Source organism: Dyadobacter sp. SRI_021, from assembly GCF_057586235.1.
In genome coordinates, this window is sequence record NZ_JBYCZM010000005.1 from 115343 (window position 1) to 230685 (window position 115343).

Consider the following 115343-nt stretch of genomic DNA (forward strand, 5'->3'; position numbering starts at 1 on the left):
CCGGGTGCCGTTGACGGGGATAAAAATGTCGTAATTGCCCTTTGAAAGATAATAAAGATAACTCCCATGAATGTGCCAGGTAAAAATCCTTAACCGGCTGATGTTGCTCCCGTCCATATGTAATCGTTGATGTGAAACAGGCCGCGCCTTGTCAAAAACGATGCCATTGCGTACAAGCGCTGTTTTGTCCCTCAGGCCTTTGGCGACCGGGAAGCGCATAAACCGTGCAAAACGCTTCCAAACGCAACGTATAGGAAGGGGCCCCGGTAATTCGCGACATGGAAGAATATCCACAGTTTGAACTGGCATGGTAGTTGTGCCCAGCGGCCAACATTCACAAACCAAAGACCTGCCTATGTATATTCTTGGAATTAATGCAGCGTTTCATGATACCGCCGCCGCGCTGGTGAAAGACGGAAAGATCATCGCTGCCGCAGAAGAAGAGCGTTTTACCCATATCAAACATGGCAAACGCCCGGTACCATTCTCCACCTGGGAACTGCCCTTCCACGCCATCGACTACTGCCTGAAAACCGCGGGCATTACCTTACAGGACGTGGACCGCATCGCCTATTCATTTGATCCGGAAAGCATTACCGAATCATCGGTCTATAAAAGCGCATTCGACGACGGCGCCGATGTGTTGGCTGCGCCGGATGTGTATCAGGATTGGGACACGCTTTTCCTCAACTACATCCGCAAAGCGCCGGAGCAACTGCGCGACGGCTATCCCCACCATTTGCAGAAACGGCTGGCCAACGGCGGCGACATTGCCGGTAAATGGGAGTATGTCAACCACCACGTGGCCCATGCAGCCAGCGCATTTTTCCCTTCGCCCTTCAATGAAGCCGCCGTGCTCACGCTCGATGGCCGGGGCGAACAGGCAACCACGGGCTATTTTATCGGCAAGGACAACTCGCTGGTCCAGATCGATTCGGTGGATATGCCGCATTCGCTGGGGATGTTGTATGAAAAAATAACCACTTACCTGGGCTTTCTGCATTCATCTGACGAGTACAAGGTCATGGCACTGGCTTCCTATGGGCGGCCGGTGTACCTGGAAGATTTTCGGTCGGTGATCCACGTAGGAGACAACGGTCAATACACCATCGACGATTTTGATCCTGAGCAATGGTGGGGACCAGGGCGCCGAAAAGATGACCCTTTCGGGCAACTGCACTATGATATTGCGCACTCGCTGCAAAAAGCATTGGAGGAAACGGTTTTAAAGCTGGCGCAATGGCTTTACGAGCAAACCGGTGCCCAAAACCTCTGCATGGCGGGGGGCGTCGCGCTGAACTGCGTCATGAATGCGGTGATCCGTGACCGAGGGCCGTTTCAGAATGTATGGGTACAACCCGCCGCCGGGGACGCCGGTACCGCATTGGGAGCAGCTCAATGGTTGGACGTGCGCCTAAACACCCGCGAAGAAGGGCCGCGCTACACCGCACCGATGGAACATGTGTACTGGGGCCCCGACTATTCTGATGAGGAAATCGAGAAATTTATGCTTTGGGCCAAAATGCCTTACAAACGGCTGACGAACGTCGCGAAGGAAACGGCGGCGATCCTGGCCGAGGACAAGATCATTGCCTGGTACCAGGGGCGGATGGAATTCGGGCCGCGGTCGCTCGGTGCGCGCTCCATCCTCGCCTCGCCGATCCATCCCGATATGCAGGCGCGGCTCAATGATATCAAAGACCGGGAGGATTTCAGACCGGTAGCACCCGTCGTGCTCGAAGAAGATGCCCCCGAGTGGTTTGAAGATGCCGGAGTATCGCCATTCATGCTTTTTGTTTACCCGGTAAAAGACGACAAGGCCGACCGCATCCCGGCAGTGCGCCATACCGATGGCACCGCCCGCGTGCAGACCATCAACCGCGACCAGCATCCGCTCTATTACGACCTGATCAACGAATTCAAGGCACTCACCGGCGTTCCGGTGCTGGTGAACACCTCATTCAACACGCGCGGTGAGCCGATCGTGTGCTCACCCAGGGACGCCATCGAGTGTTTCTGGACATCGCCATTTGACGCCTTGATCATCAACTCATTTATTCTCGAAAAACAATGATAACAGCCAGCATGAGCGTGGTCATACCGACATTCAAACGCCCTGAACTTTTATATAGATGCCTGACGGCGCTATGCCGGCAGGATTATCCCGGATGTTTTTTTGAAGTAGTGGTTGTCTCCGACGGCCCGGATCCGCAGACAGAAGCCGTGGTGCAATCTTTTGCCAGCGAATACCCCGACTTCTGCATTACATTTCACAGTTTATCCGCCCGAAGCGGCCCGGCGGCCGCGCGAAACTACGGTTGGCGCAGAACGGCGGGGGACCTCGTCGTTTTCACCGATGACGATTGCATCCCCGACAACGACTGGCTTGTAGCCTACTGGCGTGCCTATCGCTTCCACGACCAGCGGTACGTTGCCTTCACCGGCCGCGTGACGGTGCCCGTGCGCGATTGTCCGACCGATTACGAGAAAAATGTTGCTTACTTATCCACTGCGGAGTTCATTACGGCCAACTGCGCTTGCAGCAGAGGCGCTCTTGAACTGACAGGCGGTTTCGACGAGGCATTTCCCACGGCCTGGCGGGAGGATTCCGATTTACAGTTCAAGCTCCTGACCGCCCAGGTCCCGATCTTCCATGTGTCCGACGCCGTGGTTTGCCACCCGGTCCGGAAGACTTCCTGGGGAGTAAGCATTGCCGAGCAGCGTAAAAGCATGTTCAATGCATTGCTTTTCAAAAAACACCCGGAGCTGTACCGGAGCAGAATTGCCAGCGGCCCGGTGTGGAACTACTATGTGATCATCCTGGCTAGCATTGTTGCCGTGCTTGGTTTTGCGCTGGACTCACCGGCTGTGGGCGGATTGGCGCTACTGGTCTGGGCCGGAGCACTGCTGTATTTTGTTGCCAAACGTCTCAATGGAACCGATCCTTCGTTTTCGCACCGTGTGGAAATGATGGTTACCTCCATGGCCATTCCTTACCTGTCTGTTTACTGGACCATTCGCGGGGCACTGCGATACAAAGTCTTTTTCCTATGACATTTCCACCCCAAACCACTCACCGCATTGCCGTTTTCAGAGCATTGCAACTCGGCGACATGTTATGTTCCGTACCTGCGCTGCGGGCATTGCGCCACGCCTATCCCGAAGCCGAAATTACGTTGCTCGGACTGCCCTGGGCCAAGTCTTTCTGCGAACGCTTTTCGGCCTACCTGGATGGTTTTATCCATTTTCCGGGTTACGAGGGACTTCCGGAACAGCCATTCGACCCCGACAAATGGGAGCAGTTCGGGCACATCATGCGCGGGAACCCCTTTGATTTGATCCTGCAAATGCAGGGCAACGGCAGCATCGTTAACCAGATGCTAGAAAACCTGCGGGTCGGTCCGGTGGCAGGGTTCCATAGCGAAGGGAATTATCGTGACCCTGACCGATTTCTTGAATATCCCACCGGCATTTCGGAAATCGAGCGGCATTTGCGGCTGATGAAGCACCTCGGTATTCCGGCGATCGGCACCTATCTCGAATATCCGGTTACGGAGACAGAAGCGGCCCGTTTTCATGCCCAGAATCCGATGCTCGAAGAAGGGCATTATGTGTGTGTACATCCAGGCTCGCGTGGTGCGTGGCGCCAGTGGCCGCCATCGCATTTCGCCTGCCTGGCCGACGAATGCGCAGGGATGAACTACCAGGTAGTGGTTACCGGTACGGCCGGTGAAGCCGATATCACCCGGCAGGTCATCGAGGCGATGGACTATCCGGCACTCGATCTTACGGGTCGGACAGGTCCCGGCGAAATCGGGCAGCTGATCCGGGAATCGGCATTGCTGATCAGCAACTGCACCGGCGTATCGCATATCGCTGCGGCAACCGGTACGCCGAGTATCGTGATCAGCATGGATGGTGAACCCGAACGCTGGGGACCGTTGAACAAAGCTTTACACAAGACCATCAACTGGAATGCCTGCCAGAATTTCGATGTGGTATTGAACTCGATGCTGATGCTGCTGGAAGAACGCCATGTTTACGCAGGCTAAGACAGCCCGATCTCCCTTCCAACCTTCGGGCATGGTTTTTACCTGGAAACAGCCTTTCATTCAAATACACGACATTATGGAAAACAATGGAAAATATGCCCTGATTACCGGGGCAACGAGTGGTATAGGACTTGAACTTGCCAAACTCTTCGCCCGCGACGGCTACAATCTTGTCATAACGGCCCGGGATATTGCCGAACTGGATGAAACCAGCTCGCAGTTACGGGCTTTCGGTGTAGAGGTGCTGCCTATTCCCAAAGATCTCTTTGACCGGGAACAGGCCTTCGGGCTCTATGCCGATATCAAACAGCGCGGCATTGAGATAGAGGTGCTGGTCAACAACGCAGGCCAGGGTGTTTATGGTAAATTTGATAAAACTGACATCGACCGGGAATTGGGGATCATCGACCTGAACATCTCCTCACTGGTAGTACTCACCAAGTGCTTTTTAACAGATATGACAGCCCGAAAGTCGGGCAAAATTTTGAACCTCGCGTCCATTGCCAGCAAACTACCGGGACCATGGCAGGCAGTTTACCATGCCACGAAGGCATTTGTACTTTCGTTCACCGAGGCTGTCCGGGAAGAAGTGAAAGATACCGGTGTCACGCTCACGGCGCTTATGCCCGGCGTTACCGACACCGACTTCTTCAACAAAGCCGATATGCAGGACAGCAAGGCCGTTCAGGACGAGGATAATCTGGCCGATCCCGCTGAAGTGGCCCGGGATGGTTACGAGGCATTGATGGAAGGCAAGGACAAAGTAGTCTCCGGTCTGAAAAACAAAATGCAGATCGCTATGAGCAATCTCACGCCCGACAGCGTGGTCGCGCATCAGATGAATGAGCAACAAAAACCGGTGGAGCAGCCCTAACCGCGTGGAGAACATAACCGGAATCACATTGCACGCGGCGCGTCTGGGAGAGACGGCCGTGCTGACGGAACTGATCGACCGCGGGGCGGATGTAAATGTCCAGGACGAAAAAGGCTATACGCCGCTCATTATCGCCTGTTATAACAATCGTTACGACGCGGCCGCGTTGCTGCTGCGCCACGGCGCGGATGTCAATGCGGCCGACTTCGGCGGAAACACAGCCTTGATGGGCGTTGCATTCAAAGGCTATCCCGATATTGCCCGCTTGTTGCTCATGCACGGCGCCGACCTCGACAGGCAACATGGCAATGGTGGTACAGCGCTGATGTTTGCGGTGCTTTTCGGGCGAAACGAGGTGATGCGCCTGTTGCTCGAAAGCGGTGCCGACCCGCTTATTCCGGATTCACGGGGACTAACGGCCTACGACATCGCCATTCAGCAGGGCAATCAGGAAGCGGCTCTTTTGCTGGGTCAGGAAGCATAAAAAAGCGGCTGCGTAATGTGCAGCCGCTTTTTAAGTACATCTTGGTTCCGATCCTTATCAAGCAGGAATTCTTCTTGGTTTCTCGCGTTTCCAGAAGCGGTGCTGCGCCAGCGCCAAAATAAACCAATCAGCGAGCTTTGAAGGCTTATCTCCAATCACTATCCCGTCCAGCAGCACCGACTCGTCGGTATATTCGGCCGGGATTTGCTTTGCGAAATAAGTGGATTCGATCACCGGCATCGCAGAGGAGTCCGCCGCAATCGCCTTACAATGTTTGAATGCCTCATTCAGGAAATGCACAGCATCCGCGTCTGCCGCAATGGTAGCGACGCTGTTGGTACCACCCGGTACATACACCCCATCGTAAAATACCGAAGCCGCGGTGAGCAAACTGTGATTTACAGGTATTTCCTCCTCCGTTTCAGAAAGGATGAAATTCTGCCGTGGTGCAATCACTTCCACGATAGCGCCGGCTTTTTCCAGCGCGGTTTTAACGGTGTTTAAAGACTTCCCGTCGACACCATCAGCCGCGAGAAATGCGATTTTGCGCGTTTTAATACTGTTCTTCGGACTCGTTGTCATACTCAGTGCAGGCGACACCGCCACGGATGGCTCTTTCACCACGGGTTCGTAGTCGGCGGGATCAGCGTCGGCCGGAACGCTTCTGTTCATGGGTTGCTCGGGATTTTCCGGCACGGCCAGGCGGAGCGCGAAGGCTACTTCGCTAGCCAGCCTTTTGTCCACCGTCGACAATATCCCGAGCATCCGTTGCCGCACCGCATTGGATTGCACCTTACCCAGCTCGAAACTGAATGCATCGATCATATGGTTTTTCTCCGGTTCGGACTGGCTGTTGAAAAACAGTTTCGCCTGGCTGAAATGGTCCAGAAAACTCTTGCTTCGCGCCCGCACCTTGCGTGCGTCGATGCGCTCGGGATACGAAGCGAACCCGCCTTCGGAAATTTTGGCCTGCACCGGGAAATTATCCCCGATCGAGTTGGGACCATAACTTACCTTGCCGCGGTTGATCGTCTGCCGCATAAAGCCGTCGCGTTGGTTGTTGTGCACAGGCACGATCGGGCGGTTAATCGGGATTTCCTGGAAGTTAGGGCCGCCCAAACGGATCAGTTGCGTATCGGTGTAAGAAAAAAGTCGCCCCTGCAAGAGCGGGTCGTTGGTGAAGTCGATGCCCGGAACAACATGCCCGATATGGAAAGCCGCTTGCTCGGTTTCTGCAAAAAAGTTCTCCGGGTTACGGTTCAGCGTCAACTTGCCTACCCTGCGCACCGGCACGAGCTCTTCGGGGATAATTTTGGTTGGATCGAGCAAATCGAAATCGAATTTAAACTCGTCTTCTTCCGGCACAATCTGCAAACCCAGCTCCCATTCGGGGAAATTACCGCTTTCGATGGCATCCCATAGATCCCGGCGGTGAAAATCCGGATCCTTACCCGAAATGTTTTGAGCTTCGTCCCAGGCTACCGAATGCACGCCGAGCAGCGGTTTCCAGTGAAATTTCACGAAACTGCTCTTACCCTCCGCATTCACCAGCCTGAACGTGTGCACCCCGAAGCCCTCCATCATGCGGTAGCTGCGTGGGATCGCCCGGTCGCTCATGAGCCACATGATCATATGTGTGGATTCGGGCATAACGGAAATAAAATCCCAAAACGTATCATGCGCCGATGCAGCTTGTGGTATTTCGTTATCGGGTTCGGGCTTCACGGCATGAACCAGGTCGGGAAATTTCATCGCATCCTGGATGAAGAAGACCGGCATATTGTTGCCTACCAGGTCGAAATTGCCTTCCTGCGTGTAGAATTTCACCGCGAACCCGCGCACGTCCCGCGCCAGATCGGTGGAACCGCGCGAGCCTGCCACGGTAGAAAAACGGACGAAAACGGGCGTTTCAATGGCTGTATCGTTGAGAAATTGCGCCTTAGTGTATTCGCCTAGCGGTTCGTAGAGTTTGAAAACTCCATGCGCGCCCGATCCCCGGGCATGAACCACGCGTTCGGGAATGCGCTCGTGATCGAAATGAGTGATTTTTTCGCGGAGAATAAAGTCTTCCAGCAGCGAAGCACCGCGCTCACCCGCTTTCAGCGAGTTCTGATCGTCGTTGATCTTCACGCCGGTATTCGTATTCATCAGTGCTCCCGACGAATCTTCCATGAATTGCTCAAGATCCCTGATCTTGTCGTTTTCCGGCTGGTCGACTGCCGGGTCCTGCTGTGCTTTTCTTTTTGCCATGATGCCCCCTTTTGAATGTTACAGTTCACAAAACACCCGAATAAGAAGCTTACCGGGTGCGAAATGGTGGGCTGAAAGCAATTCCTGTTCCAATGGACAGAACCCGGTTTGAAGGGGCGGCAGCACAACAGGAATGACAATGTGTGGAAATTCATTTACAACGGAGACGGCCGTTGCGCGGCGACAGCAGCCTACTACTTGCCTAATACACGTTTAAAAAAACCATAGGTGTGTATGATCGCCAGCCACGCGTTCCTTTTTACGGAATCAAACAAATTCGCTAAACCAACATAAGGCGTCTGCCTGATCGCTCCAAAATGCTGTTCGATGTACGCTTTGGCATTTCGCTCGGCATTCTCGTAAATATCCCGGCTGGTATTCGCCTGGGTGCCGCTTCCGGTTTTATCGAATGGCGCATGCAACGCATAATCCTCCAGACACAAATGTTTAAAAACATATCCTTTTTTATACATGTCGTGAGACCAGACCGTGGCGGTGTCGACGCCGCCCCAGTTCCCTCCATAGCAGCCGATGTTCCCGTTCGGAACGGTCTCCAGCCGATACTTGTCCACGTCGATCAGCGCGCAATACTCATTCAACCGGCATTCCGGTAGAATATGAACCCTCCCCCGTTCTATAACCTCCATCTGAAGTTTCTGCCTCGGAGTAGCATAGGCTGCCGTTATTTCCAGGGCTTCCTCAACAGACGGAACATACTGCTGGTAGATATTCGAATTGCATTTATTTCCCCACGCGGGACCGGCGGGGCAAGACCAGCATTGCCCGATTGAGCCGACACCGGCTAAATTGGATCCGCCCGCCTCGAATTCTTTGAGCATGTCGCCGATCATATCCCCGGAATAAAGCATGTCGTTGTGCATGATGCACAGATATTTCTTATCCGTGGTTTCCAAAGCATATTGGTACATAATGCTCTGCCGCCAACGTTTGTCGACTTTTGCCCGCTCGATATCCATCACGCCCAATCCCAAATGATGGTAGGGATATTGAACGATCAATTGCACATCAGGATCATTTCTGAAATAGTCAACGACTTTGAAAATTCCGATGTAATCATTGTGAGGCTGCTTTCTTTCCCTTGAAAAATAGATTTTATCAATGTGGGCACCACTATGTTTCATCAATGTCTTTATGGTAACAATTGCCTGGTAAGGTTTACCATAAAATGCGATGCTGACATCAACCTTTTTACTCATAGCTAAAACTTTGATCTATATATGTCACGGTTTTCCAGGGACTTAATGGTCCCTTTGCTGTATATTTTATGAATAGGAGATCGAAATGGGTGTTCACGGCCCGATGCTCGTTCCGAATCTTAGTGTGAGTGGTCTTTGTGGTCTTAGTTTGAGAAGAATACTGTTGAACTGTCATCAAAGCTCATTCAGCAATACAAACTAATTAGGTGCTATCCACGAAATTTATAAATTAATGGCATTGTAACCAAACATCACCTGGATATTAACAATCAACACCTTAACCCAATGGATCAATACCAGAACCCCGGCGACAGAGCCTACACCCAAACTCTGATTGATGCCGCTAAAAAGGAGGCGGCGGCATTCCTGAACTTGAAATACACCGCCGAACGTGCAGACGGCGTAATCCCTGTCAAGTACCGCGAGTTGATGTCGATCGCCGTTGCGCTGACAACCCAGTGCTCTTTTTGCATTGAGTCGCACATCGAAAACGCAATTAAAGCCGGAGCGAACCGGGAGGAAATTGCGGAAACCGTCTTCATCGCTGCGGCTTTACGCGCTGGAGGCGCAGTCGGAAATGGATTATTTGCCATGCGCCTTTTTGAAGAAATCAGCCGGAAGGAATCTTAAGGGGTAGCGTCTGCCGCTTTTACTTACTACTTAATTTCCTGACCAGGATTAATCGGCATTTGCTCCGAATGCCCTAGCTGGGCGTCTTTGGAAGTAAACTTTGTTTAAATGTTTATACATTTGTAAGTTATTTAATAAAAAATCTACTTTTCTTCTAAGTGTTTCGGGCGGTGAGATCGACATTACTATAACAGGCCGCCAGAACCGGCCTGATGTCGGCACTTTTAACCGCTAATCATGGATAGTTTGGAATTGTCTGATCATCAAGAGGATGGTCCCGCTCAGCCCGCACCTCCCGGCCAGGGTCCGGACAGGCTTTCGCGCCGGCCGAAGTTTCCTGGTGAGTCGGAAATGCTGCTGAAAAAGGCATTTGAATCGGACACCAATACGGGTATCGAGCTGCTTTTCCGCTGGTATTACCGGCCGTTGTGCAGCCATGTGGTGCGGTATGTCTCGTCGAAAGAAATAGCCGAGGATATTGTTTCCGAAGTTTTCTACAAATTCCACAGGGACAAGGTTTTCGCAACCGTGGAAACATCTTTCCGCAACTACCTGTTTTCCGCCGTGCGGTACAGCGCCTTTGACTACACCCGCCTCGAAATGAAGCGGAATACCTCGCTGGAACATGCCGAATATGTGACGCTTCAGCCGGAACAGCAGCCCGACCATATCACCCAATATGAAGATCTGTACAACGACGTGCAGAACGCCATCAACGCGCTTCCGCAAAAGCAGCGCCGGGTATATCTCATGCACCGGTATGAGGGCAAAAAATACAGTGAGATCGCGGCGGAGCTGGGCGTATCGTACCGGACTGTGGAGTCGCAGATGTACACGGCAATGCAGGAACTGAGGAGGATTATTAAAGCCAAATGGCTATTCGCGCTGCTCGCCCTATTCAATTAATCCTTGCCTCCCGGGGCATCGGAACACATTATCGCAAAAATTAACCATGAAAGATCCAATAAGCAAAGAACTGATTTTCAATTACTTTTCGGGAAATGCGACGGCATTTGAAAAGAACCTGATCGACCGTTGGAGCGCCGATCCGCAGGCCAGGGAACAATTGTTCATCTGGTTGGTGGAATGGGAAAATCAGAACATCCAGTACAATGCCGACGTCGATGGTGCGATTATCCGCCATTTCTCGCGGATAGACGAGCAGACTGAGGAAACCATTGCCGGGCCAGCCGCGGCACAACCGTTACAAAGGTTACCGGCGCAACGAAAATCATGGCTTATCGCAGCGGCGGTGACGTTGCTGCTCCTTGCGGGTGGCTGGTTCGCGCGTGACCACGTGCGTTATGAAATTTACACCACCGGTTTCGGTCAGATCGAGCGGCTGGTATTGCCCGACGGCAGCAAGGTGGTACTCAACGCCAACTCCACGCTCCGGGTTCCGCGGTTCGGTTTTGGGAAGACGACCCGGGACGTATACATGACCGGGGAAGCGGATTTCGCCATTACGCACACGGAGAACCATCAAAAATTCATCGTACACACGGAAAAGAATTTTGATGTGGAAGTGCTGGGCACCGAGTTCAATGTATATGCGCGGCCGAGGCGCTCGCGCGTGGTGCTGAACAAAGGAAAGGTAAAACTGCATTACCTGAAAGGCTCGGAAACCGATCAGATCGTAATGAGGCCCGGTGACCTTGTCACTTTCGACGCGCCTGGGCAGGCATCCGTGAAGAAAACAACCAACCCGGCCAACTACTCGGCCTGGAAAGCCCATCGCTTTGTGTTTGAAAATGAGAGCCTGCGTGACATATGCGATCTGTTTGAAGACAATTTCGGTCTGAAAATCCACATTCCTGACTCCACGCTCGCCGCCCAGACAGTCTCCGGCTCTTTCACCGCACTGAATGCCGAAGAGCTCTTCGAAATACTGGCCGACGATTCCGGATTATCCTATTCCCGCTCGGAGGATGGAAAAGTCATTACGCTCGACTATTAATGTCATTAATCTAAACCCCTGACTACTACACCAACCCCTTAATCTTTTCTTACCCCGCTTAAAACCCATTTTCTATGAAAAAACCGTTACGATCCCTTCTATTTGTGCTGGCTGCCGCTAGTGCCGGTTCCCCCGGTCATGCACAGTTGCTGGCCGCCATCGGGCAGCGGCAGCACCCGTTCGTGGCCCAGCAGTCTACCAGAAGCCTGAAATCAGTATTGCAGGAGTTCAAAATCCATTACAAAGTCGACATCCTCTATTTCGACAGCGTCGTACAAGGCTACGAAGTGCCGTTAAGTGCGCTGGATTTTCAGGCCAGTGCGGAAAAATCCCTGTCCCGGATTCTGAAACCGCTCGGCCTGCAATACCGCAGGTCCAAAACGGGCGGGTATATCGTGGTCAAACCGTTGAAAGGTGATAAGAAAACCCAGCAGGCACCGGTATCGAACGCGCCCGACCAGCCGGCCGACAGCCCTCTCAGGCAATTTTCTTTCTTCGCCTCCACGGGTGGACAAACTGCCGGCGTCCCAGCCGAAATCGTGCTCAAAGGCAAGGTATCCGATGAAAAAGGGGCGGGACTACCCGGAGTAAGCGTAGTGGTGAAGGGCACCCAGCGTGGGACGATTACGGATGAGCGCGGTGAGTTTTCCGTGGAGGTCATTGACAAAGACGCCATTCTCGTCTTTTCTTTCGTCGGCTTTTTGTCGCAAGAACAAACCGTGGGTAACAAAACCCGGATAGATGTAACGCTTGCGTCGGACGTTAAATCACTGGAAGAGTTTGTGGTGACCGGTTACAGCTCTCAGAAAAAGTCGTTGATGACCGGCTCTGTGGTGAGCATGAATGTGACCGAGGAAATGCAGACAATGCCCACAACATCGGCAGGTAACCTGCTTTCGGGAAGGCTCGCCGGTGTCAATATCAAAACGCCTAACGGGATACCCGGTACCAATCCGGAGATCAGCATCAGAACCCGCTCTTCTCCCAATAACCAACCGGTAACCTATGTGATTGACGGGGTGATACGCGGATCAGCCGATTTCAACAACCTGAGTCCGAATGAAATAGAGACCATCACTGTATTGAAAGATGCGGCTTCGGCTGCCGTCTATGGTTCGCGTTCTGCGGGTGGCGTCATCCTGATCACCACCAGGAGGGGTAAAGTAGGCAAGCCCTCGTTTAACTACTCCTTCAATACCGGGTTTGATACCAGGACTAAAAATGCATCGCGGACCAGTGCCGTAGAGGCGGGCGAGCTTTACAACCGCATCAACGGCACGACGGACCCCGCAGGCTGGGCGTGGACACAAGCGGACTTGGACCATTATAAAAATATCGATAATGGCTGGGGATATGATCAGCTGGAAGCTGTTTGGCGCAATCCTTCTACCTCGCAACACAACCTCAGCGTAAACGGTGGCAACGAAAAGGTAAGATACTACGCCGGTGCATCCTACGTGAAACAGAACGGCTTTCTCAAACCACTTACTTACGATAAATATAACATCCGCCTCAACGCCACAGTTGATGCGACAAAGGATTTACAGTTTTTCGCAGGGTTGGGGCTCAGCAATAACATCCAAGGTGTTCTAACCTGGGAGGGCACGGAGGCCCTGTATAGAAAATTGCTCGTTTGGCAACCAGATCAGCCTGTTTTTACAGACGGCGGAAAACCGATTGACTACGGATGGATTGCCAACGTAGGAGCGACGGTCAAAGGAGACGGAGGGTACGACAAAATCAACTTTCTGAAACCGCAGATCGTATTGAATGCGACATACAATATCCCCGTGATTAAAGGCCTGAGCGCCAAGGTGGCATTTAGCAAAAATTTTGAATACAAGCGGGAGAAAATCTTTCAGAAGAGTTATTTAATGAATGTGATGAAGCGCGACCCTGTTAACAAGCATATTATCTCCACAAAGGATGCGGACATTTTGAGCACCAAAGCTTCCACAAATATTGCCAAGGATTATCTGCGTACTAACGTAGACTGGGCGCAGGATTACCAGGTCGATCTGCAATTAAGCTACGAGAATACATTCAACAACCTTCATCACGTACAGGGCCTGGTCGTTTATGAAAAAGCGGAATCCAGCGGAAGCGGTATTTTTGCAGGACGTGAAACATTCCCCGTATATACCACGGATCAGTGGTGGGCCGCCAGCAGCGCACGCGCCGATGACTATGCAGGCGGAAAGACCGATTTTACCATCGGGCGGGCTTCTTACATCGGCCAGTTCAATTACGATTATGACAGCAAATATCTCGCTGCCTTTTCATTCCGTAAAGACGGCTCTATGAACTTTGGACCTGAGAAAAGATGGGGTGTTTTTCCGGCAGGATCGTTGGGCTGGGTGGTTTCGAAAGAGAACTTCTTTCCCAAGGCTTCCGGAATTGATAATCTTAAACTTCGGCTATCTGCCGGTCTGACCGGAAATGATGTGGCGAATGATGTGAACGGCGATCCGATCGTGACCGGCTGGCAATGGCAGGAATCTTACAAACAGGGAACTTCCGCCTATTTTGGTACGGATGCAAAAACTGCTACCGGCGTTACTTACGGATCTGTCGTGAACCCTAATTTGACCTGGGAAAAATCATTGACCTATAATGCGGGTGCCGACATTAACTTTTTGAAACACTGGACAGCAACCCTCGAATATTGGAACCGCAAATCATATGACATTCTGGGTTTGAGGGTCGTTTCTGTTCCTCCAACATTTAGCCTGAACTTGCCGCCGGAAAACTATGGCGTGATTAAAGCGCGGGGATTTGATTTCAGCCTGGGTTATGCAAGCTCCAAGAAGGCCTTCTCTTACTACGGGAATTTGACCGCTTCATACGGTTGGAACCGGATCGTTAAGCAGGATTATGCTCAAAATGCACAGCAAATAGACATTCCGACTGGCCGTTCGTTGACCGTCATACGCGGATACCAGTTTGACAAGATCATCCGCACACAAGCAGAGCTAGATCAATTCAACAGTGAACATAGCAATTACAAGGATAATGGAATGACGCCTGCATTAGGAATGATGGTGTATAAAGACCTGAGCGGTCCGGCCGGTACCCCAGACGGGATCATTGACACCTACGACCGGGTGGTTCTCAAAAAGAGCAATTTTCCGATTGTGTATGGGTTGAACCTGGGCGGAAGCTGGAAAGGCATCAGCGTTGATCTGATGTTCAACGGGAATCTCAAACAACAAAAATCGTATCGGGATCTTGCGGGCGGGGTAGAGTGGAACCGTTTGTATTCAGGATGGTATAGCGACAGCTGGACGGCACAAAATCCCAATGCCACCTTGCCCAAAGCGATATCGGCAACCCAGTCTAATACCTACAATGCAGCGTCGACATTTTGGTACCGGAACGCTGGTTTTGCCCGGTTGAAATCTTTGACCATAGGCTATACCGTGCCCCCAAGGCTTTACAACAAGGCTTTGGAAAGTGTGAAGTTTTACTTCTCGGGGACCAATTTGTTCAACCTCACCAAATTCTCTTACTACGATCCTGAAATTGAAAACGGATTTGCATATCCCGTCATGCGTAGTTTCAACTTTGGTATCAATGTCACATTCTGACCCTTCAAAAGGATTTCATCATGCGTAAACATATAATAAAACTCTCATTGTTCTGCCTGGCGGTGGGTGCCCTTCCCCAGGCCTGCACGCCCGATCTCGACTACGTCAACACCGGCGCCATCAACCCCGACAACGTCTGGAACGACGAAAAGCTGATCAATGCATTTCTGACTGACATCCACGGCAATATGATCCCGTCGTGGCCAGTGAATGGCAACAGCAGCGACGAAGCCATGAATGCGCCCGGTTCGATGGGAAATTACCTCAGGGGCATCATCAGCGTCGCCTCCGATGGTCAGGACCTGGTTTACACCAATATCGACAAGATCAACTTTTTCCTCGCGAAGCTGCCTACCGTATCTCCCACCGTACTTTCCGAGGAGAAAAAGAAGCAGATGACCGGCCAGGCGCTTTTCTGGCGTGCATGGGATTACTTCGGTAAAGTCGTCACTTTCGGAGGTGTGCCCCTGATTTTGAATCCGCAGGACCCGTCCAACAAGGAAAGCCTATTCATCCCCCGCAACAAAACCTCGGAATGCGTGACGCAGATCATTGCGGACCTGGATGCGGCCATCGCCTCCCTGCCCGATCAATGGGATAATGCCAACTATGGGCGCATTGACAAGGGTGCTGCCATGGCCCTCAAAGGCAAAGTGCTGCTCTGGTACGCGAGCCCGCTATTCAACCCGTCGAACGACCCGTCGCGGTGGCAGAAAGCTTATGAAGCCAACAAAGCGGCCGTAGACTTCCTGAAAGCGCAGGGAAAAGGCCTTCTCGGTGCTTACGGGCAAATTTGGAAACAGGAGCGAAATAAGGAGGTAATTATGGTGAATCAATTTTCTTACCCCGATCACCCGTTCAACCAGGCTGGCATCCGCCCGCAGCCGCTCACGCAGGGGGACGCGAACCGAAACCAGCCGCTGCTGCCATTGCTGCACGCATATCCCAAAAAGGACGGCTCACCCATGCAGTTTGATCCGGCAAAACTTTTGAACGATCCTGCTTACAACGAGCAGTACATGACTGATTTCGTGACCAACCGCGACGACCGGTTCTATGCGACCATCTTCACCGGCGGAACACCTTACCCTACACCCGACCTTCCTACCGGCACGCGGTACTGGAGCGCGTGGAGAAAAGCGGCGGACGCCAGTGCTCCCGGTGGTTTCAAATACATATCGCTTGCCAGCGACCAGAAGGCTGTAACGATCGGCGCGGGTGTATCGGGCTTCTTCGAGATCAAGGGACTTGACAACACGCTCACCAGCACGGTCATCGGCAATGCAGCAACCGACTGGGTGGAAATACGGTTCGCGGAAGTGCTGATGAACTATGGCGAAGCCGCGAATGAAGCTGGCAAGGCCGATGAAGCATTGCAGGTATTGAAGGACATTCGCGCGCGGGCAGGCATCACGCCGGGCGCAGCGGGCAAATATGGGATCGCGGCTGCCTCTCAGGCCGAAATCAGGGAGGCTTATATCAGCGAGCGGTTTGTAGAATTCGCGTTCGAGAACAAGCGCTGGGGCGATCTGCGGAGATGGAAGCGGTTTGACCTGGTCAACCAAACGAAGTTCCGTCAGGGTATCTATTTTGTGTTGAAGGATGGAGAAAAAATTGAATGGACGGATGATATTTCAAATGCGGCCGTTCGCAAAAAATTCACGGCCGTATTCATCGAAAACCTTGACGGCGATCCGCAATACAAGTACAATCTCGATCAGAACCACTGGTTTTACCCGCTCAGCCAGAAGAACCTGGAAGCCAGTTCCGTGTTGAAGCAAAATGCGGAATGGGGTGGAACATTTAATCCGTTAGAATAATAATAAAAGCAGGTCCCTGGGGCGATGATGCTTACTTCGAGAGAATAGGCATCATCGCTTTTTTATAAAGGTTTTACCTTTCGGAATGCGTGTTTAATCATAATTACCCGGCTATGCGATTTCAGATTTCCAAAACACTTATTTTAAGCCTGATTGCCGTTCTTCTGGCGTCCTATTCCCATGCCCAGCACGATTTCAATACCCGTTATTTTAAAATCCATATCAACAATAAGGGATGGATCACCAGTATGAAAAACGTCACGGGAAAACCGAACCAGCGCGAGTTCAGCCCTGCCGACAAGCCGTCGCCGTTGCTGTCCCTGTTTGACAGTAAAAAGAACAAGTATTACCAGCCGATAAAAGCCATTTTTAATCAAAACAAACAGGCAGTCACGTTGCATTATCCCAATGGTTCGGTGGCTACGGTTTCGCTGGTCCCTCATGAAAAATACTTCAAACTGACGCTGCAATCGCTCACTCCGCGTAACGGTATCGACAATGTGCAATGGGGCTCCTACCATACCAATATCACCAACCTCTTCGGAGAAATCATCGGCGTGGCGCGCGATACGAGCGAAGCTGTCAACTACGCCATCGGAATGCTTGCGCTCAATGATAACACCCTCGGTGGCACGTCCGAAACCGTGGCCGATGCCGCGCCATTCCAGTACATCATCCACAGTCCCGACAAAAAACGTTTCCCGCTTCCTGCGCACCTGCACGAGGGCCAGGTGTTCCCTATCGGCGGCGACGGTATCAGCGATGTGGCATTTTACGCGCATAAGGAGCCTTATTACCGGATACTGTATGGCAACGCCGCGCAGATCGACCGACAAGGGAGAATATCCATTGCATACAATTCGAGGGACAGGGCTCCCAAACGGACCGTATTCTTCTCCCTAATCCCGAATATGGAGGCCAACATTCCCAACCACCTGGACGTACAGCCGCTGCCGGGCATCGATTATGTAGGATCCTCCGTAGCATTCTGGGGAAGCCCCGATAGTACCGCGTTGCTGGATGTAATACAAAATATCGTCTTGTCCGAAGGCTTGCCCTACCCTACTTTCAATGGCAAATGGGTCAAGGACCCTTCCGCCTACACGCCCGACGTGCTCACAAGCGGCAACGTGTACGATAGCATTGTACCGTACACGCATCAGTTGGGCTTCAAGGCCATCAGCCTTTACGACCAGGGTTTTATCCGCCCCGATCGTAGTAACGGAGGATATATCGACGGGAAGAATTTCGAGAAAAAGCCGTTGAAGATGGCGGCCGGGAACAAATCGCACAAAGAACTGTCCGAAATCGCCGCCCGGCTGGGTATTATCATCGGCCGCACGCCCATTACCACCGCCCTCGCGCCCGGTACGCAGGATGCCAGCCCATTTCCGAGTGATAGCCTTTGCTACCAGCAAAAGCGCATTCTGACAAAAAACATCGGAGCCTCCGATACACTGATATTCATCAACGATCCGCAATACCTCGATGAAATAGCCAGTTGGGAAGGCCATTGCAAGAACCTCAACATGATCAAAATCGGCAAGGAGCTCATTCACTACCTGGGCGTTTCCAAAGAGGCGCCCTACCGGCTCCTGAACGTGAAACGCGGCTACTGGAACACCGCTACCGCCAGCCATGCGGCAGGCGACACCATTTATAAGCTGCAAGTGACGATCAACTACGGTTATGACGGGCTGATCCCCAATATGCAGCTACAAGATCAGATCGCCGAGTACTACGCGACCCTTTGCAAGGTAAACGGCCTGGCCTATTACGATTTCGATGGTCAGGAGTTTTTGTTCAACAACGGCCACGGTTACTACTCCGTCAAACGCTTTTTCCACCACATGTTCGATAAAGCCAAAGCCCTGGGGGTGCCGTACATCCGCTTCACTGGATCTACGCTTTCAGAAGGCTCGTGGCATTACCAGAGCATCTGGAATGTGGGTGGTGGCAAAAATCTTTACGATGTCGAGACTCGGGAATGGGGCAGCAGTACCAGCCAGGGAAAAGATCTGCGTGATGTAACCTACGCCAATTTCTTTCCGTCCGGCATGGGCGGCAACTTCCCGATCAAGGCAGGCTCCACCGTGGCGCAGTATGAGCATATTCAGGCTATTTCCGTGGGCATTGGCTCTACTTACAGCCTCCAAATCAACCAAAAGGATGTGGAAGCCTGCACAGAAAAATATGCGATTTTCAAGGCCATCAGAACATGGGAAAATGCCCGGGCTGCCGACGCATTTCCAAGATGGGTCAAAAAGCAGCTGGCCGATCCTGCAAACCAGTTCCATCTCGAAGAACTCGACAAGGATACCTGGAAACTCTTCCAAACTGACCTGGACGGTAAAAACAGCAGGCCATTCTGCACACTCAAACGATCGGTACATTAACAAATCAGGCCCGTGGCAAAAGCTGCGGGCCTTTTTATTATAAAAGCCCGCAAATCAACGATCTGCGGGCTTATGCATCACCGATTAACCTAATGGACTAAATAGCATGATTATGCCATAACAGCCTTTAATTTACGATTACTTCGTCGACAAACAGCCAACCTTTATTGCCTTTGCCCGAGTGCCATGCAGGTATTTTCGCAAGCGGTTTCGCAACGAGCTTGATGCAGCTCAGTTGCTGTGGCTCAAATCCGGCTTCATACACAATATTCTCCGTGCCCGGAATATCTTTCGCCGGCACGCCCGGGGTGATCACTTTCAATAACTTCAAGGTTTTCGGATCGGCACCGCCCCATACTTCAATCCTGGTAGGCTCAAAAATAAAGCTTCCGAAGCTCCGCAATGTACTCACTGTCACCACACTGGCTTTCACCGGCTTTTTGAAGAACAGATAGCTCTGGAAATCATTCTCGACATATCCCAGCCAGGTGCCGCTCACCCGCTCGGTGTCGCCGACCTTGCCGTCGGAGATCGAAGCGGCGCCTTTGGCATGGTACCGCTGGTCGACCGGCGTGATCAGTTGTACGCTGTCGACGTGGAAACCTTCTTTGAAAAACAGCTTGCTCACTTCTGTGCTACCGTACCATCCTTTCCTGAATGCCCTTGCTTTGAGCTTTAAGTTTCGGTTGATAGCAATAGGCTTGTCGTAAACAGGCGAACTGACGCTATCGGGCTCGGAGCCATCCAGCGTATAGCGGATGACGGTACCCGCGATCTGGTGCTTCATAGCGACCGTTTCCCCCTTGCCTATCAGCTGCTTTTCGTTGACGATTACCGGCGGGTTGAGCGCCATTACCAGGGTATCGCTGCGGAAACCAGTTTCAAATGCAATTTTCTGTCCTTTTTTCAAAGTTTCCAGCTCTTGCGGGCTAATGCCCGTGCTCCACAGATAAACCCTTTTAAGCGCCGGGAAACCTTCGAGCGATTTGACGTGCGCCATGGTAATGCCGGTACCGCTCAACGAAAGTTCCCGCAGATTGGCCAGCTTTTTCAGCTCCGTCAGGTTGCCGCCGGTAATGTCCGTAAAGTTCAGTATCAGCCTGCGCAGCTCGGGAAATTTGGCCAGTGTTTTGAGATCTTCGTCCTTCACAGGCATTTTGCTCAAATCCATGGAAACGATCTGGTCTTTCAATGGCAGCAGGCCTTCGATGTCCTGGCTTTTGAAATTCGCCCTGTTGTAAAAATTCACGAATAGTGCCGGAGATCCTGCGGACAATGGCTTGATGAGCCGGTAGTTGGTATTGAGTTTCTTCACCTCGTCGGCCGAGGCCGCACTGAATGTGTATTGTTCCTCCGTACGGTCCCCGCCCAGTACATTCTGCGCGTAGGAATACACGGGGTTCTGGGGCGGCAGGGAGCTCACGAGTTGATCGAAGCGCGAACCGCTTTTGACCCAGGCCGCGAGCAGTACCACTTCTTCTTCCGTCAATTGCACCTTACCGCGCGGCGGCATATGCTTTTTATCATCCAGCGGCAAATGCAGACGGCTGATCAGCAAGCCCAGGTCTGCCTTGGTAGTGTCCCAGAGCATGCCGCCTTTTCCGCCTTTTTTAAGCAGGGCTTCCGTCTGCATTTGCAATCCGCCTTTCGATTTCTCCTCATTGTGGCAGGAAAGACATTTCTGCTCGATCACCGGTTTCACCAGATGCTCGTACACTTTGGCTTCCTCGAAAGCCACGTGCTGAGCCGGTTCGGCCGACGGTCCTAGCGGGGAAATGAGGAAGTCCTCACCGTGGGTAAGATTTCCGCCCAGGTGCCCACCTACAAAAAGCAGCACCAGGAATGCCCCGGCAACCACCTTTGCACCGGCCGTCCACGGCAACAGGGATTTTCTTATCCCGTACCAAACCACCGCCGCAATGGAAATGGCAATGCCCAGCCATTTATGCCAAAGCAATGTATCCGACTCGTAACCTTCCTCGTGCGACAGCACAAATCCGGAAAATGCAGCCACCGCAGCAGTAACCGTACCAATAACCAGCAGGCTGTCGGCCAGCCCCTCATTCCAGGCAGGAGAATCCGGCTTCCGTACAATCATTACCCATAGGCTGTAAAGAATCAGTACCACCAATGGAAAATGCAGCACGAGCGGGTGCATTCTCCCCAAAGCCTGCATCCATTGCGGAACGGCGAACCGGCTTTCGAAGAACAACAGAAATACGAGCAATCCATTCAGGAAGAAGGCAATGTTGTAGACGTACCCTTTCCAATCCGACAAAATTCTACTCACTGTATTAGAGGTTTGTACTTTACGCAATAATTCCTTTCACCAACTTACCGGCTACGTCCGTGAGGCGATAGCGGCGGCCCTGATGCTTGTACACCAGCTTTTCATGATCCAGTCCCAATTGGTTGAGAATAGTCGCGTGAAAATCGTGGACGTGGACCGGGTCTTTGACAATATTATACCCAAACTCGTCGGTCTCGCCGTACACAATGCCCGGCTTGATACCTCCGCCGGCCATCCACACTGTGAACGCCCTTGGGTGGTGGTCGCGGCCGTAGTTGTCTTTAGTGAGCGTTCCCTGGCAATAATTAGTACGCCCGAACTCCCCACCCCAGATCACGAGCGTTTCGTCCAGCAAGCCGCGTTGTTTAAGATCGGTAACCAATGCAGCCGAAGCCTGATCCACATCCATACATTGCCCTTTGATCTCCGTCGGCAGCCCGCCATGGCTGTCCCATCCCTGGTGGTAAAGCTGCACGAACCGCACGCCCTGTTCGGAAAGTTTCCGCGCCAGAAGGCAGTTCGCAGCATAAGTACCGGGTACAAGGCATTCCGGACCATACATTTTCACGATCGATTCGGGCTCTTTGCTCATATCGGTGATTTCCGGAACGGCCGTCTGCATACGGAACGCCATTTCATACTGCTGTACTTTGGCAGTGATTTCCGGATCGCCGAAGTCGTTGAATGTGCCCTGGTTCAGTTCGGCCAGGTTATCGAGCATTTTGCGGCGCTGGGTACGGTCCATCCCGTCGGGGTCATTGAGATACAACACCGGGTTTTCCCCGCTGCTGAACTGCACGCCCTGGTGTACCGAATCCAGGAAGCCGTTGGTCCAGAGTTTGGAATAAACACCCTGGCCATTGCCTTTCCCGCGTGAAAGCAGCACGCAGAAACCCGGTAAATTCTGATTTTCGCTGCCCAACCCGTAGCTCAGCCACGCACCGAAGCTCGGCCTGTTCCCCACCTGTGCGCCGGTCTGGAAGAAAGTCAACGCCGGGTCGTGGTTAATAGCTTCGGTATTAAGGGTTTTGATAATACAAAGATCGTCCGCAATGCCGGCCATGTGTGGCAGCAACTCGCTCATCCAGGCACCGCTCTTTCCGTGCTGTTTGAAATTGAAAATCGAGCCAGCCAGAGGAAACTTGGCCTGATTGGCGGTCATACCCGTCAGGCGTTGCCCGCCCCGGATCGATTCCGGCAGGTCCTGCCCGTGCATTTTGTTGAGCATCGGCTTGTAGTCGAACAGATCGAGCTGCGAGGGCGCGCCGTTTTGAAACAAATAGATTACCCGCTTTGCTTTCGGAGCGAAATGCGGCAGGCCTGCCATCAGTTCGTTCACATCCGGCTCACCGCCGCCGCCTTTGAAAAGGTCCGGTATGAGCAGCGATCCCAGGGCCGCACTGCCGAGGCCGAGGCTGAGCTTGGACAAAAAATGCCTCCGTGTGGTGTTTATTCCGTAGTCGAATATTGGCTTTTCCATATTTGGCTATCGGCTGTCAGCTATCGGCTGTCAGCCTTTTTTTTAATTAAAAACTTTGTTTTTGGGGCTTTCGGCAATCAGCTTTCGGCATTCGATTGTTTAGCTGTTTTAAAAGAGTTGACAGCCGACTGCCGAAAGCCGACAGCCGCATCAACTCTTCGTAATCGTCTCCTCCATGTTGTACAGGGTGTTGATCACGCGCATCAATGCTGCTGCACGTACCTTGTCGGCTTTTGTCTCGTGCGGGAATTCACCTACATTCAAGACTTTGGCGGCATTGTCTTTTTGTCTCGAGAACATGAAAGCCTCTTCATTGTAATATTTTTTGAGCAGTTCTACTTCCTTATCGGTCGGCTGGCGACAAACGATCGCCCGAAACGACGAACGGATATTACCCTCGATGTCGGTCGACTTCGCGACCAGGCGCTCGGCCATCACACGCGAGGCTTCGAGCACGGTTGGGTCGTTCAGCATCACCAGCGCTTGCAGAGGTGTATTGGTCTTGGACCTTTTCACCTCGCAATGGTCTCGGTTGCTGGCATCGAAAATGATCATCGACGGCGGCGGCACGGTGAGCTTGATGAACGTGTACATTCCTCTACGGTACAATGCATCGCCTTTGTCCTGCTGGTAAGTGCGCAGGGTACCGCGTCCCGAAGTAGCCGCCTCCCACAAGCCTTTCGGCTGGTAGGGTTTTACGCTGGGGCCTCCTATTTTGGGGTTCAGCAAACCGCTGGTCGAGAGTACCATATCACGTACGAGCTCCGCAGGCAGGCGGTAGCGCGGGCCGCGAGAGAGGTAAATGTTTTCGGGATCGGCTTTCAACTTTTCGTCGGTAACCCTGGCGGATTGCCGGTAGGTCGCCGAAGTGACAATTTGCTTGACAAGCCTTTTAATGTCCCAACCGTGGTTCATGAAGTCGACGGCAAGCCAGTCGAGCAATGCGGGATTGGTAGGTAAGTCGCCCTGCATGCCAAAATCTCCCGTACTCTTCACGATGCCTCTTCCGAAAAATTCCTGCCATATCTGATTGATAAAGACCCGGGCAGTGAGCGGATTGCTTTTGCTGGTCGTCCATTTGGCTAGTCCCAACCGGTTTTGGGGTAGTTTAAGGGTATCAAAACGCATCACCGCGGGTAATGCCGAAGCGGTAACTACCCTGCCCGGCGCGTCATACGAACCGCGGTTGAGGATATGCGTCGGGCGCAGCGTATCCAGGTCGCCCAGCACCGATACCATCAGGCGGCTCGTATCCGGCCTGTTGATGAACGACAGCAACGTCTTCGCCTCCTCATCCGAAATGGTCATGATCGGGTTCTTGGCAGGCTTTGTCTGCGAAATATCCCCTTCAAAACCAACCTCTTTAGAGTTGTTGAAAAATGCGAACAGCCGGTAATAATCCTCCTGCGAAATAGGGTCATACTTGTGGTCGTGGCATTGCGCGCATTCGACGGTGAGCCCCAGCACCCCGGTACTGAAAGTTTTTGTTTTGTCGATATTGTACTCGATCCGGTATTCTTCCGGGATCACGCCGCCCTCTTCCGTGTATTTATGGTTTCTGAAAAAAGCGGTGGCCAGTATCTGCTCCTTGTTCGCATTGGGTAGCATATCGCCCGCGATTTGCCACATCAGGAACTGGTCGTACTTCATATTCTTGTTGAATGCATTGATCAGCCAGTCGCGCCACGGCCATTGGGTGCGCACTTCGTCGTCCTGGTAACCGTACGAATCGGCATAACGCGCCACATCCAGCCAATGAACGGCCATTTTCTCACCGTAGGCCTTTTTCGCCAGTAGCTGGTCCACTACTCTTTCGTAGGCATTGTCGCTTTGGTCAGCTTCGAACTGCTTCTGCATTTCGACCGTCGGCGGCAGGCCCGTCAGATCCAATGCCACCCTTTTCAACAAATAGCTTTTGGCGGCTTCATCGTTTGGTGCCAATCCTGCGCCTTCCATTTTATGCAAAACGAAATTGTCTATTTCGTTTTTCGGCCAATCTTCTTGGGAAACTTCGGGAACCGCGGGCAAAACCGGCGTAGTGAATGCCCAATGCCGCTCATACTTGGCACCTTCTTCGATCCATTTTTTCACCAGCCCTATTTCATGCTCATTCAGCAAACCCAGGTGCGACTCAGGCGTCGGCATTTGATACGACGGGTCGGGCGATGTAATTCTCCGGTATACCTCCGACTGCTCCGGCTTACCCGGGAAAATCGCCACACCTTTGCCATCTTTCAGCTTTGAATAAGCGCTTTCGGCAATGTCAAGCCGGAGGCCAGCCTCCCGCTTTTTGGCATCGGGGCCGTGGCATGCGAAACATTTATCGGACAAAATGGGCCGGATGTCGAAATTATAACTCACAGCTTCTCCACCCGACTGAGACTGTAACACGCCGTTCTTTTTGAAACAGGAAACCGCCAGAAAAGCAACGGCGCCGGATAGTACTCCCAGATACAAGAACTTCTTTTTCATTTGCAATTTTTTACACAATCAACTAATCTTTACTTCTCCTTTCACAGTCTCCGAACTCAGGAACTGCTCTATTTCTTCCAGCCGCTTTCCTTTCGTTTCAAACAGCTTCCGCTTCGCGTACACGTACGAGCACACGCAGAAGAAAGAGAAAACGAAAAATGTGTTAGCCACGCCCAGCCCGTCGCGCATGACCGGGAAAAGCAGGTTTACAATCCAGTCGGACACCCACATCGTCATGATGCAGATAGACAACGCAGTTCCCCTGATATGATTTGGAAATACTTCCGTAGCAATGACAAACTTCAACGGCCCGAGCGAGAAGGCGAAAAAAAGCAGGAACAGCATGATGCATACCAGCATACCCCATCCATTAATGCCATAGGCAAAGCACAGGCCGGTTAATGCAAGCGATATCGCCGCCCCGGCAGAGCCCATCAGGTATAACGATCTCCGCCCCAACGTATCGACCTTCCAGATCGCTATCAACGTGAATACCATGCTGGCCAGGCCTAGCATTACCTGGTACAGCAGCACATCGCCGATCACGATACCGGCGGACCGGAGGATCGTCGGGCCGTAGAATACCACGCCGTTGATTCCGCTGAACTGCGAAAGGGCGGTGAGAACCATGGTCATCACCAGCAAGCCACGCAACGGATATTGCACCAGTTCTTTGACGCCCCCTTCTCTTTGGGTGAAAGCCTCCTTTATTGCCCCGAATTCGGCGCGAGCCTCATCCTCCCCATTTATTTTCACCAGGATCCCGAGTGCTTCTTCGTTTCTGCCGTGCTTGGCGAGCCAGCGCGGGCTTTCCGGCACTGTCACGAGCAACACACAAAATACCGCCGCCGGGATCACGCTCACAAAAAACATCCCGCGCCACACCTCTTCCACAAACAGCCAATGCAAAACGCCGCTTCCCGAGCCCTCATGTGCGAGCGAGTACCGGTGCAGGAACAAGTTGCTGATGTACGCCGCCAGCACGCCTATCGTGATCGCCAGTTGATAGAATGTAACAAGCCCGCCGCGTTTCGGCGCGGGTGCTATCTCCGAAATGTAGAGCGGCGACACATTGGAAGCCACGCCCACTCCCGCACCAGCCATGATGCGGAATATAATGAGGATGGTATAAGTATTTGAAAATGAAAATCCTATGGCACTTACCAAAAAGAGCAGGGCCGCTACAAACAGCACTTTTTTCCTGCCTGTTTTATCGGCCAGGTAACCCGAGAATGCAACCCCTATAATGCAGCCCAGCAAAGCAAACGAAACAAACAGTCCCTCTTCTGCCGCCGACAAGCCATATTGCGTCCTGACCGGCTCGATGATCCCGCTCACCACGGCCATATCGAACCCGAACAGAAAGCCTCCCAACGCCGCGATGAGCGTAATGAGAAAGGTAAAGTGTTTTACTTGTTGTGTTTGCAAGATGTTCTTCGATTAAGGGCTTTCTTCAATGTCAGCTTTCGATCAGCAGACGGGTTTCATTTCAAGGTCGGAATTGAGGTTCACCAGTTTTCCCTCCCAACCGCACAAAGCAGCACCAGTGCCGTAAACAATACACAAATCCGCGGAAGTATCAGGGCGCAGCACCCTCATTTTCTGATCATCTAATGAATGAAATCCGTCCCCCAAATGCCTTTCATCGGCGGCAGGGGTTTTAAGACAGGCGTCTATGTCGTACCAAAGCACATTCCGTCCGGCGGCTGTCAGCGCCGCATGCAGCTTCTGCCGGACAAATTCCCACGAACGCACTTCAAAACCATCGATCGTCGCTGTCTTTTCATGACGCAGCCGCTCGACCAGAAGACCGGTATCAAATGCAGGGTCCGTGCTCTCAACAGCATTGTCAGAGGCCTCTCCTTCCCGGTTCGCCAGGCAGGCGGCGCCCGTAAGGATGCATGCTTCGGTATCATCACAAAAAACCACACGTACTTTACAATCAAGTGGTTTCAACTGGTTTTCTAGTGCATTGAGAAACAAATGACCTGCTTTCGCGATGTTACCGCCGATCACCAGCTCATCGCATCCGAACTTTTTCAGCCATGGAAGCAAAAACCTGCCTAGGTTGGCACCAAATTCATGAAATATGCCTTTCGAAACTTCCGAGTCCATTTCAGCCAGTTCACGAACATCCTTGATAGCCTGCCCGGTGGCCTGCTTGTAGGCATGATGGAACCAGCGCGTTGAAAAATAATCGTCGGCAATGGATTCCCCGAAAGGCTCATTGTAGAATGCACCCGACCCGGGCAATGCGTTATGATGTGTCACCAGCGCACCGTTCTCCATGAACGACGATCCGAAACCCGATCCTAGCGTAAGGAAAACGGTTCGTTTACTTTCCAGCCTATTCCGCGCATAAGCGCCAACCGCAAAACAATGCGCATCATTGAAAAACCGGAACGCAGTATCGGGCATACCGGTAGCATCTTTAAGCGCCTGCCCGAGGTGCAGCCCGAACATGCGCTCGAACTTCCCACCTACGTGAAGGACTGTACAAATCCCTCTGGCATAGTTGAAAGGCCCTGGAAATGCGATCCCGATTCCGGCAACCGGCTCCCTGCCCGCGAGCGCCTCCGTGATACAATCAGCGATCGCAGCCACAATCTCCGAGGCAGCACCGAAGCTATCTATTTCCTTTCGCACCATCGAAAGCGACCGCTCTCCGGTGAAAGACATATCCACGACACTGGCCGTAACATGACTTCCTCCGACATCCAACCCCAGACTTACATTTGGCGCTTCCATAAGGGACTTTGTAATATATGTTCAAATATACAAACATATCACTAACAGTCAAAAAAGTTGCATTAAATCAACATACAAAAATAATACATTTTGAACTCAACCAGTTGATTTTAAATTAATTACAAAATAAATATCAGATATCGTTTTGTGTTTTACTTCTACAAGCTCTAAGAGAAACAGAAATTTTTTGTCGAAATTCAGCCAATATGTATGATATGTATATACATATTAAAATACACAATATACATACACTGGAAGGCTCATTCCTGCCAGCTGCCGAACCCTTTCCGCACGTGCGCAGCACGAGTTTTTATTGAAACCGTCTATAAAAACCAATGGCGGGTATGCCCCGCCATTGGTCCCAAATACCTCAACTATTTACTAATTCACTCTATTAGAAATTTGTGCCTGATCAATAGCCAGGATTCTGTTTAAGCGCGCCATTGCTTTTCCGGATTTCCGTATTCGGGATCGGAAACAGATAGTAATGGTCGCCTTTCCACGGCTTGCGTACCTCGGCTTCGGGAATTACGCCGTAGGTATAGGATAATTTCCCCAAAGCATCACCTGGCTTGGCACCGGTCCAGTCCATGGTAACTTTCGTAAGGCCTCTGACCGCGATATCCACATTCCCAGGGGCCGCTTTCCAACGCATAAGGTCGAAGAAGCGGGAATCCTCCAAGTGCAGCTCGATAGCCCTTTCGTTCCGGTATACCCTCACCAGCTCAGCGCCGGTACTTTTGACATCGGGCATATTTACCGACGCCCGCTTTCTAACCTTGTTGATGTATTCCCTCGCAACAGCCTCATTACCCAACGCTATCTGGATTTCGGCGTAATTCAGGTAAAACTCGGTCAACCTCATGAACACGACTACCTGGTTATAGTCATAATCAAAGCTCGCACGCGGCCCGACAAAATCGTCGGTCTTTTTGAAAGTGTAACCCGTTTGAACCCGCCAATGGAAAGGTGTAAGGCCTTTTACCCAATAGGTTTTCGAATCGCGGCCGAAGTCGAACAGATTTTGGCCATTTTTAGGATCAACCTTATTGGGATTGATATAAGGAGGCGCATTGTCAGGGTTGGGGTTGGCGTCTTCCCAATATTCGTACAAGCGCTCAGTACTTTTCGAACCATCGACGATATTCAGCGGCCCTGCTCCGGGATAAATCACCGCGTCATAGAACCTCGGATCGCGGTTTTTCTCCGGTTTCTGCGGGTCGTAACCCGAAGCCGCATTCACTGTCACGCCGTCGGCCAGATAGGGATACTCGCCGTTGGTCATCTGAAACATATTTACAAAATTCTGCGTCGGTACAATCCGCTGCTGCGCGTCGAAACCACTGGGCCAGTAGTCGTAATTGTACCCCCAGCCGGGTATCCGGGTAGCAGGCGTAAACGACTTCCCGAAAATGGTCTCATCCGTCTTCAAGGGCTTTTTGAACAGCGCTGCATATTCGGGGTGCAGTGTAAATCCCAGGTCCAGAACGGCCTTGGTAGCCGTTTCGGCGGCTTTCCATTTAGCCATATCATTGGAAGGATTGTTGAGCGGACTTGCCAGAAAAAGCAATACCCTCGCTTTGAGCGCCATGGCAGCCGCTTTGCTGATCTTGCCGGTATTGACCGGCACCCCGTTCAAAAATCCGATAGCCTTATCCGACTCTTCCAATACAAACTTCGCGCATTCATCGAACGTATTCCGGGGCACATCAAAGCTCTCCGAGTTCAGCTGAAAACTGTTTGTAATAATGGGTACGCCACCAAATGTTCGCATTAATTCGAAATACATCCACGCCCGCAGGAAATGTACCTCGCCCTTCATGGGATCCAGTTTATCGGCGGGAATGCTCGATTTCTCGATATTCTCAAAAAATACGTTTGCCTTTCTGATAAAGCCGTATTCATAATTCCAAAGCGGCGTGCCATCCTGCATCGCGGCCAGATCCGAAACATTGTCCGCGGTCATATTCCCTTCAATGTAGTTGCGGATACCTGCCGAACGCTCATGGGTTTCGGGTTGGTTCACGGCTATGTCCGTCAGCGCATCATAGCCGCCGGTACCAGGCGCCCAGGGCGGCTTGATCCCGTTATAGATGTTGTACACATAGTTTTGAAGAAAGACCGCATCATTAAATACCGCCTCATCCGATATCGCGTCCAGCGGCTTCTTGTCGAGCACGTTACAGGAAGTAGCCGCAGCAATGATGCCGACGATCGACATCGTTAATGCCCGCTTCATTACCTGATTTTTTATAACTAAATATTTCATAGGTTATCTGAATTAGAAAGTAAGATTGAGGCCGAAGCTCAGGGTCTTCATATTAGGATACGCACCACCGTTTCCGCTCAGGAATTCAGGGTCACCATTGCCATACTTTTTAAGCGAATTGAAGAGCATGAATGCATTATCCCCTGAAACATAGATCCGCAGAGCGGTAATCCTTGCTTTCGAAAGCAGGCTTTTGGGAAGCGTATAACCCAGCTGCATGTTTTTCATGCGCATCCAGGTCGCCTTATGGTAATAGAAGTCGCTGTCCGAATTGGCAAGACCTGTCGGAGCGATCATCGGCAGTTCGGCATTCACATTCTCTTTGGAATAACTGTTCAGCGCTACGTATTCCAGACCATTACCTCCCGCACCGGAGTTGAATCCCGTGCTCAAACGGAACTTAGCGCCACTTTGGCCTTGCAGCAACATCGTCAGGTCGAAGTCTTTGTAATTCAATCCTACGCTCACGCCATATTGCGTACTCGGGAAAATCGTCGTAACCCCGGTAGTAGCATCGGTATTATTAGTGGTATTGAACATGTAACGGTCGTTGCTGTCGATTTTACCGTCGTTGTTCAGGTCGGCAAAAATCAGCCCGCCCAAAGTCGCGCCCGGATATTTCACGCTGTTGTCCAGATCCTGCTGCGTCCGGTAAATGCCGATGGCCTTGTAAACCAGGCGCGAGCCGAACGGCTGCCCTTCCAGCTTCTGATAAGGCTCGGCCTGAGGGGTTTCATCGAAATAGACAATCTCGTTTTTGTTATGTGAGATATTTCCGTTGATACGCAGCGTGAGATTCGAGAAGTTGTGCCGGTAGCCCGCCTGCAATTCGATACCCTGGCTGTTCATCTTACCAATGTTCTCATCCGGCAGGATCAAACCGGTGTAGCTGGGAATCGAAGCCTGCCTTCTGCCGAGAATATTGGAAGTTTTGTTTTTGAAAATATCGGCCTCGAACGTCAGGCGGTTATTCAAAAATGCCGCTTCCAGACCCAAATCGGTCTTTTCGCTCACTTCCCACGTGATATTCGGGTTCGGCGTCGACTTCACGGCAATCCCGCGGGCATCCACCCCATTCACTACCCAACCGGCGTCATAGCCATAGGCAGCGATGTACTGGAACGGATTCACCCGGTCGTTACCCAGTCGCCCCCAGGATGCTCTCAATTTCAGATTACTGATGACATTCTTAGGAATAAATGCTTCGTTACTGATCACCCACCCAGCCGAGACTTGCGGAAAAAATCCAAAACGGGTCTCTTTCGGGAAAATCGGAGAGCCGTCGTATCTCGCACTAAAACCAAAGAGGTATTTTTCCTTGAAGTCATAGCTCACACGACCGAAAAAGTTCTGGCGGCCCGATTCCGTGGCGGTACCATCATTATTCCAGTTCGCCCGGTTGGTACTTCCGGCAAAAAGCTGGTCGATGAGCGGCGAATCGTAACCAAGGCGCTGTGCCCAAAACAGGTTGTCGTTATAGCTCATCTGCTCATAGGCCACAAATGCGCTTATTTTATGGTCCCTGGCGAACGTCGTGGCGTACGAGAGTTTCACGTTTCCGGTCGTACGCAAACTTTGTTTGAAGTCCTCCCGCAGACCAATGTCCTCCACCGTTCTGGATTGCTTTTTTACGATAGATCCATCCGGAGCCCGCTCATAATAAGGCCATACGTAGTTAAACTGCTTATTGTAATCCACCGTTTTGACAAGCGACAAATAGCCATCGAGCGCCAATCCTTTCACGAACGGGATGCTATACTTGGCCCGCAGCGTTCCGCTGGCCACATCGGCCTTGTATCTGCGGTAGCCCGGACTTTGCAGGCGGGCGGCCGGGTTCAAATGCGACCATCCTTCACCTGGATACCGGTAGTCTCCACCAATATAGGCTTCCTGCAACGGACTGGTACTTGCCAGCGCGCCCACTTCCCCGCCGGGACCGCCCTGGGGCGTTTGGGTATATTTTTCACGAACCGAAAGATCGAGGCCAACTTCAAAGTCTTTGGTTACAGTTACATCAATATTACTTCTCACGTTGTATTGCCGCAGCTTCGATTTGGTGTCGCCACGCAGGATACCACCTTGCGAAGCCGTACCCAACGACAAGAAATACCTCACCCGGTCGGTCCCGCCCCGCATGGTGAGCGAGTAACGTGTTTGCCTGACGGGCGGGCCGATCAGGGCATTCCACCAGTTCTCCGGCCTGCGCTGGCCGGTCTTGAATGCCTCGACCAATGCATCGGGGAAGTCGGGGGGCGTTCCTTCCAGCGCTCTTCTGTCGTTTAGTACCTTCATGTACTGGAATGCATCAGCCGACTTCACTTTCATCGTCGGTGATTGCCATGATTGTGTCGTAGAAAAGTCGAATGCGGGCTTTCCGGTAGTCCCTCTTTTGGTCGTAACAAGAATAACCCCTCCTGCCGATTGCGAACCGTAAATAGCCGCAGAAGCGTCTTTCAACACAGAAATAGATTCAATATCATTGGGATCGAGGCGGTTTAGACCGTCGGGATCGGCGTTGGCTACTCCGTCGATTACGATCAGCGCCGAAGTGTTACGATACGTACTGGCGCCCCTCACGAGGATCTGTGAATCGTCGAAACCCGGCGCAGCGCTCCGCTGCGTCACATACACCCCGGCCATACGGCCCGCAAGCGAGTTGGACAGTGACACCGCATTGGATTTCTTGATCTCCGCACCGGTTGTCTGCACAACGGCGTTGGTCAGTTCGGACCGTTTCTGCGTGCCGTAACCTACCACCACCACGTCGTTGAGCTCCTGGGGCGACACATCCAGCTTCACCGCGATTGTCGACTGCGAGCCAACCTTGACCTCCTTGCTCGTGTAACCGATGTAAGAAAAAACCAACACGCTGTTCTCATCCTTCACCCGGATGGCGTAATTCCCGTCCTGATCGGACACCACGCCGTTGTTGGTTCCTTTTTCAAGGATATTGACGCCCGGTATCCCGGCATTGTTTTCATCCGTAACCTTCCCGGAAACGGCTTGTTCGGCCCGGCTTCGGTGTGCAGCATGTGCGGCAATACCGGATGTCCGTTCGCCGGTAGTCGGTACGCCGGGGGCGCGACTGAGCGGACCGGCATTTGCCCACGCCATCGGGGCGAGAAACCCCATCAACGCAATCCCCCATAGGGTACACGACGCACCGTGCCCATTTTCAGTCAGTAGTTTTGGTCTCATAAAAGGAAAGTTTAATTAATAAAGTCCCTGCCTGCGGGTAGGAACACCTGCGGGTTATGATCGAAAATTCTTGGGGTTTGCTGATGATATATGCAACGGTAATGAATAAACGTCAATACATTCCGGATAGCTTGCATGCGGTCTCCCATCGCCAATGCTTCACCAGGTAGTCCTTTCGGGCCTCTTGTATCGCTTCTTTTAGAATAGAAGCAATGCAATAGCCATCGGAGCAGGGCTCACGTTACTCACTTATGATATTATCCGTAATGATACTTTAATATGTACAAACATATAAACATATAATCGAACATACAAATATTATCGGAAATAATAATTCATTGATTTTGTATGAATTTTATAAGTAAACGCTGTTTTACAAAAAGTGAAAATCCGTAGAACTATGCGTGTAGAAGGGCGGTAAATGTATCTACAATTACCGTCGTCAGTTAATACTCCTTTGACCTTTTTCGATAGTCCGTTGCCAATGCGAAGTAAAATGGGAAGCAGGTGCAGGATAACAGTTAACAAAACGGAGCCACCCATCCGGCAATGTCCGGACTTGTGGCTCCCATATTAGTTTGAAGATTATGTCGGCTACTCTCTTACGCTTTCAACTGTATATACAAAGCTGTCGGCGCGGTAGTAGCCGATATTGTATTCGATAGGCCGCTCGCCCTGGTCAAACACGAAACGTTTTCTAAAAAGGATGGGACTTCCGGGTTCGACTTCCAATTTCGCAGCGGTGAACTTGTCGGCCGCAATCGCGCTCACCTCTTCCTTCGAGAGCGTGGCGATCACCATATGGTCTTTTTCAAGAATATCGTACAACGGCCGTTTGAAATCCTCCTCGCCTGTAAGCCCTACTCTCGGATGGAAATAGGAGATAAAATAGACAAACGGCCCTTCGGCTTTACCCCGGAGCCGCTCCAATTTCAGCACCTTTTTATCGGTGCCAATATCAAAGAAGTTGGCAATTTTCTCGTCGGGCGTCACCCAGGTCACATGCAGCTCGAAATTCTTGACGATAATCCCGCGCGCATTCATCTCCTGCGTAAAGCTCAACCAGTTCTTTGATTTTGAACTAATTACAGGCTCCGTCACTTTCGTACCGATCCCCTTTTTCCGGATAAGCAGTCCTTCATACACCAGCTTATTGAGTGCCTGGCGCAGGGTCGACCTGGAAATGGCCAACCGCTTTGCCAGCTCCACCTCATTCGGCAAGAACTTCCCATCCAGATGTTCCGGAGAGTTGATCATGTTGCGTAATAAGTTCTCTGCCTGGATATGCAAAGGAACAGGACTCTTGTGATCGATACTAAATTTCATATTGACGGATTGCAGATAGACAAAAGCAAAAATAGCAATTTTGACCACGCCCGGAAATAATTAAGCCAAACGAACCCTCCAAAGTTCCGTAACCAACCAGGTATTATTCGAGCAAAAAGCTCGCGGGCTGGTATGCCCCCAGGGAAAAACGGAGCTTGTTATCTGTAACAGAAAAAGGCTTACTCACCACCTCTCCGCGAAGGTTGACGGGAGTAGCTTTTGCAAATTTCGATTTTTCGGGAAAAGAGACTGTAATATCCCCGACCTCGCCTGCCTGCTCCCATAGCCGTAAAACGATTCCTGCGCCATCCGGATTATCGCCAAATGCAGTCACTAAGGTACCTTTTCTTGAAACGGCCAACCCCTCCTGCCGGGTTGGAAGGTGGCCTTTCGGACCATCGGCAGCCCCGGTGAGCAACGGCAGCCGTGCTTCCCACGCGTTACGCACGAGATCCTGGTTCGCCTTCGTCTTCCCGTCAATTCCCCAAATCCTCACTTTTTCACTCCATGAGCCATCCTGCCAGAGTGGGAAATTGGTGTTCCACATATTATTGTAAAGATTGATGAATACCGCAGCTTTTCGGGGCATATCGGTTTCCGAATACTTCCACAGGCCCGGCTTGCCCAGGCTGATTAACGGTGAATCGATCGGGGAAAGGCCTACACCCGAACCGTCCGCTCCGGTTACGGCCACTCCCGAGTTAACCGCCATCAGGTATCTGTTGGTACCGGCAACAATATCCTTCGATGGATCGACCATTCCTCCGAGCCTCCCAACTGTAAAAACCGGCTCTTTCACCGCCAGCGGGAAACATAACCAGCCACCTTCCGGATGCTTTTCAGCCGTTTTGGAATCTACAAACCATTCCACATCGATGTAACCTTCATGCTTTGGGAATGAGAACACGATCTGATAACCTTTCGCCAGGCCCCGGGTATCTTTCGGCGTTAATGTTGCGACGTCAGCCACATCGGAACTGGCAATATTGACGTGCCAGTTCTGCGGAGTTGACGCGAGATAAGGAACCTGCGCCGCGTCGGCCATCCCGGGCTTTCCCAGGTCGTTAAGCCCCCACCCTTCCTCAATTCGGCTGTATTGGTTAAACCATGCCCCAACCTCATTGCTGCTGAATCGTTCATGCAGAAACTGCCCCGCCACATATCCCTGGCTGGTGTCAATGAGCTCTTTACCGCTCTTTTTCTCAACGAGTGATGAGATCCCGCCCTTTTTCAGATCAAAAACCACGCTGAAATGAGGTGTTTCCAATGCAGGAAGTGTGCTCGCGGCGCCGGTGGCCTGCCCGATTTCCTTTTCTGAAAACGACGCAAAACCCGACGCCGGCACATCCCGGGCCAGAAAGTATGTCCCCTTTTTCCAGGGAACCTCCACCATTCCCGACCGCTTCCATGGTAACGGATTGTACACGACCATCCGCTTTCCCTCCATACCGACCGACCTGGCCAGCAGTTCGAGGTGATTGCTCAGCTGGCCCTCCACGATCTGTGCAGCGTTTATGATGTATTGCCGTTTCTCGTCATAGGAATGCAGCCATTTTCGCTTGCTGCCCGTCTCGGGGTGCCGGGCGGAGCTATTCTTTAACAGGGAATAATCACCATTCGCTGGGATTGGTTCGGCCTCCGCTTCGCGCATCCATTTTTTCCAGTCTTCACCATAACTGTAACGCGGCCCGTATTCCGCATTCATTCCCCAGGTATGCTCGGCGTATAAAAGACTTTGCTCATAAGCTTTCGCCAATTGCTCTGAAACCGGCTGGACCGGCAGTTGCCATATCTTCATTTGCGTGTTCAGGCCTTCAAGCGCCGGGGCCATGGGCCGAACTCGCCTTGCAGTCCCTGTTTCCTTTGGGTTGGCCAGAACGCCGTGTATCCAGGTATCCGGCATATCTCCCTTGATGACAGGGAGTTCCGGGTTTTCTTTTAAAACAGCGCGGGCAAAATCGTCCAGCGTGCCCAAATGCACCTTTACTCCCGGCAAATCGGTTGCAATTTTCTTAAGAATAGCATCCAGATGCTCTTTTGCCGGAGGCCCTTCATTGTCATTGGTCATGATCATTCCCAGGTAATTTCGGCAAGGCCAATCGGCACCTGGTTTAATTTCCGACCCATATAGTGCCGTGTACTGACATAATATCCGCGAACCGTCGGCACCCTCCCACCAGAACAGCGGCGGTACCCGCGGGTACTGACTGGCAGGATTGCAGCCCATTTGAAGAAATTTTACGCCCGCGTGATGCAGCAACGTCGGCAACACCCACGAATGGCTGGGTACGTCGGTCAATTTGGCGCTGATGGGCAACGGCACCCCATAAGTCCGCGCTACTTTTGATGAAAATCCCAACCCGCGTACAAGGTCTTCATAGTCGAGCGATTCAGTGTGCGTCGTGAACGGATAGGCATGCACGGCAATTGCACCTTCCCGGATCGCCTTTTCAATTTTTCGCTTGCGCTCGGGCGTTTGCAACGGTCCCAGGATTTGCTCGCTGAGCGGCCAGCCGGGCACAGTCCAGGTAAAACGCTTTTCAGGCGGCAGCTTCGCATTATCATCGATTATTTTCAGCGCTCCGTCCATCATTTCGCCGCGGTATCTTTGAAACACATTTTCGGGCAAATCGGTGAAACCTAGATCGAAATGAGTCTTGAAAACCAACCAGATGTCCGTGACCTTCGGATGATCGGCCGTGTTTTTCTGCGCCGGAGCCGGCAAAGCCAGCGCCGTCAAAATCAATAGTGTTGCTCTTTTTAACATTCGGACAAACGAAATTTCTATTTTCTAACGTAGGCTTTCAACGTGGCGCATTTCTTTCCTACGCTCTTTCCCGACGGCGTTATTGTATACGACGCAACATCCGCAGGCACGATGAACGTCTCGGCATAATGGATTACATATGGCTCAAAAAGACCATCAGGGCTTTCCACCACAGCTTCATCACCTTCCACGAGATTGACTACGTTCAGATTACCGTTGGTATAATGGGTCACTTTGCTGTCGAACCAATGCCTCCTGGTTTCGATAAACTGGGTATTGAACAGCCCCGTCGATTCTTCCATCGAATGGCCATTTACCGAAATCTGTTCGACCTTGTTGAAGAGGTTTTCTTTCACCCAATCCTCGTCCCGGCTCCAATCGATCACGTTTTTACCATGCTCGATGTTGATCGGCCGCGGCTTGCCGTCGAGGCCTAGCCTGCCCCAGTCCCACAGTTTGAAGGTAAAAATGTAGGGGGTAGCCGAGATTTCGAGGACAACCGCATTCTTGCCGGAGCAATGGACCGTACCTGCCGGGATCAGGATGTGGTCATGCTTTTTGACAGGCAGCTTATTAACGTACTTCTCCGCATCAAAATCCTCCAACCCGCTCTGGGCTTTTTCCAGCTCGGCAATCATATCCGCCGCTTTCACATTTCTGCGAGTGCCCAGATATACGCAGGCATCCGGACCGGCTTCCAGAAAATAATAACTTTCGTCCTGGGTGTAATCCATGCCAAAATGCTCCTTGATGTACTGCCGCGTAGGATGTACCTGCAAGCTCAGGTTGCCGCCATCCATGGTGTCGAGGAAATCGAAACGGATCGGGAACTCGGCTCCAAAAAGACCGTAAACGTGCTTGCCGAGCAATTGCCGCGGCCGGGTAAGCACCAGGTTGATCGAAGGCAGCTCGAAAACACACTCACCAAATTTGAAAAGCAGGCTGTTTTCTTCGGGAACACAGTCGAATCCCCAGGCGTAGTTAACCTCCCCCCGATCCAGGTCAGCGACTTCTTTAAGCCATTGCCCTCCCCACGGTCCCGGATCGAAAAACGGAACAACCCTGAACGGCCGTCTGACAGCTATGTCCAGTCCTTGATGGTAAAGCTGCGCATTCACCATTTTGGGTTCGTCCTCTTTACAGGCGTCGATGAAAAAGTCTATCCTATCAAAAAACAGGAGCTTATGGCGGTCGAACACCCGCCAATCGAGAAAATAGCCCTGTTTATATTTCAATGCAAATTGATCGTCCGCATTATCCATGCCGAAGTTGCCGACGACGCCGCGTTTCATTCTTTTCTGGATTTCCCAGCGCGCCAGATCAGCATAAATAAGTAGATCGGGATCCGCAAAAAGGGCGGCACCCTCGCCATAAACGACGACTATCCCCGAGGCAATGCTGTGAATCTGCCCGCGCACCTTTTGCAACTGGTCGGTATCAAAAAAGTCGGCCATTTCGAGGTCATTCATTTTCCCGAAGACCTGATCATCCGTCACGAACGGGTATACCATCGCCCCGATCTCGGGCACGCTTTTAAGCACATCGCCTGTATGGATTACCGCGGCCGCGGGCATGTGCCGCCCGACAGCTTCCCGTATCGGACCGGTATCGACCCCGTGATACACATCCACGCAGATCACACACCTCGGCTGGCCGGCTTCCTGGACAAAGCGCGCTACCTGCCCAAAAATACCGTCCCAGCCCACAAAGCACATGTCGGATGATTTGCTTACTTCTATAAAGGGGTATTTATCGTAATTTGAAGGCATTTCTATTTTGATTTGGAGCTTTGGCTAAATTGGATCCGCACAAAGCGCGGACGATAAAGATTGGGTTGTTTGGGCAATACTTCCAGAAATTTGAAAGTATTGACGTTATAGGAAATGAGCAATTCGCCCCGGGAGGACAATGCAGGATGCGCTTTGGCATTGTAGGTAAACAGGTCGGGGTCGCGGATATCCGCGGACGTTTTATACAATACAATCCTCGGCCCGAACGGCCCATAAGGCGTTGGCCCGATCTGCATGCAGATTTCAGGGAAAATGCTGCCAAGCTGATACACCAATGCATATTTACCAGGCGCCAGCATACTCACACTTAGCTCGTTCGAAACCGAGTCGCTTAAAGCTGCAACCGCCCCTGCGTCTTTCGACCAGCCCTTCTCTCCCCGGAACTCCCATTGATCAAACGCTGTGAGCCGGTCGGGTCTCACCCTTGCTGCCACCAGTTTCTTGGTGGAGCCTTTGACGCCATAAATGTAAACAAAGCCATCGGGCGAGGTTTCTCCGGCTGCCCGGCTATTGTTATAGATGCCTGCACCAAACGAAATCGTTTCCCCGCCGGCATGGTAGTCGTTGAACGGCAGCGCAAATTGCTCGTGATCCGCATAAGGGAAACGGCTGCCTGCTGGTACCCTGATCACCGAATTTCCCGTTTCCTTAAACGGAAATGGTGAATTATCGTGTGTGTTGGTGATTTTGTAAGCAAAAATGAAAAGGTCTTTGCCAGCGTCCGGATTCACGAACCCGTCGCCCAGCCAGAAATAGGTATCCTTGTCGGGTTTGTCGGATTTCGGGATAAATACGGCGCGATACCCTTCTCCGCCGCTTGCAACCCGGAATGCGATTTTGTCCGGATCGGGCGATTTCCCATGCAACAATGCGACCGAATTGTTTACCAGCGAGAATCCTGGTTTTAGCGCAGCCTCATCAATTTCCCCCAGGACGGTATCACTGAAAAGGAAAAGAATGCTGTCCTCCTTCTGGGTATCGCGTCCGGAAAACGGGATCGCAAATATACCATCGCCGCCCAACCAGCCCGATTTTCGCAGGAACAGGTCCGACCACTCCGGCGCCGGCGAAGCTGTGAATTCGTTCACATTCAGTTCGCACACGCTTGTGTGTGCTTGCCCGGACGCGTATCCGAGACAAGACCAGATTATCCCTAAAATCAGAGTGGTGTTTCTCATCCGCTGTCCAATTTTCCCTAAATATAGTTTATATGTACATATGTATATACATTATTTCATTATCCGGCTTCTTTTCCTTTCACTTGCCGCCCGCACAGTAGTGGTTACCAGCTATTATGTTACCGGAATATTACAAAAACCTTTGGAACTCTTGCGTACAGGAAATACTTTTGCGGCATTCAAATTATAATAAGTCTAAATAAATGAAATATCTGTTATACCTACTCATTTGGTTGCTCTTGCCTTCACTGGTGCTTGCCCAAACAGGAAAAGTAAGAGGAAAGGTTGTCGACAATACCCAAATTGGCATACCCGGCGTAAGCATCATCATCAAAAGTGCCGGACTCGGCACTTACACCGATGAAAATGGTGCATTTGAAATATCCAATATCAATGTTGGCAATTACATTTTATCCGTTTCATCCGTCGGGTTTAAAACCCGGGAACTACCGCTGGCTATTTCGCAGGATGAAGCCGAGCTTGGGGCCATTACACTTTATGAGGGCGATGAAATTTTGCGCGAGGTGGTTGTGCAGGGTGAAAGGGAGAACAAATTCTCTCGTAGTAACACGGCATACGTCGCCAAGCTGCCTTTGAAGGACTTCGAAAATACGCAGGTGTACAGCACGATCACCAACTACCTTTTACAATCTCAGATCGTTACCAATTTTGATGACGCGCTCAAAAACGCGGCCGGGGTCGATAACCTCTGGACTTCCACCGGCCGGGGTGGCGACGGCGCCGGCTACTATTCGCTTCGCGGGTTTTCTGTACAGCCAAAGCTCGTGAATGGCCTTCCCGGGCTAACGAATGGGACAATTAACCCCGCCAACATTGAGCGGATCGAAGTGCTGAAAGGACCTTCGGCCACGTTGTTTGGCAACGCAGTGAGTTCTTACGGCGGGCTTATCAATGTGGTTACGAAAAAACCTTACGTGGGAACGGGTGGCGAGCTATCGTTTACAACCGGCTCTTTCGGCTTAAACCAGATTACCGGCGATTTCAACACGGCCCTGAACAAGGAAAAAAACCTTTACTTCCGTTTGAACACTTCATATGCGACCGAACGCAGCTTCCAGGACGCAGGCTTCAGAAAGTCGTTTTTCGTAGCGCCCTCGCTTTCTTACAAAGTGAATAACAGGTTGTCCTTTTCATTTTATGGCGAAATCACTCAGGCCGAACAGACTAACCCGATGTTCCTCTTCCTGAACCGGAGTGCTCCCTCGGTCGCGAAAAACATGAAGGAGTTGGGATACAACTACAAACTGTCGTTCACCAGCAATGATCTGACTTTGCAGAACCCGACCCAAAACTACCGGGTTGAAATGGATTACAAACTGTCCGATACCTGGCAATCGCAAACGCTGGTTTCCAAAAGCGCCACTTCTACCAAAGGCTATTACACCTATCTTTTCGATTACGGCATCCTGAAAGGCAACACATTTTCCCGTTTCCTGAATAAACAGAATGAATACACCGGGACATCCGATATCCAGCAGAACTTCATCGGGGATTTCAAGCTGGGTTCGCTGAGAAACCGCGTCGTACTGGGTCTGGATTATTTCACTGCAACTTCCACCAGCAACGGTACCGCCTACGCATTTTATGGAAATGTTACTCCCGACGGTGGTTCTAACGGCGATGATCCATTTACGCCCGAGGTCGAAACCACCGCTTACCCGCTTTCCGCAGCCGCCGTCGACGCAGTGCTGGCTTCAAAAAATGTGGCTAACGCCAAATCGAAATACAACATTTACAGCGCCTACGCTTCGGATGTATTGAATATTACCAAAGCATTGTCCGTAATGGTAGGTCTCCGCCTCGACCATTTCGACAATGCAGGCAGTGTATCGAGCTCCGACGATGATTACAACCAAACCACACTTTCGCCAAAGTTCGGGATCTTGTACCAGCCACTGGTTGATAAACTCTCCGTTTTTGCCAACTATCAGAACGGCTTCACCAATGTAGCACCCGAACTCGTAGGCAACCCGGAAGACGGCCCGCAAACCATCAAGTCTTTCAGGCCTGAACAGGCGAACCAGATCGAGTTCGGTTTTAAAACCAATATCATTAATAACAAACTGAACCTCACCGTCAGCTACTACGACATCCAGGTGAAAGACCAGGTAATCACCGATCCGGCATCCCCCTTCAACAAAATCCAGGGGGGCGAAGCTTACAGCCGGGGATTTGAGGTAGAGCTGAATGCCAACCCGGTGAAGGGGCTCAATATCCGGGCAGGGTTCAGCAACAATGAAAGCAAGACAACCAAATCGGACAACGAGCAGATCCTGAATAAGCGTCCGCTGGGAGCAGGCCCCAAGACACTCTACAATATGTGGGCTAACTACGAACTACCGGAAGGGAAACTGAAAGGCTTCGGCGTAGGCGCCGGGTTCAACGGTGCGAGTGAGCGGTATGCGATCAACTACACCTCAACGGGCGACTTTATGTTGCCTGCCTATACCGTAGCCAATGCTTCCCTGTTCTACCAGGCTGCACATTACCGCATCGGATTGAAACTCAACAATGCATTTAACAAGGAGTATTACAAAGGATGGTCGACGATCGCCCCGCAGACGCCGCGCGCATTGCTGGCCAACTTCACCTACACTTTCTAGGATTTAAATGAAAGAAACGCCGGAAAGTAACCGAAAGCCGCCTTACCGGGGCGGCTTTTTCCTTTATCCGCACTTTGGCACAATATTTCTAGCCATATTTGCCAAAACAACCTTGATGCTATGAAAAGGATTTCTCAATTGATGATTGGTATCTTGTTTACACTTCTAGCGGTTTCCTTGTCCGTTTCAGGACAAAATCCCGGTCTTCAAATCACTACCACATCTTCCAGCGAGTACAATAAAAGTCCCAAAACGTCGATATACCCCGCGTTCGTCGACAACATCATCTACCAGTCCTGGACAGAGGCCGGGCCATCTCCCTTCTTTCAACTGACTGCTGAGGGCGGCACGCCGCCTTACACCTGGACTCTTGCCGGCGGCGAACTACCCAAAGGACTTCAAATGGATAAAACCGGAAAAATCAGAGGTATGGCCAGCAAAGAGGGCAACTACGCATTCACCGCCCAGGTAACCGATTCGAAAGGCGTCTCCGCTACCAAGCCACTTGTTTTTGAAGCTGCACCATATCGGTCCAAATGGTTTGCAGACGCCAAATTCGGCATATTCATACAATGGGGAATCTTCACACAACCATCGCTCAAGGGCAAGGACGGCATCGAACAATTTGAGAAAAGAATTACCAAGTTCAATGCCGACGAATGGGCACAAACGGTCGTCGACCTGGGAGGGAAGGTGCTGACAGTTACGATCAATGCGGGTGACGGGGTGCGCTTATGGCCCTCGACAACACCAAGCAAGCTGGAACTGAAAACCAAACGTAACCTCGTCAAGGAGTTGATTGATGCCTGTCATAAAAAAGGAATCAGGTTCATAGCCTATTTCGCACCCGACAAGGCCTGGAACAAGGACATTGTCGACACCGGTCTGGATGGTACGTACGGCACCCTGAATCTGGGGTTGATCAAAGAACTTGTATTAATGGGTGTGGACGGTTTCTGGATCGATATGACCTCTGCCACAGAACTTTACCAGGGTTTCGATTACAACTGGTTCCCCTGGAACAAGATGATCCCGATCATGCGCGCCAACAATCCCAAAGTAATATTTGCCAACAACACCGGCCTATATAATGGCGGCACGGTACTGCAATATCCCAATACCGATGTCATCATCTACGAAGGCGGTACTTCCCCCTATGAAACAGCACTGGAAGTGGCGAAACCAACCACTGTCAAGAAAAAGCTGGCTATCGAGGTTGACAATTTGCTGGACAACACGTGGTCATGGCGGGAAGATCCCAAGCTCAGATCTCCGAAACCAGTGGACATGATGATACGGAATATCAAGAAAAACTGGGAAGTGGGCGCTACTTACATACTTAGCTATCCGGTCCCTGCAAATGGCGACATTTTTCCGGAAGTCTACCGGGAAGAACTGAAACAGATCGCCAGTTTTGTCAAAAAGAATCAGGGATGGAGTGAAACGCCAAGAGCCTCCTTGTCCGACACGATTGATTACGACAAAAGTCAAAAGTTGGTGTTGACTGCTTCTCCCCGTTCAAAAATATACTATACCATTAATGGGAACCGGCCAACAATAAAGTCCAAACTCTATAAAGCGCCGATTCCGATCACTAAAACAAGCCGCGTTCAGGCTATCTCGGTAGAACCGGGAAAACCTGCCAGCAAAGTATTTGACCAGACATTTACCATTTTGACCAATGCCAACAGGACGGCGGCCAATGCCCGTTCAGCCTCGCCGGCTCCGGCATTGGCCGCCACGGCATCGGCCGCCGCGGCATCGGCCGCCGCGGAAGTGTCCGGAAAAACCGAACCGAACGGTTTTTACAGGGGAATGCGCATTACAGTAGGCCCCACGCCTATCCGGCTCACGGATATCGGCCGAAAATATATCCAGGGCAACAAGGATCGACATCCAATTATCATTACACGCTTTACAGACGACCATCCTGTACTGACCGCATCGCTGAATACCGCGTTGCTGCCTGTGGCTGATGATGGTTACCAATATGCGCCAATCCCCCCGCTTCTGTTGGAAGCCGGGAAGTCGTACATCATCAGCATCGGCGAAAATGGCAATGACAAATTTGCGCCGGAGGATTTTAAGAATATCCCCTCTTCCACGGACTACCGGGTTGTTGAATACAACATTTTAAGCCCATTGGGCACCAAGCGACCCGTCATAGACGACAAAATAGGCCAACTACTTAGTTTGAAATACGAAAAGATGAAGGCCAGTGGAACAAGAGTTAACCTTGCGTTGGGTAAGCAAGCATTTTTGCGGGCCAACAATGAAGCCGCTCTCGGCCCGTCGAGCCACATATTCTTCGCGGAAAACGCCGTCGACGGTGATCTTGCCACGATGGCGCTTGCCGGAGGCCAATATCCCTGGACGCTGTTGGTAGACCTTGCAAAAATTGAAACTGACATCAAACAAGCGAAAATAACTTTTGCGCAAACCAATTACTCGACAGAATTCAAGGTAATGGCATCCGCTGACAACAAAACGTGGACAACACTTTTAGAGAAAAAGAACAATTCAGACAGGGTCATCGATTTGAAATTCAGTCCCATCGATGCGCGGTTCTTCAAAATCAGATCATTCAAGCCTGAAAAAAAGGGAGATGTCGGCGGCGGAATGGGAATACTCGAATTCGAACTGTACCGGTAGGCAGCGTCCCGGGACGAACGCGCATTGTTCGTTACCGGACACTAGCCGCGCCCACATCACCACTTAAACATCTGGCTATTAATTATTTAATTTTTTGGCAGGCTATTTGATTCCAAATATTTCAGATTTGTCTGGAAGAACAAAAAGATGCTGGAAAACTATCTCAAAATCGCATTCAGGAATCTGCTCCGAAATAAGGCTTTTTCGGCGATTAATATTCTGGGGCTATCCGTCGGTATGGCAAGCGCCGTACTTATCCTGTTTTGGATGTACAATGAAATCAGTTACGACCGCTTTCACAAGAATAAGGACTATCTGTACGAAGCCTGGAACCGCGGGACGTTCGACGGTAAATTGCAGTGCTGGAATTCTACCCCACAAGTGCTCGGGCCTACCCTGAAAGCGGAATATCCCGAAGTCGACTACATTTCGCGCAATTATTCCCGATGGTTTGTGACGCGCGCAGGTGACAAGAAGATTTCGAGCGAAGCCATCATTACCGATCCTGCTTTCCTGACGATGTTCGACTTTCCTCTATTGCAAGGAAATGCAAGGACGGCTCTGAACTCGGTCGGTTCGATGGTGGTTACTCAGAACATGGCCATTAAAATGTTCGGTACGGAGGATGTAATGGGCAAAGTCATATCCATCGACAAGAACAATTTTACGATCACCGGTGTGATGCAGAACCTGCCGCCCAACACTGCATTCCGGTTTGAATACATCCTTCCGATCGAATATCTGAAGAAGATCGGCTCGGCCGACGACGGCTGGATGTTTAATACGGTGAAAACCTATGTTCAGTTGAAACCCGGCACAAATCCGGAGGCATTTGCCGTGAAGATCAGGGATATTACGATCCGCCATTCCAACAAAACAGAAGAACACGAAGTATTCCTCCATCCGATAAGCAAGCGGCATTTGTATTCCAACTTCGAGAACGGCAAAGTCGTTGGCGGACGGATCGCCATTGTGCGGCTCTTTGGTATTATAGCAGCATTCATACTGCTGATCGCCTGCATCAACTTTATGAACCTCAGCACCGCGCGCAGCGAAAAACGGGCCAAAGAAGTGGGTATCCGCAAAACGGCCGGAGCCGCCAAAAGCCTCCTGGTAGGCCAGTTCATCGGCGAATCGATCCTGATCGCGATGATCGCCGGCACGATCGCGATGATTGCAGTTTACCTTACCTTGCCCGCATTCAACACACTGATCGGCAAAGAACTGGAGGTACCAGTAACGAATCCGACATTTTGGGCTGCCGCATTTGCGTTTATCCTTTTTACAGGTGTAGTAGCAGGAAGTTACCCCGCATTCTACCTTTCGTCGTTCAAGCCGATCGGCGTGCTCAAAGGGACATTTAAAAAGACACACGCTACATTCAGTCCCCGGAAAATACTCGTTGTCGTACAATTCAGTTTTGCCATCGTTCTGATCATTTCTACGCTCATCGTGGTAGAACAAATCCGTCACGCCCAGAACCGCGACCCTGGTTACGACCGCGGACAAGTGGTATATCACTGGATTACCGGTGATTTGGGCAAACATTATCCGCAAATCAAACGCGAGTTGCTGAGCGCAGGGATTGCCACCTCGGTTACCAAAACTTCCTCTCCATTGAGCAGCGTTTCCTCCGATACATGGGGCATCGAATGGCAGGGCAAAAACATGGCCGAAAAAATTGATTTTGATATTTTCACCGAAGACGAAGGGCTCGTCAAAACCGCCGGTCTGCAACTCATTCAGGGCCGCGATATGGACCTTACGAAATTCCCTTCCGATTCAGCGGCTGTTCTGCTCAATGAAACCGCGGCCAAAATACTCGGCTTCACAGATCCGATCGGGCAAACGATCAAAGACAATGGTCTTCAATACCACATTGTTGGTGTGGTAAAGGACTTTGTGATCCGGTCGCCTTATGACCATCAGAGCCCCCTGATCATCGAAGGTGCGCAAAGCTTTTTCAACGTTATACACATGAAACTCACGGCCGACAAACCTGCAGCCGATGTCATGCCGGCCGTCGAAGCCATTTTCCGTCGCTACAATCCAGAGTACCCTTTTGAATACCATTTTGTGGACGAAGACTATGCGCTGAAATTTGAAGACACCCAACGTGTAGCCAGGCTCACCGGTATTTTCGCGGGCCTCACCATCTTCATATCATGCCTCGGGCTGTTTGGTCTGGCCGCCTATATGGCCGAAAACCGCGTAAAAGAAATTGGTGTGCGCAAGGTATTGGGTGCCAGCGTGATGAGTATTGCCGCACTACTTTCCGGCGAATTCATGGCGCTCGTGGTCATTTCCATTGTCATAGCTGCCCCGGTTGCCTGGTATGTTATGGACCTGTGGCTCAACGATTTCGAATACCGGATCGGCATTCAGTGGTGGACATTTGCCGTGTCGGGCATACTGGCGATTATTGTGTCGTTGGCCACCGTCAGCTACCAGGCGATACGCGCTGCACTGCTCAATCCCGTAAAGAGCCTGCGCAGCGAATAAACGCATTCAAATACCTGCAACCCATTACTCGGAGCTGATCCCCCCTTTAAGGGCGATGATCAGCTCCTGTTGCGTTTGGATCAGTTGGTGTAGTACCTGATTGTCTTCATTTTGAAATCCGGTTTTCAAAAACTTCACCTTATGCAGGCTTATCAATGTTTCAATGTCTGTTTCCAGGATCGCCGCGATCTCCGAAAGCCGGCCCATCGTGATGGAATCCTGTTCTTCATTTTCCAGCTGCCGGTAACGTTGCTTGGAAATCCCTAGCCGCCCGGCCACGTATTCCTGCGAATAACCCAACCGGTTACGCACGAGACGTATATTATCACCGATAGGAATTTTTTTTTCTTTCATGGGGTGCCACTGACAAATCTTTTACCTGTATAAAGGCCGTTTGTTACCCATTATTCCTACTCCCAGTTTTCAATCGGCAACCGATTGATTAGCCTGTGTACACTCCTAGTTCTACTCCTGCAGACAACTAGTTAAAAGTATCACCAGACTGGTTCTTAACCACCACTCAAATGAACATAATGCCACGGTTTTTCAGGCTATTTGCAATATGTATTTAGTACAAAAACTACACGCATTATGAAGAGAAAATTACGATTGCTTGTTTGCTGCTTTATCTGTCTCCTGGCCACATTCACCTCCGTACCTGCACAACAGATTTACAACCAGAAGAATGTTACGCAGGACGTTGTAACAGAACATTACGAAGTTGCGAAGCCTCTTAGGGTAATGGAATACTCTACTGATCCCGGAGGGAGCATCATTGAGAGGCGCCTTGAAATCCTGCCTGAAAACGATTTACCTTCAGCCCGAATCAGAATTATTAACGGTGTTGCCGAAGAAATTCCATTTGTAAACCAACCACCGTTTGATGCAGTTTTTAACGATGGTCTTTTCGGTTTACAGCATAGCGTAGATGCTGCCACACTGTTACTGGGAACAGAAGTGACCCTAAAAGTAATAAAGGATAAGTTTGGATGGGTCGGACTTGATAACCAGCCTATAAACGGGAAACCTATCATTTGGAATATTCAGGGCCAGGACAAGCCGTCGTGGGTATCTTCGCCGGCGTACAGCCCAGTTGCTAAAGAATTTGTTCTTAAAGTTGACGGAAGCGAGCCTGAAAAAATAACTCAAATTGATGCGATAGGCCACGAGCTTGTTCATGGCATCATAGATAATAAAGTGGGATCTCCCCTCAACACAAGTCCTTGTAGCGAAAGAAGGGTACTTGAAGAGGCCCTGGCCGACATTATCGGATTGTACATTCTAAATGAATACGAGCAAAACTCTCCAGCATTTTACAAATGGACAGAGGGGAAAGGGTATTCCATACTGGGGAGCTGCTTTGATGACCCCAACTCAAGAGGACAGCCAGACACTTATTTTGGAGACTATTATGCCAATGTGTGTCCCCTTGATGAACAGTTTCCTGAGCATCAGAATGCGACAGTGATTGACCACTGGTATTATCTCCTGGCTGTCGGCACCACTGGCACTGAAATAAATGATCTCGGCTATTCTTACCAACTCAATGGAATAGGGATAGAAAATGCCATCCAGATCGTGTGGAACTGCCTTGACCACCTCACGGCGAAAACCAATTTCAACGAGCTCAAACAAATAACCCTTACAGTGGCTGAACAGCTCTACGGCCTTCACTCCACTGAATACCTTGCTGTAATGGACGCATGGTGTGCAGTAGGTATCTGTGACAACAATCTCGGCCCGTTTTATATGTCGCCCGCTCATGGTACGATCGGTGTCCAGCCCTGGCCCGGAGTTGATGTGAACGTTACCTGGGAAGGTTTGCCTGTCGATGAATGGGAAGTTCAAATGGCAACTAATGCCGCTTTCACGGAAAACGTGCAGAATATCCTGATCAAAAACTTTTCGGTGGTTATCAAGCCGGGAGGCGGGAGCGCATATTCTGGCTTCGCGACTGGTCACTATCTTCCCGGCACGCGCGTATATGCCCGTGCGCGCATCACACAGGCAGGTGTCAATTTTTGCAAAGGGTACAATCCACTTTGTGTGTTATATCAGCAATATGGCCCGGCTCATGCATTCACACTTGACGACAAGCAGACCCAATTCTGGCATACAGTACCCAGCGACCACTGGACCGTCAATCCGTGGAACGACCCGTCCATTTCATGGAAAAGTGTCGGAAATGCGGAGCAATACGTTTACGAGGTAAGTGAAGACGAAGCATTTTCAAAAATCGCTTTTACCGGCACCACCCCATTTTCCGGTAACTTCACGGAATCCGGCACTATCAATACAATGCTGGATCCGGGGAAAACCTACTTTACCCGCGTAAGGGCCAAGCGATTCAATACCCCATATCTAATCAACAACTATGGCGCCTGGTCTAAAACTGAACCGGTTAATGTTTCAACACCAAGGACCTCCGTCCTTCAAGCTTTGAATCAAAAACCGGGTGACCCGGCCGTGGAGGTCAGCAGTCTCGGATTTTGGGTCGGTTGGTATTCTTATTCGGGTGCGAGTAATTATGTTATTCAAATTGCCACAGACGACGCATTTCAGAATATTATCCGCACGAAAACCGTTGCCGGCAATCTGACCACCGCATTAATAGAACTACCATCACTACCCGATTTGTCCTACTTATCAGTTCGGGTACTGCCGCAACAAGGTAGCGAATTTGGCCTTTGCGACAACGTATGGCGGGTCAAAACCAATAAAACTGCGACGGTCCCAGCGATGAAAAATCCCATCAACGGTACTGCCTTTGCCTTCAAAGCACCCGTTGCCGCTTTTGAATGGAAGGGGGGAACCCTCAACCTAAACCTGGTACATCATTTCGAATTACATTTCAAGAAAAAGTCCTCCAATCTTACTTCCATCTTCACAACACAAGATGTAAGTTTCAATATCGGCCTGATGGACGCCTCCCTGTTCGACAGCAAACAAGGTTTTGAAGTGGCAGTCTTGGCAGTCGGGCCACTCGGAGCCAAATCTGCGCTATCCCCACCATTCACCTACAACATTTGCCCGGACCAGCCTGATGTAGTCTTTCCCATCGACTTGATCAGCGAAATAGATGCTCTTCAGGATTTCGATATCAAATGGAAAGACAGTTTCTGGTTTGATCCCGGAAGTGCATATCTGGTCACGATCAGAGATGCCAAGACCTCCGCCCTGGTACCAGGGTTCAGTAACAAACCAACAACAATAACCTCGATGCCCGTTCCGGCCGGAACGCTCACCAATGGGAACAAATACTCCGTAACCGTCAAAAATTCGTCCTCGTGCGCCGGAATCTTCGCAGCGGATAACGTTTTCAAAACAGTAGGTTCGGGATCCAACCAACCGCAGCCATCCAAACTTGTCAATTTTGAAATTGAACTAAAAGGATTTCGCAACAACCAGGGCGGCCTTGCTTGGGAAACCTCCGACTATGTCCTTGGCATCGAGTTTATCGATCCGGATGGTAATGTATTAGCTCTTTTCGACCCGGGCAATAATCTGGTTACAGAGCTCCTGGTAGATTCCGAAAACTCGGGCGTAATCATGCAAGCCTTCAACAAGCCCCAAGGCCAGTACAAGCTCAGGCTCAAAATGAAAAATATCTTCAATCCGATTCTTTACTACCCCTTCGACCAGCCGCGGTTTTCAGTTTTTCTCAATGGGCAACCCATTGTTAACCCTCACGTAATCACAGTCGATTTTGCCAATCCAAATTCCACGTTTAACGAATGGGTTGTCGGCTTCCAGTTTGCAGATATCATTCTGAATGTAATTTAGAACCTTCACCAAACACTATACTGTCATCATGAAAAATCTACAATATGCTCTCGTAGGAGCCCTTTGTCTGTTGCTTCACAACGCACTATCTCAAAACCTGTACAACCCCAAAAATGTCGATAAAACGGTGATGACTTACTACCAGGGAATGCAGACAATGCGGGTATTGGAACACACAATAAATCCAGATCCGCAAAGCGAAAAAATCTACCGGCTCGAGACATTGTCCGAAAACGGCTTTCCGCCAATTTCGCTTGTCGGAACAGACAACGGCTCGACTGTTACGTTCGAGGACAAGTTTCCTTATGACGATATGTATTCCGATAATACAACCCCGTACCTCAGCACAGAAGCAGCGCAACTATTTTATGGATTTCAGACTGCGATGAAAATCTTTGATCAAAGATTTGGCTGGAAAGGATTGGATGCGATTGGTGTGAATCCAGCCAAAATATTCATCGAAAATTCAGATGAAACACAGAGTAGCGAATATTCCTACGCCAAGTATTCTCTAACCAACGAAGATTTCGTATTCGGCAAAAGTGTACAACAAAATACCCCCTTGTATTGCTCGATGGATGTTGCTGCCCATGAATTTAGCCATGCTGTTATGGCACACAGGAATAACGTCACATTCTTACCCAGTGTTTGTACAGAATACCGATCAATAGACGAAGGCCTTGCCAATGTATTTGGGATTTACGTCAAGAATAAAGTATTGCAGTCTACGCCCCAAAGCTATAACTGGTTTCTGATGGAAGAGTTTTTTCTAAAGAAATGGGATCTAAGAGACCCAAAATCAAATAAGTTGGCTGATACATACAAAGGCAAAAATTTCGATAATGGTTGCTCAGCGAACTATGATTATGGTGCAGGAGCAGGTGTTGTAGTCAAATGGTTCTACCTCCTCTCCTCTGGTTTTGCAGGTTCGGCTACCAATGATTTAGGGTATCAATATGGTAACCTGACGGGAATAGGCGTAGAAAAAGCGATTCAAATTATCTGGGATGCTATACCGAAGCTTAAAGCTTACTCCGACTATCCGGCATTCAAAACGTTCACACTTGATGCAGCAAAACAGTTATATGGTGGCAATTCCGCAGAATACCAGGCAGTCGAAAAAGCCTGGTGCGCGGTAGGCGTCTGCGACAATAACCTGCCATTCTTTTCCATTTATCCGGCCAATGCCTCGGCTAACATCGACCCATGGCCCGCGGTTAAAGTTAATTTTTCGTGGGACAACGACGCACGCGTTAAGGAAGTGGAAGTGCAAATGGCCTCGGATTACAACTTTACCAATCCGCAGGTATATAAGGTGAGCACCTTCGACACCTTTTTCAAGCCGGGCGGGGGCGTATTTTACAAAGGCAGCGCCAGCGGCTATTTTCGCCCGCAGGAAACGGTATATGTGAGGGCCAAAATCACCCAGGCTGACGCCAATTTTTGCAAAGGATTGAATCCGCTCTGCAAAGTCTATCAGCAGTTCAGCCCCACACATGTCTTCAAACTGGCCGATAAGCGGGTCGAGTTCTGGCCGTCAGCTACCTCCACCACTGTAACGCCATGGTATCCGGAAATAACCTGGAAATCAATGAAAGATGCCGAGCTTTACTTGATACAGGTTGGCAACGATCCTTACTTTAACTCCGTAGTCTATGAAGGATATGCGCCGCATACCGGTAATTTTACGGAAACCGGGCATATTAACGCAACCCTGGATATCGGCCAAATTTACTATGCACGTGTCGCGGCAAAAAGACTTGATAAGCCGGTACTCCAGAGCAACTATGGCGTTTTGTCTAAGCCCCTGATAGTTAAAACGTCCATCCCTTCAACATCCGTCATCCAGGCTAAAACCCAAAAGCTAAATGATCCACCGACACCCATTGGAAGCCTGGGGCGGTTAGTCAGTTGGGATCCGGTACCGGGCGCAACCGGCTTTGTGGTGGAAGTCGCGAAGGACAATGCTTTCTTCGACATTGTATCGTCTGTCAACTTACCTGGAAATGCAGCCAGCACCATCCTGCTTTTCCCGCCATTGCCTGATCAGACCAATCTCTTCATCCGCGTACGTCCCAAAAACAACCTCGCCTTTGGCATTTGCAGCAATGTATGGAGGATCAAAATAGATGAAACGGCAGCGTTGCCCCTAATGACATCGCCTGCAAACGGAATCACGTTTCCATTTAAGAACTTCGCGGCAGCAGGTTTTGAATGGAAAAGCGGGTCACTTAACATGAATACCGTCGATCACTTTGAACTTCACCTTACCCGAAAGACATCCGGATTGACCTCCATTTTTACTTCCCAAGGTAAGGCAATGCAATTATTCGTTCAGGATCCATTGCTGTTTAATGACCACCAAGGTTTGCAAGCAAGCGTACTGGCTGTCAATACGCTAGGCGCAAAAACAGCTCTTTCACTGCCTTTTGATTATACCATTTGCGACGACCACCCGGCCGTTTTCTTCCCCGGTGATTTGGGCAAGGTCGATCCTACCAAGAATTTTAACATTCAATGGTTCCCAAGCGAGTCGTTCCCTTCGGGCAGTCAGTATTTGGTGACTATCAAGGAGGCCGGACTTAACGCATTGGCCGGATTTACCGACAAACCGACGACCTCCAATTTCATGCCTGTTCCCGTCGGTACGCTTATAAATGGCAAAAACTATACTGTAACTGTTAAAAATTCGTCCTCCTGTGCAGCATTATTACCACCAGCCACGTTTTTTTCCGCGGTCGGTTCAGGCGGTTCGAACCAACCTCCGCAACCTAAGCCAGTTGATTTCAAAATCGAATTGAAAGGTTTCCGAAACGATCCGGATGCATTCTCGATTCCACCGGCTTACGGAACATCCAATTATGAGTTCGGAATCGAGTTCATTGATCCCGATGGCAATGTTCTGGCACTCCTGGACCCAAATAGTATGCAGGTGACAAAGCTACTCGTCGACTCTGAAAACTCAGGAGTAATCATGTTCGGCGACGACAAACCACAAGGGAAGTACAAGCTAAGGCTCAAACTGGCCAAAATTTTCCCGCCCAACACCTACTATCCGCTCGACCAACCACGCTTCTCCGTATTCCTCAACGACCAGGTAGTCGTGTCGAACCATATTATTACGTTTGATATCTTCAATCCCGGTTCAAGTTTTGATGAATGGAAGGAAGGATTTCAGTTTGGCGATATAATCCTGGACATCAAATAAATCTTAAAATCTAAACAAACACGCTATGAAAATCTCCCAATTACTATTAGCCGCCGGAATCCTCTCAGCTTCCGCACTGACGGCCCGTGCGCAACAAGTACGGTACAATACAAAGTCGTTGACGATCAACCGCAACGGCGATTTCCTCACGGCCATCGACGCATCGGGCAAGCACGTGGCCAGTGTGGATCTGACCAAACCTGCATTAAAAGGCAAGGTCGTCGCATTTGTCTATTCCAGCAAAAAGAAAGAAGCCGATAACGAGGTCGCCGAACCGACTACAAGCCTGACGATCTTTCCAAATCCTGCCTCCAAAGAGGTGCAGCTTAATTTGAAAGGAAGCTGGAAATACCCCGTTGATGTACAAATATTCGATCGCAGCGGGAACACGATGCAAAGAGATCGTCTCGATTCATCGGAACGCACATTGAACATCGCTTCACTCAGGCAGGGTGTTTACGTGCTAAAAGCTGAGTCAGGCGAATCAAGGGTGGTGGAGAAATTGGTTGTAGAATGAGTTTCTGGTGGTGCATAGATTAAAACCAGTCGAGTAGCTAAAACAGAAGCCGGACATTGCCTGGCTTCTGTTTTCATCTCCTTCCGGCGGTGGAACGGCTACGCTCTAAAGCATTAATTGTTTATATTAGTCTCTACCAATCTTTTGCAACCGCCATGAAATACACCGCCTCCATCGACAAACCAACCAAAACCATTACAATCGGTATAACAATCTTATTCGCCAGCATCGGGATTTTAGAACTTTTAACCTTTTCCCCTGAGGCGAAAATCGGTGCGTTTGTTTCAATTGCCATTATGCTGGCTATTTATTGGGGGACTTACGTTTATCGGGTGACAGGCTACACACTAACGGACGACGTATTGACCATTCACCGGCCTATAAGCGACGTTACGTACTCACGGCACACCATCGAATCCGTACGGATAGTGACGAAAGAACAACTCAAATTCACGATTCGTACGTTCGGCGTAGGGGGCTTTTGGGGTTATTTTGGCAAGTTTTACAATTCGGTTTACGGGAAAATGACCTGGTATGCCACTCGCCGTGATCAGATGGTGCTCATCAAGACGGACCACAATACAATCCTCCTCTCACCGGACGATATCGATTCATTTATCAAAGATTTAGAAAAAAGCGTCCAAGTCATCAACTAGGCGTGCTGGCAAATCGCAATTATTACTTATTCGCCAGATTTTTCGAAAAGAAAGGCAGCAGCTTCGTCTCGATCCGCTCTCCTATTTTGTTGAGGTGATCACCCTGGTATTCTTCATAGGAATGCTCGATCTTATAGTTGTCCAGCACCTGGTGGAGGATTTTAATATTGGAAGCAATAGGCTGGTCGCGGTCGCCGGCATCAAAACCGATCCCCTTCATTTGTTTTAAATTGGTAATATATTGGTCAATGCTGGCAAGCGTCATGTTGGCATTCCACTTGATCTCGGCGGCAAGATTTAATTTCCCATTTTCGACGATCGGATCGGCGTAGAACGGCGGACGCAGGGGGTTAGGCGACCATGCGGCAGCATAGGCAAGCGCTACCTTGGTCATGAAATCCGCTTTTGCAATGTCATCGGGCGTTTTTACTGCCTCGATTTTTGCCAGCGCGTCGGCAGGACGCGGGTTGCCGGGAGCAAGGCAGCATGGGCTCAGCAGGTAAATGCTCGAAAATATTTCGGGATGCCGCTCGCCGATGCGGATCGTGCCGTAGCCACCCATCGAATGTCCGGCCAGGCCGCGGCTGGCAGCTTTGGCAATCGTCCGGTAATGCTGGTCGATGTAAGCGACGAGCTCTTTGGCAACAAAATCCTCCCAGTTTCCCGCCGTAATGGAATTGGAATAATAACTGCCGCCCGAGCGCGTCAATGCATTCGGGGTAACAATGATCATCTCCTGCGCCCGACCGGACGTGAATACCTGATCGACAATAACCGGCAGATTGATCCAATGTTTTACAAACCCATACCACTGCGCATCCGTATCCGTGAAGCCATGCAGCAAATACACCACCGGATAGCGTCGCTTCGACTCCTTTTTATAACTCGGCGGCAGGTATATTGAGACATCGGGGTCGGCGGGATTACCTTCCAGATTCCCTTCCAGCGATTTCCCGTGTACTTTAATTCGTTCTACCGATCCTTTGAGCGGTGATTGCCCGAATGCGAAAACGGGTGCGAGCAGGATTACAAATAAACAGGCGGTCAATCTTTTTCTTTTCATTACGTTCAGGTTTGAATATGCCGTAAATTAAAAAAGATTAACCGCCTGTTAAAGCGCCCCGAATGCGGATCAGTAATTAAACCTTTGTCCGTCCGATAATGTCGAAACGTGCCGCATTTTACCATGGCGGAAATCGCTGTAAAGTTCCTTGATTTCCTCCTGATGGTCGGCAATGAAAGGCCCGTGCGAAACGATACTATCATGTTGCGGCTCGCCCGCATATAGCACCACGCGTGCACCTTCCGCTCCCGCGGCTAAGATCAGCTCACTTGCCTCACCGCCGACTCCCCGGCTCAACCAGCCGATCTGGTTAATTTTCAGCGATTGCTTCTCGTCACCTACTGCGACATCGCCATCAATCACATACAAAAAAGCATTGTACGAAGCCTGCAACGATTCCGCGAGTCTGGCGCCCGGCTGCAACCGGATGTCGGCCACGATGAGCGGCACGTAATTCTTCACGGGCGAGCGCATCCCGGCAAAAGAACCGCTATATAAAACCGTTTTTACGCCATCCTTTTCGGTCGTTGGCGCATTGGCAAATGTCAGGTCCTGTACTCGCGGCGTTGCCCAGCGATCGGCTTTCGGCAGGTTCAACCACATTTGCAACAGACGCATCCGCGATCTGCCTTCGATCGTCTCGGTGTGTACAATTCCGCTGCCGGCGGTCATGATCTGAAAATCACCCTGCTTCATCATATGCGTTTCGTCGCCGATTTCACCTTCCAGCAATAGCGAAACGGTTTCAAAACCAGCATGCGGATGCGGCCCTCCCACGGGCTCGTCGTCCTTTTTATCCAGAAAATCATCCATCAGTATGATGAACGGGTCGCTGTGCTCGAATTCGTGGTAAACAACCGCCCGCGCCGTGTGGTCCGGACCGAGAAATCCGGGTTGGGCAGGCGGCGTTTTGATACTGATTATATTTCTGATAATACCTTGATTTTCCATGATTTGCTTCCTTTGTTAAATTCATGAAGCCATTTGTGGGCCTCATTTGGTTAACAAAAAACGATGCTTCAACCATCCATTTAACCCGCTATACATTTGGTTAGTACAGCCACAGCCCGCCCGGTTCCTGATATTCCAAAGACCAATAAATGACAGAAAATTGTCAACAAATGCGAAAATCCTGCCAACAACCAAATTCTTTCTGTCAACTTTTTGTTGGAAAGGGTGACAGGGGTGTGAGCGAAACTACGCAGCCCAAGCCATGTACCCATTAAAGTCCTATTTTACACTTCACAATGCAGTTTTATTCAGAACGTTTACGCTACGAAAAATTCACTCCCGACCATTTCGAAGACTACTTCCGGCTCGTCTCTCAACAGGATGTAATGCTGTACATCAGCGGAGCCGGGCTCGACATGGAAGGCGCCCGCAAAAGATTTGAAAGATCGCTCAGTGCCGACGGCCAGCAAAGCGAAATGGGCTTTGTGGCTGTTTACGAACAGGTTACCGGTTTGTATATAGGCTTAGGCAAAATCGTGCCTTTCGAGGATGGTCTCACAGAGATTGGTTACGCGCTCCTGCCCGAGTTCTGGGGCAAAGGGTACGCGTCCGAAATCACGAGCCGGCTCGTTGCCTACGCCCGTGAATGCGGCAGCGTCGAATCGCTCGTTGCCCTGGTAGTACCCGAAAACCACGCATCCGTTAATGTGCTTACCAAACACCAATTCCGCTTTTTCCGCGAAGTACCCGACGGCGATGTGATACGGCATGATTACATTCTGGATTTGTGACTTCGACGCTTTTTGTGTGTAGTGATGAAGCCAATTCCTTCTGTATGGTAGGTTCCTGCAGGTAATTTGTCTATAAATGCCATAAAGGAGTCATGTAAGCCTAGCAAATGATCAAGTTTCTTACTTAGATCATCTATTGCCGCAGCTTCTCTTAATCGGTCCCTTTCAACGGACGGAGTCCAATAGGTTTTAAAAGCATAAGAGTTGGGAGTCGAATGCTCAACGAGATACATTATTCCGTCGGTTCCTGTCGGCCAACCGGGAATATCCTGTGAATCAGGAATAGATAATATCGAAAGGTTTTTAAAAACGGAGTATACTACGTGGGCTTGGGCTGTATCTAATTTGGTCACGTTAAATAGTAGTTTGGGATCCTCCTTTCGTCGCCTTCTTCGCTTTTCTTCTGACAAATATCTCGTTGTACATACATATTGAAATCCGTAAAAAATCCGAAAATCGTTGGTGAAAATTTCAACTGCGCGGGTATCTGTCGAAAATATAAGCAGTAAACTATCCTTCGAAACCAGCGGATCACGCATTTTCATCTGAGCAATCCGTTCACGCTGCCATTTGTAGAAAAGCGTTGTGTCCCCGGACTTATAAACCGGAACCGATATTGACTTCGATTGTCCGAAACCGTCGATCGCGAATAACAAACTGATCAAAAACGGCACCAATTTCAGCGTCATAACAACCTGGTTGTTTTTCTTACAAATTCAAAAACATCGGTTACAAAAGCAATATTTACCGGCAAATAAAGGAGACTAATGCGTACGATAAAACGTTCATTACCACTTGAAAAGTAGTGCGCTTTTTGACTTGTGCAAGCACTATGAACGCATTACTAACCCCTACCGGCCCCGAAGACCCGGTTTGCATGGCCTATGGCCGCGAAGTGAAAGCGTTGTTGAATGTCAGTGATCCGGTGTCATGGACAGAGGACCCCTGGACAATCTACACCGGCTTCACGCTGGCCCAGAAGGAGCTCGGTTATGACCCGCGCATTGCCGACACCTTTTGTTCTTTCAAGGAGTTACTGTTTTTCTTTGAGAGGGTAAAAGAAATCTCCTGAGGCTATTGAAAAGAATTTGTACGGACGAACGATCTTGGGGAGGCAAATACCTCTCCTTTTTTATTCCAATTGGCATAATTGTTTCTGTATATAACCGGGCAATAGCCACGGAATAGTTACAGAAAAGACACCAAATGATCGGACAATTATACACTACCCCTCAGACGATCGTCGTAGCCGGTGCAACCGGGCACCTCGGAACGTTGATCGTTCAGGAACTCCTCACACGGCATGCGCACGTAAGGGCGCTCGTACGGAGAGATACGCCCCTGTCCAAAACAGCAATACTGGAAAAAGCCGGAGCGGTGATAATCCCGGTCGATTATCAGAACACGGTTACACTCGCCGAAGCACTCCGGAATGCACAATGTGTCGTTTCGGCATTGTCGGGTTTGCAGGACGTGATCGTCGAAACGCAATCCGACCTGCTCAAAGCCGCGCTGAATGCTGGCGTGCCGCGCTTCATTCCCTCTGACTATTGCATTGATTATACAAAACTTCCGGATGGCTCGAACCGTAATCTCGACCTCCGTCGTGCCTTTGCGTCGGTTATCGACCGCACACCGATCCACGCTACTTCCATTCTCAACGGCATGTTCACCGACTTGCTCAAAGATCAGGCGCCACTGATCCTTCCCAAACTGAACCGCGTGATCTACTGGGGCGAAGCCGATCAGCCGATGGATTTCACAACCATGGCCAACACCGCCGCATTTACTGCCGCTGCGGCACTGGATTCACAGGCACCGCGGTTCTTGCGCATTGCGGCCGAAGTAGCCACCATACAGGACTTGCAACGGGCTGCCAGCCAGGCCCATGGAAAAGAATTTCGATTGTGGAGGATCGGAGGATTGGGCTTTCTGGCGATGATGATCCGCATCATGCGCACAATTGCCCCCGCCAGGGGCGAAGTATTCCCGCCCTGGCAGGGCATGCAATATTTGCATAATATGCTCAGCGGCTTGCCCAAGCTGGGACCGCTGGATAATGCTCGTTATCCTGGCATAAAATGGACAAAGGTCCGGGAGGTGCTGGGCAGTTAGTTTCCCTCCAAAAACTCCTTCACGAGTATGGCCGTGATTTCCGGCTGCTTGCTACCGGCCTTTGCCGTGCAAATCTCTCCTAGTAATGTTCCATGCACGCCGGGAAGGATCACGAGCTCGGCCTTCGGGATCAGCTTGGAGATTTCGACAATGTGCTCTGTTTTGATCACATCTTTGTCGCCGCTCAAAATCAATGCGGGTGCCTGTATGCGCGTGAGGTCGCTTTGGGGCCAATCTGCGAAGGTCCGGCGGCGCTCACGGTCCTTATTGAACATCGTTTGGAGGCCTTTCGGGTCGGGATTTACTTTGAGGTAATATTCTTTCAAAGGCGCAGGCATATTATCGAGCGAGGCATTATCCATCATTTCGAAAAAGCCGTCTATCATCCCCGCACGGGTGTAATTGGAGGCTACCACGATGATTTTGTTAATCAGTTCAGGGTGACGACCGGCGAGTTGCATTGTAGTACAGCCGCCGTCGCTGAAACCGAGAACATTGGCTCTTCCTACTTTCAGATGCCGGAGCAATGCAGCCACATCGTCGGCATCCTGCTGAAACGACTCGGGCGCGTCACGATCGCTCGTGCGGCCATGCGCCTGCAACTCAACGGCGATGATCTTGCTGAATGCCGCGAGCCTAGGCAGAATATTGCCGAATGTTGTTTCGATCGTCGAGCCGCCGCCGTGAATAAGCACCAGCGGAACATCGCCGTCCCCGTAAACCTCATAATACATTTTCAGCCCATTCACGGGCGCATAACCGGTTGTTTTTGGCTGTTCCATGCGAGTTTGTTGTGCTTGAACGGATAAATTCAGCATTGCGCCGAGCAATGCAACGACCAGCGTTTTCATGACTGCTGGATAGCTTTCCTGCCTTCGAGATACACCGAGAGCTTGTCGACATTCTCTTTCAAGCCTTCGGCCGCATTGTTCGATTTCACGATGCGGATCATCTGCTCCGCCGATTCGAAAAGCATATGCCAGCGCAGAAACGTCTCCTCACCCTGCGCTTCAAACTCCACCGTGGTCACGAAGCTGGGCGCAAAATGCTGGTATACAATCTTTTTCAACGGAATAACTTCCTTAAATATACTCCTGTTCTGATAATCTTTTCCATCGGGGCCGTGCATCACGAGTTCCCATACACCGCCCGGCACGAGGTCCATTGTCGTGATCGTGTTCGTGAAGCCGTTTGGCCCCCACCATTTGGCAATGTGCTCCGGCTGGGTCCACACCTCCCACACCAGCTCTACCGGCGCATTCAGTTTGCGGGTAATGATCAGTTCGCGGTCGTGCGTGCTGCTTTTTTCATTTTCCATATCGCTCTTTTTTTAGTTGTTCCAAATAGCTTTCCAATGAATCCAATTTGCTCTCCCAATGCTTTTTGTACTGCTCCACCCACACCGACACTTCGCTGAGGCTATCGAGCCGCGCTTCGCAAATATGGTCCCTACCCTCTTTGCGGATAAAAATCAGCCCGCAATCACTCAGGATTTTAACGTGTAGCGAAATCGCCTGCCTGGTTACATCAAACTGCTCGGCAATGGCATTCACATTCTGGGGCTGCTCGGCCAGCATACCGATGATCGCCCGGCGCGTGGGGTCGGCTATGGCCTGATATACATCTCTTCGTGCTCTCATAACATGCAAGTATTTGCTTGCAAATATATATGCAAGTACTTACTTGCGCAACATTTATCTGTTAATTTTGAAGTGTCGAAAAAAGGACTTCAATTTGTCGCGACCGCCCCCTGTGAATGTCCGTTTTAGGGAGCATGCGTGACGGTGCAAGTCCATACTTTTGCATCTGTCAACAATCTAAAATCAAGTCCAATCACCTTTAAATCTTTTAGCTATGCCCAAAATCAATCCTTACCTCAACTTCGACGGAACTGCGGAAGAGGCATTCAATTTTTACAAATCCGTTTTCGGTGGCGAATTCCGGGGCGTTCACAGAATGGACGGCGCCCCCGGCTCGGAAAACCTGCCCGAAAATGAAAGAAACCGTATTATGCACATTGCATTGCCGGTGGGCGATGAGTTGCTGATGGCTTCCGACATTATGCCTTCCATGGGCCAGACGCTCAAAGTCGGCAATAATAATTACGTTTCCATTTTCCCTGACAGCCGCGAACAGGCCGATGAGTTTTTCAACGGTCTATCAGCGGGTGGTACCATCGAAATGCCGATGGAAGACCAATTCTGGGGCGATTATTTTGGCGCTTTCCAGGACAAGTTCGGCGTAAACTGGATGATCAATTTTCCTGCGCAGCAAGGCGCATAATGTACAGTTGTAATGACGAAAGGCCGGTTTCCGAAGATGCGGACCGGCCTTTTTCTATTTTTTATACTAAGCAAACATCCATTCCATAATGCCCTCCCTACGCACAGCATTCCAGGTCCCATGCCTCGCGGTGTTACTTCCCTGCCAGCTTCTTCGCCTGGGCTTCCAGGATCAGTTGCAGGTCGGCGCTGGCGTCGGTTACGTGAGCATAGGAACCCATGCCCAGTTCGCTTAGCTTTTTGAGTTTCTGGCCGGTATGCTCGTTGCGTCCAAAGGTAAAAACACTCAGATACACATCCTGACGGGCATTCTGGCGGATCATGTCCACCACCTCGTCGCTCACGGGGAACTCGCCGTCGGTAGCGAGCACAATGCGGTTATTGCCGGCCCGGATGTACTGTTTGTTGGCGGTTTTGTAGGCTAGTTTAATGCCTTCATTACCATCCGTATCGCCGTCGGATTGCAGCAGGTCGATCATCCTTGCAATTTCGGATGCTTTGGCGCCCGAAGTTGGTTTCAGCACTACCCTTGCCTTGCCGGAATAAAGCACGATCGAAATCATATCCTCGGGCCGCACGAGCGTCAGCAGCGATTTGATGGAGCGTTTCAGCAGGGGTAATTTGTAAGGAGAGTTCATTGAAGACGACACATCCAGCAGCAGTACCATGTTGTTCGGCGCAAAGCCTTCAAGCGAGCGGGTAACGTTTTGCAGTTGTGCATTGCGGTCTACATACACGGTATCCACACGCACGCGCTCCACGTACACGGTGTCGCGCTTCACCTGCGTAATGGGCGCATTCGCAGGCGCTCCCTCGTTCGCGAGCGGGCGCGTATCCTGGCGCGCAGGAGGCTTCGGTGTGGCAGTTATGTCGCCATTGTTGGCTTGAACCTGCGTTATGGCTTCGGCTGGCTTCTCAACCCTGGGCTTTTCGATTTTCGGCTCCTCTATTTTCGCCGGCGGTACATCCGGTTTCTGAGGAGTAGTCCGCTGGAATGCGAAAACATCGGGCTGGTTAATCATTTTCAGAAGTCCTGCTTTCGAGAGTTCTATGAAGTTGTTATACTCGTAAACCAGCTCATTGTTATAGAAATAGTAAAACGACTCATAAGGATGTGCCGCATAACCCGATCTAGCCGGCTTGTATTTCTGCACGTTCTCCGCAAACCGGCCCGCATTGGCCCCCAGGTCCTCATAGGGCGTATACGGACAAAGCCCGTTACTTCTACCATAGCGCTGCAGTCCTTTCATGTTTTTATACTCGTCTGCGATCAATTGTCTGCTATCGGCTTCCAACCGGTCGGTTTCCGGTAGTTTCGAAGCCTCTCCTTTAAGATAATCCCGCAGGCCGAACATCACATCGTGGCCATTATCCATGGTTTTCAGCATAGCGCTACCCGCGATGTACCACGAGCTTGTGGGTGTTGCATTGGGATAGCTTTCGTGAATGCGGCGGACATCATTGTAGAGCTGCTCTTTCTTTTTATCCAGAATATCGAAAAGAACAAGGTAGCGGTCGAGAATGGCGTCGGAGCGTTTGAGCTGGTCTTGCAGATATTGTTTTTCGGAAGTATAACGGATCAGCTCGATGCTTAGGCCGTCCATTTCCTGTAAAATATTCATCAACACCTCCGCCTGGCCGGTCACTGATTTACGGTAAGGTTCCGGAATGGCTGAACTCGCGCTCAAAAGCAGGGTATATTCAGAAGAAGGCAGTTTGAAGTCCTCATGCGAGTAGCTTAGATTGGCCCGCTTTTGCGCCTTCGCGGGATCGCGGTAGTATTCTGCGGAGCTCTGGTAGTTGCGAACGATCATTTGCAGCAAATGCATTTGCCGCAATGACTCGTTGATCCAATCCACATATTGATTTAAAGTCTTAACCACCGCTGCGTTGGCAGGAGCAGTCGATTTTTTAACATTCAATGGCTGAAAAGACCTATCCTGAAACGGCGGAGTGCTTTTGCCGGCAGAAGCTACATTGTTCGCCCCTTCCGCCTTCATGACCGGGCTGAAAAACGGATAATTCAACAGCAAATGCCCCGGCCTGCTATACCCGACAAACGCCTTGTAAAATTCCAGCATATCGTGATTAAACTGCTCCACCAGCGATAAATACACCGCATTACCGTGGCGGGCCGACTGTTGCGCCGCGAAGTTGTGATCATCGAGCGCCCGCCGTTTGATATCCTGCATCGACGTCAATGCCGATTTGAAACTACCCACCATATCGGATGCCGGGTATTGCAATTGCGAAGCGGTATTCCCAATGGTCGCGAGCACCTTTTCATCATCCAGGATGCTCTGCCGCACGAGCGCTACCGGCCATTCGGCTTTGTTTTCTTCATTCAGATAATAGGGTAATGCATCCAGTAACCGCTGTTGGGCGGCGATTACTTCGCCCATGGCCTTCTCTGTTACAATATAAGGATCGGTAACCGGACGATTTTGAACGCCCGTGTAAACTTGCCTGATTTGCGTGTACAATGCGTTTTTGTCGTGTGCATAGCGTTCAAAAAGCGACTGTATTTCCTCGACCAGCGCATCGGATTTTTTCAGTTTGTCGCGCTCGTAATCTTTCAGCCGCACATAAGTTTCCAGCGCTTTGCAGGTTTCATCGAGCTTGTTGAGCACGTGCCAGACATTTTCCAGCCCGGCGTTCAATTGCTTCCGCTTTCCCGCTTCGATGCCCAACCCGTGTGTTGCCTTTTGGTAATAATATTCTTCCAATGGCCCCGACGACGGCAGGCGTAAGCCGTAATCCGGCTTCTTACGGTAACGGGCCACGTCGTCCTGATAGTCGCGAAGCATTTTGAACCGGCGGATAACCTGCTCCGACGACTGGCTCAGAAATTCGATATAGTGGTTCAAGGACGTCTGCGGCGCTTCCTGTTGCGCGGCAACCGGGCTGATAATGAATCCAAAAAGAATAAGCAGGATGGAGAATCGCTTCATACGTAAACTACTGAAAGTATGTGTGTTATCGAATGCGCGAAGGTCGGGATTTTTACCCGAAAATCGGCAAACACCTGCTTCCGTAAAATAAGTCACACGTACAAAGCGCGAGTCTACACAGCCTGATGCTGCGTCTGCGGACCGCCCGATTGCAGATAGCCGGTGAGTTCCGAAATGTCGATTTTCAGCATTCTGCTTTTAAAAAGATCGGCCTTGTATTTAAAAATGAAGTTACGCAGCGACATCCCCGTCTGGTTAAGCACGCAAAGATTGGCGACGTCTTCCGAAATATTGAAGCGCATAAGCAATTCGGGTACGCGGATGTTCTTGTTCTGATGCAATTCCTGCCGCAGGTAGTCGATAATCGCCCCGGCGAGGCGCTGCTTCGAAGTGGCTTCTTCTACTTTTTTACTCTCAAAATTATTCCGCGCGAGAATGGTCACAATCAGGTCGATACTTCCGCGGATGAGTTTGTTATGCGACGTGGGCTGCTGCGTTATTTCAAAAAGGATCTGGTTGATCAGGTAGGTGATAGTCTGGGCATCACGCTCGTTTTGCAGAGGTTTGCCCTGGGTAAGGCGCAGGCCGTCGCAAAGGTGTTCGGCTTGTTTGTAAATATCCGCAAAATCGGGGCTGAACTCCTTTTTATGCAAGAAATCCTCAGAAAGCCAGGTATCGAATGCGATGAGGAAGATTTCGGCGCTACTGTCTTCCTGAAATATCGGATGCTGGCCGGGGCGAAGCAGAATGACGCCGTGTTCGGCATAATCATGCAATTTTCCGTCGAGGCTGAAATGTCCCTCCCCGCTGCGGATAAATAGGATGCGATAATGCGGGGTCAGATCATTGTGCGTTTCCCAAACGCGGGTTTTACTTTGAAGCACATGGTACTTCTTGTGGGCGTTGAATTGAATTACTGACATAACACAAACCTCCTGCTGTTTGAACCCAATTTGGTCAAGCCACATTTGGAATGAAAATGCAAATCGCGGAACGCCCGTTTTCCGAAGCTGAAACGGCAATTTCAAGTGCAGAAGTAAACGCCAGGTTATTTTCCCAGCCAGTTTTTAAACTCCGTCATACGCTCCGAACTCACATAAGTTTCCTGCGCAGCCGCCGGATTTAAATCTATTTTCAGCTTTCCGGCCGACATCGCATGCATTTCACGGATCGCGTGGAGCGATAACAGCATGGTGCGGTTAATGCGAAAAAACTCGGCGGGGTCGAGCATTTGCGAGAGCTTTTCCAAACTATATTCCACCGCAAAGTGCCGGCCATCGTACAGGCGCATAAAAGTGGCGCGTTCTTCGATCGTGAAATAGGCAATTTCGGAGGTTTTGATTGTAAATATCCGTGTACCAGCGCTTACAAGGAACCGGTCTTTGTATTTCTCCGGTGAATGCATCGTTTTTTCCGCTGGTTGGCCGTGTGACCTGATCCTGCGAAACTTGTTCAGCGCCCCCTGCAATTCGAGCGGATTAATGGGTTTCAGCAGATAATCGATGCTATGTACCTTGAATGCCCGAAGAAGGTAATCGTCAAATGCCGTTGTAAAAATAACCGGGGTCATGAGCCCCTGGCTTTCCAGGATTTTGAAACCGTTGTCGTCTTCGAGGTGAATGTCGAGAAAAATGAGGTCTGGCTGTGTATTGGCCTTGTTTTGCAAAAAAGCAAGGGTTTCGAAAACCGACGGAATGATACTCAGCACGCGAATGGAAGGATCTGTATTACGGATCATGTTTTGCAGGCGTTCGGCGCTCAGTTCCTCGTCCTCGACAATCAGTACATTCATGATAGTAATGGTATTTTCACCGTAAAATGAGCGGCAGTCTTGTCGATTACCACCTCCTTATCCTGCAACAACCTGTAACGGCTGATAATATTTTTTAACCCAAGACGCGTTGTAGGCTGGTCTTGTTGCCTGAGTTGCAAAGGATTGCTTACTACAAGCATTTGATCCACAATTTTAATACTGATTACGAGAGGGTTAAGCAACGACATGGTATTGTGCTTCACTGCATTTTCCACCAACAATTGCAAGGTTAGCGGAATGATCGAATACTGCTCCTGGTCCGCAGGTGTGAGCGCCGAATCGAGCACGACTTTTTCTTTGAAACGCGTCCGCAGCAGGTACATATAAGTATCGAGGAACTTCATTTCCTCCTTCAAACTGATCTTGTCCAGCTCCGATTGTTCCAGAATATAGCGGTATGCCGACGACAGTTCCTGTATAAACTCCCCCGACTGCTCCGGCCGCGACTCTACCAGCGACGACAGCACGCTGAGGTTGTTGAACAAAAAATGCGGACTGACCTGGTTTTTTAATGCCAGAAAACGCGCATGCATATTCTCCTTTTCAAGCCGTTCGGCGTCGACCAATAGTTTTTTCATCTTTTCCTGCACCTGATTGCTCACACAGAGGTAGTAAGCGGCGATAAGCGCGAGGATCGTGAGCGCCTGTCCTGCCCGCCAACGCGTATACATGAGATCGCGTACGCGGAAATCCGACAACGAAGGCCGCGGCAGCGGGTTCCACCATTGGCTCATCAGCCCCCAGGTACGCGCCAGGATCATATTGAACAAAAATGCCAGCAGCACGGCAGGTATCAACGCAATGAGCTGGTCGCGGATGCTGAATGCAGGTGATTTGTCGGTGCCGGTAAGCGAGGCCTGTTTTCTGAGGAACCAGTCCATCAGGTAAATCCAGGCAGTATAAAAAACGGTACTGATCACGATTTCCAGTCCGAACAGCGGCAGGTTGCGCGGGATGGTATGCCAATATTGCTGAGGGACATTTATGTATGTTCGGAGCGGAATGTAAACCAGTGCGAGGGCGAAACCCAGCAGCCATTTTTGCCCGAAAAGATAAGGCCGCATAGTTAAAAGGTCAGTTAGGATGCCCAAAAATAAGGTAATTTCATGAAAATTTATCAGTATTTTGCAAGACTCAAATGAATCAAAAACACTTAAATCTGCCCCTATGACCCGTTTTTTCGTTACCGCAGTCGCTGCGCTCATTTCCCTGAACACCTACTCGCAGGCCCTCAACACCCTCACTGCAGCAGAAAAGAAAGAAGGCTGGAAATTGCTGTTCGACGGCAAGGACCTGAAAGGGTGGCACGCCTACAATGGCAAGGCCCCCGGCTCGGCCTGGCTGATAGAGGATGGCGCGATTAAACTGAATGTTCCCGAAAGAGCGGGGAATAAGGCCAAAAACGGCGGCGACATCGTGATCGACGAGGTGGTGAATGGCGATTTCGAATTCAAAGCAGAATGGAAGGTGAGCAAGTATGCCAACAGCGGCATTTTCTTTTTTGTACAAGAATCTCCTGCCTACAAAAACATGCACGATACCGGGCTGGAATTGCAGGTGATCGACGATAAAATTTACGAAGGTGCCAAAGAAAATACACACCGTGCGAGCGACTTTTTCGGTATCGCGAATGCCCGCCTCCGCGAAGGCAACCCGCAGGGGGAATGGAACAAGATCCATTTCATTGTAAAAAAAGGCAAACTGACCGTATACCAAAACGAGTTTATGGTGCAGGAGCACGACCTCAATGGCACCGACTGGAAACAGCGCATTGCCAACAGCGGACTGAAAGCCGCGCCGATTTCCAAAGGCAATTACAAGGGGCGTATTGGCTTGCAGGACTGGGGCAGCACGGTTTGGTACCGCAATATCAAGTTAAGGAAATTGTAAGATCGGATGATGTCGCATTGTCCCCCTTTGGTTGTCCTGTTAGCACCCGCAGCCATTGTTCACACCCGGTTAAATTTGTGATTGCTACACTCATACAACCACCATAATAACTAAGCACAATGGAAAAAGCCGTTTTACACCCGTATCTGATGTTCGAAGGCAACTGCCGTGAAGCGATGGAGTTTTACAAAGGCATTTTCGGCGGTGAGCTGAATATGATGACTTTCGGGCAAGTGGATAACAGCTGCCCTGCCGCCATCCGCGACCATATCATGCACGCTACGCTAATGGGTGGAGAAATCGATTTTATGGGTTGCGACACGCCAAAGCCGGGCCCGCTCGGGGGTGACAAGATCCAGCTCTCGCTCAGCGGTTTCGACGAAGCCAATCTCCGCAGCAAATTCGCGCAGCTCAGCGAAGGCGGCACCATTACCGTTCCTATGGAGAAACAGGTCTGGGGCGACATTTTCGGTGCATTCAAAGACAAGTACGGGATCGATTGGATGATCGACGTACGAGCTCAATAGGCCATGCAAGGCATTTCGAAAGCCGGGGTTAATCGCGAACCCCGGCTTTTTCGTTAGCCATCTTTCAAAAAGCGCTCCTGCAAATACCAGCGGGCGCATGAATCGCCGTCCATCCGGCGTACAAAGCTGAAATACATATCCGACGGGCATCCGTAAGCGCCGACAAACATGACGCCTATTTTCGGATATTTCCGCACAATACTATCCGGCACCACCAGTTGATTCGACGTCGTGCTCGCGTAATAAGGCAGGTACGTCTGTGCGCCCGAAGTATCCTTTAGCGGCGCCAGTACCCAATCGAGGGCTATGGAAGAAGGCGAATCGGCCGTCAGCAACAGCCCATCGGTACCCGCATAACAATCCGCCGAAACCGTCACCCGCTCCACCGGCACGCAGTTATCACGTTTATCCACTTTCTTTTCGGAACAGGCCAATGCAATGGCGGCAAGAGCCAGGAGTTTTTTCATATGAATAGCAGTTTTAACGCATGACACGACTCTCCACGCCATGGTTGTTATGGCTAAAAGCCGTTACTCTTTCTCCCTTACCTATTCAGGATTGCCCGGATCTGTTGCAGATGATTAATATCATGCCCTGCATAATACAATGCAATATCACGGATACTTTCTTTACCCCTTTCGGCGTGAATCCCAAAATAATCCCATTGATGAGGCTCCAACAGACCTAACAATTGCAGGTTTGTATGGCGCAATTGGGCGAATAATACCAGCGAATCTTCAACCGGAATTTGTCCATACTTGCCCCGCACAGCCCATTCAGCCTGATCGAACGCCTGTATGTCCGTACCCGGTGCGCTCAAAATCATCCGGATGCGGTAAGCTCCGACCAACTCGTCATCAGCCAGATGTGCCACGATTTCGTTAATGGACCACTTGTCCGGCGCTGGCTTGAAATGCAATTGATCCGGCAAGGTTTCCCTTACTAACGCTTCTAAAATATCAGGCATTCTTTCCAGCAGCTCCATTGGCTCCTGTGCCCCTACATAGCCAATAATTCGGCTTTTATACATATCAAAAGACTCTGTCATCATTTTCTAGTTTAATGCTCGCTTGAAGTTCGCGCTTTCCGGCAACAAAAAATGGCTATGTCGACATAACGCTTTGTATGGTAGACCAACAAAATAGGCCGACGCGTTTCAAAACATTTAAACTCGTTTTATTGCAGTACAAGTTCACAATAGTTATTTTTGAAACCCAATTATTGATATTAAAAATATCAATAAGTAACTCAAACGTTCCTTATGGCTCTCCCGCTCCTGAAAAACGGCATGTTTAACAGGTTGCAAGAAGATATTCTTGCATTGCAGGGCTTTCGTGCGCCTGTCGGGGCCAGGAAGATCGATTTCGGGTTAGGGGTTATGGATGCCTCTTTCCCCAATCATACTTTTCCTACCGGAGCTGTACATGAATTTATCAGCAACGATCCTGAAAGTGCCGCGGCAACGACAGGTTTTATGGCAGCATTACTGGGGAAATTGATGGGGGAATATGGCATATGTCTGTGGATCGGCATACGTCCCATGGTATTCGCGGCGGCATTGAAAGCATTTGGCGTAGAACCGCACCATGTGATTTTCATTGATCTCAGCAAAGAGAAGGATGTGATCTGGGCCGTGGAAGAAGCGTTGAAATGCGAGTCGCTGACGGCGGTGGTCGGGGAATTTCGTGAAATCACTTTTACGGAGTCCCGGCGTCTGCAACTGGCTGTGGAACAAAGCCGGGTTACGGGTTTTCTGCACCGCTGCAATCCACGCGCTGTAAATACCCTTGCCTGCGTATCGCGCTGGCAGGTAACCCCCATGGCCAGCCAACTGGAAGAAGGCATGCCCGGCGTGGGGCACCCATGCTGGCGTATACAACTGCAAAAAATCCGGAATGGAGAGCCGGGAGAATGGGATATGCAATGGGCAGCTGGGCAATTTGAATACCTACCGAAAGAAGTTCCGGGCCATAACCCACAAGAGGCAGACACCGCTGCCGTTTACATTGCACAAAGTGCTTAGCCTGTAAATTTTTATCAATAAATTATTTAATATTATATATAGTTTAATTTTATATTTATTAAATAAATCAATTTACTAGCCATGACCAGTTACCTGATGCTTCCATTCGCCTTCGTTTTCCACGCAGCACTACTTACTTGCGAAAAACCGGCGCCGACCATCCGCAAAGATAAAATACCAGACACTATTGGTACAATTATCGACGAAAAGGCCCACCACGAATTCTACGATAACATGCCCAATGCATTCGAAGGTATGGAAATCATAACCGTACCGAACGATTGCGATTTGAAGGATCGTTAGTCTTACCACTTATCCTTTTATCACCGCCTTCATCCAGAACGGTTCGCATTGTTGTGCACCGATATCCTATATTGGGATACATTCAATCGCTCATCAATAATCACTGGTATGAAAGCATCACTACGCCTCCTTATCCCTGTTTTACTATTAGTGGCAGGCATTCAAGCCGCTGAATGCCAGTCTCCGCGCACAACGGTCAAAGCGGATTCACTATTTGCAGAGTGGAACAAGCCCGGAATGCCTGGCGCGGCGGTAGGTGTGGTGCATGGTGGCAAGCTGATTTATGCCAAAGGGTTCGGTGAGGCGGATCTGGAAACGGGTGCCAAAATAGGCCCTGAAACGATTTTCCATGTGGCGTCGGTGTCCAAACAATTCACGGCATACGCCATCATACTACTGGCTGAGCAAGGTAAGCTTTCACTCGACGACGATATCCGCAAACATATTCCGGAAGTTCCCGATTTTGGCAAAACCATCACCATTCGGCACCTCCTCAACCATACCAGCGGTCTCCGCGATCAGTGGAACCTGCTGGCCATGGCAGGTTGGCAGCTCGACGATGTGATCACCAAACAGCATGTGATGAACCTCGTTACCCGGCAAAAAGAACTGAATTTTGAACCTGGAAGTGCTTTTACCTATTGCAATACGGGTTACACGTTACTTGCCGAAGCCGTTAGCCGTATCACAAAACAGCCCTTTGCCTACTGGATGGAGCGAAATGTATTCAAACCATTAGGCATGAAAAGCACACAGTTCTTTGATAATCAGGAAGGTATTATAAAAGGACGCGCCTATTCATTTCACCGTACGCCCGGCGCCATCGGGCCGACAATGTTCAGTAAAAGCATATTGAGTTATGGCAATGTCGGCGCCACCAGCCTTTTCACGACCGTCAATGACCTTGCATTGTGGATCAACAATTTCCGCAACCCTCAAGTAGGCAGTCCGAATATCATGAAACAGATGCTTGAACGCGGCCGACTTACCAAAGGCGACACGCTGTCGTACGCATCCGGGCTCCTCCACGGCAAATACAAAGGCCTCTCCTATTACGGCCACGACGGCGCCGACGCCGGTTTCCGCTCCTCACTAACTTATTTTCCCAAAGAAGATTACGGATTTATCGTTCTGAGCAACCAGGCGGAGTTCAACGCTTCGAAAAAGAACCTCGACATGGCTGATTTGTATTTATCCTCTTTTACCAAAGAAGACAAACCCTCCGATTCAACTACCAAACCAGTTGCATCCGGAAATTATGCATTTGATTCAACCCTCTTCCGCGCTTATGCCGGCTCTTACTCGCTAGACGAAGCTCCGGGATTTGTATTAAAATTCTGGCGGGACGGCAGCAGCTACTATACCCAAGCCACAGGCCAGCCATCGGCGGCGATATTCCCGTCGTCGGATTCGACGTTTTTCCTAAAAGTCGTGGAGGCGTCCGTGGTATTTCACAAAGCAAAAGACGGTAAAGTGAATCGCATCACGCTGAAACAAAACGGCAATCACCCCGGAACGAGGGTTAACGCGCAGGAAACGGATGCCATTGACGCGGCTCAATTTGCCGGACAATATTACAGTCCCGAGCTCGAAACGATTTACACCATTGCCAAAAAGGGCGACGCGTTGAAGCTCATTCACGTACATCACGGCGAGGCCGACCTGAAAATCGTCGGTAAAGATAGACTGAACGCACCGTGGTGGTTTGTCCAGAATATCGAAATCGTCCGAAACCCTTCCGGCGTTATCACAGGCATCAAAATGTCGAATGGCCGGGTGGTGAATTTATGGCTCAAGAAGCTACCGGACGACTTTGCTGCAAACAACAAATAGCAACCTGCAACTATTATTTCCCTAGTTGCCGCTTGAAAAACTTCCACGACTCCTCAAACATATCAAAATCCGTTACGAACTCGTGCTTTCCGTTGATTACTTTCAGCAAAGTCACCTCCGGCTTACCTTTCTTTTGATAGGTGTATTTTTCCACCGTGATATTATTGGAAGTATCACCATCCGGCATGATGGATTTCACCGGCTCACCGGTATATCCATCGAGCTTTGCCCAGTACTGAAACGACTGATCGGTAGACCGCACCGTTCCTAACGTGACGCCCGGCGTTGTTACCTCACCACCATTGTAAGGATTGGTCCGGTCGGCCGTTCCATTGGTGATCATAACCGGAAGCGGTACATTCATAGGCGTACAATCCATATTCTCATCGGTAGGAAGGTTGGCAACGATCGCCGAAACCGCCCGGATTTTGCCTGGCATTGTGAGTGCGAGCTTGTACGACATATGTCCTCCACCCGAAAAGCCGGTCGCAAAAACCTGCTTTTTATTGATTTTATATTTTGATGCAAAAAGATCGATCAACGCATCAAAAAATGCTTCCTCGTTCAGATTCTGTGTATTCGCTAGCGCCGTGGATGCCTTACGGCATTCGTTCCAATACCTTTTATACCCTCCCGGATAAACCACCAGCACATTCTCCGATTCCGAAAGCGATTCCAGCTTCGCACCCCGGCGTGCAAAGCCCAACGGCTCCCCGCCCGACCCATGCATTACGAATACCAGGCTGGCGCCTGGCCTCACTTTCACGGACGGATTATAGGCGTACACCCGGTAATGCCCGTCGATGAATAATGAGTCCAGTATGTGCTGGGCATTGGCGGAAAACGCAACGAGGATCAGGAATGCGGAAAGTAACTGCTTGAACATAGACGATGGCATTGAATTTTGTTCATGCAAGTTACATAATCCTGCTTTCAAACATCCACACATGCCCAAACGGATCCAGTACATCGCCTTGCCGGTAGCCATAGTCGTAATCCTGCGCCGGCGAGGTAACCTTTGCCCCCGCGGCTACTGCCCTTGCCATGTAGGCATCCACATTGTCCACGAACAACCCGATTGTCACCGTCGATCCCTGATGACGCGATGGGCTAAACAAAGCAGGATTCCTCGTCTCCTCATGCAAGTGAAAAACCGCACCGTTAATCGATAACTCCGAAACATGGATTGTGCCATCGTCGTTGCTGAAACGGCGGAGCTCGACCGCGCCAAGACCATTAATGTAAAAGTCGACATCCCTCACGCCATTCGGGATGTAAAGCTCGGGAGCAAAAGTTGGGGTAGTTGTTTCCATCATTACTTCTTCAACATTCGTTCGATAGCCTTCAAAACCGCCTCCCGGTTCTTAGCGGCTTTAATAAATTGCGGAAGCTTCTCGACCATGGTCGTAACCCGCATCGTTTGCCTTTCCCGCAGCCTTGCGGTCACGTAATTACGGATTTCTAGCAAATGCTCCTTGTTACTGGCCCAAAGTGTATCGCCCCGGATGTTTTGCTGAAACCAAAGCGGCAGGCCAAAAACCGGATCCGTCAGCCTTTCGGGGCTATACCTCAATCGGTAGGGCACATTATTGGGCTTATACACTTCGGGTACATGGCAATGAGGGCAAGAATATTTCAGTTCGGCTACCTTCTCCTTGTTATTAGGAATACTCACTTCGATGTATTCTCCGCAATGGCCGCAAGCACGACTGACGGTTGCCGTGTAACGCAAACGCTCGTCAGCAGTTTCCGAATAATTGCAATGATGGCATACCAGCTTGTCGTCGCTGATCCCCACCAGGTCTGTCTTGATAACGCGCGCTGCTTTGGCACATTTCGGACATTCCACCCAAAACTCCTTTGCGTACGCGTAACGCGTCGTCGGCGGGCCTACATAACGGTTAGCTTCGCTTTCCATGTTGTCACTTTTTAATGGTAATGTCAGGGACAGATGCCTTTGCAACCTCGGCAATCAACGCCTTCCGTTCAGCTTTTAACCGGGTCAGAAACGGATGAATGTCCTTTCCGTAAGCACGGTTACTAAGCGCATACAGCAATATCCCCTTTTGTCCCGATTTCGCCGTAAGTGCTTTGAAACGGTACACATCGTGTTCATAAATACTTTTCGCGTCGTCGGTCGCCGTCTGCCCGAGCAGGCAATCGATGATCTTCTCGCCAGTGGCAGCATTGCCGATCACTTCATAATTGACGTCCAGCGTCTTTTTCAATTGTTCCAATTCACGAAGCTTAGTCCGTACTGCTTGATCAACATTGGTCGCCACAATCACAAAATCAATGGTTATCATCGATTTATAATTAGGAAAACCGTCGCCGGCCACCAGGTATTCCTGCTTGTAAAGCGAAGCGTCAGGATGTGAAGACCAAATCAGTTGGTAGCTTTTATTTTGGAACACTACAGGCCCGGGAATACCCATGTAATTGACTGCCGGCTTATTGTTCTGGCCAACACTTTGTACCGAAGCCAACAGAAGAAAAGCTAGCACCAGCGTAATTGATTGAATGATCATTTTCATGCGTGTATGAATGATGTGCGAAACAAGAATGCAAAGTCCGGCTTACCGCTAAACCGGATTGCAAACTTATGATGTCATTCAGCCAAACACAATGTACAGATGAACACAAACGCATTTCAAAACCACTGATGCACAATATTTTGAGTGAACGGCAGATACATTAACCCTGTACCCTGGCGAGATAGGCATCCAACTGTCTCCAGGTACCTTCGTATCCCTGGTTCATACTGGCATTGAGATCCGCAAATGTCTTTTCTTGTCCGGGTGTTGCATTTACAGGCTTCGCGTAAAGAGTCAACGTAGTAATGCCATTGGCTTCACTTAAAGTAATACGGTTATACACCTCCAATGGGAAATCGATCGGAAATGGCGACGAACTGATATTACCCTCCGGATCAGTGAAAGAGCTCAGAAATTCTATGGAATCCGGCTGTTGGATTCTCTGATAACGGAAAAGCGCCCACATAAGCAGCCCATTGTTATCGAGTTTATAATGAGTTCTTCCGCCTTCACGAAAGTCGAAACTTAACACGGTGATTGTAGAACCTGCCGGCCCCCACCATGCTGCAAACGACTCCCTGGAAGCGAATGCGTTATAAACTAAGGGCTGCGGCGCTTTGAATTGGCGTACGATTTTTAATTCCGCCTTTGGAGTTACCTGATTTTCCATCTTATTGATCGGATTGATTGTTGTTTTGAATGCGGTTCAGATAATGATCGAGGGAATCCAACTGCGTGTTCCAGAACTGCCGGTACTGATCGACCCAGGTAGACACTTCCTTTAGAGCATCCAGCTTCGCCTCGCAATACCGCTCCCGCCCTTCCTGCCTCACCATCACCATCCCGCATTCCATTAAGATCTTAATGTGCTGCGAAACAGCCGGTCTGCTGATCGAAAAATTCTCAGCAATGGCATTAAGGTTCATGGATTGATAGGCGATCAGGTTAATAATCTGCCTGCGGGTAGGATCTGCAATCGCCTGAAAAACATCTCTTCTTGCTTCAACGGACATATACGTAAGTATTTACTTACACAATAGTAAATGTAAGTATTTACTTACACAATTTTCAGGAGCAGAATTTTTTCCAAAACTTCTACAATCAATGGAAATCTGACTATCTGAGCCGTTTTCGAGATGCCTTATCGATCTTCCTGATATTCTCGGCCGGTGGAAGGTTTTCAGGCATAGTACCGCCCAACTCCTGAATCGCTTGGCGCACCCTGGCGCCCACCTCGAAGTGTGTTTGATTAGCCCGATCCTTACCAGCTATATTTTCCCTCCTCAATTTATCGTCGGTCTGCGTAGCTCAAAAACATTTGCGGCTAATTCGGAACTACCCATGTGATCAGGCAGATTCTGGCTCTTTTTCAAGCCCTTCCTTTCCCGAATTGCTTTTGCATCGAGTCCGCCGTACAATCCCATGTAACCATGATTCTGGAAAATCGCATAATCGATCGGCTCGACAACGCCAGCCGTTTTGGCGGCTTCTGTGAGAAGAAGGTTGTTCCTGGTCAGTTCGCCTCGCAAAAAGACTCGTTTTTCGTCCTCCGTATTCAACCGGTTGTATTCCTCCATTTGCCGGATTTCCTGCAAGCGGGTTTGTACAGCGAAGTAAGTCTGCCCCAGGGCAACTACTTCTTTTGCCGGATCGGCATTCTGGACAATGAGGTAGCAAGCGTAGCGGGATAACCTGGCGCTTTCTAGTTCTCGGCTCGCACCTGAACCGATTACGACCATTTCGTGCAAATGCACGAAATGGTTTTCGACTAGCTGACCACTTTGTTTACAGGCCTCTCTGGCTTTTTTAATAACAGGTTTGAAATTCCGGTACTCCGTATATTCCAGCACTTTTGCTAAATCTCTGGCACTCCAGAACTCGTTACCGTTTTCGTCGGATTTCCTGATTTGCTCGAAGAGCGTGGGAGCTTGTTGTGAAGTCATACTATTCAAATTTTAGGTGTGTAAAATCATTTCAACAAAGCAAAAAAATTGCTGGCAATTTTCAAAGTGTTTTGATATTATTGTAATCCAATTTAAGATATTTACAATATCAATATTTCACAACTACTTCACTGACAATACATTTAAATGCCAGACAGATTCATTTCCATATGGTTCCCGAATCTTGCAACGGATCATGAAATCCGGGTCAGGCCGGAGTTATATGGGCTTGAATTTGCGCTTGCTACACCTGAACGCGGACGGATGATAGTGACCGCGGTAAGTGCCGAAGCCAGGGCATTGGGCATTGAACCCGGGATGGTTGTAGCAGACGCCCGGGCTATACTCCCTTCGCTGGTGGTGCTGGACGATGAGCCGGAGGTTACGAGGCATGCATTGCAGGCCCTGGCAGAGTGGTGCCTGCGCTACACCCCGACCGTCGCGCTGAATGCACCGGATGGCCTTATCCTGGACGTGACCGGGTGCGCGTACCTGTGGGGAGGCGAACGCGTATACATGAATGACCTCACTACCAGGCTTAACCACGCTGGCTACACGATGCGTGCCGCCATGGCGGATACGATCGGAGCGGCCTGGGCGCACGCGCATTATGGACGCTCGGGAGCGATTATTCCACCTGGAGAACAACGTAATGCATTGCTGAAACTTCCTCCGGCCGCGCTGCGCCTGCCTTCCGAAACGCTGGAAAAAATGCAAAAGCTCGGGTTTTATACCATCAGCAGCTTCATACAAATACCTGCCAGAATGCTGCGCCGGCGGTTCGGGGAGGACTTACTGGAAAAATTGAACAAAGCACTCGGGTACTCGCAGGAATTCATCGAACCCATCCGGCAGGTCATCCCATATCAGGAACGGCTTCCCTGCCTGGAACCCATTGTAACGGCCACAGGTATTGAGATCGCATTGCAAAAACTACTGGAAATGCTTTGTACCCGACTCGTAAAAGAAGGTAAAGGGCTACGTAAAAGCGTTTTGAGTTGCTTCCGTGTGGATGGCGAAACACAGCAAATCGACATTGTGACGAACCGCGCTTCACATCACGTCAAGCATCTTTTCAGGCTTTTTGAATTGAAAATCAAGACCATTGCACCCGGTTTTGGGATCGAGTTGTTCCTGCTTGAAGCACCTGAGATAGAGGATATGGAAATGACCCAGAAAACAATGTGGGATACCACGGGCGGTTTTGAAAATGCTGCTATCACCGAATTACTAGATGCCGTCACTGGAAGGACAGGTGCCGAAACAGTTCATCGGTATTTGCCCGATGAGCACCATTGGCCTGAAAGGTCCGTCAAAACGGTGATGTCCCTACGCGAAAAACCGGATACCAGCTGGCGTACCGACCGGCAAAGGCCTGTTTTCCTGCTTCCAAAACCCGAAAGCATTGAAGTCACCGCCCCCGTACCCGATTACCCACCTACGCTTTTTGTATACAAAGGGAAGGTTCATTATATAGATAAATCGGAAGGGCCCGAACGCATCGAGCAGGAATGGTGGCTGCAACAGGGCCTCCACCGCGACTATTATACTTTGGAGGACCAGCAAGGGCGGCGCTACTGGGTTTTCAGGCTTGGTCCATACTCCGAAGAAAAGGATAAAGAACGCCCGGAATGGTTTATTCACGGCTTTTTTGCCTGAACGACAAGCTATTTACCGAATTACACTTCATCATCATGAATTACACTGAATTACAGGTCACGACCAATTTCAGCTTCCTTCGTGGAGGGTCGCACCCCGAGGAGCTGGTAGCGCATGCCATTGAACTGGGTTACAAAGCCATTGCCATTACCGATCGCAACACGCTCGCAGGCATTGTACGTGCGCACGCGGCCGCGAAGGGCAAGGATTTCCGCATTATCCCCGCCTGCCGCCTGGATTTACTCGACGGCCCCAGCTTACTTGCCTACCCTACCGACCGGGAGGCTTACAGCCGCCTTTCCGCATTGCTGACCAAGGGAAATCTCCGCACCGAAAAAGGCAAATGCGACCTTTACAAAGCCGATGTATACCAGCATGCCGAAGGCATCAAGTTCATAGCAGTACCGCCATCTGCTCTAAATGAGTCTTTTGACTTTGACCCTTCCTTCGCCCGAAACCTGAAAGAATACCGCGAAGCCCTTGGAAACAACCTCTATCTCGGCGCCATACGCTCCTACCAGGGTGACGATATGAAAAAGCTCTACCGCCTCGACCAGCTCTCCCAGCGATTTAACATCCCGCTGGTTGCCACCAACGACGTGCATTACCACAACCTGCAAAGGCGCGAATTACAGGACGTGCTCACGTGTGTGCGAGAGAAATGCACCATTTACAATGCCGGTTACCGGTTGCACGAAAATGCGGAAAGGTATTTAAAACCGGCCGCGGAAATGCAGCGACTGTTTCTAAAATACCCCGAAGCCATCGAGCGCACCCAGGAAATCGCGGACGCCAGCCGGTTTTCGTTGAGTAGTTTAAAATATGTTTATCCGGAGGAGTTGGCTACGGAAGGTAGGACGCCATTGGAAGAACTGAAACATCTGACATGGATCGGAGCTCATAACCGATATCCGGAAGGAATTCCTGAAAAGGTTCGCGATACAATCTTATATGAGTTCAAATTCATAGAAGAAATGGATTATGCTTCGTATTTTCTTACGGTGTATGATATTGTACGTTTTGCCAACGAGCAAAAAATACTTTGTCAAGGCCGGGGTTCTGCCGCCAACTCTGTGATATGTTATTGCCTCGGTATTACGGCTGTAAACCCAACTAAGATTGATCTGCTTTTCGAACGTTTTATTTCCTCTGCGCGAAACGAGCCTCCCGACATTGATGTCGATTTCGAACACGAACGAAGGGAAGAAGTGATGCAATACATTTATAACAAATATGGCCGAGATCGGGCGGGCATTGTAGCAACAGTTACACAGGTACATCAAAAAGGCGCCGTGCGAGATGTTGCCAAAGCTATGGGAATGTCCATGGACGCAATTAATAAGCTTTCGAGCTCATTGTGGGAGTTGTTTACAGATGAATGGTTCGACGGCAAACTTATAGCTGAGCACGGTTTCAATCCTAATGATCCTCATTTGATCAAAGTTCTCGACTTGACAAAACAGTATATGGGCTTTCCGCGTCAACTAGGCCAGCATACAGGTGGTTTTGTGATTACACAAGGCAAACTTTCGGATCTCTGCCCTATCCTTAACGCTAGAATGGAAGACCGCACTTGCATTGAGTGGAATAAGGATGACATTGATGCACTGGGTTTTCTGAAAATAGATGTGCTTGCACTAGGCATGCTTACATGCATACGCAAAGCATTTGATTTGCTTAAAATGCATTATAATAAAGACTATACCCTTGCCAATATCCCTCCGGAGGACCCTGCGGTTTATGATATGATTTGCAAAGCAGATACAATCGGCGTTTTTCAAATCGAAAGCCGGGCACAGCAATCTATGCTACCTAGACTCAAACCTAAGGTGTTTTATGATTTGGTAATTGAAGTTGCCATTGTACGCCCCGGCCCGATTCAAGGTGATATGGTCCATCCCTATTTACGCCGACGGAACGACGAGGAGAAAGTTACCTATCCAAAAAAAGAACTGGAAGATATTTTAAAAAAGACATTAGGTATACCGCTTTTTCAAGAGCATGCGATGAAGATTGCAATCGTAGCAGCAGGCTTTACACCTTCGGAAGCAGATGATTTAAGAAGAAGCATGGCAACCTTCAAATCCAAAGGTATTGTTACTAAATTAAAGGACAAGCTAATCAATGGCATGGTGGATAACGGCTACGAAAAAGACTTCGCCGAGCGCATTTTCAAACAGCTCGAAGGCTTCGGAAGCTACGGTTTCCCGGAAAGCCATGCGGCCAGTTTTGCATTGCTTGTCTACGTTTCTTCGTGGATCAAATGCCACTATCCCGATGTCTTTGCAGCGGCGCTGCTCAATAGCCAGCCTATGGGCTTTTACCGGCCGGCACAAATCGTGATCGATGCGCGGAATCATAAGGTGAAAGTAAGGGAGATCGACATTAATCACTCCTTTTGGGATAATACCCTTGAAAACATTCCCGGCGAACGATGTGCTTTAAGGCTGGGCTTCCGACAGGTAAAAGGTTTGAAGGAGGAAGAAATGCAAATCCTGATCGCCGCTCGTACCACGCCGTTTACCCACATTCACCAATTGCTCGAAGCCGGGATTTCGCATACCGCGTTGGAAAAACTGGCGGATGCCGACGCATTCCGGTCAATCGGTTTCGACCGTCGCCAGGCATTTTGGGAAGCCTCCGCGTTGGCCGACCGGCCGATCGGCCTTTTCAAAGGGCAACCATCGGCCAGCGACAGTGAGGAAGATGTGCAATTGCCGCAAATGACGCTCTCCGAGCACGTAATCCATGATTATGCCGCCACGTCACTTTCGTTGAAACAACACCCCGTCAGCTTTGTACGCGAGCAGTTGAATGCGCTTGGCGCGGTTACCAGCAAGGAACTGGAAAATATCAACGATGGTAAAATCGTGAAAGTGGCGGGCCTGGTACTGGTGCGGCAGCGGCCCGGGACAGCCAGCGGTATTTGTTTTATCACTGTGGAAGACGAAACCGGCACCGCAAACCTGGTCGTTTTTCAAAACATGTTTGATACCTACCGCAAGGAAGTGCTACGCTCCAAATTGCTGATGGTCGAGGGTAAGGTGCAAAAGGAGAGTTCTGTTATACATGTGGTGGTAAGCAAATGCATCAATGCATCCGGGCTACTGCGAAATCTTGCGGCAAACGAGGAGCCCGATGTCCTCACATTATCACGGGCCGATGAAAAAGATGAGTACGAATCGCAGGCCAAGGTGCGAAAGTTACAGCCACGCAAAAATGTCCAGGCGGAAATCTTCCCGTCATCCAGGGATTTCAGGTGATCGTTGGACTGCCATATCGAGGTCAATAACCTGCGTTTTGTAGTTTTCCGGCAGGAGCATATTACGCAAAAATGTACCGACACCCAATTGCCGGCTGAATTTGTAAATGGGCAGCAGCAGATCCACGAGCCAGCCTTGCCCCAGGCCGAGCAATGCATTCACGCGTTCGGGCACGAGCTGCATTTGCACATTCCGTAGCAAATGGTACCGGTACCAGCCAAGATGTTTCCGGTATTGTTTATAAAGATCAATGGTAAAATAGCTTTTGACGAGGTTTTCCTGCAAATGCTCCGCGCGCATCCGCTCCCACGCCCGCAGGCTCGCGGGTAGCCCGGGCACGCCCATACCCTCGCCCACCGTGTGAAAAACGGTGAACAATTCCTCCTTTTCGGCTACCGTCAGTTTCCTTTCCAGCAGCTCGAAAGAGCGGATTGAATAGTCGATAAGCATAAAAAGCACGTCGCGGTAGGCGCTGTCGGGGATGCGGGCATTACGGCTCCGCTCTACGCCCTGGTGAATCGCCGCGATCTGGCGGATGGCCCGCATGGCGTCATCATATTCAGAGAACACGATCTGCCTCGCGTAACCTACGGTCGAAAACAGCCTTCCCAGCGGATCCGCGGGAAGCCTTCCTGTAAAATAAAGCCAGTCTACCGACTTATTAAGCGCAAATTCGGCCGACGCCCCTGCAAAAATGAATAATATCGTATCCGCCTTCCCCCAGATTTCCCGCACGATCGAACCTTCTTTCACAAACCATTTCATACCGCCTGCCTTTTGTTCATAACCACTTCCACTCCCACTACCAACACAATACCCAAAGTATAAGCAACGATATCCGACCATGAAAAGGTTGTACCGATGATCGTCCGGGCAAATGCATTGCCTTCCAAACCGAGTATCCTGACGATTTGCAGGTATTGCAGCGTTTCGATAAAGCATGCAAATACCAAAACCGCCAATGCCGCCGACAGTACATTCAATCGGGTAACACCGCTCACAAGGCAATACAGCAATACTACCACCAATACATCCCCTCCCCACGGTCTTATGAAATCGTCGTGCACATACAAGGCAATCCAAACTTCGAGGAGGAAGACTACCAGAGCCGCGATCAGATAATACAGTCTATTCATTCACAAAAATAAAAGTACTTTGTGTTGCAAAGTAACTTATTGCTTTCATCAAAAGCAATATGCATCCATAAAATCCCTGTTCTTTCCCCTCAAAAAAACAGCCTCCGGAAATCGGAGGCCGTTTTACGATTCACAAATCTGACTACAACATCATTTTAAATCTTCAAGCCGGTAACCCAGGAAATCGTCGACAACCAGCTTGTAATTCAATTTCTTCCTCGGGCTGGCGATATACACGCTGTATGTCCCCGCAGCGAGTTTCGACACATCAAACCAACGTCCGTAACTGGGATCTTTAACCTGTTCACGGTAAATCGTGCGCAGTTCGTTGTCGACAATGCGGATATCGTACGATTCCTGTGCCGGATTTTTGAGAATGACTTTCATTTTTCCGTTTTGCACCACATATACATTCGACATGGCCGTTTTCAGGTTCACACTCGGCGCAGCCCATTCCGGTTCCGAGGCGCCGCGGTAATCCGTCCGGCTGTCGGCGACGATATCGTAGGCTTTCACTTTTTCGGACAACAATTCGCGCGCCATCAATTTGGCCAGCAAATCATCAAAAAGCCTGACATTCCGCCGCGACAGTTTAACATACTTGCGCGCCATCGACTCCTGGTACAACAATTGGTTACTGCCGTCGAAAAACTGCACTATGGTGTTGCGGGAATTGGGATCCGTGTGGACTTGCCAGTACCCTTTATCGGATTCTACGTAGGGCTGCCTGGCGGCGAACTGGCCGGCGGCCGGTACAAAGCTGGCCAGCCATAAGGTGGATGCCAGCAAAAGGGCAAGGTGGATTCTTTTCGTTTTCATGGCTATCAAGGGGTGGAATATTTTTTGAACAAAAACACAAAAAGTACTCAATGGGAAGAGCTTTCCCATTCCGTTGATTGATGGCCATCAATTTGTTTCAAAGAGGATGTTTCAAATATGAAAGTTGCAGCGAATGTAAATTCTTTTCGAGATTGGGGATAAAACAACCGGACGACCATGGTAACGATCACACAATTTGTCTATGTCAAAGAAGGTAAGGAGGACATTTTCCAGCAATTCGAGTCGCTGGTGCTGCCGCTGATACCGCAATACAACGGAAAACTGCTCCTGAGGCTGCGTACAAGCCCGGAGCAGTTGATCGAAGGCGAGCTGGAAGCGCCTTATGAAGTACATTTGGTGAGTTTCGAATCAGAGGCGGACCTGGCTGCCTACATGGCCGACCAGACCCGCGAACAATATCTCTATTTAAAAGAGGATTCGGTACTAAAAGTGATGACCGTCAAACAGCCGTAACGCACTCAGGGCGCCGGCGGAATGTACGATGGTACTACGTTGGAAACCGGTTTGATGGATTTCAGGTATGCGAAAATCGCTCGCATATCGCCGTCAGCCATATTCACATAGTTGAACCACGGCATAGGCGGCATGAGTGGGCGGCTGTTTTCAAGGCCTTTGAACTTCCCTTTACGCATGGCGGTATTGAACTGCTCGAACGACCAGTTACCGATCCCGGTTTCGTCGGGCGTCAGGTTCGCGGCGAACGACATTCCCCACGGGCCTGCGAAGGCAGTGCTTTGGCCGTTAAACACCACCCATTCGCCGGTTTTGAGGATGCTTTTATCAAAAGTACCCAGCGGCTGGGAGCTGTTGTGCCCCGACAAAAAGCGGTCCATATCCGGTGCCGGGCCTTGCGCCGTCATTTTCTTGGGAGCATGACAATCCGCGCACCCCATAATGGTGACGAGGTACTGCCCTCTTTTCACAGCGTCGTCTTTCGAATCGGCAACGGTTTCGGAAGGCTTCGACACCGTTTCCACAGGAGCAAGCATCACGCCTTTGGGCCCTTCGGGCTGGTTTGTAAACGCACAAACGGACCATACGGCCGCCGAAGCAGCCAAATAAACAAGTTTCATGGTAAATAGATTTTAAAGTTAAAAACTGGGATCAGGCGAACCGCACATGTTTGTCGGGCAACCTGAAATACTGGTGTTGGTCTTGAAATATATTAGTTGGTACTTCCTGGGTAAATTCTTTGAAATCACGGATAAAATGCGCCTGGTCGGAATAACCGAATTTGTACGAAACCTCGGCCCAGTTGGGCGTCGACGACATACTGGAAAACGACTCATACGCGCTCCTGAACCGGATAATACGCTGATACATCTTAGGCGTCGTACCGTAGTGGTCTTTAAAAATCCTTTCCAATTGCCGTTTGCTGATGTATAAATTCCCGCTCAGCGCGTCGATAGACAACCGACCTTGCGTTTGACGGATCAGCCGCGTCGCTTGTGAAATAGGGTGCTCTTTCGAGCGGGTATTTTTCAAAAGTCCGAACAGGAACATCTCCGTAATGCGCACAACCTCTTCTACGTTCTGTATACCATATACGTCATCTACAAGCCGGTTTATCTCACTTCCGAAACAGCTCTCAACATCGGTAAACTGGTTGAATAGCGGCGCGATCGGTATCCGGAACAATTCCAGCGCGCTTTCAGGCCGCAGCCGTATCCCGAACTTCCTGCACGACCCGACCGTTTTCCACTGCACGGCATCGCGGTACAACCCTACCAGAAACGCGGGCGGCAACTTCTCCCATTGCCCGTCGAAAAGCGCATTGCATCGGTTATCATCCAGGTGAAGGATCAACTCCAACGTCCCGAACGGCATGCAGCGCTGCACCGGCGACTCGCGCTCGCCCACCGTTTCGAACCGGTGTAGCCAGTAGCACTCGACATAGGGCTGTAATTCGGCAGATGGTTTAAATTCCTGATAACCTGAGCTCATCGTTTGCGAAAAGGGCTTTTACATTGACACTACAAAACTAGGGGTATTCGAGAAACCTGTATTGTAAAAAAGCGACATCCGACTGCGAATTACCTAAAAACCAATGCATTATTGAGGGTTGGAGTTAGTAAGCGGTGTTAAAAACCGCCAAGTGCCGGAGGCACGACTGATTTTTCAACCCGGGCCTTCAGTCCCGGGGCACCCGAGAAGCTGCCCAAACACCCCAGCGCCCCCGAAACTGCCACTCGTATGTGCACACCTCTGCAGGTCTGCACAAGGCTACATAACGCAGGCTCATCAATACCAGCCACTTGATATGTTATAGTGTTTTGGGCGTGTAGAACAGTTGCAAGCAGCAGTTAATGCCTATAAGTTTGTGACGCTCAAATCATCATTATCGGACTTAGAATTTTATGACATACTGTCCCAGGCATTTCAAATGGCTGTCAGATTTTTTATCGCACCAGAGAACGGTGCCGTAGTCGTAATGGTTCTGGTCCATTCCTTAATGATGAGGTGAGCAACGGCAGGTGCGGCACCGTTCTTTGCTGCGCATAACGATCTTTAACAGTCATTATGCAGTATCAACAAACAGAGTCAGCGCAAAGCGCACAGGATATTATCCACGATTTGCTGAGTAACGATATTGACATCGAGGAAGTGGAAATGCTTTACATTGATATGCTGCATCACTACCTCCGCCCTACAAGCGAGTGGAATTTGGGTTTACAAAACATGGCCAATGCGCTTGACAACAGTTTCTTGATGGTACGTTTCCTCCGCATGCTGAAACGTTACCAACGCCAATCTTCGCATGCGAAGGCATAGGGAGCAACGCAAACGCAGGCGAATGCAAGGGCCGCGGTCTCAGGATCGTGGTCCTTTGCTTTAATTAACCACATCAAATCCTTTTCCATGGTTCAGCACCACGTGCGTGCTGACCTTCCGGCCTTCCAGCTCTATAATGCGATAGCCGTAATACCGGCTGTGGATTACAATTTCCAGCGGGTTCTTCTCCATCTGCACGGACGCTGCGGGAGTTACGTATTGCGTAATATTCTCTTCTTTGGTAAAATCATCGGTATGATAATGCCCGCAAAAAACAGTGACCTCGCGCCCGCTCCGTACGAGCACGTCCTTCACTGCGTCGCGGTTTAATAATGGGTATTTAAAATCTACTGCGGTAATAACCTGCAACACAGGGTGATGAATAAAAAGCAGCACATGCTTTGTCGTAACCAGTTCATTTTCCAGCCATCGCAACTGAATTTCACTGATGGAATCGGACGAAGAATCCAGAAAAATATATTTAAAATATTCCTCCTCCGTGGCATGAAACATTTCGGCTTTCGTTTTCAGGTACTCCGGGAAATAATGCGGTTTAATGCCCGCAAACGTGTCGTGGTTGCCGGGTATGACCGTAAAGTGGAAGTCTTTGAGCAAAGCGAAAAAGCGCTGATAAGCATCCGAATGCCCGATATCACCCGTAAAAATCACATCTCTGATCCCACGCGCACCGACATCCTGCAAAATCAGTTTCAGATTCGAATCCGTGTCGGCCCCATGCCTGGCCGACCATTCTTCCATTAAATGAATGTCTGTTATTTGCGCAATCCGTTCCATAGCCATTGTTTTATTTAATTCAAATTTCGTCAGAAAATCGCTGCAATAACTGATCCAATCGGGTGATTTAAACGGTACCAATGGCGGGATGTAGTCATGTATTGTCAGGAGTGGTCACGTGTTGTCAAGAGTAGTCACGTGTTGTCAGGAGTAGTCAGGAATGGTCCGCGTTCTCAGGTCGTTGGTTTTGCTTGTTGATTGTGAGCATACACTGGCTCTGAGCCGAATAATTCAATTATTCGGCTCAAATTTTAACTATATTTGAGCCGAATAAGCTTTCTAATCGGCTCATGACCTACATTTGGCAACATCCTGAATGGCCTGAATTCCGGTATGATCTTGCCGGTATGGAGGATATTCTGCTCGTTTTTGCAGAAGAAACAGGACATATAAGCGGCATTTTAAAGGGTACGCCCAATGCCTTTCAAATTGAAACACTGATCAACACGCTTGTTGCAGAAGCTATCAAAACTTCTGAAATCGAAGGCGAATTTCTGAGTCGGCAAGATGTAGTTTCCTCCATCAGAAACAATCTCGGCATAGCGCAAAAACCGGAGCCGGTCAAAGACCGAAAAGCCCAGGGAGCAGCTGAACTGATGGTAAATGCACGTAACTCCTACGCAGAGCCACTCTCGGAAGCAATGCTTTTTTCCTGGCACAAAACACTCCTGAAAGACAGCAAAACCATCGCCACCGGTGCCTGGCGGAAAGATACAGCCCCTATGCAGGTCGTTTCCGGATCTATCGGAAAGGAAAAAGTGCATTTCGAAGCACCGCCCTCCGAACGTGTGCCTGCTGAAATGGCACGATTTATCGAATGGTTTAATAATACTGCGCCGGGTGGCTCAAAAGAAATCAACAAGGCCCCCGTACGCTCGGCTATTGCGCACTTATATTTTGAAACCATTCACCCTTTCGAGGATGGTAACGGGCGGATCGGACGTGTGATTGCCGAAAAAGCCTTGTCGCAAACACTTGGCAGGCCGGTTATGCTAAGTCTGTCGCGGACCATCGAAGCGGGGCGAAAAAAATATTACCAGTCGCTGGAAACGGCACAAAAGCACATCGATATCACCGCGTGGATCCACTATTTTGTGCAAACCATCGTAGACGCGCAAATCGAAACACGGAACGCACTGGACTTTACATTGAAGAAAACCCGGTTTTTTGATCAATTCAAGAATTTACTCAATAACCGGGAGGCGAAAGTCATCCAAAAAATGCTTGAAACCGGCCCGGATGGCTTCGAAGGCGGCATGACCGCGAAAAAATACATGTCGATTACCAAAACCTCCAAGGCCACAGCAACGCGCGACTTGCAGCACCTCGCAGAAATTCAATGTCTTGCCCCCTCCGGCGGCGGTCGCAGCACGAGTTACCAACTAAGTATTCCTGAAAATTGATTTTTATCTCTAACTTTCCCACCCTTTAATACCTAAAAAATTTATGAAGAAAGTATTCCAAACCAACCTGTACCGGACTTCCCGGAACTTGATGCTTTCGGCAGGTGCCCTGCTGATGGCAACCTTTTCGACCAAAGCTGACAACGCCCCCCTCGCCTCGCCGATCGAAGGGCGCTGGGACATTTCCGTAGATGCAAACGGCAAAGTATTACCGTCGTGGCTGGAAGTGCGCCACTCGGGTACCAAAACACTCGTAGGCCAGTTTACAGGCTTCTCGGGCAGCGCGCGGCCTATTTCCGTGATCCATTTCAAAGAAGGCAAATTCGATTTCGCGATCCCACCGCAATGGGAACGCGGGGAAAATGACCTAAAAGTGGAAGGAACCGTTTCGGGTGATGCCATCACAGGATCATTGACCACCCCCGATGGAAAAACGTATAGCTACAAAGGCGTGCGCGCACCATCACTGCGCGGAAAAGCTGCACCTGCCTGGGGAACACCCATCAAGCTGACGGCCGGTAACGAAATCAAAGGATGGCATGCAACCGGCGAAAACCAGTGGGTTGCTGAAAACGGCATTCTTCGCAGCCCGAAATCCGGCGCCAACCTGGTAACCGACCAGAAATTCGGCGATTTCAAACTGCACATCGAGTTCCGCATTCCAAAAGGCAGCAACAGCGGCGTGTACCTGCGCGGTCGTTACGAAGTGCAAATCACCGATGGCAAAGGCATGGAGCCGGCCCTCGACCAGATGGGCGCTATCTATGGTTTCATTACGCCTAGCGAAATGGTAGCCAAAGAAGCGGGGGAATGGAATACATTCGATATTACATTGGTAGGCCGCATGCTCACACTCGTGGCAAATGGCAAAACGGTGATCAGCAACCAGGAAATCCCCGGCATCACCGGCGGTGCATTGGATAGCAACGAAGGCGAACCAGGCCCGCTCTATATCCAGGGCGACCACGGCCCGGTGGAATACCGCAACATCGTGATCACACCAGCGAAATAATCACCCGTCCGTACCTTCAAAAACCGCTATCATTCCTTGCAGCGATGCCCTGGACATGGTAGCGGTTTTTTTTGACAAAATCATCAAATCATAACCCCTGCGTAACAACCGGTAACGGTACCGCCGGTAATTTTGACGTCCTAAACTCACAGATTAAATGGATTCGAGAAGAGATTTTTTGAAAAAAGCGGCTCTGCTCGCAGGTACGGGCGCGATGGCGAATACACTCCCGCCTGTGATACAAAAAGCCCTGGCGATCGACCCCGCACCGGGCAGCACATTTTATGATGCCGAGCACATCGTATTTCTGATGCAGGAAAACCGCTCGTTCGATCACCAGCTCGGTATGTTGCAAGGCGTACGAGGCTTCAACGACCCACGGGCGATCGACCTCGCCGATAAAAACAAAGTATGGTTTCAAACCAACAAAGCCGGCGAAACTTACGGGCCTTTCCGCCTCAATGTGAAGGATACCAAAGTCGCCTGGATGGGCTCTATTCCGCACGGCTGGACCGACCAGACCGACGCCATGAACAATGGCAAATACGACCGCTGGCTCGACGTCAAAGCCCCTCGTAACAAACAATATGCGCATATCCCGCTCACTATGGGCTATTGCGACCGTTCCGATTTTCCGTTCTATTACTCACTTGCCGATGCATTCACCGTTTGCGACCACAATTTCTGCTCGAGTATTACCGGCACCCACCCGAACCGTTACTACTGGATGACGGGAACCGTGCGCGAGAAAAACGAGCCGGCCGGCCTTGCGCATTTGTGGAACATCAGCAACTATGAATACCCAGAGCTCGAATGGAAAACCTACCCCGAACGCCTTGAAGAACATGGTATCAACTGGAAAGTCTATCAGAATGAGCTCACGATGGGTTATGGCCTCAAAGGCGAGGAAAGTGCCTGGCTCAGCAACTTTGGTACCAATGTATTGGAGTATTTCAAAGCTTACAATGTGCGGTTCCACGAAGGCGGGATCGCCAATCTGGAAAGCAAGCGGCAGGCGATTGTCCAAACTATTGCCGATCTCGAAAAAGAGGCGGCTACCGATTCCCGTGTGGTTACGAGGCTTGCTGCGGCCAGGAGATTATTAAAAAACATCGAAACGGCACAAACCAAATTCAATAAGGATACGTACGCCAGCCTTTCGGACAGGGATAAGAAACTGAACGACAGGGCATTCTGCACTAATATAAAAGACCCGCATTTCCACGAACTGACATCGATGCAGTATTCCGACAATGGGACTGAAAGGACATTGAGCGTACCGAAAGGCGATGTGTTCCACCAGTTTCGGGAGGATGTGAAGAATGGCACCTTGCCGACCGTCTCCTGGCTGATGCCGCCTGCGCATTTCTCGGATCACCCGGGCGAGCCATGGTTTGGCCCGTGGTATGTAAGCGAGGCAATGGAGATTTTGCTGCAAAATCCCGAGGTTTGGAAAAAGACCATTTTCATCGTGACTTACGACGAAAACGACGGTTATTTCGATCATTTGCCGCCATTTACAGTTCCTAATCCTTACAAAGAAGGTACTGGCAAGGTGTCTGCCGGCATTGATCCTAAGCTGGATTTTGCATTAGCCGATCAACAAACCAACCCTTCGGCCGACCCTGCCAACATTCGCGAGGGTTCCATTGGCCTGGGCTACCGCGTGCCGATGATCATCGCTTCCCCTTGGTCGAGAGGCGGCTATGTGAATTCAGAGGTATTCGATCACACTTCTTCACTCCAATTCCTCGAAAACTTTCTGGAAAAGAAGTTTAATAAAAAGGTGAACGAGGAGAATATCACCCAATGGCGCCGGACCATCTGTGGCGACCTCACGTCGGTATTCAGGCCCCACAACGGTGAGAAGATTGAAAAACCGGTTTTTCTGGAACAAAAGCAGTTCATTGAAAGCATTCACCAGGCGCAGTTCAAAGAGGCTCCCGAAAATTTCAAAAAACTCGGCGCATCTGACCTGGCTGTGTTGAACAACAACCCTCAAAACTCTGCACTATTTCCGGTTCAGGAAAAAGGCGTTCGCCCGGCTTGCGCGTTACCCTACGAACCATTTGTGAATGCACAGCTCAGCAAAGGTGGTGATGTGCTGCAACTGTCGTTTAAGGCAGGTAACCAGCTTTTCGGCGCAAACGCCAGCGGCATTCCTTACCGGGTGTATGCGATGAAACCCTACCGCAACGAAGCGCTCCGCTCCTGGGATTACAGCGTTGCTGCCGGCGACAGGCTCACTGACGATTGGCAACTGGCTGATTTCGAAAGCAATGCTTACCACCTGCGTGTATACGGCCCGAATGGCTTTTACCGCGAGTTCATCGGCAATGCGGCCAATCCGAAGCTGAAAGTGAGCTGTGAGTACGAAGTAAAATCGGATAAACCGACCGGCAATGTGCTGGTAACCATTGAGAACCTGGATTCGAAACCACACGCCGTAAGGATTGCAGATAATAGTTATAAAACCGGGGTCAAAAACAAGACATTCGCCGTCGGCGGAAAGGCATCGCTTGTCCTGGATTTGGGCAAATCATTCCATTGGTATGATTTCAGCGTGAAAGTCCAAGGTTATGACAGTTATGAAGAACGTTTCGCAGGACACGTTGAAAACGGCGCCGTTACGAAAACCGACCCATTGATGGGCGGCATGGTGTAGTGTATACATACCCCCAAATACACTCGGTCTTAGCATGTAACAACAAAACGGCCGGGAACACAACGCTCCCGGCCTGATAGATTTGTCGATGAAATGTAATCCGACCGCTACTTCTTAAACGGGATCATTGCACGCACCCTCTCGTCGCGCAAGTACAAACCCGCCCACACAAGCACTCCAAACACTGCTGCAAAATACAGTGGCTGTCCAGCGCGCACCATTACCGCGATCGCTCCGCCAAGGTAACCAGTGATCAAAATGGCTCCCAGAATGCATGTACGAGGAATAATGTAAAGGATGGTGGAGATCAGCAATGCGATCCCGATGCTCTGCACCTGGTCGGCCGGCCAACCCAGTGCAACGGAGCCTTCCATATGGTGCGATTCCTTAAATACCTTACCTAGTGCGTCGAACAAGAGGAACAAAACACACAGCGCGCTGATAATCTTGCCGGCAAGTGCGGCCTTATCGGTACGACCTTTTGCCGCTGGGGTAACAAATGTTGCTTCCATGATTTCTTTTGGTTTATACAGGTTTTGTTTGATTGATTGGTTGATACAAAACTAATAGGTACCAAAAGGTCGGGCGCTGTGTAATAACGGCAGTATTAGGGGGCATTTGCGCCACTACCAGAACGTTATATGCCTAATCAGGTACAATTAGATTCGTTTCTACCGCGTTGTAGGTTACAAAAAGTAGAAATTATTAGTAACTTGCTTATATCTGAAATTCAAACGTAGCCCGCAAAACCTGAAATATGAAAGAACCGATCATGCAGGATCATATCCTTGCTGCAAGCATTCGCAATGGCGACATACCCTCTTTCACAAGGGTTTACGAAACCTACCACGCCTACTTGTTCCGCTTTGCATTACGGTTTTTGAAATCCACAGAGCATGCCGAAGAAGCCGTACACGATGTATTCCTGAAACTATGGGAGAACCGCGATGGATTGAACAACGAATCCTCGCTGAAATGCTACCTGCTTAAAATCTGCAAAAGCCACATTTTCCACACGCTTACGCGCGCAGGCAAAGAGCAGGCCGTGCTGCAACTTTGACCATTCCGAACCGGGCCAGATCAATGGATAAAGAAATTCATATCAGGAACCTCGTTTACAAATACATCTCGAACCAATGCGGCGGTCGCGAGCAGGACGAACTGCTCCGGCACCTGCAAACGCCGGCAGGCAAGTGGGTTTTTGATGAAGTAATGACTTCGGAAGCCGGTAAAATCTTTACAAAAAGCGAGGAGATCGAACCTGCGGTATCCAGCCGACTTCTGGGACGCTTGCGACAAAGTATGGTCGCGGAAGAAGCCCTAAGCCAACAATCTACTCCCTTCTACCGCAAAAGTAGTTTTATTCAAATTGTAGCAGCCGCATTGTTGGCGCTGGCCGCGCTGGCGTTGTACTGGTTCACGGCATAAGCCGAACCAGTCCTACTTTTTAAGATATTCATCTGTAAAATGCGTCCTGGCTTTGGGCTGTGCGAATTTCTCATTGTTATAATTCTGCGATTTTCCACGCGGGATCGAAAGCGACGACCATTTTTCATCCAGCGCCATTTTCCCGATGAATACGATCTGTCCGACATGATAGGGATAATGCGCCAATTGCCGGTTAATGGCTTCCATAACCGAATGCCCCTGATTCCGGATATAAACAACGGTGTCCCAATTCGACGCATTCAATGAATCCAGTGCATCGAAAAGACAATTCCAGCCCTCGTTCCACTTCGCCAACAGATCGTCGCGGCCATGGATGTCGTTGTCGAATTCAGCGTCTCGGTTACGCGATTCCTTTTCGCCGTCTGTTGTCAGGAAATCAGTCCATCGAGACAGCATATTGCCCCACAAATGCTTCACGATACTGGCGACGCTATTACTTTCCTCATTGTATTTCCAGAAAAGCTGTTCGTCGCTGAGCTGCGCAATGGTCTTTTCACCCAGCATTTTGTAGTACTCAAACTGCTTTCTGACACTGTCGATGTATTCCTGGTTCACGGCCCTGTGGTTTTGAGGTTGATTTGTATTACACCAAATTACTAATTGCTATTGACTAATACGAACCCGGATCACTTCTCCGTAGGCTACTTTAATATCGAAAATATCGGTCAGCGCTATCTCGTTGACGATCGAAAGAATCAGCCGGATCACACCTGCGTGCGTCACAATGGCAACTTTCTTGTATTGAAATAGCCCTAATTCCGCCCAGAACTCGCTCACACGGGCGCACATCTGCATCATGCTCTCGCCTCCGGGGATACATACGTTCACATAGTCGTCCATCCAGGCTTGCAATGCCTGCTGATCGACAGCGTCCCAGGTTTTGCCTTCCCATTCCCCGAAATCCAGTTCCTGCAAGCGGTTATCAACCACATATACGGGTGAAATCGCCCCGGCAAGCTCGGTACATCGGAATGCCGGACTGGAATAGGTTACTTCAAAATCCGTATCGAGCTGCGAGCGTACGGCAGCCAATTCGGATTCAAAATCGGCATGCAGTAAAAGTTCTTTCCGCCCGTAAATCAGCCCAGGCTCGAAGACTGGCTTCGTGTGGCGAATCAGATAAACTTCCATAACACGACGATGTAAAAGTAGAATGCAACTTCACAAACCTGTTGAATGGCGCCCAGGCAGTCGCCGGTATAGCCGCCGATCCATGTTTTGAAATATCGCGCCAGCAGGATCGTGATCACCCCTAATACCAGAATGGCTACCAAAAGTTGCGGTTGGCGCAGATACACAACCATCCCAAACAAAGGCAAAATTCCAAACGCAACGGCCGAAATAAGCACCGAAAAAGGCGGTTTCTCAGCAACGGGCTTTGCTTTGCTATCGGTATCACGCGAGTAAGGGAGCATATAAATGACAAAAACCGGCATAAGCCTGCTCAACGCGTGCCCGCTAATCAGCACGCCAATGACGGCACTTTCCTGGCCAACAATCGATTGCAGCAGTGCGAACTTCAATGCAAGAATTAATATCAAGCCCACGGAAGCATAGGTACCTACGCGGCTGTCTTTCATGATTTCCAGGATCTTTTCACGCGTCCATCCGCCTCCGAAACCGTCACACACGTCCGCAAAACCATCTTCGTGAAATGCGCCGGTCAAGAGAATGGAAATGGCCATGGAGCACAGAACGGCTATCGATGGGTTCGTGAGGTAATCCGCCACGGCCCAGACTATTCCGGCAGTCAGGCCTACAATCCAGCCAACGAGCGGCAGATAAGCTGTCGCCAGACTCAGGTTTTCAGGCCGGTAAACCAGCCACTTCGGCGCAGGCAACCGGGTGTAGAATTGCAGTGCTGTGAAAAACAGATCCAGCTGATGACGAACGTAGGACATCGGTTATCGATTTTAAGCAGACCTCTCCGTTTTCTGGCTTACGCCTGCACTTTCAAAACTCGCCATTTCATTCAGAAACGCAACCGCACTTTGCAGCAGTGGATAAGCGAGCGCACAGCCAGTCCCTTCCCCGAGACGCATATCCAGTTTTAACAATGCATCTGCGCCCATTGATTGAAGCAGCAGACGGTGTCCTCTTTCATCGGATTGATGGCAAAAAACCGCATATCGCTGAACCGACGGGTCTATTTTAAAAGCAGACAAATAACTGACAGATGCAATAAAGCCATCCACCAGCACAAGCATGCCCAACCGCGCAGCTTCCAGCATCGCACCGCACATCATGGCGATCTCAAACCCGCCGAACGTAGCCAATACCGATTCAGCATCGTTACGTACATGCTGATGATGTTCCAACGCTTTGGTGAGTACTGCTATCTTTCTGCCCAACTGCTCCTCGTCTAATCCCGTGCCCCTCCCTACGCATTCGGATACGGGGATATTCAACAAGCGGCTCATGATCGCCGACGCCGAAGAGGTGTTTCCAATGCCCATTTCACCAAAACCAATCACATTACAGCCCGTCTGCTGCACTTTCCGGACTAGCTCGGCTCCTTTTTCCAGACATTGACGGCATTCGGCGTTAGTCATCGCGGGTTGTTGCGCAAAGCTTTTAGTACCAAAGTTGACCTTTGCGTCGACCAGCCTTTCATTTTGACCAAAATCATAATCCACGCCTGCATCTACCAACAACAGGTTAATGCCATGCTGCCGTGTAAAAACATTGATTGCCGCGCCACCGCCGATGAAGTTGAGCACCATCTGCGGGGTAACCTCCGACGGATAGGCACTCACACCCTCCGAGGCTATCCCATGACTGGCTGCAAAAACAATGATATGCGGGTTGACCAGCTCCGGCGACAACGTATCTTGTACCGAAGCAATCTGAAATGCCAGTTTTTCAAGAATCCCCAAAGCGCCCTGCGGCTTGGTTTTTAAATCAATTTTCGCTTGAATTTCCTGACTGGTAATCGTAGCGGTATGCATAGTTATTGGATTGTTTTTAAGATTAATGGAAGTCCCGACACCAGCATAATCGCCTCTTGTGCAGCAGCAGCCACATACTGATTGGCCCAGCCTTGCAAATCGGTAAATTTCCGGCCGACTTCGGTTTCTGCATGGACACCCATGCCTATTTCGTTGGAAATGATGATCAAAGTGGCATCAACAGTCAATAGCGCATCGACTTCTGCTTTGAATGCCGCCAGCGCTTTTTCAATATCGTATTCAAACGCGACAAACAGATTGGTCAGCCACAATGTAACACAGTCGACCACAGCTACTCTTCCGGCCAGCGGCAACAGGTGAATATCCCGCTCGCTTTCCAGCGCTGTCCATTCCGGCCCCCGCTCGTCCTGATGCCGTTTCACCCGTCGGGCGAAATCCTCGTCCCAAATCCTGGATGTAGCCACATATACCGGATTAGCACTTTTTTGTAAAGCGAGATCCATCGCAAACCTGCTTTTACCGCTCCGGACGCCGCCGGTCACATAGATGATCATGACGGTTCAGCGTTTTTGAAACGCTTGTATAAAAACAGTTGCCATTTTTCTTCCGCCACCCCTGCTTTGTCCATCTCGGCACGAGCGAGCGTGAAAAACAGGTCCGAAAGGCGGTTGATATAGGCCGGGATCGCTTCATGCACCTCATCGGTTTTGATCAGCGACACCAACCGGCGCTCTCCCCGGCGCATTTGCGTACGTGCGATGTGGCAAAGTGCCGATACCTCATTCCCGCCCGGCAGCAGAAAATAGTCCGAAGGCGAAGTCATAGCAGCTTCCAGCGCGTCGATCCACTCCTCACAAAAAGCGGCGCCATCCACCGGCATCGGGTTTTTATTCTCCTTTTTGGCATCCGATGGCCGTGCCAGGTGCGACATCATATCCATCAGGTCCTTTTGGATTTTATGCAAATTGGACTGCCATTCATGCCCGGCACCGAGCTTTACCCGTAAAAGCCCGATCGTCGAATTCGCTTCATCGAGCGTCCCGATGCATTCGATGCGCACATCGTCCTTGCTCACCCTGCTCCCGCCAAATAGCCCGGTGGTGCCTTTATCGCCCTTTTTGGTATATATTTTCATTTAATTAATTGATTTATAATAGATCAACTCGTGATTCGGTAATAGCTCCGGGTGGATAATACGGATCAGATCGGCCAGTACCAAATGCGGGTTTACCGCGCCGGACTCCCAGTAATCGTTGGCCCCCTGCGCATTCATGCGTTTGTTATAGCTGTAAATGTGATTGGTTTTAAATGCCTTGAAATCCGCATAACGGATATCTCGCGCGAGGACGTCCTTCTTCGTCTGTACATTTCCGATACTTACATTCAGCCAGAAGTCGGCCTGCAATGCAATGGGATAAACGGTTTCAAAACTGAGTGGCAAGCTTCCGGTTGCCTTTGTTCCGGACCAATGATACGAGGCGCCCGCGTCCTGGAAGAAGCGGTTTACGTAACTATCACCATTTGGAACATTCCACGCGTCTTTGGAATTCATTCCGGTAATCAGGCTCGGGCGCATTTTTAGATTTTGGGTCAGACGGGCCAGTCGTTCGTACTCTTGCTCGACGTTAGCGAACTTCCTATTCACTTCCCCTTCCTTATTGATCAACGCTGCCAGGAGTTTCACCCACTCCGCCCTACCCAGCGGCGTCGTTTCCACCCATTCCGAATTGACCATTACCGGTATCCCCGCCTGATGCAGTGATTCGTAACGGCTAACCTTCGAAACGGGGTTCCCTGTCGCCATAATGAGGTCCGGATGCATGCTTACCAGCAGTTCCTCATTGAGCCCCTGATCCTTTCCTACTTCGACAACCTTGCCCAATTTAATGCGATCAAGTACTTTGGCGGAAGAGACATATTTGAGGTTACCCATACCTGTAAGAATATCCTCACAATCCAAAAAGCCAATCAACCCGATGTGCAGTGACGACATTGCCACCATGCTTCGCACGGGAATTTCGATGAGCTGGCTGTCTTTGTACCCGATCGGTCGCGGCTTTCCACGTTGTACCAGCACATACGTGAGCGTGTCCGTCGATTTTTCGAACGGGCTCATGATCTTGACTACCTTGTAATATTTATGATAAGTAATTTTAAAGCCTTTGGCGTGGGCCACTTTGGCTTTTTCAGGAAACAGGTCGGGGCCTGAATAATGGGAATCGCCTTTTTCGTAAAGCGATGACGAAGTGCTGCAACTAGCCAACAAGCGGCACAGCAGCAGGGCTGCAAGTATTTTTCTGATAATCATGTAGTCACCGGCCTTTCTTCCGAAAGCCATATTAACAATGTTTGCAGGCAGGTCTTCTGACTCGTTCAGGTCGTTGGCGCCTTCCCGGGTTAGTGAGTGAATGAGTCAATGAATGAATGACTGAATGCTTTTTAATTACAAACATTCACTTATTCACTCATTCGCACATTCACTCATTGTAATCCCAGTGGCACAATTGCCAGGACCGTTAGTGAACTTACAGCAGCGGAGACTGTTCCGGATTCCCACCGGATTCCCTTTTAATCACGCATGACGCGTGTACCTGGATGACCGCAAAACTAGCAATATTTTATTGGTTATCATTGCAGAGTTTCATTTACACACACGCTTCATGCAACGCGACGACACTCTCTGGAAATCGATCCTGGAAGATATTTTCGAAGATTTCCTGCTCTTCTTCTACCCGAACGCAGCTTCCTATTTCGATTTCTCCAAAGATTTCGAATACCTCGATAAAGAGCTGGAACAATTATTCCCGCCGGAGGATAATTCGTACCAGACCCGCTTTGTAGACAAACTTGTAAAAGTGTATTGCCAAAACGGCGACAACGAATGGATACTCGTGCACATCGAGGTGCAGGGCTACCATGATCCCCATTTCAATCGCCGAATGTTTACTTATTACTCCCGGATACTCGATAAGTATGACAAACCTGTCACGGCATTCGCCATTTTCACGGAGAACAATGCGGCGTTTAGGCCTTGTGAATATTACAGGGAATTTATGGGAACGAGTATTTTGTACAGGTTTAACGCATTCAAAATCCTGGAACAAGACGAGCAGATGTTGCGGGAAAGTGACAATCCGTTTGCTGTAGTGGTGTTGACGGCTCTGATTGCATTGAAATGCAAACATATTACCGAGGACGAAATACTTGCTATTAAATTAACACTTGCCAGGAATCTTCTCGGCAAAGGATTTTCAAAGAGAAAAATCTCTAAGTTAATGAATTTTCTTCGCTACTATATCCGCTTTGAAAAGGTTGAAGCAATCGCTAAATTTGACCATATCATCAGTCACTTAACTAATCGATCGACGACAATGGGTATCGAAGAATTTCTGTTGGATAGAGCAAAAAAAGAGGGGGAGAACAACAAAGCAACAGAACTAATAACCAATCTATTAAGAGAAACGTCGTTCACAGTAGAGGTAATCGCACGTCTGGCGGGTGTATCGCCCGAATTTGTAACCGAAATCAAACTGGGCAAGACATCTCGACTGTCCAACTGACCAGGATAACTATCAGCACCATCGCCAAACAGGTCCGCTGATTGACACTTGCCGCTCTTGCGATTTCCTGCGGTTCAATTACCCGGTCATTCTCCCCGATAAACGGCTTGTCGACTACCTGCCCGTGATAGACATTCGCCCCGCCGAAGCGGCAATCCAAAATCCCAGCTAATGCTGCTTCGGGATACCCGGCGTTCGGGCTTTTATGTCTGTGCCCGAATTTGAAGACAAATCGCAATCCACGCCTGCTTCCTGTCACTAAAACCATCAGCAAGGCCGTCAGCCTGGCAGGCATAAAATTTGCCACATCATCCAGCCTTGCCCCAGATTTCCCGAACCATTCATAGCGCTCGCTGCGGTAACCCAGCATGGAATCCATCGTATTGATCATCTTGTAAGCCATCATACCCGGAACGCCTGCCAGAGCATAGTAAAAAAGCGGTGCTACCACGCCATCACTGAGATTTTCGGACATTGTTTCCAGCACTGCAACGCGTATTTGCTGCGCATTCAGGTTTGAGGTATCCCTGCCTACAATTCTTGAAAGTTGCTTCCTACCTGCTTCCAAGCCTTCATTTTCCAGCGCTGAAAATACCGCCCGCCCCTCCGCGATAAGCGAATGGTTGGCCAAACCATAGTAAACAAAAATACCATTGATTACCAGATACATTGCGGGTGTGTGCAGAAGCAATGCGTTAAGCCCGTAAAAAAAGTAAAACACCAGCACTACCAGGGTTATGCTCAACATGGCCCCTTTCAGAAACCGGAAGCGGCCACGATTCAACCATTTCTCACCCAGCGCAATTGCGTTACCAAATACTCGTACGGGGTGTGGCCAGTTGTCGGGGTCGCCCAGCAGGAGATCGAGCAGGTAACCTGCGATTAAGGGGCAGATTAGTAGTATAGTGCCTGCCATTCTTTCAATGCACTTTTCATCTTCTCGTTATCATCCGGCCGCTGCGTAGCGAGGCGGAAATGCTGCCGTGTGAGGCCGCGGAAGTTGCCTGCGTCGCGGATCAGCAAGCCATGTGTTTCGATCAGAAAATCTTTCAACTGAGCGGCATTCCGCACCAAAGTTCTGACCAAAAAGAAATGCGTATCGCTTTCCAGCACTTCAATGCATTCCAATTTCTGCAATTCTTGAACGAACGTTCTTTTATCATTCAGGAGTCGGGAAACCGCGGGCTGAATCCGGTCGAAATGATCGTAAATGTAATGCCCCGCCGCCATCGCCAGCGTATTGACCGTCCAGGGTTGTTTGATATTCATTAATGAATCAACAATTTCTTCCCTCGCCAGTAAATAACCAAGACGTAACCCCGGAATTGCGTAAATCTTGGTGAGTGAACGCATAATCAACAAGTTTGGAAACCGAGCCATCAGCGAAACAGCCGAATCCGCTCCCTCAGTGAAATCAATAAATGCCTCGTCAACTGCAAAAAGGCATTGCGGGTTCAGTTTGAGCCAATATTGTAAGTCACTAAAAATAAGCCCGGTAGGATTATTCGGATTACAAATAAATACCAGATCGGTTTTCAATCTTGGCAATTCCAAAGCCTCCTGCCAGCTCAAACTGGCTATTTCATGCCCGAACGATAGGCATGCGTCTTCATATTCTGCAAATGAAGGCGTAACAATCGTCGTCCGTTTCCCGGAGAACAATTGCGCGATCAGGTAGATGCTTTCGGTCGTGCCGCTGCATACCAGCAACTGCGCTACCGACATTTGGTGACGTCGTGCGATCTTTTCCCGCAAACTCTCTGCCAGTACCTCAGGATAACGGTTTATTTCACTCCATTTTTCGAAAACATACGCTTTCAAACCGGCCGGTTCGCCTTCATACCAGACATTCGTACTGAAATCCGCGATGATCTTGCTGCCGTAACGATAGCCGTCGTCGCCGTGCCCGTGTAACATATCCTACTTTGCTATACTATTGTAAATCAACTCCATATTAATATTTTGACGCAGCAAATCCGCCAGTTTATCATATTGCTGTTCCTTAAATTGCTGATAGTCGTACCGCATACCTTCCTCTTTGGTATAAGGGGCCAATACGTGGTCGATTACCACCTGATTGTCCAGAATACCGTGAAGATAGGTACCCCAGGTACGTGCATCGCGGAAGTACCCGTCGTGGCGGCCGTTAGAGAATGTGGCAACGGCCTCCCCGGGCTGCAATGCGATGGTTTCGCCCATGTGGATCTCATAGCCCGAACATGGCTCCTCGCTTTGGCGGAACCGGAATGCACACTGCAATGTCGTTTTCTCAACTTGCAGTGTGGTTTTCACAGGCAATAACCCCAGCCCGGGAAATTCTTCGATATCGCTTTCGACATGATGAGGATCGAGAATGCGCTCACCAAGCATCTGGTAGCCCCCGCAAATGCCGATAACGGTCTTGCCAAGCTTGTGCGCATCATAAATGGCTTTCGCGACACCGCTATTTTTCACGGCCAGCATGTCTTCGATCGTATTTTTACTTCCCGGGATGATGATCACCGAGGCTTTGGCAATTTCTAAGGGTTCATTGGTATAATACAAATTCACCCGCGGATCTTTTTCAAGGCGGTCGAAATCAGTGAAGTTCGAAAGCCTTTTCAACAGGATCACCGCCACATTCACTTTACCTTCTACCGCCGACCGGTATTTGAGCTCCAACGAAACAGAGTCTTCCTGTTCGATGTAGATATCTCTGAAATAAGGTAAAATACCCATCACTGGCAGCCCCGTCAACTCTTCAAGCATTCTTTTACCTTCTTCAAACAACCGGCCGTCTCCCCTGAACTTGTTGATAATGATGCCCTTCATACACGCGCGCTCCTCAGGCGTGAGCAATGCGATGGTGCCATAAACACTCCCGAAAATTCCGCCTTTATCGATGTCAGCGATCAGATACACAGCCGCCCCGGCGTGTGCAGCCATTCTTAGATTCGTAATATCCCGATGTTTGAGATTAAGCTCCGAAATACTCCCCGCTCCTTCCATAACAATCGGCGAATACCTGGCAGCAAGCCGATCGAACGCGTCCTTAACGGCTGAAAACAACGCTCTGCGATCGTTAGCCATAAAGTACTGATAGGCCGACTGGTTCCCGACGGGTTTGCCGTTCAAAATGACTTGCGAAGTCTTGTCGTTCGTCGGTTTGAGCAACACGGGATTCATGTCTGACTCACAGGGGACTTGCGCTGCTTCCGCTTGCACGGCTTGCGCCCGCCCAAGTTCGAGGCCGTCGGCCGTTACAAAGCTATTGAGCGACATATTCTGCGCTTTAAACGGCGCCGGCTGGTAGCCATCCTGCTTGAATATCCTGCAAAAACCAGCTGTGATCACACTTTTACCTACATCCGAGCCAGTTCCTACGAACATAATAGGACGTAATTTCTTGGTATTCATTTGCATTTAGATATCAATACGGCCTGCGATAGAACCCGTGATTTCATTGACTGAAAGTTCCTGAAGCAATAAATATTCCCCGCCCAGCGCTGCCGCGAGTTCCTTTGCTTTTCCGTAACGGACATAGCCGCCTTCCGTATCCAGCACTAATGCGGGATGTTTCAGACTTCCAGCGAGGTGTAATGATTGCGCCCATGCATCCCCGCCCGCGCCGGGCAGAGGTACATTAGCCTTCCCATCACTTAATATCACCAGAAACGGTTGAATTCGTTCGCTTTTTACGGCAGAACTGAGCATTTTCCCTGCCAGTTGCAATGCATGCGGCAACGGTGTGCGGCCTCCTGCCGGCAGTTTTTCCAATGCCTGTGCCGCAAGCTCTATACTTCGGGTGGGTTCGAGCAGCACCGTCGCTTCCACACCGCGGAAACTAATCACAGCCACCATATTACGTTTCTGATACGCATCTTGCAGCAAATTCATTACGCTTCCTTTCACAGCCTCCATTCGCTTGCCCGCAACCATTGAGCCGGAGGCATCTACCACAAAAACAATGAGGTGACCGGCCTTCCCATTTCTGACTTTCTGATGCAGGTCCTGCCTGCCGATATGCAGTTGGTCGGGATCGCGTGCCAAGGCGTGCAGTATTGTTTCAGTCAAGGCAATATCCGTAGTGGTATCGCTTTTAACAGCCCGCACCTGGAAACCTTTCTCACTTTGCCTGGCCTTAATTGCACGACCATTCGTTGAATCTGGCATGGTAACAGGTTCAACATTCGGCAATTCTGGAATATTCATTCTAAAATCAATCCCAGCGACAGTCTCATTGCCGCCGCTGTCATAATTTTCTTCACTACATTCCCTTTTTTCCTCATCACTTACCTCAGTTTTTGTGTGATTTGAAGGTTGAATGCCAGGCTGTGCAGCATCGTCTTGCTCTGAATTTTTCTGACTATCGTCCGGGGACTGACTGGTTTGTGGCGGCAGTGCCTTTTTCCCCTTTCTGTGGCTCAAAACCAGCTCGGCTCCTTCGCGTATGTCCTGCGGAGTTACCACTGCCCGCCCATTCAATGCGGCAATGGTAATCGCTGTTTTGTATAGCACAATGTCGGCACGCAGGCTGCTCACGTCCCATTCAATGCATAGCTGGCTGATCATTTTAAGCAACCCGTCGGGCATTTGCACAAGCGGCAGCAAAGCCCTGGCCCTGCTTATTTCTTCCCTCACAACTTCCTGTGCATTCGCCCAGTGATTCGCAAACGTCACTGGATCGCTTTCAAATGCAATCCTTCTCCGCACTACCTCGGCCCTGCTCAACACATCGGTTTGGGACCCTACTTCCACCATGAGTCCGAAGCGGTCCAAAAATTGCGGGCGCAGGTTTCCTTCTTCCGGGTTCATTGTCCCGATCAGGACAAACCGTGCAGGATGGCTCACCGACAATCCTTCCCTCTGAACCATATTAACCCCCGAGACCGCCACATCCAGCAGCACATCCACCAGGTGATCGGCCAGGAGATTTACCTCGTCTATATATAAAATTCCTTCGTGCGCGCTCGCGAGCAGGCCTGGGAGCAATTTTTTAGTTTTATTGGAAAGGATCGCCTCGACGTCCAGACTGCCAAGTACCCGATCCTCGGAAGCGCCCAGCGGCAAATCGACGAATGGTACCGGTTCGCCCGAATGTGTCAGCACCGGCATTACTTCCGCCAATCCCCGTACGGCGGTGCTTTTCGCTGTGCCTTTTTCTCCCTTGATCAGCACTCCGCCGATGCCGGGATTGATCGCACACAGCAGCAATGCTTTTTTCAGTTTCTCTTGCCCGACAATCGCGGAAAACGGGTATAAATTCATTTCAATATTCATTTAAAAGGGCATTATTCGCTTCTGGACTCCAGCAGCGCCTCGCTTTTGAGATACAAATCCTTTAAGCCTTCCAACGCTTCTTCCGACGGCTTTTCCCAAAGTCCCCGCTGCGCCGCTTCGAGCAGGCGCTCAGCAATGGCGTGAAGCGCCCACGGGCTGTTTTCTTCAAAAAACTGCTGCATAGCAGCGTCCAGCGCGTAGGTTTCGGCGACCTTTTCGTACATCCAGTCATCCACCACACCGGCCGTAGCGTCATAACCAAAAAGGTAATCGACAGTGGCGGTGAGTTCCAGTGCACCTTTGTAGTGGTGCTTTTTGATGCTTTCGATCCATTTAGGATTCACGACACGCGACCTGAAAACACGCAATGTTTCTTCTTTCAAATCCCTTACTACCGGTCGCGCAGGGTCCTGCGAATCACCAAAATAATGCCTGGGCTGCTGGCCTGTCAAGTTACGGATCGTGGCGATCATCCCGCCGTGAAATTGCAGATAATCGTCGCTATCGAACAGGTCATGTTCGCGGTTGTCCTGGTTATGCAATGCTACTTCCACGCCTGCAAGCCGCTGGGTGAACTCCTTGCGGGCGTCCACCCCCTGCGCATTGCGCGAGTAAGCATAACCACCCCAATTAATGTACGCCCGCGCAAAATCATCATCGGTTTGCCAATTCTTTTCGTTGATCAAAGGCAATATACCGGCCCCGTAACTGCCGGGCGCGGCTCCGAAAATGCGGTAGGCAGCCCGCTCTTCGGCCTGCTCTATGGATAATGCATCGTCTCTTTGCAATTCGGCGAGTTCTTTTAAATAATGCTTTTTTACAAAATTCTTTTCCAAAGGCTCGTCTGCTGCGATCACCATCTGTACTGCCTCATCCATCAACTCGATCAGATGCGGAAATGCGTCCCTGAAAAAGCCACTGATACGTGTCGTCACGTCGATCCGGGGACGGCCGAGTTCATCCAACGAAATGATTTCCAAACCATTTATCCGCCGGCTTCCTGCCTGCCATACGGGCCGTACCCCCAGCAATGCCAGTACTTCGGCCACATCGTCGCCATGCGTGCGCATGGCACTCGTTCCCCAAATGCTGATGCCGACACTCTCAGGATATCTGCCGGTCTCCTTCCAATGGCGATCCAATACCTCCCTGGCCAGTTGCTGCCCCACTTCCCAGGCCGCTTTGGAAGGCAAGACCCGCGGGTCGACGGCGTAAAAATTCCTTCCCGTAGGCAGGATATGCGCCATCCCGCGCGTAGGCGCGCCACTCGGGCCGGCAGGCACGTACCCACCCGAGAGACCATGCAGGAGATTAGTAATTTCTTCGTCCGTGCGTGTCAGATTCCCCACAAGCTCCTCTGATATGAAACTGAGTATCTTGCGAAGACCAGCCAGCTCGGGTAAATTCGGATTGCGTTCGATCGACTCAAATAGGACCCGGTCAATGGCCGACTTGTCAAATCTGTAATGCTCAAACAGCCTGACAATATGCGCCGCCATTTCATCTAGCACTTCCAGCGCATCTGCCCCCGTAACAACCGACCGACCGGCCCATACCGCCAGGGCATCTGCCGGCGTACGGAGTTTTTGACCTTTTAGTTGATAAAGTGTCTCAATATTAAGACCATATACATTTGCCAAAACAGCCTGCATTCCCGGCACAGGCCCGTTTGGAAGCCGGGTGAGCGCTTGCAGCATATCAAGCAATGCGTCCCCTTCCGGCATTTCACCCAGCGTATGCAATCCATTCCGGATTTGCGCGGCACCGAGTTCGCACAAATAACCGTCGATATCCTCGATCAAATGCGCGATATCCTTTCCTTCCATTTCCGACAGGCTGACCGGCACCCCCTCGGGTGTCATATCGTCGTCCCAGTCATGCTTATGATCCCCGTGATCGCGGCTCAACATGGCCGCAAGATCAGCGTCGAGGTTGGTTTGTTTGATCAGATTCCAGATTTGCCTTTGCAGCAAGGGCAATTTGGAAGGGTCCAGGCTTTCAACCTGATAATATTCATCCACCAATTGCGTGAGTTGCGCCAATTCGCCGTAGGTATCTGCTGAAGTCATCGGAGGTGTCAAATGGTCGACAATGACCGCGTGCGCGCGCCGTTTGGCTTGCGAACCTTCGCCAGGGTCGTTGATGATGAATGGGTAAAACAATGGTAAATCGGCCAGGAATGCGTCCGGGAAGCAATTCTCCGATAGACCAATCCCCTTTCCGGGCAGCCATTCCAGCGTCCCGTGCTTACCCACATGTACAATGGCATCGGCTCCCCAGCCGTCGCGAAGCCATCGGTATAATGCGTAATAGTGATGCGTAGGCGGCAAATCGGGCTGGTGATATATCGCATCGGGATCCATGCCATAACCCCGTGGTGGCTGCAATGCCACAAATGCATTGCCCAAATTGAGCCCGGCCAAGGCAATATGGCCTTCATGTACGTAGGTTTCGCCGGGAGGTGGCCCCCATTTTTTCAGCATCTTTTGCCGTGCAGCTTCGGGTAGTTCCTCAAACCAACCCGCATATTGCACAGCGGAAACGCTGGCCGCAGCCTGCGCGAGCTGGCCTGGTGTCAGGAAATCCTCATCATAGGCACACAAGTCTATCAATTTGTGAATCAGCTCTGTACCCGTCGCAGGCAGGTCGTCTATCCGATAGCCTTCGTCCTGCATTACCCGCAGGATATTCATGAGCGAAGCCGGCGCGTCCAGCCCTACCGCATTGCCGATCTGTGATGCTTTGGTATTGGAATTGGTCAATATGAATGCAACCTTTTTATCCGCATTCTTCAAATGTCTTAAACGTGCAAACCTGATAGCTAAGCCAGCAACCCGATCGATCCGGTTATCCAATGGCTCATACCCGCGCGTATCTTTCGCTTTCTCCTTAAATGAAACGGGGACGGTAATAATCCGCCCGTCAAACTCCGGAATAGCTACATTCATCGCCGTATCGAGCGGGTTAAGTCCCCGCGCCGAGGATTCCCATGGCCCGCGCCCCATACCGCTCGTGATCGCCTGCAAAACCGGCACGTTCAGGTCCAGCAATGCCCTGGAAGGGGCGCTCCCCTGCCCTACTGGCTGTATATCCGTCATCGCAAACGAAATCGTATTCACCAACACATCAATTCCCATCCCCGCACCCGTTTCGAAAAATTCAAATGCCAGCGGCTTGCCGGTTGCGGTATTGACCGATTTGAGCGAAGATGTAAACACAGGCAGCACATTCACACCACGTTCCTCGAGAGCGCGGATCATCGCCTCCACGAACTGAGTGTTCCCGCTCAACCAATGCGCCCTGTAAAAAGTAATACCTACTATCGCCAGGGCCGGATTACGGTATTTCAGCCAGTCGGATACGTCGGCAAATTCGGGCAAATCGGGATGGTAAATACCTTGCTCCGGCAAGTTTACAGGTGCCTCTGCGCCAAAACCGGTCATCAGTAAGTGATCAGAAAGGTAGCTCAGGAGCGAAATCAGGTTACTATAACCACCCGCCTGTAAGTAGGCCAGGGTTTCATGCAAAATATCGGGTGAAACCGTCGATACGGCCGCAAATTCGGGGTTCAGTTCTCCGGTACCGCTCACCACGATCAGGTGCTGTCCACGCTGGCCGGCCAGTTTTACCAGCTCATTAAACCCGGGAATGCTGCTCAACCGCCCGTGAATGCGAATAATGATGATTTTCGCTTCCGCAATTTCACGTTGCAAAAGCTGCTGCATTTGCTCTTCGCTTTTGATCGCCATCAGGCTGATACCAGTCGTCTTGGGAAAATCATCCGGCAAAAGCTGCATGGCGCGGTCGAGCGTGAGCAAATCCGTATCCGCATGTGTGAGGAACACGATTCCATCGGTAGGAATGGCGGTTTGCCCCAATTCGGTTGAAGTTTCGGAACCTTTCCAGGTATAAAACTGAAATACATATTCGGCCAGATCCGAGGGCGGCACCAGGTATCGGTCGGCCTTAACCATACTTTCGATGTAGTCAAAAATCGCGATGATCTGCCATTCGTAATTGATCGAATGGAACCACACCGAGTGACCGTCGAACAAAAGCGTCACTACATTCGCCAATGTGCACGGGCCCAGACAACCGCCCTTCGTCATGTGTACGACGTTCCGCAGTTTCCGTCTCAGCCACTCATTTTTATACAATTCCACGGGAATGGGCGCATATCCGCGATCGACGCGCCCGCAGCAGCATGCATTGTAGCAATAGGAAAGATGCCCGCGCCGCTGCACGAGGTTAATGGACTTTCCGTCAGATCGGGTAATGCGCTGGCGTTTCATTGTGGGCTGTCGGCTTTCGGCGGTCGGCCGTCGGCTTTTTCTGTGGTTTGGTCGATGAGGTGTTGAATGAATTCGGGCTTGTCGGCCCAGTAGAAATGCGTATAGCCGGCAAAGGTGTTTTTCATTCTAAAAAACTGTGTATCAACCGGCATCCCCCTTGCATTAGTCATTGGTGCAAGCGACGCCTGCGCAAATGGCTCTTTCAATGAAGAGTAGTGAAATTCATGACCTTTGATTTCCAGACCATCCCAATGCATAGCCCGGTAGCCGAGCGTCACCTTGGCATGTTGGAGCGTAGTTGCCAGGTCAAGCACGCCGGCCATTTTGAATGCAGTGCCTTTGCTATCGACAATCTCCCTGCCCAGGTACATCAGCCCACCGCATTCCGCATAGGTCAATCCTCCGCTTTCACAATACTGCCGAATACTTTCCAGCATCGATAGGTTTCCAGCCAATTGTGCCGCAAACAGCTCGGGATAACCGCCTGGCAGGTAGACCAGGTCGGTTTCAGGCAAGGCTTTGTCATTCAAAGGACTGAACCACTGCACTTCTCCGAAGGTGCGCAGGCATGTGATATTTTGGTGATACAAGAATGAAAAAGCCTCGTCTTTCGCGACGGCAATGCGCAGGTCCCGGGAATTATCTTGTAGGTGTGGTTGATTTTCCTGATTCAAAACTGGCTCATTTTCGCCGCTACAACCGACGGCAGTAAGTTCCAGCAACCTGTCCAGGTTCACTGTCCGCGGGATAATCTCTGCCAGCCTTTGGATAATCTGTTCATAATCTGTTTCTGCGGAAATGTGCAGGCCCAAATGCCGGGAAGGAATATGCAGCTCCTCATTTTTAGGCAAATACCCCAATGCTTCCACGCCGGCGTCCGCACATGCATCCTGTAAAAACCGGTAATGCGATTCGGTATTGACGAAGTTGAAAATCGCACCTGCCACGCGGATTCCGGGATAGAAATTCTTCAACCCGTAAATCAGCGGAGCCGCCGAATAGGCCATCGACCGCGCATTGATCACCAGTACCACCGGAATATCCAGCAATGCAGCGATCTCGGCGCTGCTGCCTTTCATTTTGTCGGCACCGTCGAAAAGTCCCATCACGCCCTCGGTCACGCTCACATCCGCACGCGACGCATAATGCGTATACACGCCGCGCATATGCGCCTCCGAAGCCATAAAAGTATCCAGGTTCAACCCCAGCCGACCGGCGGCAGCCGTATGGTGGATCGTATCGATATAGTCCGGCCCGCATTTGAACGCCTGCACACCCAGCCCTCGCTCCCGCAACGCACGCAGTAGCCCGAGGGTCAAAGTAGTCTTGCCCGAATTACTGGACGGCGCGGAGATTAGAAAACTGGATTTTGGGTTAGTCATGAGGTTACTATCTTCTGGACACCTATTTTCTTTTGAGTTAAATCCCTATCATTTTTGATTATGGGAAAAATCAAAACATTGAAAACCAACTACGCGCTTCCCGGTCAGCCGATGACCGACGAGGAGGTAAATCGTATGGTTCAAGAAACTCAATCAGCTTTCTTCTGAATATCTTCATCATCCCATCTGTCGTTTCATTCCGACTAAAACCGGCATGTGCCGAAACCTGCAACATGGCAGATACCTGGTCATTTACCGTATCAAGCCGGAACGTATTGAAGTCCTGAACATCATTCACAGCAGTCGCAGTCCTTCGAAAATCAAAGCAGCCTGAAAAATCAAGATTTGATGTGCGCTGACAGACAAGCAAAATAATCAGCAGGAAACAGAAAGGAACTCCCCAGGCAGCAACACGCCAGGTGAGCGTCGGACCGCAAAGCGGCGAAAACCGACGAATATCCAAACCAGACCCTGCTTCATACCGCGAAAGCATTGTCAACAAGGAAAAGGATGGGTGTTCTGGCTTAGTTCAATGATTGAAAAACTGACCGGGTCGCCGGTGCGATGATTGAATGATTGAATAGTAAATATTCAATCATTCGGTCATTCAATCATTAATCCTTTACAGTTGCGCGACAGCTCGTGACTCCACCACATGGGTGGCCCCGACGATTCCCCCGGAATGCGTTGATACGCAATCCCTTTTCCTGTTGGAGAAGTATGTTAAAGAACTTTTAATGCCGTAAAGTTAGCGGTATTCAGCTATTTTTCTGGCTTATCTCCAACAAAAACACCTAGCTTTGTCTATTCATTGGTTCGCGCCCCCGGCGTGATTAAAAGGGAATCCGGTGCAAATCCGGAGCAGTACCCGCTGCTGTAAGTTCAATAAACGATGTTCTTGTAAGATGTCACTGGGATATAATTTTGAATGATTGAATTTTGAATGATTGAATAAAAAGTATTCGATCATTCAATCATTCAAAATTCAGTCATTCAATCATTACTCCTGGGAAGGCGCAAGAGCTGAACGAGCCAGAAGACCTGCCGTTGAATAATCCGGTTTTGCTTTCGGGAAGAAAGGCAAGAGGAAACGGCAGGCTGCATTGCGGCTGCGCTACTCCCTGCATTCTCCCATAAGTTATGTTTTAATTTATGCGGAAATCCAAATGATCCAGTATCTGCTTATTGACTCGCTGCTCCT

At 50.2% G+C, this 115343-nt stretch carries 93 protein-coding genes, 1 pseudogene and 2 riboswitches (2 of these 96 running past the window's edge); of the genes and pseudogenes, 38 read left to right on the plus strand and 56 right to left on the minus strand.

The features are described from left to right. A protein-coding gene (locus AC2YIT_RS16615) for a glycosyltransferase family 4 protein (protein ID WP_487279883.1) crosses the window boundary here: on the minus strand, positions 1-219 show its 5' end (the start). It extends 876 nt beyond the left edge of the window; only the first 219 of its 1095 coding nucleotides appear in the window; its start codon is at positions 217-219; its stop codon lies beyond the left edge, outside the window. 136 nt (positions 220-355) lie between these two features. Between AC2YIT_RS16615 and AC2YIT_RS16620 the strand changes: the two genes are divergently transcribed. From AC2YIT_RS16620 to AC2YIT_RS16640, 5 genes are all read left to right on the plus strand, one after another. Then, a complete protein-coding gene (locus tag AC2YIT_RS16620) occupies positions 356-2074 on the plus strand; it encodes a carbamoyltransferase family protein (RefSeq protein ID WP_430848783.1) in 1719 nt (572 codons plus the stop codon). Further along, complete coding sequence (locus AC2YIT_RS16625) at positions 2071-3054, plus strand: glycosyltransferase family 2 protein (protein ID WP_430848785.1); 984 nt, start codon at positions 2071-2073, stop codon at positions 3052-3054. Before AC2YIT_RS16620 ends, AC2YIT_RS16625 begins: the two co-directional genes overlap by 4 nt. Further along, positions 3051-4052: a glycosyltransferase family 9 protein gene (locus AC2YIT_RS16630; protein ID WP_487279884.1), complete on the plus strand. Its 1002-nt coding sequence runs from the start codon at positions 3051-3053 to the stop codon at positions 4050-4052. The genes AC2YIT_RS16625 and AC2YIT_RS16630 overlap by 4 nt, the downstream gene beginning before the upstream one ends. Before the next feature lie 76 nt (positions 4053-4128). Next, positions 4129-4926: an SDR family NAD(P)-dependent oxidoreductase gene (locus AC2YIT_RS16635; protein WP_430848789.1), complete on the plus strand. Its 798-nt coding sequence runs from the start codon at positions 4129-4131 to the stop codon at positions 4924-4926. Further along, positions 4895-5410: an ankyrin repeat domain-containing protein gene (locus AC2YIT_RS16640; protein WP_487279885.1), complete on the plus strand. Its 516-nt coding sequence runs from the start codon at positions 4895-4897 to the stop codon at positions 5408-5410. Before AC2YIT_RS16635 ends, AC2YIT_RS16640 begins: the two co-directional genes overlap by 32 nt. Positions 5411-5467: 57 nt before the next feature. Here AC2YIT_RS16640 and AC2YIT_RS16645 read toward each other — a convergent pair whose 3' ends face one another. Both AC2YIT_RS16645 and AC2YIT_RS16650 read right to left on the minus strand, forming a co-directional pair. Beyond that, positions 5468-7660 (minus strand): catalase, encoded by a 2193-nt coding sequence (locus AC2YIT_RS16645; RefSeq protein ID WP_487279886.1) that lies wholly within the window; start codon positions 7658-7660, stop codon positions 5468-5470. 194 nt (positions 7661-7854) lie between these two features. Further along, positions 7855-8877, minus strand: coding sequence for a hypothetical protein (locus AC2YIT_RS16650; protein WP_487279887.1), 1023 nt, complete (start codon positions 8875-8877; stop codon positions 7855-7857). A gap of 285 nt (positions 8878-9162) precedes the next feature. Between AC2YIT_RS16650 and AC2YIT_RS16655 the strand changes: the two genes are divergently transcribed. The 6 genes from AC2YIT_RS16655 to AC2YIT_RS16680 all read left to right on the plus strand — a co-directional run bounded on the left by AC2YIT_RS16655 (position 9163) and on the right by AC2YIT_RS16680 (position 19267). Continuing rightward, a complete protein-coding gene (locus AC2YIT_RS16655) occupies positions 9163-9507 on the plus strand; it encodes a carboxymuconolactone decarboxylase family protein (protein ID WP_430848796.1) in 345 nt (114 codons plus the stop codon). A 237-nt stretch (positions 9508-9744) separates the two neighbouring features. Continuing rightward, positions 9745-10413: a sigma-70 family RNA polymerase sigma factor gene (locus AC2YIT_RS16660; protein ID WP_430848798.1), complete on the plus strand. Its 669-nt coding sequence runs from the start codon at positions 9745-9747 to the stop codon at positions 10411-10413. Between the two features lie 46 nt (positions 10414-10459). Then, positions 10460-11464, plus strand: a complete 1005-nt coding sequence (locus AC2YIT_RS16665; protein WP_487279888.1) for a FecR family protein — start codon at positions 10460-10462, stop codon at positions 11462-11464. A 74-nt stretch (positions 11465-11538) separates the two neighbouring features. Further along, entirely contained in the window at positions 11539-15051 is a 3513-nt protein-coding gene (locus AC2YIT_RS16670; RefSeq protein ID WP_487279889.1) for a SusC/RagA family TonB-linked outer membrane protein, read from the plus strand. A gap of 20 nt (positions 15052-15071) precedes the next feature. Beyond that, complete coding sequence (locus AC2YIT_RS16675; RefSeq protein ID WP_487279890.1) at positions 15072-16871, plus strand: RagB/SusD family nutrient uptake outer membrane protein; 1800 nt, start codon at positions 15072-15074, stop codon at positions 16869-16871. A 113-nt stretch (positions 16872-16984) separates the two neighbouring features. Further along, entirely contained in the window at positions 16985-19267 is a 2283-nt protein-coding gene (locus AC2YIT_RS16680; protein ID WP_487279891.1) for a hypothetical protein, read from the plus strand. A gap of 127 nt (positions 19268-19394) precedes the next feature. On the opposite strand, the gene AC2YIT_RS16685 is transcribed toward AC2YIT_RS16680, so the two are convergent. From AC2YIT_RS16685 to AC2YIT_RS16735, 11 genes are all read right to left on the minus strand, one after another. Then, a complete protein-coding gene (locus AC2YIT_RS16685; RefSeq protein WP_487279892.1) occupies positions 19395-21557 on the minus strand; it encodes an FN3 associated domain-containing protein in 2163 nt (720 codons plus the stop codon). A gap of 19 nt (positions 21558-21576) precedes the next feature. Continuing rightward, the gene (locus AC2YIT_RS16690) at positions 21577-23037 is read right to left on the minus strand and encodes a DUF1501 domain-containing protein (RefSeq protein WP_430848810.1); all 1461 of its coding nucleotides are present in this window, start codon (positions 23035-23037) and stop codon (positions 21577-21579) included. Between the two features lie 150 nt (positions 23038-23187). Further along, positions 23188-25509 carry a PSD1 and planctomycete cytochrome C domain-containing protein gene (locus AC2YIT_RS16695; RefSeq protein ID WP_487279893.1) on the minus strand — a complete coding sequence of 774 codons (2322 nt, stop codon included), beginning with the start codon at positions 25507-25509 and terminating at the stop codon, positions 23188-23190. Between the two features lie 18 nt (positions 25510-25527). Beyond that, positions 25528-26937, minus strand: coding sequence for a sugar porter family MFS transporter (locus AC2YIT_RS16700; RefSeq protein ID WP_487279894.1), 1410 nt, complete (start codon positions 26935-26937; stop codon positions 25528-25530). A 42-nt stretch (positions 26938-26979) separates the two neighbouring features. Further along, positions 26980-28257, minus strand: coding sequence for an ROK family protein (locus AC2YIT_RS16705; protein WP_487279895.1), 1278 nt, complete (start codon positions 28255-28257; stop codon positions 26980-26982). Positions 28258-28669: 412 nt separating this feature from the next. Further along, on the minus strand, positions 28670-30526 hold the full coding sequence (locus AC2YIT_RS16710; protein WP_487279896.1) for a RagB/SusD family nutrient uptake outer membrane protein: 1857 nt from the start codon (positions 30524-30526) through the stop codon (positions 28670-28672). Between the two features lie 12 nt (positions 30527-30538). Continuing rightward, positions 30539-33724 (minus strand): SusC/RagA family TonB-linked outer membrane protein, encoded by a 3186-nt coding sequence (locus tag AC2YIT_RS16715; RefSeq protein WP_487279897.1) that lies wholly within the window; start codon positions 33722-33724, stop codon positions 30539-30541. Between the two features lie 594 nt (positions 33725-34318). Then, positions 34319-35050 (minus strand): GntR family transcriptional regulator, encoded by a 732-nt coding sequence (locus AC2YIT_RS16720; RefSeq protein WP_487279898.1) that lies wholly within the window; start codon positions 35048-35050, stop codon positions 34319-34321. Between the two features lie 103 nt (positions 35051-35153). Beyond that, positions 35154-37817, minus strand: a complete 2664-nt coding sequence (locus AC2YIT_RS16725; RefSeq protein WP_487279899.1) for a glycoside hydrolase family 38 N-terminal domain-containing protein — start codon at positions 37815-37817, stop codon at positions 35154-35156. 17 nt (positions 37818-37834) lie between these two features. Next, positions 37835-39586 carry a class I mannose-6-phosphate isomerase gene (locus AC2YIT_RS16730; protein WP_487279900.1) on the minus strand — a complete coding sequence of 584 codons (1752 nt, stop codon included), beginning with the start codon at positions 39584-39586 and terminating at the stop codon, positions 37835-37837. Between the two features lie 2 nt (positions 39587-39588). Beyond that, entirely contained in the window at positions 39589-40785 is a 1197-nt protein-coding gene (locus AC2YIT_RS16735; protein WP_487279901.1) for a DUF5005 domain-containing protein, read from the minus strand. Between the two features lie 203 nt (positions 40786-40988). Here AC2YIT_RS16735 and AC2YIT_RS16740 point away from each other — a divergent pair, with 203 nt between their 5' ends. The 3 genes from AC2YIT_RS16740 to AC2YIT_RS16750 all read left to right on the plus strand — a co-directional run bounded on the left by AC2YIT_RS16740 (position 40989) and on the right by AC2YIT_RS16750 (position 48563). Then, positions 40989-43409, plus strand: coding sequence for a TonB-dependent siderophore receptor (locus AC2YIT_RS16740; protein WP_487279902.1), 2421 nt, complete (start codon positions 40989-40991; stop codon positions 43407-43409). A 120-nt stretch (positions 43410-43529) separates the two neighbouring features. Continuing rightward, a complete protein-coding gene (locus tag AC2YIT_RS16745; protein WP_430848832.1) occupies positions 43530-46061 on the plus strand; it encodes an alpha-L-fucosidase in 2532 nt (843 codons plus the stop codon). Positions 46062-46208: 147 nt separating this feature from the next. Further along, a complete protein-coding gene (locus AC2YIT_RS16750; RefSeq protein ID WP_487279903.1) occupies positions 46209-48563 on the plus strand; it encodes an ABC transporter permease in 2355 nt (784 codons plus the stop codon). Positions 48564-48587: 24 nt separating this feature from the next. On the opposite strand, the gene AC2YIT_RS16755 is transcribed toward AC2YIT_RS16750, so the two are convergent. Continuing rightward, positions 48588-48917, minus strand: coding sequence for a helix-turn-helix domain-containing protein (locus AC2YIT_RS16755; protein ID WP_487279904.1), 330 nt, complete (start codon positions 48915-48917; stop codon positions 48588-48590). A 237-nt stretch (positions 48918-49154) separates the two neighbouring features. Between AC2YIT_RS16755 and AC2YIT_RS16760 the strand changes: the two genes are divergently transcribed. From AC2YIT_RS16760 to AC2YIT_RS16770, 3 genes are read left to right on the plus strand one after another with little or no spacing between them, the layout of a single operon-like run. Further along, positions 49155-52346, plus strand: coding sequence for a M4 family metallopeptidase (locus AC2YIT_RS16760; RefSeq protein WP_487279905.1), 3192 nt, complete (start codon positions 49155-49157; stop codon positions 52344-52346). Between the two features lie 28 nt (positions 52347-52374). Continuing rightward, complete coding sequence (locus AC2YIT_RS16765; protein WP_487279906.1) at positions 52375-55554, plus strand: M4 family metallopeptidase; 3180 nt, start codon at positions 52375-52377, stop codon at positions 55552-55554. A 25-nt stretch (positions 55555-55579) separates the two neighbouring features. Next, entirely contained in the window at positions 55580-56071 is a 492-nt protein-coding gene (locus AC2YIT_RS16770) for a T9SS type A sorting domain-containing protein (protein ID WP_430848842.1), read from the plus strand. 133 nt (positions 56072-56204) lie between these two features. Here AC2YIT_RS16770 and AC2YIT_RS16775 read toward each other — a convergent pair whose 3' ends face one another. Continuing rightward, the gene (locus AC2YIT_RS16775; RefSeq protein ID WP_487279907.1) at positions 56205-56366 is read right to left on the minus strand and encodes a hypothetical protein; all 162 of its coding nucleotides are present in this window, start codon (positions 56364-56366) and stop codon (positions 56205-56207) included. A 1-nt stretch (position 56367) separates the two neighbouring features. Between AC2YIT_RS16775 and AC2YIT_RS16780 the strand changes: the two genes are divergently transcribed. Beyond that, the gene (locus tag AC2YIT_RS16780; protein ID WP_487279908.1) at positions 56368-56727 is read left to right on the plus strand and encodes a PH domain-containing protein; all 360 of its coding nucleotides are present in this window, start codon (positions 56368-56370) and stop codon (positions 56725-56727) included. Positions 56728-56749: 22 nt separating this feature from the next. Here AC2YIT_RS16780 and AC2YIT_RS16785 read toward each other — a convergent pair whose 3' ends face one another. Both AC2YIT_RS16785 and AC2YIT_RS16790 read right to left on the minus strand, forming a co-directional pair. Further along, positions 56750-57790: an alpha/beta hydrolase gene (locus AC2YIT_RS16785; RefSeq protein ID WP_487279909.1), complete on the minus strand. Its 1041-nt coding sequence runs from the start codon at positions 57788-57790 to the stop codon at positions 56750-56752. A 69-nt stretch (positions 57791-57859) separates the two neighbouring features. After that, the gene (locus AC2YIT_RS16790; RefSeq protein WP_487279910.1) at positions 57860-58741 is read right to left on the minus strand and encodes a pirin family protein; all 882 of its coding nucleotides are present in this window, start codon (positions 58739-58741) and stop codon (positions 57860-57862) included. A gap of 296 nt (positions 58742-59037) precedes the next feature. Here AC2YIT_RS16790 and AC2YIT_RS16795 point away from each other — a divergent pair, with 296 nt between their 5' ends. Next, entirely contained in the window at positions 59038-59532 is a 495-nt protein-coding gene (locus tag AC2YIT_RS16795; RefSeq protein ID WP_430848850.1) for a GNAT family N-acetyltransferase, read from the plus strand. On the opposite strand, the gene AC2YIT_RS16800 is transcribed toward AC2YIT_RS16795, so the two are convergent. Then, entirely contained in the window at positions 59514-60221 is a 708-nt protein-coding gene (locus AC2YIT_RS16800; protein ID WP_487279911.1) for a hypothetical protein, read from the minus strand. The genes AC2YIT_RS16795 and AC2YIT_RS16800 overlap by 19 nt on opposite strands. 143 nt (positions 60222-60364) lie before the next feature. On the opposite strand from AC2YIT_RS16800, the gene AC2YIT_RS16805 reads away from it, so the two are divergent. Together AC2YIT_RS16805 and AC2YIT_RS16810 are read left to right on the plus strand one after the other, a co-directional pair. After that, on the plus strand, positions 60365-60604 hold the full coding sequence (locus AC2YIT_RS16805) for a hypothetical protein (RefSeq protein ID WP_430848854.1): 240 nt from the start codon (positions 60365-60367) through the stop codon (positions 60602-60604). A gap of 134 nt (positions 60605-60738) precedes the next feature. After that, the gene (locus AC2YIT_RS16810; protein WP_430848856.1) at positions 60739-61647 is read left to right on the plus strand and encodes an NmrA family NAD(P)-binding protein; all 909 of its coding nucleotides are present in this window, start codon (positions 60739-60741) and stop codon (positions 61645-61647) included. Here the strand turns inward: AC2YIT_RS16810 and AC2YIT_RS16815 are convergent. The 3 genes from AC2YIT_RS16815 to AC2YIT_RS16825 form a co-directional block, all read right to left on the minus strand. After that, positions 61644-62429: an alpha/beta fold hydrolase gene (locus AC2YIT_RS16815; protein ID WP_430848858.1), complete on the minus strand. Its 786-nt coding sequence runs from the start codon at positions 62427-62429 to the stop codon at positions 61644-61646. The genes AC2YIT_RS16810 and AC2YIT_RS16815 overlap by 4 nt on opposite strands. A 65-nt stretch (positions 62430-62494) precedes the next feature. Next, positions 62495-62965 carry an SRPBCC family protein gene (locus tag AC2YIT_RS16820; protein WP_430848860.1) on the minus strand — a complete coding sequence of 157 codons (471 nt, stop codon included), beginning with the start codon at positions 62963-62965 and terminating at the stop codon, positions 62495-62497. Next, complete coding sequence (locus AC2YIT_RS16825) at positions 62955-63287, minus strand: ArsR/SmtB family transcription factor (protein ID WP_430848862.1); 333 nt, start codon at positions 63285-63287, stop codon at positions 62955-62957. Before AC2YIT_RS16825 ends, AC2YIT_RS16820 begins: the two co-directional genes overlap by 11 nt. 214 nt (positions 63288-63501) lie before the next feature. On the opposite strand from AC2YIT_RS16825, the gene AC2YIT_RS16830 reads away from it, so the two are divergent. Beyond that, on the plus strand, positions 63502-63930 hold the full coding sequence (locus AC2YIT_RS16830; protein WP_430848864.1) for a VOC family protein: 429 nt from the start codon (positions 63502-63504) through the stop codon (positions 63928-63930). 133 nt (positions 63931-64063) lie between these two features. Here AC2YIT_RS16830 and AC2YIT_RS16835 read toward each other — a convergent pair whose 3' ends face one another. From AC2YIT_RS16835 to AC2YIT_RS16850, 4 genes are all read right to left on the minus strand, one after another. Next, complete coding sequence (locus AC2YIT_RS16835) at positions 64064-66880, minus strand: vWA domain-containing protein (RefSeq protein WP_487279912.1); 2817 nt, start codon at positions 66878-66880, stop codon at positions 64064-64066. Positions 66881-66993: 113 nt separating this feature from the next. After that, positions 66994-67803, minus strand: a complete 810-nt coding sequence (locus tag AC2YIT_RS16840) for a hypothetical protein (protein WP_487279913.1) — start codon at positions 67801-67803, stop codon at positions 66994-66996. 125 nt (positions 67804-67928) lie between these two features. Further along, positions 67929-68672, minus strand: coding sequence for a LytR/AlgR family response regulator transcription factor (locus AC2YIT_RS16845; protein WP_487279914.1), 744 nt, complete (start codon positions 68670-68672; stop codon positions 67929-67931). Further along, positions 68669-69757 (minus strand): sensor histidine kinase, encoded by a 1089-nt coding sequence (locus AC2YIT_RS16850; RefSeq protein WP_487279915.1) that lies wholly within the window; start codon positions 69755-69757, stop codon positions 68669-68671. The genes AC2YIT_RS16845 and AC2YIT_RS16850 overlap by 4 nt, the downstream gene beginning before the upstream one ends. Positions 69758-69860: 103 nt before the next feature. On the opposite strand from AC2YIT_RS16850, the gene AC2YIT_RS16855 reads away from it, so the two are divergent. After that, positions 69861-70583: a 3-keto-disaccharide hydrolase gene (locus AC2YIT_RS16855; protein WP_487279916.1), complete on the plus strand. Its 723-nt coding sequence runs from the start codon at positions 69861-69863 to the stop codon at positions 70581-70583. Positions 70584-70702: 119 nt separating this feature from the next. Beyond that, entirely contained in the window at positions 70703-71110 is a 408-nt protein-coding gene (locus AC2YIT_RS16860) for a VOC family protein (RefSeq protein ID WP_430848876.1), read from the plus strand. Positions 71111-71163: 53 nt separating this feature from the next. On the opposite strand, the gene AC2YIT_RS16865 is transcribed toward AC2YIT_RS16860, so the two are convergent. Further along, positions 71164-71577, minus strand: a complete 414-nt coding sequence (locus tag AC2YIT_RS16865) for a hypothetical protein (RefSeq protein ID WP_430848878.1) — start codon at positions 71575-71577, stop codon at positions 71164-71166. Positions 71578-71654: 77 nt separating this feature from the next. After that, on the minus strand, positions 71655-72161 hold the full coding sequence (locus AC2YIT_RS16870) for a DinB family protein (protein WP_430848880.1): 507 nt from the start codon (positions 72159-72161) through the stop codon (positions 71655-71657). 210 nt (positions 72162-72371) lie between these two features. On the opposite strand from AC2YIT_RS16870, the gene AC2YIT_RS16875 reads away from it, so the two are divergent. The 3 genes from AC2YIT_RS16875 (at position 72372) to AC2YIT_RS16885 (ending at position 75269) form a co-directional block, all read left to right on the plus strand. After that, positions 72372-73133 carry an ImuA family protein gene (locus tag AC2YIT_RS16875; protein ID WP_487279917.1) on the plus strand — a complete coding sequence of 254 codons (762 nt, stop codon included), beginning with the start codon at positions 72372-72374 and terminating at the stop codon, positions 73131-73133. Between the two features lie 81 nt (positions 73134-73214). Further along, on the plus strand, positions 73215-73436 hold the full coding sequence (locus AC2YIT_RS16880; RefSeq protein ID WP_487279918.1) for a hypothetical protein: 222 nt from the start codon (positions 73215-73217) through the stop codon (positions 73434-73436). A 108-nt stretch (positions 73437-73544) separates the two neighbouring features. After that, positions 73545-75269, plus strand: a complete 1725-nt coding sequence (locus AC2YIT_RS16885) for a serine hydrolase domain-containing protein (RefSeq protein WP_487279919.1) — start codon at positions 73545-73547, stop codon at positions 75267-75269. Positions 75270-75282: 13 nt separating this feature from the next. On the opposite strand, the gene AC2YIT_RS16890 is transcribed toward AC2YIT_RS16885, so the two are convergent. From AC2YIT_RS16890 to dinD, 7 genes and pseudogenes are all read right to left on the minus strand, one after another. Then, the gene (locus AC2YIT_RS16890) at positions 75283-76155 is read right to left on the minus strand and encodes a CE1 family esterase (RefSeq protein ID WP_487279920.1); all 873 of its coding nucleotides are present in this window, start codon (positions 76153-76155) and stop codon (positions 75283-75285) included. Positions 76156-76186: 31 nt separating this feature from the next. Continuing rightward, entirely contained in the window at positions 76187-76585 is a 399-nt protein-coding gene (locus AC2YIT_RS16895) for a VOC family protein (protein ID WP_487279921.1), read from the minus strand. Then, positions 76585-77187: a hypothetical protein gene (locus tag AC2YIT_RS16900; RefSeq protein WP_430848892.1), complete on the minus strand. Its 603-nt coding sequence runs from the start codon at positions 77185-77187 to the stop codon at positions 76585-76587. The genes AC2YIT_RS16895 and AC2YIT_RS16900 overlap by 1 nt, the downstream gene beginning before the upstream one ends. Positions 77188-77191: 4 nt before the next feature. Further along, positions 77192-77797, minus strand: a complete 606-nt coding sequence (locus tag AC2YIT_RS16905) for a hypothetical protein (RefSeq protein ID WP_487279922.1) — start codon at positions 77795-77797, stop codon at positions 77192-77194. Positions 77798-77963: 166 nt separating this feature from the next. Then, positions 77964-78473 carry an SRPBCC family protein gene (locus AC2YIT_RS16910; protein WP_487279923.1) on the minus strand — a complete coding sequence of 170 codons (510 nt, stop codon included), beginning with the start codon at positions 78471-78473 and terminating at the stop codon, positions 77964-77966. Between the two features lies 1 nt (position 78474). Continuing rightward, a complete protein-coding gene (locus AC2YIT_RS16915; protein ID WP_487279924.1) occupies positions 78475-78816 on the minus strand; it encodes an ArsR/SmtB family transcription factor in 342 nt (113 codons plus the stop codon). Positions 78817-78919: 103 nt separating this feature from the next. Then, positions 78920-79746 (minus strand): annotated as a pseudogene (gene dinD / locus AC2YIT_RS16920) (DNA damage-inducible protein D). Between the two features lie 147 nt (positions 79747-79893). On the opposite strand from dinD, the gene AC2YIT_RS16925 reads away from it, so the two are divergent. Continuing rightward, a complete protein-coding gene (locus AC2YIT_RS16925; RefSeq protein WP_487279925.1) occupies positions 79894-81405 on the plus strand; it encodes a Y-family DNA polymerase in 1512 nt (503 codons plus the stop codon). 35 nt (positions 81406-81440) lie between these two features. Next, a complete protein-coding gene (locus AC2YIT_RS16930; protein ID WP_487279926.1) occupies positions 81441-84668 on the plus strand; it encodes an error-prone DNA polymerase in 3228 nt (1075 codons plus the stop codon). Here the strand turns inward: AC2YIT_RS16930 and AC2YIT_RS16935 are convergent. From AC2YIT_RS16935 to AC2YIT_RS16945, 3 genes are all read right to left on the minus strand, one after another. Further along, positions 84648-85433, minus strand: a complete 786-nt coding sequence (locus AC2YIT_RS16935) for an oxygenase MpaB family protein (RefSeq protein WP_487279927.1) — start codon at positions 85431-85433, stop codon at positions 84648-84650. The two genes, AC2YIT_RS16930 and AC2YIT_RS16935, sit on opposite strands and share 21 nt — an antisense overlap. Further along, positions 85430-85804, minus strand: a complete 375-nt coding sequence (locus AC2YIT_RS16940) for a ribosomal maturation YjgA family protein (protein WP_430848908.1) — start codon at positions 85802-85804, stop codon at positions 85430-85432. The genes AC2YIT_RS16935 and AC2YIT_RS16940 overlap by 4 nt, the downstream gene beginning before the upstream one ends. Before the next feature lie 150 nt (positions 85805-85954). Next, a complete protein-coding gene (locus AC2YIT_RS16945; protein WP_487279928.1) occupies positions 85955-86623 on the minus strand; it encodes a T9SS type A sorting domain-containing protein in 669 nt (222 codons plus the stop codon). 177 nt (positions 86624-86800) lie between these two features. Between AC2YIT_RS16945 and AC2YIT_RS16950 the strand changes: the two genes are divergently transcribed. Further along, positions 86801-87097 carry a DUF1330 domain-containing protein gene (locus AC2YIT_RS16950; RefSeq protein ID WP_430848912.1) on the plus strand — a complete coding sequence of 99 codons (297 nt, stop codon included), beginning with the start codon at positions 86801-86803 and terminating at the stop codon, positions 87095-87097. Between the two features lie 5 nt (positions 87098-87102). Here the strand turns inward: AC2YIT_RS16950 and AC2YIT_RS16955 are convergent, their stop codons facing one another. Both AC2YIT_RS16955 and AC2YIT_RS16960 read right to left on the minus strand, forming a co-directional pair. Then, positions 87103-87717 (minus strand): diheme cytochrome c-553, encoded by a 615-nt coding sequence (locus AC2YIT_RS16955; RefSeq protein WP_487279929.1) that lies wholly within the window; start codon positions 87715-87717, stop codon positions 87103-87105. 31 nt (positions 87718-87748) lie between these two features. After that, positions 87749-88588, minus strand: coding sequence for a DUF6597 domain-containing transcriptional factor (locus AC2YIT_RS16960; protein ID WP_487279930.1), 840 nt, complete (start codon positions 88586-88588; stop codon positions 87749-87751). Positions 88589-89164: 576 nt separating this feature from the next. Between AC2YIT_RS16960 and AC2YIT_RS16965 the strand changes: the two genes are divergently transcribed. Continuing rightward, complete coding sequence (locus tag AC2YIT_RS16965) at positions 89165-89416, plus strand: hypothetical protein (RefSeq protein ID WP_487279931.1); 252 nt, start codon at positions 89165-89167, stop codon at positions 89414-89416. A gap of 60 nt (positions 89417-89476) precedes the next feature. Here the strand turns inward: AC2YIT_RS16965 and AC2YIT_RS16970 are convergent, their stop codons facing one another. After that, positions 89477-90211: a metallophosphoesterase family protein gene (locus AC2YIT_RS16970; protein WP_487279932.1), complete on the minus strand. Its 735-nt coding sequence runs from the start codon at positions 90209-90211 to the stop codon at positions 89477-89479. A 290-nt stretch (positions 90212-90501) separates the two neighbouring features. Here AC2YIT_RS16970 and AC2YIT_RS16975 point away from each other — a divergent pair, with 290 nt between their 5' ends. The 3 genes from AC2YIT_RS16975 (at position 90502) to AC2YIT_RS16985 (ending at position 95291) form a co-directional block, all read left to right on the plus strand. Beyond that, on the plus strand, positions 90502-91614 hold the full coding sequence (locus tag AC2YIT_RS16975) for a Fic family protein (RefSeq protein ID WP_487279933.1): 1113 nt from the start codon (positions 90502-90504) through the stop codon (positions 91612-91614). A 43-nt stretch (positions 91615-91657) separates the two neighbouring features. After that, positions 91658-92626, plus strand: coding sequence for a 3-keto-disaccharide hydrolase (locus tag AC2YIT_RS16980; protein WP_487279934.1), 969 nt, complete (start codon positions 91658-91660; stop codon positions 92624-92626). Positions 92627-92783: 157 nt separating this feature from the next. Beyond that, positions 92784-95291, plus strand: a complete 2508-nt coding sequence (locus AC2YIT_RS16985; RefSeq protein ID WP_487279935.1) for a phosphocholine-specific phospholipase C — start codon at positions 92784-92786, stop codon at positions 95289-95291. 107 nt (positions 95292-95398) lie between these two features. On the opposite strand, the gene AC2YIT_RS16990 is transcribed toward AC2YIT_RS16985, so the two are convergent. Then, entirely contained in the window at positions 95399-95803 is a 405-nt protein-coding gene (locus AC2YIT_RS16990) for a DoxX family protein (protein WP_487279936.1), read from the minus strand. 245 nt (positions 95804-96048) lie between these two features. Between AC2YIT_RS16990 and AC2YIT_RS16995 the strand changes: the two genes are divergently transcribed. Both AC2YIT_RS16995 and AC2YIT_RS17000 read left to right on the plus strand, forming a co-directional pair. Further along, positions 96049-96351, plus strand: coding sequence for an RNA polymerase sigma factor (locus AC2YIT_RS16995; protein WP_106596662.1), 303 nt, complete (start codon positions 96049-96051; stop codon positions 96349-96351). A 23-nt stretch (positions 96352-96374) separates the two neighbouring features. Next, complete coding sequence (locus AC2YIT_RS17000) at positions 96375-96719, plus strand: hypothetical protein (RefSeq protein WP_487279937.1); 345 nt, start codon at positions 96375-96377, stop codon at positions 96717-96719. A 12-nt stretch (positions 96720-96731) separates the two neighbouring features. Here the strand turns inward: AC2YIT_RS17000 and AC2YIT_RS17005 are convergent, their stop codons facing one another. The 7 genes from AC2YIT_RS17005 to AC2YIT_RS17035 all read right to left on the minus strand — a co-directional run bounded on the left by AC2YIT_RS17005 (position 96732) and on the right by AC2YIT_RS17035 (position 101987). Beyond that, positions 96732-97295 carry a DUF1572 domain-containing protein gene (locus tag AC2YIT_RS17005; protein ID WP_430848937.1) on the minus strand — a complete coding sequence of 188 codons (564 nt, stop codon included), beginning with the start codon at positions 97293-97295 and terminating at the stop codon, positions 96732-96734. A 48-nt stretch (positions 97296-97343) separates the two neighbouring features. After that, positions 97344-97871, minus strand: coding sequence for an alpha-ribazole phosphatase (gene cobC, locus AC2YIT_RS17010; RefSeq protein WP_487279938.1), 528 nt, complete (start codon positions 97869-97871; stop codon positions 97344-97346). Next, positions 97856-98641, minus strand: a complete 786-nt coding sequence (locus AC2YIT_RS17015; RefSeq protein WP_430848941.1) for an adenosylcobinamide-GDP ribazoletransferase — start codon at positions 98639-98641, stop codon at positions 97856-97858. The genes cobC and AC2YIT_RS17015 overlap by 16 nt, the downstream gene beginning before the upstream one ends. A 12-nt stretch (positions 98642-98653) precedes the next feature. Then, positions 98654-99688: a nicotinate-nucleotide--dimethylbenzimidazole phosphoribosyltransferase gene (gene cobT / locus AC2YIT_RS17020; protein WP_487279939.1), complete on the minus strand. Its 1035-nt coding sequence runs from the start codon at positions 99686-99688 to the stop codon at positions 98654-98656. Positions 99689-99690: 2 nt separating this feature from the next. Continuing rightward, on the minus strand, positions 99691-100203 hold the full coding sequence (locus AC2YIT_RS17025; protein ID WP_487279940.1) for a bifunctional adenosylcobinamide kinase/adenosylcobinamide-phosphate guanylyltransferase: 513 nt from the start codon (positions 100201-100203) through the stop codon (positions 99691-99693). Then, positions 100200-100784, minus strand: coding sequence for a cob(I)yrinic acid a,c-diamide adenosyltransferase (locus AC2YIT_RS17030; RefSeq protein ID WP_430848947.1), 585 nt, complete (start codon positions 100782-100784; stop codon positions 100200-100202). Before AC2YIT_RS17030 ends, AC2YIT_RS17025 begins: the two co-directional genes overlap by 4 nt. After that, on the minus strand, positions 100785-101987 hold the full coding sequence (locus AC2YIT_RS17035; RefSeq protein WP_430848949.1) for an ABC transporter substrate-binding protein: 1203 nt from the start codon (positions 101985-101987) through the stop codon (positions 100785-100787). After that, a riboswitch (cobalamin riboswitch) is annotated at positions 101987-102259 on the minus strand. Its footprint overlaps the gene before it by 1 nt. A gap of 50 nt (positions 102260-102309) precedes the next feature. Here AC2YIT_RS17035 and AC2YIT_RS17040 point away from each other — a divergent pair. Next, on the plus strand, positions 102310-103209 hold the full coding sequence (locus AC2YIT_RS17040) for an RpnC/YadD family protein (protein ID WP_487279941.1): 900 nt from the start codon (positions 102310-102312) through the stop codon (positions 103207-103209). Here the strand turns inward: AC2YIT_RS17040 and cbiB are convergent. The 7 genes from cbiB to AC2YIT_RS17075 all read right to left on the minus strand — a co-directional run bounded on the left by cbiB (position 103175) and on the right by AC2YIT_RS17075 (position 114635). Further along, positions 103175-104125, minus strand: a complete 951-nt coding sequence (gene cbiB, locus AC2YIT_RS17045) for an adenosylcobinamide-phosphate synthase CbiB (RefSeq protein ID WP_487279942.1) — start codon at positions 104123-104125, stop codon at positions 103175-103177. The genes AC2YIT_RS17040 and cbiB overlap by 35 nt on opposite strands. Then, positions 104104-105126, minus strand: a complete 1023-nt coding sequence (locus tag AC2YIT_RS17050; protein WP_487279943.1) for a pyridoxal phosphate-dependent aminotransferase — start codon at positions 105124-105126, stop codon at positions 104104-104106. Before AC2YIT_RS17050 ends, cbiB begins: the two co-directional genes overlap by 22 nt. Before the next feature lie 3 nt (positions 105127-105129). Next, on the minus strand, positions 105130-106605 hold the full coding sequence (locus AC2YIT_RS17055; RefSeq protein WP_487279944.1) for a cobyric acid synthase: 1476 nt from the start codon (positions 106603-106605) through the stop codon (positions 105130-105132). Between the two features lie 6 nt (positions 106606-106611). Then, positions 106612-108456 carry a magnesium chelatase subunit D family protein gene (locus tag AC2YIT_RS17060; protein WP_487279945.1) on the minus strand — a complete coding sequence of 615 codons (1845 nt, stop codon included), beginning with the start codon at positions 108454-108456 and terminating at the stop codon, positions 106612-106614. A gap of 23 nt (positions 108457-108479) precedes the next feature. Beyond that, positions 108480-112760 carry a cobaltochelatase subunit CobN gene (gene cobN, locus AC2YIT_RS17065; RefSeq protein WP_487279946.1) on the minus strand — a complete coding sequence of 1427 codons (4281 nt, stop codon included), beginning with the start codon at positions 112758-112760 and terminating at the stop codon, positions 108480-108482. Next, entirely contained in the window at positions 112757-114142 is a 1386-nt protein-coding gene (locus AC2YIT_RS17070) for a cobyrinic acid a,c-diamide synthase CobB (RefSeq protein ID WP_430848963.1), read from the minus strand. Before AC2YIT_RS17070 ends, cobN begins: the two co-directional genes overlap by 4 nt. Before the next feature lie 70 nt (positions 114143-114212). Next, complete coding sequence (locus AC2YIT_RS17075; protein WP_487279947.1) at positions 114213-114635, minus strand: hypothetical protein; 423 nt, start codon at positions 114633-114635, stop codon at positions 114213-114215. 302 nt (positions 114636-114937) lie between these two features. Next, a riboswitch (cobalamin riboswitch) is annotated at positions 114938-115205 on the plus strand. Between the two features lie 103 nt (positions 115206-115308). Here AC2YIT_RS17075 and AC2YIT_RS17080 point away from each other — a divergent pair. After that, positions 115309-115343, plus strand: partial view of a hypothetical protein gene (locus AC2YIT_RS17080; RefSeq protein WP_487279948.1) — the beginning only. It continues 652 nt past the right edge of the window; 35 of the gene's 687 nt are visible here — the first part of the coding sequence; its start codon is at positions 115309-115311; its stop codon lies off the right edge, out of view.

Bases quoted from the DNA above. Each gene is read 5' to 3' on its own strand.
- AC2YIT_RS16960 (WP_487279930.1), bottom strand. From the start codon at position 88,588: ATGAGCTCAGGTTATCAGGAATTTAAACCATCTGCCGAATTACAGCCC.
- AC2YIT_RS16745 (WP_430848832.1), top strand. From the start codon at position 43,530: ATGAAAAGGATTTCTCAATTGATGATTGGTATCTTGTTTACACTTCTA.
- AC2YIT_RS17075 (WP_487279947.1), bottom strand. From the start codon at position 114,635: ATGCTTTCGCGGTATGAAGCAGGGTCTGGTTTGGATATTCGTCGGTTT.
- AC2YIT_RS16795 (WP_430848850.1), top strand. From the start codon at position 59,038: ATGCAGTTTTATTCAGAACGTTTACGCTACGAAAAATTCACTCCCGAC.
- AC2YIT_RS16740 (WP_487279902.1), top strand. From the start codon at position 40,989: ATGAAATATCTGTTATACCTACTCATTTGGTTGCTCTTGCCTTCACTG.
- AC2YIT_RS16640 (WP_487279885.1), top strand. From the start codon at position 4,895: ATGAGCAACAAAAACCGGTGGAGCAGCCCTAACCGCGTGGAGAACATA.
- AC2YIT_RS17015 (WP_430848941.1), bottom strand. From the start codon at position 98,641: ATGTCCTACGTTCGTCATCAGCTGGATCTGTTTTTCACAGCACTGCAA.
- AC2YIT_RS16875 (WP_487279917.1), top strand. From the start codon at position 72,372: ATGGCTCTCCCGCTCCTGAAAAACGGCATGTTTAACAGGTTGCAAGAA.
- AC2YIT_RS16650 (WP_487279887.1), bottom strand. From the start codon at position 8,877: ATGAGTAAAAAGGTTGATGTCAGCATCGCATTTTATGGTAAACCTTAC.
- AC2YIT_RS16825 (WP_430848862.1), bottom strand. From the start codon at position 63,287: ATGAGAGCACGAAGAGATGTATATCAGGCCATAGCCGACCCCACGCGC.
- AC2YIT_RS16900 (WP_430848892.1), bottom strand. From the start codon at position 77,187: ATGGAAAGCGAAGCTAACCGTTATGTAGGCCCGCCGACGACGCGTTAC.
- AC2YIT_RS16835 (WP_487279912.1), bottom strand. From the start codon at position 66,880: ATGAAGCGATTCTCCATCCTGCTTATTCTTTTTGGATTCATTATCAGC.
- AC2YIT_RS16965 (WP_487279931.1), top strand. From the start codon at position 89,165: ATGCAGTATCAACAAACAGAGTCAGCGCAAAGCGCACAGGATATTATC.
- AC2YIT_RS16845 (WP_487279914.1), bottom strand. From the start codon at position 68,672: ATGAATGTACTGATTGTCGAGGACGAGGAACTGAGCGCCGAACGCCTG.
- AC2YIT_RS16815 (WP_430848858.1), bottom strand. From the start codon at position 62,429: ATGGAACAGCCAAAAACAACCGGTTATGCGCCCGTGAATGGGCTGAAA.
- AC2YIT_RS17025 (WP_487279940.1), bottom strand. From the start codon at position 100,203: ATGATCATCTATGTGACCGGCGGCGTCCGGAGCGGTAAAAGCAGGTTT.
- AC2YIT_RS16925 (WP_487279925.1), top strand. From the start codon at position 79,894: ATGCCAGACAGATTCATTTCCATATGGTTCCCGAATCTTGCAACGGAT.
- AC2YIT_RS16790 (WP_487279910.1), bottom strand. From the start codon at position 58,741: ATGGAAAATCAAGGTATTATCAGAAATATAATCAGTATCAAAACGCCG.
- AC2YIT_RS16780 (WP_487279908.1), top strand. From the start codon at position 56,368: ATGCTGGCTATTTATTGGGGGACTTACGTTTATCGGGTGACAGGCTAC.
- AC2YIT_RS16940 (WP_430848908.1), bottom strand. From the start codon at position 85,804: ATGAATAGACTGTATTATCTGATCGCGGCTCTGGTAGTCTTCCTCCTC.
- AC2YIT_RS16660 (WP_430848798.1), top strand. From the start codon at position 9,745: ATGGATAGTTTGGAATTGTCTGATCATCAAGAGGATGGTCCCGCTCAG.
- AC2YIT_RS16675 (WP_487279890.1), top strand. From the start codon at position 15,072: ATGCGTAAACATATAATAAAACTCTCATTGTTCTGCCTGGCGGTGGGT.
- AC2YIT_RS16770 (WP_430848842.1), top strand. From the start codon at position 55,580: ATGAAAATCTCCCAATTACTATTAGCCGCCGGAATCCTCTCAGCTTCC.
- AC2YIT_RS16885 (WP_487279919.1), top strand. From the start codon at position 73,545: ATGAAAGCATCACTACGCCTCCTTATCCCTGTTTTACTATTAGTGGCA.
- AC2YIT_RS16620 (WP_430848783.1), top strand. From the start codon at position 356: ATGTATATTCTTGGAATTAATGCAGCGTTTCATGATACCGCCGCCGCG.
- AC2YIT_RS16950 (WP_430848912.1), top strand. From the start codon at position 86,801: ATGGTAACGATCACACAATTTGTCTATGTCAAAGAAGGTAAGGAGGAC.
- AC2YIT_RS16810 (WP_430848856.1), top strand. From the start codon at position 60,739: ATGATCGGACAATTATACACTACCCCTCAGACGATCGTCGTAGCCGGT.
- AC2YIT_RS16705 (WP_487279895.1), bottom strand. From the start codon at position 28,257: ATGGAAGCGCCAAATGTAAGTCTGGGGTTGGATGTCGGAGGAAGTCAT.
- AC2YIT_RS16865 (WP_430848878.1), bottom strand. From the start codon at position 71,577: ATGAAAAAACTCCTGGCTCTTGCCGCCATTGCATTGGCCTGTTCCGAA.
- AC2YIT_RS17000 (WP_487279937.1), top strand. From the start codon at position 96,375: ATGGATAAAGAAATTCATATCAGGAACCTCGTTTACAAATACATCTCG.
- AC2YIT_RS16710 (WP_487279896.1), bottom strand. From the start codon at position 30,526: ATGAAATATTTAGTTATAAAAAATCAGGTAATGAAGCGGGCATTAACG.
- AC2YIT_RS16830 (WP_430848864.1), top strand. From the start codon at position 63,502: ATGCCCAAAATCAATCCTTACCTCAACTTCGACGGAACTGCGGAAGAG.
- AC2YIT_RS16715 (WP_487279897.1), bottom strand. From the start codon at position 33,724: ATGAGACCAAAACTACTGACTGAAAATGGGCACGGTGCGTCGTGTACC.
- cbiB (WP_487279942.1), bottom strand. From the start codon at position 104,125: ATGGCAGGCACTATACTACTAATCTGCCCCTTAATCGCAGGTTACCTG.
- AC2YIT_RS16785 (WP_487279909.1), bottom strand. From the start codon at position 57,790: ATGAAAAGAAAAAGATTGACCGCCTGTTTATTTGTAATCCTGCTCGCA.
- AC2YIT_RS16840 (WP_487279913.1), bottom strand. From the start codon at position 67,803: ATGTCAGTAATTCAATTCAACGCCCACAAGAAGTACCATGTGCTTCAA.
- AC2YIT_RS16980 (WP_487279934.1), top strand. From the start codon at position 91,658: ATGAAGAAAGTATTCCAAACCAACCTGTACCGGACTTCCCGGAACTTG.
- AC2YIT_RS16635 (WP_430848789.1), top strand. From the start codon at position 4,129: ATGGAAAACAATGGAAAATATGCCCTGATTACCGGGGCAACGAGTGGT.
- AC2YIT_RS16630 (WP_487279884.1), top strand. From the start codon at position 3,051: ATGACATTTCCACCCCAAACCACTCACCGCATTGCCGTTTTCAGAGCA.
- AC2YIT_RS16985 (WP_487279935.1), top strand. From the start codon at position 92,784: ATGGATTCGAGAAGAGATTTTTTGAAAAAAGCGGCTCTGCTCGCAGGT.
- AC2YIT_RS16820 (WP_430848860.1), bottom strand. From the start codon at position 62,965: ATGGAAAATGAAAAAAGCAGCACGCACGACCGCGAACTGATCATTACC.
- AC2YIT_RS16690 (WP_430848810.1), bottom strand. From the start codon at position 23,037: ATGGAAAAGCCAATATTCGACTACGGAATAAACACCACACGGAGGCAT.
- AC2YIT_RS16800 (WP_487279911.1), bottom strand. From the start codon at position 60,221: ATGACGCTGAAATTGGTGCCGTTTTTGATCAGTTTGTTATTCGCGATC.
- cobT (WP_487279939.1), bottom strand. From the start codon at position 99,688: ATGCATACCGCTACGATTACCAGTCAGGAAATTCAAGCGAAAATTGAT.
- AC2YIT_RS16805 (WP_430848854.1), top strand. From the start codon at position 60,365: ATGAACGCATTACTAACCCCTACCGGCCCCGAAGACCCGGTTTGCATG.
- AC2YIT_RS16730 (WP_487279900.1), bottom strand. From the start codon at position 39,586: ATGCCTTCAAATTACGATAAATACCCCTTTATAGAAGTAAGCAAATCA.
- AC2YIT_RS16755 (WP_487279904.1), bottom strand. From the start codon at position 48,917: ATGAAAGAAAAAAAAATTCCTATCGGTGATAATATACGTCTCGTGCGT.
- AC2YIT_RS16760 (WP_487279905.1), top strand. From the start codon at position 49,155: ATGAAGAGAAAATTACGATTGCTTGTTTGCTGCTTTATCTGTCTCCTG.
- AC2YIT_RS17055 (WP_487279944.1), bottom strand. From the start codon at position 106,605: ATGAATACCAAGAAATTACGTCCTATTATGTTCGTAGGAACTGGCTCG.
- AC2YIT_RS16870 (WP_430848880.1), bottom strand. From the start codon at position 72,161: ATGATGACAGAGTCTTTTGATATGTATAAAAGCCGAATTATTGGCTAT.
- AC2YIT_RS16665 (WP_487279888.1), top strand. From the start codon at position 10,460: ATGAAAGATCCAATAAGCAAAGAACTGATTTTCAATTACTTTTCGGGA.
- cobN (WP_487279946.1), bottom strand. From the start codon at position 112,760: ATGAAACGCCAGCGCATTACCCGATCTGACGGAAAGTCCATTAACCTC.
- AC2YIT_RS16860 (WP_430848876.1), top strand. From the start codon at position 70,703: ATGGAAAAAGCCGTTTTACACCCGTATCTGATGTTCGAAGGCAACTGC.
- AC2YIT_RS17040 (WP_487279941.1), top strand. From the start codon at position 102,310: ATGCAACGCGACGACACTCTCTGGAAATCGATCCTGGAAGATATTTTC.
- AC2YIT_RS16995 (WP_106596662.1), top strand. From the start codon at position 96,049: ATGAAAGAACCGATCATGCAGGATCATATCCTTGCTGCAAGCATTCGC.
- AC2YIT_RS16695 (WP_487279893.1), bottom strand. From the start codon at position 25,509: ATGAAAAAGAAGTTCTTGTATCTGGGAGTACTATCCGGCGCCGTTGCT.
- AC2YIT_RS16975 (WP_487279933.1), top strand. From the start codon at position 90,502: ATGACCTACATTTGGCAACATCCTGAATGGCCTGAATTCCGGTATGAT.
- AC2YIT_RS16935 (WP_487279927.1), bottom strand. From the start codon at position 85,433: ATGAAATGGTTTGTGAAAGAAGGTTCGATCGTGCGGGAAATCTGGGGG.
- AC2YIT_RS16655 (WP_430848796.1), top strand. From the start codon at position 9,163: ATGGATCAATACCAGAACCCCGGCGACAGAGCCTACACCCAAACTCTG.
- AC2YIT_RS16680 (WP_487279891.1), top strand. From the start codon at position 16,985: ATGCGATTTCAGATTTCCAAAACACTTATTTTAAGCCTGATTGCCGTT.
- AC2YIT_RS16765 (WP_487279906.1), top strand. From the start codon at position 52,375: ATGAAAAATCTACAATATGCTCTCGTAGGAGCCCTTTGTCTGTTGCTT.
- AC2YIT_RS17035 (WP_430848949.1), bottom strand. From the start codon at position 101,987: ATGGCTTTCGGAAGAAAGGCCGGTGACTACATGATTATCAGAAAAATA.
- AC2YIT_RS17060 (WP_487279945.1), bottom strand. From the start codon at position 108,456: ATGAATTTATACCCGTTTTCCGCGATTGTCGGGCAAGAGAAACTGAAA.
- AC2YIT_RS16990 (WP_487279936.1), bottom strand. From the start codon at position 95,803: ATGGAAGCAACATTTGTTACCCCAGCGGCAAAAGGTCGTACCGATAAG.
- AC2YIT_RS16750 (WP_487279903.1), top strand. From the start codon at position 46,209: ATGCTGGAAAACTATCTCAAAATCGCATTCAGGAATCTGCTCCGAAAT.
- AC2YIT_RS16850 (WP_487279915.1), bottom strand. From the start codon at position 69,757: ATGCGGCCTTATCTTTTCGGGCAAAAATGGCTGCTGGGTTTCGCCCTC.
- AC2YIT_RS16670 (WP_487279889.1), top strand. From the start codon at position 11,539: ATGAAAAAACCGTTACGATCCCTTCTATTTGTGCTGGCTGCCGCTAGT.
- AC2YIT_RS16945 (WP_487279928.1), bottom strand. From the start codon at position 86,623: ATGAAAACGAAAAGAATCCACCTTGCCCTTTTGCTGGCATCCACCTTA.
- AC2YIT_RS16890 (WP_487279920.1), bottom strand. From the start codon at position 76,155: ATGTTCAAGCAGTTACTTTCCGCATTCCTGATCCTCGTTGCGTTTTCC.
- AC2YIT_RS16735 (WP_487279901.1), bottom strand. From the start codon at position 40,785: ATGAGAAACACCACTCTGATTTTAGGGATAATCTGGTCTTGTCTCGGA.
- AC2YIT_RS16855 (WP_487279916.1), top strand. From the start codon at position 69,861: ATGACCCGTTTTTTCGTTACCGCAGTCGCTGCGCTCATTTCCCTGAAC.
- AC2YIT_RS17050 (WP_487279943.1), bottom strand. From the start codon at position 105,126: ATGTTACACGGGCACGGCGACGACGGCTATCGTTACGGCAGCAAGATC.
- AC2YIT_RS16970 (WP_487279932.1), bottom strand. From the start codon at position 90,211: ATGGAACGGATTGCGCAAATAACAGACATTCATTTAATGGAAGAATGG.
- cobC (WP_487279938.1), bottom strand. From the start codon at position 97,871: ATGGAAGTTTATCTGATTCGCCACACGAAGCCAGTCTTCGAGCCTGGG.
- AC2YIT_RS16905 (WP_487279922.1), bottom strand. From the start codon at position 77,797: ATGATCATTCAATCAATTACGCTGGTGCTAGCTTTTCTTCTGTTGGCT.
- AC2YIT_RS16725 (WP_487279899.1), bottom strand. From the start codon at position 37,817: ATGTTAAAAAGAGCAACACTATTGATTTTGACGGCGCTGGCTTTGCCG.
- AC2YIT_RS17030 (WP_430848947.1), bottom strand. From the start codon at position 100,784: ATGAAAATATATACCAAAAAGGGCGATAAAGGCACCACCGGGCTATTT.
- AC2YIT_RS16915 (WP_487279924.1), bottom strand. From the start codon at position 78,816: ATGTCCGTTGAAGCAAGAAGAGATGTTTTTCAGGCGATTGCAGATCCT.
- AC2YIT_RS16775 (WP_487279907.1), bottom strand. From the start codon at position 56,366: ATGGCAATTGAAACAAACGCACCGATTTTCGCCTCAGGGGAAAAGGTT.
- AC2YIT_RS16880 (WP_487279918.1), top strand. From the start codon at position 73,215: ATGACCAGTTACCTGATGCTTCCATTCGCCTTCGTTTTCCACGCAGCA.
- AC2YIT_RS16930 (WP_487279926.1), top strand. From the start codon at position 81,441: ATGAATTACACTGAATTACAGGTCACGACCAATTTCAGCTTCCTTCGT.
- AC2YIT_RS16895 (WP_487279921.1), bottom strand. From the start codon at position 76,585: ATGATGGAAACAACTACCCCAACTTTTGCTCCCGAGCTTTACATCCCG.
- AC2YIT_RS16645 (WP_487279886.1), bottom strand. From the start codon at position 7,660: ATGGCAAAAAGAAAAGCACAGCAGGACCCGGCAGTCGACCAGCCGGAA.
- AC2YIT_RS16955 (WP_487279929.1), bottom strand. From the start codon at position 87,717: ATGAAACTTGTTTATTTGGCTGCTTCGGCGGCCGTATGGTCCGTTTGT.
- AC2YIT_RS16720 (WP_487279898.1), bottom strand. From the start codon at position 35,050: ATGAAATTTAGTATCGATCACAAGAGTCCTGTTCCTTTGCATATCCAG.
- AC2YIT_RS16625 (WP_430848785.1), top strand. From the start codon at position 2,071: ATGATAACAGCCAGCATGAGCGTGGTCATACCGACATTCAAACGCCCT.
- AC2YIT_RS16910 (WP_487279923.1), bottom strand. From the start codon at position 78,473: ATGGAAAATCAGGTAACTCCAAAGGCGGAATTAAAAATCGTACGCCAA.
- AC2YIT_RS17070 (WP_430848963.1), bottom strand. From the start codon at position 114,142: ATGACTAACCCAAAATCCAGTTTTCTAATCTCCGCGCCGTCCAGTAAT.